The following is a 113,711-nucleotide window of genomic DNA, read 5'->3' as shown; positions in this document are numbered from 1 at the left end:
CCCCCGCGTGCTCGGGCCGTCGGAGGAGGCGGGCCGGACGGCCCAGGGCCTCGTCGTCGGTCCCGGCGCCGGCGACAATGCGGGCGCCGCGCTCGGGCTCGGCGCAGGGCCCGGCGACGTCGTGGTCAGCATCGGCACCAGCGGCACCGTCTTCGCGGTGACCGAGGACCCGGTGCGCGACCCCTCCGGGACCGTCGCCGGCTTCGCCGACGCGAGCGGCCGATTCCTGCCGCTCGTCGCGACGCTCAACGCCGCCCGCGTGCTGTCCTCGACCGCCGCCCTGCTCGGCGCCGGCTTCGACGAGTTCGCCGACCTCGCGCTGCAGGCGGAGCCGGGTGCCGACGGACTCGTCCTCGTTCCCTACTTCGAGGGCGAGCGCACCCCGAACCTGCCCGACGCGACCGCGAGCCTGCACGGCATGACCATCGCCTCGACCACGCGGCCGAACCTCGCCCGCGCGGCGATCGAGGGCATGCTCTGCGGACTGGCCGACGGCCTCGACGCGGTGCGCGGACTCGGAGTGGTCGCGCACCGCATCCTCCTGATCGGCGGAGCGGCGCAGAACCGCGCCGTGCAGCTGGCCGCCTCGCAGGTGTTCGACGTTCCCGTCGTGGTGCCGACCCCCGGCGAGTACGTGGCTGACGGCGCCGCCGCGCAGGCCGCGTGGGCACTCACGGGTTCGCGCCCGGAGTGGGAGGTCACCTCGGTCGCCGAGCCGGCGGCCGACCACCGCCCCGCGATCCGCGCGCAGTACGCGGCGGCCCGCGCCTGACGCCGTCCGCGAGATGCCGTTCCGGTACGCCTTCGACGGCGTGTCGCGTACCGGAGCGGCATCTCGCGGGAGCAGTCGAGGTCAGCTCGTCATCGAATCGACGTACCCGCGGTTCTCGTCCATCCAGGCCGCGAGCGCCGCGTCGCGGTCGTCGGCGCCGTCGTTGAACAGCGCGTTCTCGAGCGAGTAGAGCGTCTCGGAGTCCATCCGGAAGTCGCGCATCCAGCTGCTCAGCGTCGGGAAGTCGCTCTCGAACGAGCTCGAGCCGAACGAGTGGATGTCCTCCGCCTCGCCGAGCAGCCCCTCCGGGTCCTCGAGGTCCTTCACCGGGAACGCGTCGTACGCCCAGTGCGGGCGCCAGAGCGTCACGGCGATGTCCTCGCCGTTCGCCGTCGCGGTCTCGAGCTCCTGCAGCATCGCCGGCGTCGACGACGTCAGGTACTCCATCCCCTCGAGGCCGTACCCGGGGATGACCTCCTCGGTCGTGACGGCGTTCAGCCCCGACCCCGGCTCGATGCCGACGAGGCGGTTCCCGACGACGTCCGGATTCGCGGCGAGCTCCTCGAGCGTGTCGATCGGAGCGTCCTCGTTCACCGCGATGGTCAGCTTCGCCTCGTCGTTCCACGCGCCCAGGTCGACGAGGTCGTCGCCGTAGCGCTCGAGGTAGCTGCCGTGGGTCGTCGGCAGCCAGGTGTCCAGCGCCAGGTCGAAGCTCCCGGCGGCGAGCCCTGCGAAGCCCGGCGCCACGTCGATGTCCGAGAGCTCGACGTCGTAGCCCTGCTCCTCGAGCACCGCGCCCCAGAGCGCCGACACGGCGATGCCCTCGTCCCAGCCCTGGAAGACGGCCAGGCTCACGTCGGTGCGGTCGCCGTTGTCGACGGAGGCGGTGCTCGCCGGCCCGGCGACGGCCGACGCGCCGAGGGAGGCGACGACCGCGACCGACACCGCGGCGACGGCGGAGCGGGTGAGCACGACGGCGCGGCGGTTCCCGGCCCGGGCGGCTCGCGCGGGCGAGGGCTTCCCCAGCGCCCCCGTCATCCGGTCCAGCACGATCGCGAGGATCACCACCGAGATGCCCGCCTCGAAGCCCAGCGCCACGTCGATCCGGTTGAGGCTCGCGACGACGTCGCCGCCCAGGCCGCCCGCGCCGACGATGCCCGCGATGACGACCATCGAGAGCGCGAGCATGATCACCTGGTTCAGCCCGGCGAGGATCGAGGGCAGCGCCAGCGGCAGCTGGATCTGGCGCAGGATCCGCCACTTGGACGAGCCGAACGCCTCGCCCGCCTCGACGAGCTCGGGGTCGACGCCCCGGATCCCCAGCTCGGTCAGGCGCACTCCCGGCGCCATCGCGAACACGATGGTCGCGACGATGCCCGGCACGACTCCGACGCGGAAGAAGATCAGCGCCGGGATCAGGTACACGAACGCCGGCATCGTCTGCATCAGATCGAGGACCGGGCGGATGATCGTCGACGCCGTCCGGTTGCGCGCGGCGAGCACGCCCAGCGGCACGCTCAGGGCGATGGCGATCACGGAGGCGACGAGCACCAGCGCGAGCGAGTCCATCGCGTTCTCCCACTGGTCCACGCTCACGACGACCAGCAGCCCCACCGCGGTGCCGATCGCGAGGCCCCAGCCGCGCGCGGCGTAGGCGAGCACCGCGAGGAACGCGATGATCACCCAGAACGGCGGAGTGGCGAGCACGACGTCCACGCCGTCGTAGAGTGCTCCGAAGACGGTCCTGATCACGTCGAAGACGGGCTGGAAGGTGCTCGTCAGGGCGTCGATGCCGCTCTCGACGGCGTCGCCCAGAGGCAGGCGGATCATCGGACGCCTCCATCGCTCGCGAGGACCGCGTCGTCGACGGGGCCGCCCGTGGCGCGCAGCGTCGCCGTGACGATCTCGGTCGGGATCGTCGCGGGCGGCTCGATCACCGGCTGCTCGCCGGTGCGCGGGTCGACGTCGCCCAGCGCGGCCAGGAGCGTGACGCGCGGGATCGCGCCGAGCAGGCGTCCGCTCCCGTCGACCACCGCGACGGGCAGCTCCGACTCGACGGCGGGCTCGATGATCTCGCTGAGCGGGGTGTCCGGCGACACGGTGACCACGTCCGAGGTGACGACGGCCGCGAGGTCGGAGTCGCTGCGGCGCACCTGCTCCATCACGTCGCGGTCGCGCACGGTGCCCAGGAGTCGGCGGCCGGTCCCGACGACGAAGGCCGCCGAGGTCTGCAGGTCGCGCATTCCGCGCAGCGCCGCACGCGGTCCGGCGGCGAGGGTGACGACGGAGCGGGGCGGCTCCATCACGGCGGCCGCGGTCAGCACGCGGGCGCGGTCGACGTCCTGCACGAACTGCGCGACGTAGTCGGTCGCCGGATCGGTGAGGATCTCCTCCGGAGTGCCGATCTGCACGATGCGGCCGTCGCGCATGACCGCGATCCGGTCGCCGAGGAGCATCGCCTCGTTGAGGTCGTGCGTGATGAAGACGATCGTCTTCCCGAGCTCCTGCTGCAGCTCGATCAGCTGCTCCTGCATCTCGCGCCGGATGAGCGGGTCGAGCGCCGAGAACGCCTCGTCCATCAGGACGATGCCGGTATCGGCGGCCAGGGCGCGGGCGAGTCCGACGCGCTGGCGCATGCCTCCGGAGAGCTCGCCGGGCGTCTTCTCGTGCCAGCCGGCGAGTCCGGCGCGCTCGACGGCGAGCAGTGCGCGCTCGCGCCGCTCGGCCGCCGGCACGCCCTGGATCTCGAGCGGGTAGGCGACGTTCTCGAGCACCGTGCGGTGCGGCAGCAGCGCGAAGTGCTGGAACACCATCGAGACGGAGGCGCGGCGGACGCGCCGCAGCTCGGCGTCGGACACCCCCGTGATGCTCGATCCGTCGATCAGGACCTCGCCCGCCGACGGCTCCTGGAGGCCGTTCAGCATGCGGATGAGCGTGGACTTGCCCGAGCCCGAGAGGCCCATCACGACGAAGATCTCGCCGCGGCGCACCGCGAACGAGGCGTCGATCACGGCCGCGGTCCCGGAGGAGGCGAGGTCGCCGCGATCGGCACCCGCCCGCAGCCGCTCGACCACCTCCGCGGGACGCCTGCCGAAGACCTTGAAGAGGCCTCTCGCTTCGAGGACGGGAACGGCGAGGTCCTCCAGGACCCCTCCGCCCGCGGGCTCGCTGATGTCGTTCTGGTTCTGCTGCACGTACGCTCCGTCGGGGCGCAGGACGGATCCCGCGCTCTGTCATCTCGTGGTGCCGGGTCGGGGCGCGTGGGACCGCCCGGACGCGGGCCTCCGCGTGCTGCCCGCCGCGGGGAGCGGCCGGGGGACGGAGGCGATCGGGGTGAGTCCGAGGCGGCCTCGGGGCCGCCTCCGCTCCCGCTGACCGTACGCTCGCGGCTCGCCGTCACGGGGGACGGGGCACGGGCGCGGACCGGTTCATCGGGGTCTCGAAGACCGCCGTCCACGGTAGCCGCGGAGCCCCGATCCGGCAAATGTCCGACTATTCGAGAGGGGGTCGCGGCATCCCTCAGCAGGGACGCCGAGCGCGGAGAACTCCTGATCAACAGGCATTCCCTGTCGTTGCACGATCGTTACGCGACCATCTCCGGAAAACCGACCGTCACTCTCGTATCAGGCCGTCGTGTCCCCCGCCGGACCGGACGGGGCAGCCGCTCCGACTCCGCTCACGGGCTCGCCCTGCCACGACTCGAGCACCCAGTTCGAGCCGCCTCCTCGAGCACCACGACGCCCGTGTTGTCGAGCAGATGATCGGCGATGAACCGGGCGTCGAGGTCCTTCGCCCGCAGCCCGGCCCAGCCGCGGATCGCGGCGCCGTGGCTGACCAGCGCGACCGTTCGAAGGCCCGAGGCCTCGGCCTCGGCGACGACGGAGTCGTACCGCGCCGCGAACTCCTCGCCCGTCTCGCCGCCCGCCAGCTGCAGCCCCGTCTCGCCGCCCGCCCAGCGGAACACGGTGTCCATGTACTCGGTCACCGCCGCCTCGTCGCCGCGCATCCCGAGACCGGCCGCCGCGATCTCGCGGATCCCGTCGCGCTCGATCGGCTCGAGCCCGAGGGCGGCCGCGAGCGGAGCCGCCGTCTCGTGCGTGCGGCGCATCGTCGAGACGTAGATCGCGCCGATCCCCTCGCCCGCGAGCGTCTCGGGGAGCAGCTCGGCCTGCGTGCGCCCGAGCTCCGTGAGCCCGGGGCCGGGGATGCGGGTGTCGAGGAGCCCGGCGACGTTCGAGGGCGTCTGGCCGTGGCGGATGAGGATCAGGCGCATCCGTCCACGCTACCCGCCGCGCATCCGGGGAACCCCGGACCGTCGAGGGAGCCCGCCGCACCGGGCGGTCTCGACGGTCCGGGGTTCCCTCGGCGCACGGCCACCGCTCCGGTCCCGCGCGCACCCCCTGTGCCAGAATGTCCGGGACCGAAGGGACGCGCCCGTGCCGGCACGATCAGGACGCAGCTCCGGAGTGACCCTCCACGACGTCGCGCGCGAGGCCGGCGTCTCGCTCGCCACCGCCTCCCGATCGCTCAACGGCAGTCAGCGCAAGGTCGCCGAGGAGTACCGCGTCCGCGTCCTCGCGGCGGCGCAGCGGCTCGGCTACTCCCCCAACCTCTCGGCCCAGGCCGTCGCGAAGGGCTCGACCAGCACGGTCGCCCTCATCGTCAGCGACATCGCCGACCCGTACTTCTCGACCATCGCCTCGGGGGTCGCCGGCGCGGCGGAGGAGCTCGGGCTCGTCGTCACGATGGCCGTCACCGGCCGCGACCCGGCCCGCGAGCTCGCCGTCGTGCGCGCGCTGCGTGGTGCGAGGCCTCGCGTCATGATCCTGGCCGGCAGCCGCTTCGCCGGCGAGGACGAGCGCGAGGCCCTCGTCGCCGAGCTGCGCTCCTTCGAGGACGCGGGCGGCCGCGTCGTGCTGATCAGCCAGGGCGGCCTGCCCTTCCCCACCGTGGTGCTCGACAACCGCGCGGGCGCGCGAGCGCTGGCCGAGGCGCTCGTCGAGCAGGGCTACCGGCGCTTCGGAGTGGTCTCGGGCAGCCCCGCGATCCTCACCTCCCACGACCGCGTCCAGGGGTTCCGCGAGGGCCTCGAGGCCCACGGCCTCTCGCTCGCCGACGAGCTCGTCGTCGAGGCGCCGTTCTCGCGCGACGGCGGCTTCGACGGCGCGCGGGCGCTCCTCGCCGCGCACCGCGACGAGATCGACCTCGTCTTCGCCGTCAGCGACGTGATGGCGATGGGGGTCTCCTCCGCCCTGCGCGAAGCGGGCCTGGAACCCGGAGTCGACGTCGGGGTCGCCGGGTTCGACGACATCCCGACGGTGCGCGACGTGCATCCCGCGCTCACCACCGTGGCCGTCCCGCTGCGCGAGCTCGGCGAGCGCTCGCTGGCCGTCGCGCTGGGCGACGACGACGCCCCCGCCGACCCCGTGGCGACCTCCGTGGTCCTGCGGGCGAGCACTCCGGGGCCCCGAGCGACGTAAGGTGTGCTCACACGCGCCCGCGGACGGGCGGGTCCCGCGCTGACGCGGGCTCGGACGGTCCCTGCGAGAGGGCGCCGCCCGATCACAGAGAGCCACGGTGCCCCGATGCCGGAAGACAAGCCCGCGCCCCGGGCTCCCAGCATCTACGACGTCGCGCGCGCCGCCGGGGTGTCGCACCAGACCGTCTCGCGCGTCCTGAACGACCACCCGAGCCTGCGCGCCGAGACCAAGCGGCGCGTCCTCGAGGTGATGGCCGAGCTCGACTACCGCCCCAACCTCGCCGCGCGGGCACTGGTCACCAGCCGCACCAGGACCATCGGGGTGCTCTCCTCGCAGAGCCTGCAGTACGGGCCCGCCTCGAGCATCCAGGCGATCGAGGTGGCCGCCCGGGACGCCGGCTACCTCGTCGTCACGGCCAACGTCGACGGCACCGACGGCGAGTCGATCCAGGCCGGGATCCGCCACCTGCTGAACCAGGCCGTCGAGGGTCTCGTGGTCATCGCGCCGCAGATCCGGGTCTTCGACATCCTGTCCGGAGCCGCCCTGCGCATCCCGCACGTGACCCTGCAGACCTCGGACGATTCGCGCGACGACGCGCTCTACGTCGACCAGATGGCGGGGGCCCGCCTGGCGACCGCGCACCTGATCGACCTCGGCCACACCGAGATCGTGCACCTCGCCGGCCCCCAGGACTGGATCGAGGCGGAGGCGCGGATGCGCGGGTTCCTCGCCGAGCTCGACGACCGAACGTGGCGATGAGGCCGCCGCTGCTGGGCGACTGGAGCGCCGAGCGCGGCCACCGCGTCGGACTCGAGCTCTCGCGCTTCCTCGACTTCACGGCCGTCTTCGCGGCGAACGACCAGATGGCGCTGGGTCTGCTGAGCGCGTTCCACGAGCGCGGCATCCGCGTGCCGGAGGACGTCAGCGTCATCGGCTACGACGACATCCCCGAGGCCGCGTTCTACTGGCCGCCGCTGACCAGCGTGCGCCAGGACTTCGCGGAGCTCGGCCGCCGCTGCATGGCGACGCTGCTGAGCCTGATCGAGGGCGAGCGGCCGGAGTCGGCACCTCCGATCGCCCCGCAGCTGGTCGTCCGCGGGTCGACCTCACCGCCCGCACCCTGCGACGAGTGACCGTCGCGGAGCGTCCCTCCGGGCGCGCCGTTACCGAGTCGCAACAAACCCGGTTACACGAAAGCGATCCGCGGGTCTAGCATCACTCCATGTGATCGCTCACATGAGCGCTCACATCCCGCCCCGCACCCGGGAGCGGCCACTCCCACTGCATTCAATGACGAAGGAATCACAGTGACCACTATGAAGCGCTCCCTCCTCGCCGGCCTCGCCGGCGGAGCGATGATCCTCTCCCTCGCGGCCTGCTCCAGCGGCGGCGACTCGGGCAGCGGCGAAGGCGGTGGCGAAGGCGGACTCGTCGGCGTCGCGATGCCGACGAAGTCCTCCGAGCGCTGGATCGCCGACGGCGACAACGTCAAGTCGCAGCTCGAGGAGGCCGGCTACGAGGTCGACCTGCAGTACGCAGAGGACGACATCCCCACCCAGGTCTCGCAGCTCGAGAACATGATCACCAAGGGCGCCAAGGCCCTGATCGTCGCCTCGATCGACGGCACCACCCTCACGAGCGTGCTCGAGGAGGCGGCCGCGAACGACATCCCGGTCATCGCCTACGACCGCCTGATCCGCGACTCGGAGAACGTCGACTACTACGCGACCTTCGACAACTTCAAGGTCGGCGTGCAGCAGGCCACCTCGCTCCTCGCGGGCCTGGGCCTCACCGACCTGACCGGAGCCCCCGTGGCCGACGCGCCCGCCGGCCCGTTCAACATCGAGCTGTTCGCCGGAAGCCCCGACGACAACAACGCCACGTTCTTCTTCAACGGCGCGATGGAGACCCTCAAGCCCTTCCTCGATGACGGAACCCTCGTCGTCGCGAGCGACGAGACCGAGTTCAACACCGTCGCCACGCTGCGCTGGGACCCCGAGGTCGCCCAGAGCCGCATGGAGGACATCCTGACCAAGACGTACTCCGACGGATCCAAGGTCCAGGGCGTCCTCTCGCCCTACGACGGCCTGAGCCGCGGCATCATCTCGGCCCTCACCGACGCCGGCTACACCGTGGGCACCGACTTCCCGGTCATCACCGGTCAGGACGCCGAGCTCGACTCCGTCAAGGCGATCATCTCGGGCGAGCAGTACGCCACGATCTACAAGGACACCCGCGAGCTCGCCAAGGAGGCCGTGCTCATGGCGCAGGCCGTCCTCGAGGGCTCCGAGCCCGAGGTCAACGACACCGAGACCTACGACAACGGCGAGAAGATCGTCCCGTCGTACCTGCTCGAGCCGGTCATCGTGACCAAGGACGACATCGAGTCGGTCCTGGTCGACGGCGGCTACTACACCGACGCCGAAATCAACGGTTAAGTCGCGAACCTCGGTGGGGTGATCCGCGGCGTTGTCGTCGGTTGCGATACCTCCGGTATCGCGCCCTCCTCCGCCTTGCAGCTCACCCCACCGAGAACCGCGAAAGCCCTCCAGAGGAGGAGCTCACCGGACGCCCTCCAGACGGAGGAACCGGACGAGCCCCTCGGTGGGAGGAGCTGACGCGTCACTCCTCTTATAAGAGGGGTGGAAGCGAGCCGGGCCTCCTCCGAGGGGCCGTGACCGGATCGGCGCCCGAGGGCGCGGGTCGGTACTGAGAGATCCGAGCCGGGTCCCCGAGAGGGGGCCCGGCTCCCTGAAGGAGTGAGGCGTAGTGAGCACCAACATTCTCGAGATGCGCGGGATCACCAAGACGTTCCCGGGCGTCAAAGCGCTGCAGGACGTGACCTGAACGCCGCGCGCGGCGAGGTGCACGCGATCTGCGGCGAGAACGGCGCCGGCAAGTCGACGCTGATGAAGGTCCTGTCCGGGGTCTACCCGCACGGGACGTACGAGGGCGACATCGTCTTCGAGGGCGACGTGATGCAGTTCGGCAGCATCCGCGACTCGGAGGCCAAGGGCATCGTCATCATCCACCAGGAGCTGGCCCTCAGCCCCTACCTCTCGATCGCCGAGAACATCTTCCTCGGCAACGAGGTCCGCGGCTTCGCGGGGCTGATCGACTGGAACAAGACCAACCAGGAGGCGGCCGCGCTGCTCGCCCGGGTGGGTCTGAAGGAGAACCTGACGACGAAGATCCAGGAGATCGGAGTCGGCAAGCAGCAGCTCGTCGAGATCGCCAAGGCGCTCTCCAAGCGGGTCAAGCTGCTCATCCTCGACGAGCCCACCGCGGCGCTCAACGACGAGGACTTCGGACCACCTGCTCGACCTGATCCTGCACCTCAAGGAGCAGGGCATCACGTCGCTGATCATCAGCCACAAGCTGAACGAGATCAAGAAGATCGCGGACACCGTCACGGTCATCCGCGACGGCAAGACGATCGAGACGATCGCGCACGACGACGTGACCGAGGACCGGATCATCAAGGACATGGTCGGCCGCGACCTCGACCACCGGTACCCGGACCACACCCCGCACATCGGCGAGGAGATCCTCCGCGTCGTGGACTGGACGGCCCACCACCCGCAGGACCCGACGCGCGTCATGGTCGACAAGGTGAACCTCACGGTGCACCGCGGCGAGATCGTCGGCATCGCCGGCCTCATGGGCGCCGGGCGCACCGAGTTCGCGATGAGCCTCTTCGGCCGCTCCTACGGCAGCCGCATCTCGGGCCAGGTCTTCAAGGCCGGCAAGGAGATCAAGATGCGCAACGTGTCGGAGGCGATCGCCCACGGGCTCGCCTACGCCACGGAGGACCGCAAGCACTACGGCCTCAACCTCATCGACGACATCAAGCGGAACATCTCGCTGGCCTCGCTCTGAGAAGGTGTCGAAGGGCGGACTCGTCGACGACAACCGCGAGTTCGAGGTCGCCAACGAGTACCGCGGCAGCATGAACATCAAGTCGCCGACCGTGCTCGCCAAGACCGGCAAGCTCTCGGGCGGCAACCAGCAGAAGGTCGTCCTGTCGAAGTGGATCTACTCCGACCCCGACGTCCTGATCCTCGACGAGCCCACCCGCGGCATCGACGTGGGGCGAAGTACGAGATCTACACCATCATCAACAAGCTCGCGGCCGCGGCTAAGGGGATCATCGTCATCTCCTCCGAGCTCCCTGAGCTCCTCGGCATCTGCGACCGCGTGTACGCGCTGTCGGAAGGCCGCATCACGGGCGAGCTGCCCATCGCCGAGGCGACCCCCGAGGCGGTCCTCACCCTCATGACCCAGGAGAAGCAACGATGACCGATCTGCAGAACACCCCGCCCACTGCGGCGGGTGCGCGGTGAACCCCACCGAGAACGCGTTCACGAAGCGCCTCAGCCACGTGCTGGGCGACCTCGGCAAGAACGGCATCTTCATCGCCCTCATCGTGGTGGTGCTGCTGTTCCAGATCATGACCAACGGGATCCTCCTGCGCCCGCAGAACATCTCGAACCTGATCGTCCAGAACGGCTACATCCTGATCCTCGCCATCGGCATGGTGATGGTCATCGTGGCCGGCCACATCGACCTCTCGGTCGGCTCGGTCGCCGCGTTCGTCGGAGCCGTCTCCGGAGTCTTCGCCGTGACCATGGGCCTCCCGTGGTGGTCTCCTCGATCGTGCTGTCGCTGGCGATCGGCGCCCTGGTCGGAGCCTGGCAGGGCTTCTGGATCGCGTACGTGGGGATACCCGCGTTCATCGTGACCTTGGCGGGCATGCTGATCTTCCGCGGTCTCGCGCTCGTCGTCCTCGGCAACGCGAACATCGGCTCGTTCCCGATCGAGTACCGCGCGCTGGGCAACGGCTTCCTCACCGACCTGTTCGGCGAGACCGCACTCGACCCGCTGTCGCTCGGAGTCGGCGCGCTGGCCATCATCGCCTTCGCCGTGCAGTCGCTGCGCACCCGCCGCGGCCGCCAGAAGTACAACCAGAGCGTCGAGCCGGGCGCCTGGTTCGTCACCAAGCTCGTCCTCGTCGCGCTCGTCATCGGCGCCTTCGCCTTCGCGCTCTCCACCTTCAAGGGCATCCCGGTGACCCTGATCGTGCTGGCCGTGCTGGTGCTGGTCTACGGCGTCGTGATGAACCGCTCGGTCTTCGGCCGCCACGTCTACGCCATCGGCGGCAACCTGCACGCCGCGGAGCTCTCGGGCATCAAGACGCGCAACGTCACCTTCTGGCTGTTCGTCAACATGGGCGTCCTCGCGGCGCTGGCCGGACTCGTCTTCACCGCCCGCCTGAACCTCGCGGGCCCGAAGGCCGGAGACGGCTTCGAGCTCGAGGCCATCTCGGCCGCCTTCATCGGCGGCGCGGCGGTCCAGGGCGGCGTCGGCACCATCGGCGGCGCGATCCTCGGCGGTCTGATCATCGGCGTCCTGAACAACGGCATGTCGATCATGGGCATCGGCATCGAGTGGCAGCAGGCGGTCAAGGGCCTCGTGCTCCTGCTCGCGGTCGCCTTCGACGTCTACAACAAGCGCCGCGCCGGCGGACGCTGATCGGGTCCCGTGCCCGACTGGTCGCGGTTCCTCCCGCTGAGCGCTCGGCCCGACGTCGACGAGTCGGGGGTCAGCAACGACTGGCGCCCGCTCGTCGCCGATCGGCTCGACCGCCTGGCAGCACTGGCCGCCTCCCCTCCTTCCTGGAGGGCGAGGCGGCCGGTGCCGTCTCCGCCTCCCGCCTCTCCCGTCCCCGCCTCCGCGGTGCTCGGCGAGCTCGTCGTCCGGCTTCCGAGCAGCACCGGGCAGCGCTTCGCCACCTCGCGTCGGCGCCCGCGAGGCGAGCACCCCTCCTGTCGTCCGAGATCCCCGGCACCCTCGCGGCCCTCGCCGCGGCCCGCCGCTCCGGCTCCGGATCCCGTGGCATCGCCGACCTGGTCGACGTGGTCCGCGTCGAGCTGAGCCTCGTCACCGGCGTCGACCTGCCGCCCCGCGTCTCGGGCGCGATCGCCATGGAGCGGATGCAGCGTGCACCGCTCCCGATCCGCGCGGCGATCCGGGGCCGCTCGCTCGCCGCCACCGACGCGGGCTGGGAGCTGGGCCTGGGCCCCGCGGTCCGCGCGCCGGCCGAGGTGCTGCTGCGCTTCCTCCCGGGCCTCGGGCCGCTCCCGGAGGCGCCGGGTCCCGAGGCGTAGGGCCGGGTCGCCCACTCCCCGCGGAGGCCCCGCACGAAATGCAGGGCCGAGTGCGATCTGCAGGGCGGTGTGCGATCCGCAGGAGATGCGGCCCCGCGGGGGTGAGTCCGGCGGAGGAATCCGCGTGCCGGCTCGGATCCCCTGCGGATCGTGCACCAGCCACCCGGTCTCGCACACCGCCGACCTCGGCACGTCCGGGTGAGCAGGACGTCGTATCGCGCCCGTAGCATCGAGGGATGCACCGCTCGCTGCCGAGAAGCTCACCGTCGTCCCGCGGAGTCGATGCCGCCGGCGTCCTCGCCCTCATCGACTCCCTCGACGCGGCACCGGAGATCGAGCCGCACGGCTTCGTCCTCGTGCGCGGCGGCAGCGTGGTGGCCGAGGGCTGGTGGGCGCCGTACACCGCCGAGCGGCTGCACCTCCTCTACTCCTACTCGAAGAGCTTCACCGCGACCGCCGTCGCACTGGCCGTCGCCGAGGGCCTCGTCGACCTCGACGCCACCGTGCTCTCGTACTTCTCCGAGCTCGACGACGAGGTGACGGATCCGCGCTCGCGCTCGATCCGCGTCCGTCACGTGCTCGGCATGGCCAGCGGGCACCGCGAGGAGACGATCGACCGAGCGCGCGCGATCGATCCGGTCGACATGGTCCGGGGCTTCCTGCTCCTGCCGCCCGAGGAGGAGCCCGGCAGCGTCTTCGCCTACAACCAGCCGCACCCGCGGCCGCCGCGATCGTGCAGCGGGTGAGCGGCGGGTCGCTCGTCGACTTCCTCCGCCCGCGGCTGCTCGATCCGCTCGGCATCGGCGAGGTCGCCTGGACGCGCGCGACGCCTCCGGCCGCGAGATCGGCTACAGCGGGCTGCACGCCACGACCGAGGTCGCCGCGGCGCTCGGCCTCTACCTGCAGGAGGGCGCCGGGGATCGAGCAGCTCCTCGACCCCGCGTGGGTGGCGGAAGCCTCGACCGGCGCAGGTGCCGACGCCCGCCGAGGGGAACGCCGACTGGAGGCAGGGCTACGGCTTCCAGTTCTGGCGCTCGAGCCACGGGTACCGGGCCGACGGCGCCTACGGGCAGTTCGGCCTCGCGCTGCCTGAGCACGACGCGGTCCTCGCGATCACCTGGCAGACGACCGACACCGAGGCTGCTGGCGCGCGCCTGGGAGCACCTGCTGCCGGCGCTCCTGCCCTCGGGCTCGCCGGTTCCGAGCGGTGCGGAGCAGGCGCTCGCGAGACGTCCCGGAGCGCTCGGCCTGCCTCCGCTCGCGCCCGTCGCCGCGATGTCGCGCCCGGCCGCTTCCGGCCCTCCCACTCCGACGTCCTCTCGCTCACCGGTCCGAGATCTCGGCGGAGCGGAGCGGATGGACGCTCGCGCTGATCGAGGGCGAGACCGGCTCCTCGTCGCTCCGGGATCCGGGGAGTGGACGACCACGGGCGTGCTCGCGGCGAGCGCCGGCCGCGCTCGGCGGCGAGCTGCTCGTCGACGTGCTGTTCTTCGAGACTCCGCACCGGCTGCACCTCGTGCTCGAGCGCCGCCGCGGGCACCTTCACCGCCCGCTGCGCACGATCCGCTGCACGGCGGACCGCTCCGGGAGCTGCGCGCCCCGCGCTGAGCGGTCCGCCCCGAGTCCTGGGCGATCCGCCCCCTGCCGCATGTTGACGTCACCATGTACGTGGGACGCGGACCTGTTCGCGAGAACACCCCGAGGTCCCCGTGCAAAGGAGCACAGCATGACGCCCAGGAAGAGACCGTTCGGATGGGCGGTGACGGCCTCGTCGTCACCGGCCTGCTGGCCGCAGGAGCGCCGGCCGTCGCGGCCGCGCCGCTCGCGAGCACGGTGGTGACCGATCCCGCCGACGGGGTCCTGCGCGGATCCGCCGCTCGCGTACGACTCCACCCCGCGATCCAGGATCCGGGCGGAGGCGGCCGGCTACTTCCAGCCGAGCTGGTACGACACCGACGGGCGCCACATCCAGGCGCACGGCGGGCAGATCGTGACCGTCCAGGAGGACGGCGCCGACGTGCACTACTGGTACGGCGAGGACCGCACGAAGGGGTACTACAACTCCCCCGGAGTCGCCGTGTACCGCTCGACCGACGGGCTGAACTGGGAGAACCGCGGCACGGCGCTGCGCAGCGTCCAGGCTCCCGAGGAGCTCGAGCAGCCCTACTTCGACGCCCTCTACGACACGGTCGACGACGCGGCACCCGCGCGCCGACCGCATCGCCGAGATCGACTACCACCTCGACACGAACCAGACCTCCCCCAACACCGCGATCTTCGAGCGCCCGAAGGTGCTCTACAACGAGAAGAACGACCAGTGGGTGATGCTGGTGGCACTCCGACGGCCGGATCACACCGGCGGCAGCACCTACGCGCGCTCGATGGCCGCGGTCGCGGTGTCGGACAGCCCGACCGGCCCGTTCACCATGACCGGCGCGTACCGCCTCTACAACCGCACCGACTGCAAGGCGTGCATCTCGGCGGCCGTGCCGGGGCGAGGCCCGCACATGACCGTCTTCCAGGACGAGGACGGCACCGCCTACATCTCCTACTCCTCGAGGAGAACCGGAGCCTGTACATCGCGAAGCTCGACGCGGACTACACGAACGTCGAGCGCACGACGACGACCGACACCCTCGATGCGAACCAGTACTCGGCCGACGGCCGGTACCCGTACGTCTTCGCCGACGGACGCGCCCGGCGCCCGGTCCGCGGCACCGACTTCCAGATCGCGAAGGAGTGCGGCGTCCTCGAGGCTCCCGCGATCTTCACCGAGGGCGGGAAGTACTTCACGCTCGCCTCGGGAGCGACCGGATGGGCGCCGAACCCGCAGACCTACTACACGGCCGACAGCGTGCTCGGACCGTGGATCCGCGGCGTCCAGGCCGGCGACCTCCGAGAACGTGCCCTACAACCAGATCCCCGAGGGCGGCGACGGCCTCCTCTCTGTCGGCGACACCCGCAAGACCACCTTCGGCTCGCAGTCGACGGACGTCCTGACGCTGGGCCCGGGGAAGCACGTCTACCTGGGCGACCGGTGGAACGACGGCGCCGCCGACTCGAACTACGTCTGGCTGCCGATGACCATCGGCGAGAACGGCCGACTCCGAGATGCGCAATCCCGCCGTCGAGGACCCGGCGCGCTGGGCCGACGGCTGGGACGCGTCCTACTGGGACGACAAGGGCGTCGGGGCCGGCCTCTGGTCGATCGTCGACGACCGCCTCCCCGAGACGGTCACCCGCGCGGCCGACATCGGGGCCTCCTCCCCGCGACCGTGTCGGTCCGCTCCCCGGCGGCACGCGTGACACCGCGGTCGACTGGAGCCGACCGGGCCGAACGTCCTCGGCACGCTGCAGGTGACGGGCGTGCTCGCCGGTGACGCCGAGTACTCGGACGGCCGTCGCTTCACGCGCACCGTCGAGGTGGCCGAGCCCGGCATCGTGAACCTCGCGCGTCAGTCCGCGGTGACCGCATCGAGCCGCGCCGATCTGGCTCCGAAGCTGATCGACGGCGACGTGAAGGGCAAGGGCTGGGACGACTGGACCTCCTCCGGATACCCGCGCGACAGCCGCCTCGACGCCCGTGGGGCTCGCCGCAGGACCTCGACTCGCTCACGGTGCACACGTTCAAGGACGGGGCGCGACCTGGCCCTCGAAGGTCGAGGTCGAGTACCAGGTCGACGGAGCCTGGCGCACGTCGACCGTCTCGGCGACGCTGACGCAGGTGGCCGCCGATGCCGCACCGACCGTGGCGCTGGATCTCTCCTCCCTCCCCGACACCGCGGCCGTGCGCCTGCACCTCACCAGTGCGGCGAACACGTGGCAGTCGATCTCGGAGGTCGAGATCTGGGGCGATGCTCCTCCGGTGAACCTCTGCCGGATCCCGGGCGAGCGTGCGCGCCTCGTTCAGCCAGACGGAGTGGTCGACGCTCCCCGCGGCGAACGCCTGCGACGGGAGCTCGGCGACCGCCTGGTCGACCTGGTCCGGGACCGCGCTTGAGAGCAGCTCGGACTTCACGCTCACCCTCGCCGAGGCGCACCGCGTCGACCGGCTGACGTTCACGAACACGGAGGGCACCCTCGCCTCGGCGAGCGTCGCCTACCGCGGCACCGACGGCGTCTGGCGACCGACCACCGCGCAGGCCGCTCCGGGTCGCGGCGAACGGCTCGGCCACCACGCTCTCCTTCGGCGCGGTGACGGCGACGGGGCTGCGGATCACGTTCGCGACTCCGAACTCGTACGTGAAGATCCCCGAGATCGTGGTGCCGGAGGCCGCCGCGCCCGCGCTCGTGGTGCCGGTGACCGTCTCGACCCGGTGCATCGCCGGGAAGGCGTACCTGTCGGTCACGGCGACGAACGGATCCGCGGCGCCCGTCGACGTGACGATCCGCTCGAGCTACGGCCAGAAGGCGTTCACGCAGGTGGCGGTCGGAGCGAACGCGACGCACACGTTCACGACGCGCCAGAAGACCGCTCCGGCGGGTGAGGTCGTCGTGACCGCCGTCGGCGGCGGCGAGACGCTCGAGCAGAGCGCCGCGTACCCGCCGCGGAGCTGCTGACCGGGAGCGCAGCGCAGGAGCCCCGGTCGGGCGGAGGAACCCCTCCCGCGGCCGGGGCTCCTGCACGTCCAGGGGTCCTGCCGCCGCGTGCACCGGACGAGGGGTCTCGGTGGAGCGGGCAGCGCTGGTACCAAGGAGAGCCGCTCCGACGACGCACGGCAGAACCAGGAACCACCCGTGATCCACCGCACCCGCACCGCCGCCCTCGCCGCGGCCGCCCCCACCGCCGGCCTCGTGCTGGCCCTCTTCTTCGCGACGGCCGCGGCGGCTCCGGAGGCGGTTCCGCCGTCGGCACCGGCGCCGACGGCGACGAGCGCGGCTGCGGACGTCCCTGCTCCGGCCGCCGACCCGATCAGCGGGGTGCGCTCGAGCGGGATGACCGACGAGGGAGTCGCGACACCCGTCGCCGCCTGCACCCGACGGCCCTCTCCGACGGCTCTCTCCGGCGGGGAACCGGTCGGGACCGCTCCCCGGGGAGTCCCCCGTCGGGTCGGCGCTGCCCGTCGAGCAGGGGCCGGTCGAGCAGGCGCCCGTCGAGCAGGCGCCCGTCGATCCGGGGCCGGATCCCGTCGAGCAGGGAGCGGGCGGCGTCGACGTGGGTGTCGCGATCGACCCGCCGTCGGATCCCGGCGCGCTCGCGATGACCGTCGCGGGCGACGCGGCGGCGCTGTCCGAGTCGGGGAGCACGGCCGCGGTCCGCCGCTTCGTCGGAGCACTGCCGACGGTGACCGTGCGCGACACCCGCACACCCGTCGCGGACCGCCCGGGCTGGTCGGTGCTCGGCTCCGCGACCGCCCTCACCGGGACGAGCGGTCAGCCGCCGATCGGGGTCGAGCACCTCGGCTGGACCCCGCGCCTGCTCGAGGGCGACGACGCCGCGGCGGGGCCCGTGGCGCTCACGGTCCTGGACGGCGGATCGGCCGGGCCGCGCCCCGGACTCGTCGAGGCCCCGCTTCTGTCGATCGCCGAGGGCGCCCGGCCCGGCCGGTGGACGGCCGACGCCGAGCTGATCCTGCAGGACGCCGGCGGGCGTCCGGGCGGGTCGGTACACCGCGGTGCTCACGCTGTCGCTCTTCGAGTGAGCGGGCCCGCTCGAGCACACCGCCTCCGACGACACCGTGCTGAACGTGCGCGGATCCCGGCCCGACGGCGGACTCCCACGAGATGCAACTCCCTCCGCTTCCCACCGCGTGTCGCGGTACCCGGAGTGGCATCCTGCGTCGCCCCGGAAGGCCGGAGGACAACCGGGCACGGAATGCGCTTGCCCCCGGTGGAGGAGCGGTCCTACACTCTGGTAAACGCTTTCCGCCCGGCCTCTCCGCCGGTCGCAGCACCGCACATCAGAAGGGCCTCCGTGTCAGAGTCGACCACCCCCGCCACCGCCGCGCCGCGCACCCTCGGCATCATCATGAACGGCGTCTCGGGCCGCATGGGCTACCGCCAGCACCTCGTCCGCTCGATCCTCGCGATCCGCGAGCAGGGCGGCGTGCTGCTCTCGGACGGCACCCGCGTGCAGCTCGAGCCGCTGCTCGTCGGCCGCAGCGAGGCCAAGCTCGCCGAGCTCGCCGCCCGTCACGGCCTGGAGCACTGGACCACCGATCTCGACGCCGCCCTCGCCGACCCGAAGTGGCAGATCTACGCGGACTCTCGTCACCAAGGCGCGCGTCCCCGCGCTGAAGAAGGCCATCGCCGCGGGCAAGGACATCTACACCGAGAAGCCCACGGCCGAGAGCTACGCCGAGGCCCTCGAGCTCGCCGAGCTGGCCAAGGAGGCCGGCATCAAGAACGGCGTCGTGCACGACAAGCTCTACCTGCCGGGGCTGCAGAAGCTCAAGCGCCTCATCGACTCCGGATTCTTCGGCCGCATCCTCTCGGTGCGCGGCGAGTTCGGCTACTGGGTCTTCGAGGGCGACTGGCAGGACGCTCAGCGCCCCAGCTGGAACTACCGCAAGGAGGACGGCGGCGGCATCATCGTCGACATGTTCCCGCACTGGAACTACGTGCTCGAGAACCTGTTCGGCGCCGTCGAGGGCGTCTACGCCAAGGCCGCGACCCACATCCCCGTGCGCGTCGACGAGAACGGCGACGAGTACACGGCGACCGCCGACGACGCGGCCTACGCGATCTTCGACGTCGCCGGCGGTGCGACCGTGCAGCTGAACTCCTCCTCGGCCGTGCGCGTGAACCGCCCGGAGCTCGTCGAGTTCCAGGTCGACGGCACGCTCGGCAGCGCGGTCGTCGGGCTCTTCGGCGCCAAGGTGCAGCCGCGCGTCGCGACTCCCAAGCCCACCTGGAACCCCGATCTGCCCGAGCAGCACGTCTACGCCGAGGACTGGCAGGAGCTGCCCGTCAACGACGTCTTCGAGAACGGCTTCGGGACGCAGTGGGAGGAGTTCATCCGCCACGGTGGTCGAGAACGGCCCGCACCCCTACGACTTCTTCGCCGGCGCCCGCGGCGTCCGCCTCGCCGAGCTCGGCCCTCGAGTCGGCGCGCGACGGCCGCCGCATCGACATCGCCGCGCTCGACGCCGAGGCCGACGAGCGCGCCCTCGCCGCCTCCGCCCCGAGCGAGGTCGCCCGTGACCGACGTCACGCTGATCGCGCCGGACGGATCGCTCCGCCGCGCACACTGCTCCCCCGCCCCGGACCTCGTGCGCCCCGCCGCCCGCTCGGCGCCCGGGTCGCCTACGCGGCCGCGCATGTGGTCCCGGTCACCTGGGCCGAGGAACACGCCCGGGAGCCCCGCCACCGTCGACTGGGACGCGACGCTCGCATTCCGGCACCACGTCTGGTCGTGGGGCCTCGAGCCGCGGACGCCATGGACACCGCCCAGCGCAACATGGGCATGGACTGGGCCGCGACGACCGAGCTCATCCGCCGCAGCGGCGCCGAGGCCGCCTCGGTCGGCGGCGACGTCGTGGTCGGAGTGAACACCGACCAGCTCACCGACGACGTCGTGCCGCTCGAGCGCGTCATCGACGCCTACCTCGAGCAGCTCGAGGTCGCGGAGGACCTGCCGGAGTGGGCGTGGTCCTGATGGCCAGCCGCCACCTCGCGCGGGCGGCGCAGTCGGGCGAGGACTACGAGCGCGTCTACCGCGCCGTGCTCGAGCGGGCGTCGCGCCCGGTCGTCCTGCACTGGCTCGGACCGGCCTTCGACTCCGTCCTCACCGGCTACTTCGGCTCCGAGGACGCCGCCCACCGCGTCGGACACCGTGATCCGCATCGCGGAGGACAACCTCGCGAAGGTCCGCGGCATCAAGATGTCGCTGCTCGACGCGGACGCCGAGATCGCCGTGCGCGCGCGCTCCCGCTCGGCGCGACCTTCACGGCGACGACTTCAACTACGTCGGCCTCATCGAGGGCGGGCAGGACGCCGACGGCGAGGTCGCCACTCCGACGCCCTCCTCGGCGCGTTCGCCGCCTTGCACCCAACGCCTCCGCCGCGATCCAGGCGCTCGACGCGGACGACGTCGAGGCCTACCGCCGGATCCTCGGCCCGACCGAGGCCCTCGCGCGCCAGGTCTTCGCCGCTCCGACGCAGTACTACAAGACCGGTGTCGCGTTCCTGTCGTGGCTGAACGGCCACCAGAGCGCGTTCTCGATGGTCGGCGGGCTGCACTCCGCCCGCTCGCTGCCGCACCTGTCCGAGATCGTGCGGCTGGCCGACGAGGCCGGGGCGCTCGAGCGTCCGGAGCTCGCGCCGCCCGGTGGACCGGGATGCTCGCCGTGAACGGCGTCGACGCGCCTCCGGACGGTGCTCGCATGACCGCCCTCGAGCCGGTCGTCGCCGCCGGAGCCGGCACCGTGCATCCGCGGCTGTCCCTGAACCAGGCGACGATCAAGCTCGCCTTCGCTGCGGGAGGGCTCGACGTCACTGCTCGCGCCGGCTACTCCTCGATCGGCCTGTGGCGCGAGCCCGTGGCCGAGGTGGGCATGGCGGAGGCCATGCGCCTGGTCGCCGAGCGGCCTGCGCGTGTCGAGCCTCTGCCGCGGCGGCTTCTTCACGGTCCCGGAGGGCCGGAGCGGCGCGCGGCGCTGGACGAGAACCGCCGCGCGATCGACGAGGCCGCGGCCCTCGGCGCTCCGGGCGCTCGTGCTCGTCGCGGAGGACTGCCCGAGGGCTCGCGCGACCGTCGGCGCGCGCGCCCGGGTGTCGGAGGCGCTGGCCGAGCTCGCGGGCTACGCGCGCGGCACCGGGAGTGCAGCTGGCGATCGAGCCGCTGCACCCCAAGTGCGCGTCCGACCGCGCCGTCGTCTCGACGCTGGGCCAGGCGCTGGATCTCGCCGCGCCCTTCGATCCCGCCGCGGTCGGTGTGGTCGTCGACACGTTCCACGTCTGGTGGGACCCGGCGGACGGTGCTGCCGCAGATCGCCCGCGCAGGCGCCGAGGGGCGCATCGCCTCGTACCAGGTGTGCGACTGGGCCACTCCGCTGGCCGCCGACGTGCTGCTCTCGCGGCACTACGTGGGCGAGGGCGTCATCGACTTCCCGCTGCTGACGCGGGGCGGTCGTCGAGGCCGGCTACACCGGGGACATCGAGGTCGAGATCTTCCACCGGGACGTCTCGGGACACCCCGTACCCGGACGTGCGGCCAAGGTCGCCGCCGGCTTCGCGGAGCACGTGGCGCCGCACCTCCTGAGGCGCGCGGCGCGCGCGGGTCGGTCGAGCGCTGGTCGGTCGAGCGCTGATCAGTCCTGCGCGAGCCAGGGTGACGACGAGCGCCGAGTGGACCGACGGCCTCGAGACGGCGAAGTAGCGCTCGGAGCCGTCGATCCAGGCCTCGGTCCGCCTTCCGCGCGTGCGGAAGCGCACCGACTCGTCCAGACCCGTTCCGCGACCGTCGGCCTTGGTGACGGCCTGCGCGCGCAGCCCCTCGAGCACCTGCTCGGCGCTCTCCCGGCCGGAGGCGATCCGCTCGCGCACCACCCGCGCACGGGCGACGTCGATGCCCACGTCGCGACCGGTGGCCAGCGCCGCCACGACCGCGCCCTCGCAGTGCGCGATGCTGATGCGCATCCGCTCGAGCGCGGGGTGCTCGCCGCCCAGGACCGGGCGACCGTGCGGGCCGCACAGCGAGTGCAGCGCGCCTCCACGACGACCTCGAGCGGATCGATGCCGAGGGTCTCGGCGGCGAGCTCGCGCACGAGCACGCGGCCGAGCAGGAAGCTGTCGCGCGCCTCGCGACGGCCGGTGGCCCTCGAAGCGCAGGCGCTCGGCGAGGCTGAGGAGGCGGAGCATCCGGTGCCGCGAGGAGTCGAGCACCTCGGGCCGCGCCCAGCGCAGCTGGACGTCGTCGGTGGCGAGGAGGGGGAGTCGGCCATGGACCGCACGCTACGGTCCGAAGGCGTCCTCGACGTGACCTCCGGGTGGCCGATGCGCGACGCCCTCGTGTTCACCGGAGGGATGCAGACCTTCCTCCTTCCCTCCTTCCGCGCGAGCGCCGAGAGCCTCGACGACCGCAGGCTCGGCAAGCAGCGCGTCGAGACGCTGCAGGTGATGAAGGCGCTGATCGTGCCGGGCTACGGCTGGCAGCACCACCCGGTGACCGCGATGTGGCGCGGCCATAGGCCCGCCCTGATGGCGTACCAGCGCGAGACGTGCGCCGTGTGGTCGGCCCGCGGCTTCGCCGACACGTGCCCGAGAAGACGATGGCCGTGCTCGAGACGGTCCTCGAGGACGCCGAGGCGTACCTCCTCGGTGGATTCCCGCTGCCGCCGTGGCTGCCGGGAGGAGCTGCACCGGTCGCACCGGTCGCAAGCTCATCGCCAAGGCCCCCGAGCACTACGCCCCGCTCTTCCCGGGGTCCTGGACGATCTCGACTACGTCTGGCCGGTCGCGACGTCCTGACGCGTCACGCGCGCGCGGCGGCGGAGGAACGGATCGCGAGGGTTCCGGAGGACGCGGCCGCGGTTCGCGGTCACGAGTCCGCAGATGATCACCACGAGGTGGACCACGCAGAGCACGGCGAAGAGCGTGATCGGGATGCCGATCGGGTAGAAGGACGTCGACGGGGCGTCGGCGGTCAGGGCGAAGAGCAGCACGAAGTGCTCGACCAGCGTCAGCACCGTGACGAGGATCACCGTGAGTCCCCAGTTCGCGGCCCGGCGGCCGTTCTCGGCGGCCACTCCGCCGCGCGCTCGGGAGGAAGGGTGCACGGCCGCCATCACGATGCCGGCAACCAGCATCGAGAGGAACGGAGGCGGTCAGGGCGAGGAATCCGAGCGCGTAGGGCATCGCGCCGGTGGGCGGTGCGGGCTCGTGGACGGGCTGAACGGGCTGGGCCTGGTGCTCGGGCTGGGCCTGCTGCTCGGGCGGGACCCGCTGCTCGAACCGCTCGGGCTGCTCGGGCTGCTCGGGCCGTCCCTGCTGCGGACGGTGGTCAGGTGCGGACTCGACATACCAGCACCCTAGGAGACACCCGCTGCCACGAGGAGCCCCGCTCCTCCCGCGGCTCATCCGGCCCGCAGAGCGAGCGCGGGCTCGATCCGCGCGGCGCGGAACGCCGGGCCCACCGCCGAGACCGCGCCCGCACCGACCCCGGAGCGACGCCGACCGAGCGCGCTGGCGGGGTCGAGGACCGGCGACCAGCCCTGCAGGCCGCTCAGCACCGCGGTCAGGAGGCCGCCGAGCCCAGCCGAGCGCGAGACCTGATACCCCGCCCGCGAGTCCGATCGCCGCCCCCTCGATCAGGAACAGCAGCCGGATGTCGCGCCGGGTCGCCCCGACCGCCCGTCGGAGCGCGATCTCGCGGGTGCGCGCCGACACGGTGAGGAACATCGACGTGGCGCTGCTGAAGCAGACCAGGAGCAGGAGCACCGCCGAGATCACGAGCAGGTTCGCCGCGAGATCGCTGCTCACCCGCGCGCGAGCAGCCGCAGGTCGGCGACGGTCTGCACCACGATCCGCTCGGGCCGTCCGGGATCGATCACGAGCGGGATCGACTCGGCGAGGGCCGCGGGACGCCCCGGCGAGTACGGGCGACCCTGCCGCTCGGACCGGGGCGGGACGGCCAGGTCGGTCAGCGAGACGAGGATCGACTCCGTCAGAGCCGGATCACGGGTCGAGCGACGATGAAACCGCGACGACGACGGCCTGGCCGGCGATCCGGATGGTGTCGCCGGTGCGTCCCACGGGGATGCCGAGGTCCTCGGCCGCTCCCGTTCCCAGGAGCGCCACCGGCGACCCGTCGGCGAGGTCGAGCCAGGCGGACGCCGTCGCAGGCACGACTCGACCAGCTCGGCGGCGAGGAAGGACTCGTCGACCGCCAGCACGGGCGCCTCGGTCGTCACCTCGTCGGGACCGAGGAAGCGCCCCGGTCGGCTCTCCGCTCCGACCAGCGACACCTTCGGACCGGCGACCACGACCCCGTCGAGGGCGGCGATCGCCGTGGCGGCCTCCTGCAGCTCGTCGTCCGAGGCCGATTCCGGCATCTGGACGGTCACCTGATCGAGTGCCGCCGCGTCGAGTCGCTGCGCGACCTGCTGAGCGGCCGTGGCGCTCATCCCGACCGAGGACACGAGCCCCGCGATCGCGAGGACGAAGGCGGCGAGGACTCCCAGCGTGCGGGCGGGCGAGAGCAGCAGGGCCGACACGGCGTCGCCCAGCGCCCACGCCGGTCCCCGGCGACCCGACCGGCGGGCCGCCGGTCCCGCCTCGGCGGACGGCGCGGCCGCCGGCGCGGCCTCGGAGGACGGCGAACCCCCGGTCCGGCCGCGGAGGACGCGCCGCTGACGGACGCGATCGCGCCGTCCTCGAGCCGGATCGAGCGTCCGGCCACCGCGGCGACCTCCGCCGAGTGCGTGATCAGCACGACGGTGACTCCGGAGCGGTGGAGCTCCACGAGCAGGTCCATCACGACCGCCGTCGTCGCCGAGTCGAGGTTGCCGGTGGGCTCGTCCGCGAGGACGACCGCGGGTCGGCCGACGACCGCAGCGGGCAAGCGCGACGCGCTGGCGCTCCCCGCCCGAGAGGGTGGCCGCCGACTGCTCCGCCAGCCGCAGGAGGCCGAACCGGTCGAGCACGTCGGCGACGGCGGAGATCTGCGCGTCGTCGCCCTCCCTCCGCATGCGCAGCGGCAGCGCCGCCGTTGCAGGCCACGCCTCGCGCGGCAGCACGAACGAGTCCTGGAACACGAAGCCGAACGTGAGCGAGCGCAGGACGTCCCGCTCGCGCTCGGGGAGACCCGAGACGTCCAAGCCTGCGATGCGGTACTCCCCCGAGTCGGCCGAGTCGAGCAGCCCGAGGACGTTGAGGAGCGTCGACTTCCCGGCGCCCGAGCGGCCGACGACGGCGACGAACTCCCCCTCGTGGACGTCGAGATCGATCCCCCTGAGCGCCGGCGCCCCGGCCGCACCCGCGTAGCGCCGCGAGACTCCGCGGAGGGAGAGCAGCGGAGCGGTCACGGGCTCACCACGACGCGGTCGCCCTCGACGAGTCCGGACTCCTCGCCGATCCGCAGCCCAGCCGTCACCCGCGCCGAGCACCTCGACGGGCACGTGCTCGCCGGGGTCGGAGCGGTCGCCGCCCCAGGCGAGGACGAATGGGCCGTCGAGGCGTCGTGGACGGCGGCGAGCGGCACGGCGAGCACCGGCTCGCCGGCCTCCACGGTGGTGAGCATGACCGTCGACTTCTCGGCGAGGTCGGCCCAGTCCCCGGGCAGATCGACGAAGACGTCCCTGCCCGCGATGCTCTGCGCGGAGCCGTCGGAGGCGACGAACTCGCCCTGCCGCACGACGACGCCGCTCTGATCGGACCGGCCGCTCACGCGGAGGGTCACCGAGACCCCGACGGCGAACTCCTCGGCATCGAGCACGGACGCGCGCGACGACCCGGCGCGGGCTCGTCTGCAGCGTCGCCAGCGGGGCGTCGGCGGCGGCGGTCGCCCCGACGGCGAGCACGCTCAGGACCCCGACCGAGTCGGCGGGCAGCTGCACGATCTGGGTCACGTCGATGTAAGCCTGCGTCACCGCGGCGGCACTCGGGGCCGGGGCGGCGGACGCAGACGCGACGGGCACGGGGGCAGCCGATGCGGCGCCGGCGGGTGCGGACGCAGCAGGTACAGGAGCCGACGATGCCGTGGTGGCAGTGGTCGTCACCCCGGAGGACGACGGTGCGACGGCGTCGACGACGCGGGTCGGGAGGTCGTACCCGAGTCCGTCCCAGAGCTTCCCCGCGGCAGCCAGGGTGTTCGCGGTGAAGTCCTCGTCCACGTCGAAGTCGCCCGGGACGACCGCCTTGAGCGCCGACTCGAACGCCTGCACGTCCCGCCCCTCGTCGCCCACCTGCAGATCGCGGTAGAGCGGAGCCTCGACGTGCAGCGCGATGCGGGGCTGGTCGGCGACAGCGATCAGCAGCCGCCCGTTCGAGAGCGGGATCCGGCCGCCATGCCGACCTCGGTGACGTAGGGCAGCACTCCGCCGCTCACCCCGCCGAACGCCACCTTCCGGGTGTCGCCCGCGTCGACGAGCCCCTGCAGCATGCGCGGAGGATCACGGGCGCCGCTCGACGGCGGCATCGACCTGCGGAGGCGCCCGCATCGCGGCCTCGTCGACATCCGCGGTCGAGGGCATCGACGCTCCGATCGCGATACCCGCCGACCCCACCAGGAGCACCACGACGACGAACACCGCGAGCGCCGCGGACGGACCACGGCCGGGAGTCGGACGCGGGGCCGCGCTGTCGCTCATCGCCTGTGCTCCGCGAGGATCTTGTCGGCGTGCGCGATGATCTCCTGCTCCTTCTCGGCGACCTCGTCCAGCGCCGCCCTGTTCTGATCGATCAGAGCCGCCTGGTACTGCGCCTCCAGCGAGCTCAACGTCTCCACCAGACCCGTCTCCTGCTTGCACTGCACGTCCAGCACCGCAGTGCGGATGGCCGCCTCGGGATCCTCGGGCACCTCCGGACCCCACGGCGACTCCTCACCGCTGCGGAGCCGGAGGCCGTTCGCGACGAGGCAGTCGCTCCACTCGGACCGCGCGCGGTCCCACTCCGGGTCGGCGGTCGCGAGGGCGTACGCGTCGCTCGCCACCTGCTTCGCCGGCCCTGCGACCGCCATCGCCTCCGGGCCCGCGGTCCACCGGCCCGGCTCCGGGAGGAGGACCGTGGTGTCGGTGCACTTCTCGAACGCGGGTTCCCACCCCGGATCCGCGTCGGTCGCCATGTAGGCGGCGTTGGCCGCCTCCATCTCCGCTCCGTCGGACGGGTCCATCCCGTAGCCGAAGTGCGCCGCCCGGTCCGCGCTCCAGATGCCGTAGTTCGTGTCGGGAACGAGAGCGGACCCCGTCAGATCGAACTCCGCCGGAGGGTAGCTCCGCCCGCCGGCCCGCATGCACTCGTCCCAGAGCAGTGCATTCGCCTGCAGGATCCGCCCGCGCGTCGGCGGGTCGATGAAGAAGGCATCGATCGGGAAGACCATCGTCTCGTCCTCCCTGTTCAGGACCGCATGGACATCGGCGTAGGCACTGATGTCGACATTCGCGGGCATCCCGTTGATCCGAGGCCCCGGAGTCGGTGCGGTGCACGCGCTCACGCCGAGCACCGGGACGAGCAGCGCGATCAGACCCAGCGGGCGGAGCTGCGGCATCAGTCGACGCTCGAGATGAAGTCGTTCCAGTCCGGGTGCCACCAGACCCCCGTGCCCTCGGACTGGAGGTTGGCGATCTTCTGGCCAGCGCGGACCTCCAGCCTCAGGCCTCCGCGGTCGATGTGCTCGTACCAGTTCTTGTACCCGGGGAAGCGGTTCTTGATGCTCGAGATCGAGTCATTGGAAGATGAAGCCCCCGGGCGCGTGGTACTCGTTGTAGTTCGCGTTGCCGCGCCCGGAGAAGCTGCTCGAAGTAGTCCTTGTCCGTCCACACGCAGCTCCAGCCCGTGGGGCACTGGCTCTCCGCCGCCGCAGCGACCGGAGCCGTCAGGGTCGCGACCGCGACCGCGGCGAGGGCGAGAGCGCTTGCGCGCCGGGTGAGTGACATGAGATCTCCTTCGGTTCGGTGAGGTTTCCTCGGAGAGTAGAGGGCATACTCGTGTGGCGCAACGCGGCCCGCCTGTGGAGGAGCCTCGCTGAGCCCGAGCGCTCGACGACGTGCGGAGTCGGTGAGGCGAGCCCCCGCAGTGAGGCCGCGCTCTCTCGCCGCCCCGGGACCATAGCCCGGAGCGTCACAAACCTGTGTGTGCTTCTCAGACGACCATCACCTCGACGCGGAAGAAGGAGGCGCTCGCGCGGCCCCCTGCACGCGCACACCCGCCGCCGGGCCGCCCCGACGCCGCGTCACAGCCTCCGTTCAGGCCCCGGACCGGGCCTTCGTCTTCCGGAGGTCTCGGGTTAGTCTGTCGAGGTTGACCTGTCGCAGAGCGCGTCAGGGCGAGGGCTGCCGCCCCCGCGAGACCGGGGTACCCGAAGGAGACGTATTGGCGAGCGACAGAAGGACCACCGGCGGCGGTGATCAAGGCGATCGTGGGCTTCCTGGGCATGAGCGTCGTGGCCGGAGTCCTCGTGACCGCCACGGTGACGCCCGCTGTGGCGATCGCGGGCGTCGCGGCGAACCAGTCCATCGGGGTCTTCGACGGACTGCCCGAGTACTCCGAGGTCGACAAGCTCTCCGAGAAGAGCAACATCTTCGCCACGCGCACCGACGGCTCGACCCAGCTGCTCGCCTCCTTCTACGTCGAGAACCGCATCGAGGTGCCGCTCGATCAGATCTCGCAGTTCGCCAAGGACGCCGCCGTCTCGGGCGAGGACCCGCGCTTCTACGAGCACGGCGGGGTCGACCTCCCCGGCACGCTGCGCGCCGTCGCCCGGACCTACGTGCTCGGCAACGACGTCCAGGGCGGATCCTCGATCACCCAGCAGTACGTGAAGAACGTCCTCGTCGAGAAGGCCGTCCGCAACATCACGGACGAGGTCGAGCGCGCCGCCGCGATCGACGCGGCCACCAAGACCACTCCCGAGCGCAAGCTCCGCGAGATGAAGCTCGCGATCGGCCTCGGAGAAGGAGTACACGAAGGACCAGATCCTCCAGGGGTACCTGAACATCGCGTTCTTCGGCGGCACCACCTACGGCCTCGAGACGGCCGCGAACTACTACTTCAACACCTCCGCCGCGAACCTCACGATCGCCCAGGCCGCCAGCCTCATCGCGATCGTCAACAACCCGGCGAACCTGCGCATCGACCAGCCCGAGAACCCCGACAACGGCGCCGCCAACGGCTACGTCCGCAACAAGGAGCGCCGCGACTACATCATCGGGAAGATGCTGGAGGAGGGGAAGATCACGCAGGCCGACCACGACGCCGCGATCGCCACTCCCGTCGAGCCCGTCATCACCGAGCCCAGCACCGGGTGCTCGACGGCCGGGAACGCCGGCTACTTCTGCGACTACGTCACCAACGTCCTGAAGAACAACGAGATCTTCGGCGCCGACGAGGACACCCGCTGGACGAACTTCCGCCGCGGCGGCCAGGACGTCTACACGACGCTGGACGTCGACCTGCAGGACGCCGCCGTGAACGCCGTGAACGCGCAGGTCCCGCAGACGTGGAACTTCGACGTCGGAGCCGTGTCGGTCAGCGTCGAGGTCGGCACCGGTCGCGTGCTCGCCATGACCCAGAACAAGAAGTACTCGCAGGACCCCGACGTCCTGAACGCCGACGCGTCCTACAGCGCCATCAACTTCAGCACCGACAAGGCCTACGGCGGCTCGTCCGGCATCCAGCCCGGCTCGACCTACAAGCTGTTCACCCTCGTCGAGTGGCTGAAGGAGGGGCACAGCATCAACGAGCGGGTCGACGGCACCCGCAAGCCACGTGGGGCACCTTCACCGACTCCTGCGAGCCCGGGGGCACCACGACCAGCAACGACACCAGCGCCCGGAACGACGAGGGCGGCGGCGGACAGGTCGGCACCGCGGCGGACTTCACGAAGACGTCGCTGAACACGGGCTTCGTCGGCATGGCACGCGAGCTCGACCTCTGCGCGATCCGCGACACGGCGGTCGACATGGGCGTGGTGCAGGGCAGCGACGGCGAGCTCGACCGCTTCCCGGCGACGGTCCTCGGCACGAACTACGTCTCCCCGCTCTCGATGGCCGGCGCCTACGCCACCATCGCCTCCGGCGGCATCACCTGCGATCCGATCGCGATCGACCGGATCACCGACGCGGCCGGCGCGGAGCAGCCCGTGCCCGCCGCGAACTGCCGCCAGTCGCTCGACGGCAACGTCGCGGCCACCGCCGCGGTCGCCCTGCAGATCCACGTTCACGTCCGGTGGCACCGCCTCCGCGTCGAGGACGCGCGACGGCGTCCCCTGATCGGCAAGACGGGCACCACCGACGACGCCGTCGCCACCTGGATGACCGGCGCGAGCACCCGCGTCGCCACCGCCGTCGGCGTCTTCAACGTCAAGGGTGAGGCGAGCCTGCGCTCGGGCCGCTACGCGTTCGACTCCGGATCCGCGGCCACGGCCCGGCACCGGATCTGGCCGGTCGTCATGGCCGCGGCGAACGCGAAGTACGGCGGGGAGGCGTTCCCCGAGGCGAACGGCTCGCTGCAGGTCGTGCCCAAGGTCGAGATCCCGGATGTGAAGGGCCTCACCGTCGCCGACGCGAAGGCCAAGCTCGCAGCGGCCGGCTTCTCGCTCATCGAGGGCGGGACCGAGGCCAGCGATGCCGCGGTCGGCACCGTGACGCGTCAGGACCCGTCGGGCTCGGCCCAGGCGGGTACCGGCATCACCGTGTTCACGAGCACCGGCAACCAGAAGACCGTGCCGGATGTGACGGGGCAGGACCTCGAGGCCGCGAAGTCGGCGTTCGGAGCAGCGGGCTTCACGAAGATCACCCTCGCCTGCACCGAGGACGGCAACGCTCCGGACGCCGGCCAGGTGACGGGTCAGGAGCCGGCGGGCGGATCCTCCGTCGCTCCGGACGCGACCCTGAAGGTCTCGATCACGGCGAAGAAGTGCCCGTGAGCCGCCTCGGCTGACTCCGGCTCGTGAGACCACGTTCGGCTCGCAGAATCCACGGATTCCTGCGAGCCGAACGTGTTTCCGCGAGCCGAACGCGCCCGGCTCCGTCCCTACTGCCCGCGCCCGCGGATCGCGCCGACGATCGCGACGACGGCGAAGTGCACGATGAGCGCCGCGATGCCGAAGCACGCGAGCGCCCCGCTCGCCTCGGCGTAGGGGCGCGAGGCGTCCGTCATCGATCCCGGAGTGACGACGTCGAGCGCGAAGAAGCCGACCGCCAGTCCGAAGCAGACCAGGGCGATCCAGAGGAGGGCGCGGATCGCGCGACCGACCGGGTCGTAGTAGCGCGGATTCGACATCGGGCCTCCGGTTCTCGTGCTCTCCCGTGTCTATCCGGCCCCGCTCCCCCGCGCAAGCGGTCGCGCGAGGGCCCGTCGCCGGACACGACGACGCCCCGGCTCCCGAGGAGGGAGCCGGGGCGTCGGATCCGGGCGGCCTACGCCGCCATCGGCATCCGCGACGCGGACGTGACGACGAGCTCGCCGCCGACCGCGTCCACGCGCACCGCGCCGCCGTCGGTCACGTCACCGCTCACGAACAGGTCCGCGATGCGGTCGTCGACCGAGCGCTGCACCAGGCGGCGGAGCGGACGGGCGCCGTACTGCGGCTCGTAGCCGTGCTCGGCGAGCCAGTCGATCGCCGCCTCCGTGACCTCGAGCGACACCTCGCGCGGCGCGAGCCGGGCACGGGTGGCGTCGAGCACGATGCCGACGATCTCGCGGAGCTGCGCCCGGCCGAGCTTGCGGAACAGCACGATCTCGTCGATGCGGTTCAGGAACTCGGGCCGCATCGCCTCGCGGAGACGGCCCATGACGCGGTCGCGCAGGTCCTTCTCCGAGGCGAAGCCCTCGGCCGATGCGTCGCTCTGCGCGACGAAGCCGAGCGCACCGGAGCGCGAGGCCAGGAACTCCGACCCCAGGTTCGAGGTCATGATGATCACCGTGTTGCGGAAGTCGACCGTGCGGCCCTGGCCGTCGGTCAGGCGACCGTCGTCGAGCACCTGCAGGAGCAGGTTGAAGACGTCGGGGTGCGCCTTCTCGATCTCGTCGAACAGCACGACGGAGTAGGGGTTCCGCCGCACGCGCTCGGTGAGCTGGCCGGCCTCGTCGTAGCCCACGTACCCGGGAGGGGCGCCGACCAGTCGCGAGACGGTGTGCCGCTCGCCGAACTCGCTCATGTCGAAGCGGATCACGGACTGCTCGTCGGCGAAGAGCGACCCCGCCAGCGTGCGGGCGAGCTCCGTCTTGCCGACCCCGGTCGGGCCGAGGAAGAGGAACGATCCGACGGGCCGGGAGGCGTCGCCGAGTCCGGTGCGGCTGCGGCGGACGGCGCGGGCGACCGCGGTCACCGCGTCCTCCTGGCCGATGACGCGCCGGTGCAGCTCGTCCTCGAGGTGGGCGAGGCGCTCGCGCTCCCTCCGTCAGTCGCGACACGGGGATGCCCGTGGCACGGGCCACGACCGCCGCGATCTCGGTCTCGCCGACCACGGCCTCCACCGGGGCGCGCCCGGTCGTGGTCGCCTCGTCGAGCCGGGCCTGCACGGCCGAGATCTCGTCGCGCAGTCGCGACGCCTCCTCGTAGTGCTCGGCCGAGACCGCCGCGTTCTTGTCGCCCTCGAGCACCGCGAGGCGCTCGAGAAGAGCGGAGGTGTCCACTCCGCGCCCAGACTGAGACGCAGTCGCGCACCCGCCTGGTCGATCAGGTCGATCGCCTTGTCGGGCAGCACGCGGTCGGGGAGGTAGCGGTCCGAGAGCTCGACGGCGGCGCGGAGGGCGTCGTCGGTGAAGCTCACGCGGTGGTGCTCCTCGTACGCCGCGCGCAGTCCGTGCAGGATCGCGACGGCGTCCTCGACCGACGGCTCGCCCACGCGGACGGGCTGGAAGCGGCGCTCGAGCGCCGGGTCCTTCTCGATCGTGCGGTACTCCTTGAGCGTGGTCGCACCGACCAGGTGCAGCTCGCCGCGGGCGAGCCGGGGCTTGAGGATGTTTCCCGCGTCCATGCCGCCCTCGCCCGCGCCCCCGGCGCCGACGACGGTGTGGACCTCGTCGATGAAGACGATCAGCTCACCCGAGCGGGCCGCGATCTCGTCCATCGTCTTCGTGAGGCGCTCCTCGAAGTCGCCGCGGTAGCGGGTTCCGGCGAGCATGCCGGGGAGGTCGAGCGAGACGACGCGCTTGTCGCGCAGCTGCTCCGGGACCTCGCCCGCGACGATCGCACGGGCCAGGCCCTCGACGATCGCGGTCTTGCCCACGCCGGCCTCGCCGACGAGGACCGGGTTGTTCTTGGTGCGGCGGCTGAGGATCTCGATGGTCTGCTCGATCTCGTCGGCACGGCCGATCACCGGGTCGAGCCGGCCGTCGCGGGCCAGCTGCGTGAGATCGGTGCCGAACTTGTCCAGCATCGGAGTCTCGGAGGCGGGGGTGCCGGCCTCCTGCTGCTGCTCCGGACCGGTCGTGACGGTCTCGCGCAGTCCCTGGGTGAGCGCCTCCGCGGTCACTCCGGCGCGCGCCAGGACCTGCCCGGCGGGCGCGTCCTGACCGAGCACGAGCGCGAAGAAGAGGTGCTCGGGGTCGATGTAGGTCGATCCGCTCGAGCGGGCGACCTGGTAGCTGTGGAACAGCGCGCGCTGCGCACTGGGCGTGATGGTGGCGGCGCTCTGCGAGGGCGTGGGCCTCGCCGGCCTGCGGCAGGCGCGCCTCCGTGGCCGTCGCGATCGCGCCGGGGTCGACGCCGATGCGGCGCACGGCCTGAGCCACGGCCTCGTCGTCGATGAGCACGCGCAGCACGTGCAGGGCGTCGAGCTCGGTCTGTCCGCGCTCGAGGGCGAAGCGTCCTGCGGCCTGCAGGATGCTCTGGGTACGGGCGGTGAGGAATCGGCTGAGGTCGATGGACCGCGCCGCGCGGGCGCGCTCACCGTCGAGGTAACGGGCGAGGAAGTCGTCGAACGAGTTCGCTCCGGCCTCGTTGAAGTTGTCGGGCACCAGTCCTCCTGAAGAGTTGAGTCACTTGCACTCAAGTTCAACGCGGAGGGCCGGATCCTATTCCCGGGTCTTCGCCGCACACCTCCTCCGCCCTCGGTACCGTCGAGTCATGAGCAGTGATGGAGGAGAGGTGCGTGCGCAGGAGCGTGCGACACCGACGGCTCCGTCGCTGCAGGAACTGCGAGCGCACCGAGAGGAACTGCTCGATCTCGCATCTCGATCAGGGGATCACCGCGGTCGCCGTCTTCGGTTCGGTCGCGCGTGGCACGTCGACGAGCGGCAGCGACGTCGACGTGATCGTCGACGCCGAGCCGGGCACGAGCTACTTCTCCCTCGCTGCGTTCGCTCTCGGCGCGGAGGCGCTTCTCGGTCGCTCCGTCGACGCCGTCTTCCGATCCGGCCTGCGTCGAGGACGAGACGACGCCATGCTCCGCGATGCGGTGCCTCTGTGACGGACCGATCGGCACGCCGGCTCGACCTGATCGTCGAGGACTGCGCGAGAGCCCAGGCCGCAAGAGCCGACTCGGTGACTGACGGCCCCGGGTGCTGAGCACGTGGAGATCGAGTTCGACGCGATCGTCGTCTTCTGGCGCGGGCCGGCGCCCTGGCATTTCGGTGCGGGTGCCGGAGGAGCACGTCCCGGCGATCGCGGACGCCGCAGCCCACGTGTCGTACGGCTGGGGCATGATCCCCGCGACGGTGACGCTCGGCTCGAGCACCTGGAGTACGTCGCTGTGGCCGAAGGACCGCGGCTACCTCGTGCCGCTCAAGACCTCCGTGCGCCGAGCGGAGGGCGTCGAGGTCGACTCCGCCGTCACCGTGCGCCTGCGCATCTGACGCCTCCCGGACGTGCGAGAGGGCACGGCCGGAGCCGTGCCCTCTCTGTGCGCCGACGCGCATTTCCTCCGGGGTGGGAGATCAGGGGACCGTGTAGCCGGCGGCGCGGAACATCTCGTACCACTCGGCCCGGGTCAGGGGGATGTCGGAGCCGAGCGCCGCTTCGTGCACGCGCTGCTCGTTGGTGGTGCCGAGCACGACCTGCATGTTCGCGGGGTGGCGCGTGATCCACGCCGTGGCGATCGCGATAGCGGGCACGTCGTACTGCCCGGCGAGGCGGTCGATCACCGCGTTGAGCTCCGTGTAGGCGGGGTTGTCGAGGAAGACACCGGTGAAGAAGCCCGCCTGGAACGGCGACCACGCCTGCACGGTGATGTCGTTGAGGCGGCAGTAGTCGACGATGCCGCCGTCGCGCATGATCGACTGATCCAGCGCGGCCATGTTCGACGCGACTCCCTGCGCGATCAGCGGCGCGTGCGTGACCGACAGCTGCAGCTGGTTCGCCACGATCGGCTGGTTCAGCGACTTCTTCAGCAGCTCGATCTGGTACGGCGTGTGGTTCGAGACGCCGAAGTGCGTGACCTTGCCGGCGGCGTGCAGCTCGTCGAAGGCGCGGGCGACCTCGTCCGGTTCGACGAGCGCGTCGGGGCGGTGCAGGAGGAGCACATCGATGCGGTCGGTCTGCAGCGCCTTCAGCGACCCCTCGACCGACTCGATGATGTGCTCGTACGAGAAGTCGAAGTAGGGGCCGTCGCCGACGATGCCGCACTTGGTCTGCAGCACGATCTCGTCGCGCTGGGACGGGGTGAGCCGCATCGCCTCGGCGAAGCGCTCCTCGCAGTGGTGCACGGCGTTGCCGTAGACGTCGGCGTGGTCGAAGAAGTCGATGCCGGAGTCGCGCGCCGTGCGCACGAGATCACGGATGGCGTCGTCGCTCATGTCGGGGATGCGCATGAGGCCGAGGACGACGTTCGGGGATTCGATGCCGGAGGCGCCGAGGGGGACGTGCTTCAGGGGGACTCCTTCGTCGGGTACTCCCCACGGTAGGGGGCCGGCTGAGTGGCGTCCAACAGCGGGTGCTGGTGCGATTCATGAGCCGGAGTGGTCAATCCGGATGCTTGCTCGTCCCCCTCCCCGGTGAGAGGGTGCCGTCATGACGATCGAGGTGCGCCCGGCGTCCGTCTTCGAGGACGTCGCGACGATGAACGGGCCGAAGCGAGCCGATGCGAGCGTGTGCTGGTGCCTGAGCTACCGGCTGCTCTCCTCCACCGAGAACACCTCCCTCCGCGGTCCTGCACGGGGCGAGCGGATGCGCGAGCTGGTGGCGCAGGATCCCCCGCCGGGCGTGCTCGCCTACGACGGCGACCAGGTGGCAGGCTGGGCCGCCGTGCACCGCCGTGCGGACACGAGCTATGCGAAGAACCGGAGGATCCCGCACGTCGACGACCTCGACGTGTGGACGGTCTGGTGCATCCGGGTCCGCCCCGGCTTCCGCCGCCGCGGCATCTCGCACGCCCTGCTCGCCGGCGCCGTCGACTTCGCACGGTCGCACGGAGCCCCGGCGATCGAGGGCTACCCGGTCGACAACCGCGGCGCGACGGTCGAGCAGACGATGGCCTACGTCGGCACCCGCGCCCTCTTCGAGCGCGCCGGCTTCTCGTGGGCGGCCGACACGACCTCGGTGCTGAACGGCTTCCCACGGGTGCTCATGCGCCTGCCGCTCTGACATACCACGGCGATATGATTCGGTCGTGAACCTCGACCGCCTCCCCCTCGGCGCCGTTCTGCGGCGCGCCCGCGAGGACGTCGCGATGTCGCAGACGGCACTCGCCGCGGCCACCGGTCTGCGCCAGCCGAACATCGCCGCGATCGAAACCGGGGCGCGTCGTCCGAGTCCGGAACTGCTCGAGCGACTCCTCCGGGCCGCCCGACTCCGCCCGTCGATCGTTCTGGAGTACCTCGCCGACGACGTCCTCCAGCTCGCCGCAGAGCACGGACTGGGCGACGTCCGGGTGTTCGGATCGACTGCCCGCGGCTCGGACGACGAACGGAGCGACATCGATCTGCTCGTCACGGCGGATCCGTCCGTCGACTTCCTCCGCCTGGCCGCGTTCCGCGGTCGCGCCGAGGCGCTCCTCGGGTTCCCGGTGGACGTGGTGATCGACAGCCCCGACGACGAGGTCGTGGCGGCGATCCGACGCGAGGCGGTGCCGCTGTGACCTGGCCGGACGACGGAGCGACGACGCCCGGCCGCTTCACCGCCCGCCCCCGCCGCCCCGCCGACGACGCCGACAAGCGCTCCCGGCTGATCCTCGAGGCGGACCGGCTCCTCTCCCGCCTCGATCGTGCCGCGCGAGACGGCGAAACCGAGTTCATCCGCCCCGTCTCGGACAGCAGGGACATCGGCGCGCTCGCCCTGATCACTCTCGCCGAGTTCGTGCACCGCGACCTGCCGGCCGCCGTCGTCGCACAGCTGCCCGGCGACGCGGTCGAAGGGCTGCGAGCGACGCGGAACATCGCCGCGCACAACTACTCCGCGCTCGACAACGAGCGCTTGTGGGCGACCGTGACCGTGCACGCCCCGGCGCTGCTCCGCACGATCCGGGCCGCGCTCCTCGACGGCTGACCAGCGCGCCGTCCCCGCGAACGAGGAACGGCCCCTCACCTGTGTCGGGGAGGGGCCGTTCGCCGTGGAGGACCGGACGTGGTGTCGACGCCTAGAAGTCCCAGTCCTCGTCCTCGGTGTTCACGGCCTTGCCGATCACGTAGGAGGAGCCGGAGCCCGAGAAGAAGTCGTGGTTCTCGTCCGCGTTGGGCGAGAGGGCCGACAGGATCGCGGGGTTCACGTCGGTGACCTGCTTGGGGAACATCGGCTCGTAGCCGAGGTTCATCAGGGCCTTGTTGGCGTTGTAGTGCAGGAACTTCTTGACGTCCTCGGTCAGGCCGAGCTGGTCGTAGAGGTCCTGCGTGTACTGCGCCTCGTTGTCGTAGAGCTCGTAGAGCAGCGAGAACGTGTAGTCCTTGATCTCGTCGCGCTTGGCCTGGTCGACGCGCTCGAGGCCCTTCTGGAACTTGTAGCCGATGTAGTAGCCGTGCACGGCCTCGTCGCGGATGATGAGGCGCACGAGGTCGGCCGTGTTGGTGAGCTTGGCCCGCGAGGACCAGTACATCGGCAGGTAGAAGCCCGAGTAGAAGAGGAACGACTCGAGCAGCGTCGAGGCGACCTTGCGCTTCAGCGGGTCGTCGCCGCGGTAGTAGTCCATGACGATCTCGGCCTTCTTCTGAAGGTTCGGGTTCTCCACGGACCAGCGGAACGCCTCGTCGATGTCCTGGGTGTTGGACAGCGTCGAGAAGACCGACGAGTAGCTCTTCGCGTGCACCGACTCCATGAACGCGATGTTCGTGTAGACGGCCTCCTCGTGCGGGGTGATCGCATCGGGGATGAGCGACACCGCGCCGACCGTGCCCTGGATGGTGTCGAGCAGGGTCAGGCCCGTGAACACGCGCATCGTGAGCTGCTGCTCCTCGTGGGTCAGCGTGTTCCACGACTGGATGTCGTTGGACAGCGGGACCTTCTCGGGCAGCCAGAAGTTGCTCGTGAGGCGGTTCCAGACCTCCACGTCCTTGTCGTCCTGGATGCGGTTCCAGTTGATGGCGTTGACGTGGCTGACCAGCTTGAGCTTCTCAGGGGGAGTCATGATCTCTTCTTCGTGCGGATAGGTCGTGCGGTGTCGTTCGGGTGGGTGCCGCGGCGGACGCTACAGCATGCAGCTGACGCAGCCGTCGACCTCCGTGCCCTCCAGCGCGAGCTGGCGGAGACGGATGTAGTAGATGGTCTTGATGCCCTTGCGCCAGGCGTAGATCTGCGCGCGGTTGATGTCGCGGGTGGTCGCGGTGTCCTTGAAGAACAGCGTCAGCGAGAGTCCCTGGTCGACGTGCTGCGTCGCCGCCGCGTAGGTGTCGATGATCTTCTCGTAGCCGATCTCGTACGCGTCCTGGTAGTACTCCAGGTTGTCGTTCGTCATGAACGGCGCCGGGTAGTAGACGCGGCCGAGCTTGCCCTCCTTGCGGATCTCGATCTTCGACGCGATCGGGTGGATCGAGGACGTCGAGTTGTTGATGTACGAGATCGAGCCGGTGGGCGGGACCGCCTGCAGGTTCTGGTTGTAGATGCCGTGCTCCATGACCGAGGCCTTCAGCGAGCGCCAGTCGTCCTGGGTGGGGACGGCGATGCCGGCGTCGGCGAAGAGGCGGGCGACGCGCTCGGTGGCGGGAGCCCACTCCTTCTCGGTGTAGGTGTCGAAGAACTCGCCCGAGGCGTACTTCGAGTCGGCGAAGCCCTCGAAGGTGGTGCCGCGCTCGATGGAGATGTTGTTGGAGGCGCGCAGGGCGTGGAACAGCACCGAGTAGAAGTAGATGTTGGTGAAGTCGATGCCCTCCTCGGATCCGTAGTGGATGCGCTCGCGGGCGAGGTAGCCGTGCAGGTTCATCTGGCCCAGGCCGATGGCGTGCGACTTGTCGTTGCCGTCCTCGATCGAGCGGACGGAGGTGATGTGCGACTGGTCGGACACCGAGGTGAGACCGCGGATGGCGGTCTCGATGGTGCGGCCGAAGTCGGGCGAGTCCATGGTCAGCGCGATGTTCATCGAGCCGAGGTTGCAGGAGATGTCCTTGCCGATGGTGGCGTAGGAGAGGTCCTCGTTGTAGGTCGTCGGGGTGTTGACCTGGAGGATCTCGGAGCACAGGTTCGACATGTTGATGCGGCCCTTGATCGGGTTCGCCTTGTTCACCGTGTCCTCGAACACGATGTAGGGGTAGCCCGACTCGAACTGGATCTCGGCGATGGTCTGGAAGAACTCGCGCGCCGAGATCTTGGTCTTCTTGATGCGCGGGTCGTCGACCATCTCGCGGTACTTCTCGGAGATCGAGATGTCGCCGAAGGGCAGGCCGTAGACGCGCTCGACGTCGTAGGGCGAGAAGAGGTACATGTCCTCGTTGTTCTTCGCGAGCTCGAACGTGATGTCGGGCACGACGACGCCGAGGGACAGCGTCTTGATGCGGATCTTCTCGTCGGCGTTCTCGCGCTTGGTGTCGAGGAAGCGCAGGATGTCGGGGTGGTGCGCCGAGAGGTACACGGCTCCCGCACCCTGGCGGGCGCCGAGCTGGTTGGCGTAGCTGAAGCTGTCCTCGAGGAGCTTCATCACGGGGATGATGCCCGAGGACTGGTTCTCGATCTGCTTGATCAGGGCGCCGGCCTCGCGGATGTTGGAGAGCGAGAGCGCCACTCCGCCGCCGCGCTTGGAGAGCTGCAGCGCGGAGTTGATGCCGCGGGCGATCGACTCCATGTTGTCCTCGATGCGCAGGAGGAAGCACGAGACGAGCTCGCCGCGCTGGGCCTTGCCCGTGTTGAGGAACGTGGGGGTCGCGGGCTGGAAGCGGCCGGCGACGATCTCCTCGACGAGGGCGACGGCGAGCTTCTCGTCGCCCTGGGCGAGCCCGAGCGCGGTCATCACGACGCGGTCCTCGAAGCGCTCGAGGTAGCGCTTCCCGTCGAACGTCTTGAGCGTGTACGACGTGTAGTACTTGAAGGCGCCGAGGAAGGTCGCGAAGCGGAACTTCTTGGAGTACGCGAGATCGTTCAGCTGCTGGATGAACTCCGAACGAGTACTGATCGAGCACGGCCTGCTCGTAGTACTCCTTCTCGACCAGGTAGTCCAGGCGCTCCTTGAGGGAGTGGAAGAACACGGTGTTCTGGTTGACGTGCTGCAGGAAGTACTCGCGAGCGGCCTCGCGGTCCTTGTCGAACTGGATCTCTCCGTTCGGGCCGTACAGGTTCAGCATCGCGTTGAGCGAGTGGTAGTCCATCTGCGCGGCGTCCCGGGGGGCGTCGATCACTGCTGCGTCCAAAACGTGTCCAATCCTTCGTCGACGGCGCGGACGTCGTCTGGGGTTCCGAATACTTCGAAGCGGTAGAGGTGCGGCACGGCGCACTTCCTCGCGATGATGTCGCCGGCGAGGCAGTAGGCCTCGCCGAAGTTGGTGTTGCCGGCGCCGATCACGCCGCGGAGCAGGGAGCGGTTGCGGGGCTGGTTGAGGAACCGGATGACCTGCTTGGGCACCGCTCCCCGTCGATCCCGCCGCCGTAGGTCGGCAGGACGAGCACGTACGGCTCGTCGACGTGGAGCGTCTCGGCCTTGGCGCCGTCGCGGTGCGAGTGCAGCGGGATGCGCTGCGCGGGCCGCCCCAGCTTCTCGATGAAGCGGTGCGTGTTGCCCGAGCTGCTGGAGAAGTAGACGAGCTCACTCATCGCGTGCTCCTCCTCCGGGTGCCCTGCGGGGCGTCGTTGGCGGTCGTTCCGGTGAGGACCCGGGCCTCGCGACTCGGATCCTCCGCCGATCCGGGGCAGAACCTGCCCACCCGGACCGACGGAGCGTGAGGGCTCTTCCACTCGCACCTGCTCTGAGGCGCCTGAGTGGTGAGCTGCAAGGCGGAGGAGGAAGCCGTAGCGGCGCTACGGCGCCCGACGACAACGCCGCAGATCGCCGCTCAGGTGCCTCAGAGCGTCGCGATCTTGTCGGGGCGGAAACCGCTCCAGTGGTCGTCGTCGGTGATGACGACGGGGGCCTGCAGGTAGCCCAGCGCCTTGACGGCCTCGAGGGCCTTCTCGTCGACGGAGAGGTCGAACACCTCGTAGTCGATTCCCTTGCTGTCGAGGGCTCGGTAGGTCGCCGTGCACTGAACGCAGGAGGGCTTGGTGTAGACCGTCACGGCCATGCGTGTCGTCCTTTCCGGGAGGGTGTCCTGGGCCGGCTCCTGTGCTCCTCGTCGGCGTGCCGATCGGGGAGGAGACGGTCGTGAATGGTACGTCTGGGGTGGTGCGGGGCGCCGGTGGGGCACTCGCTCCGACCTGCTCAGCAATACTACATATAGGGGGGCGCCCGACGGGAGCCCACTAGGGCTAGTAGTTACATTCGTGTAGTTATCCACCGGTTCCTCCCCGTTCATCCACAGGCCGAGGCCCGCGGATCCGCGGAAGGACGCGGATCGCGCCGAGTTATCCACCGCTGTGGAGGAGCTCCCGGCGTTCCCTGTGTACAACGCTCGTCGGCGTGTCGCTGTTCCCGACATCTGGGTGCGCAGGCAGGGGCGACCACCACATCTAGGGGTCGTCGCGCGTCCGGGATCATGCTCGAACGCTAGGCCGCACCACCGACACCGGAGGCGGGGCCGCGCGCGGTCAGACCAGGCGCGCCAGGTCCCGCGCCACCGCGCGCAGGTAGGGCAGCGGCTCCGCGATCGCGGCGGCGGAGGACCCGGCCGCGTCGGTCAGCGAGGCCGCCGCGGCGAACGCTCCGGTGGGCGCCTGGATCGCTCCGGCGACCAGCATCGCCCGGGCCCCGGCCGCCTCCGCGAGCCCGAGGAGGTAGGACGGCACCTTGCCCGCCATCGACTGGGCGTCGAAGCGCCCCTCCCCGTGAGCACGACGTCGGCGCCCTCGACGAGGGCGGGCAGGCCGAGCGCCTCGCCGACCGCGGCCGAGCCCGGGGCGAGGCGAGCGCCCCACGCGAGCAGCCCGAATCCGGTGCCGCCCGCGGCCCGTGCCCGCCTCCTCCGGATCCGCGTCGAGGTGCGCGGCCAGGTGCCGGAGTCCGTCGTCCAGGCGCACGACGTCCTCACGGCTCGCGCCCTTCTGCGGACCGAAGACGTGCGCCGCTCCGGAGTCGCCGAGCAGCGGATTGGTGACGTCGCTCAGGATCAGCGCGCCGCCGGCCGGCACCCGCCGCACGCCGTGCAGGTCGACCGCCGCGAGGTCGTGCAGCGCCCCGCCTCCGTCGCCGATGTCGTGACCCGAGACGGTGAGGAACCGCGCGCCCAGCTCGCGCAGCGCCTCCGACGCCGCCGTCGGTCGACGAGCTGCCGCCGATCGCGAGCAGCAGCGAGTGCGCCCCGGCGTCGAGAGCGGCCGCGATCGCCTGCCCGAAACCGCGGGTGTGCGCGGTGAGAGGACGGAGCGGGTCGAGCAGCGTGATGCCGCTGGCCGACGCGAGCTCGACGACCGCCGCACCGCCGGGCAGCAGGAGCCACGAGGTCTCGACCGGCCGGTCGTCGGGCCCCGTCGCGGTGATCGTGTGCCGCGCCGCCTGGGGAACGGCGACCTCGAACGCGTCGACCGTCCCCTCCCCGCCGTCGGCCATCGGCGCGAGCACGATGGCGTCGCCGGGACGCTCCTCGCGCCAGCCCTCGGCGAGCGCCTCGGCGACCTCGACCGCGCTCGCGGACCCCTTGAAGGAGTCGGGGGCGATCACGACACGGAGGGCTGCGCTGCTCATGCGCCCCATTCTGGCAGCCGCGCGCGCGGGGCCGGCCTGTGGAGAACGCGAGCGAGAGAGCCCCGATTCGAGGCACCCTTCTGCGATGCGCGAGCCCTCACCCCTCCCCGACGGCCTCCCCGGTCGTGCGTTCTCGATCGCCGAGGCCGCCGCGCACGACGTCACCGGTGCGCGCCTCCGCGCAGCGGACCTGGACATCCCTCATCGGGGCGTGCGGGCGCCGAGAGGATCGCCGGCGACCGTCGCGGCGCGGGCCGGGGCGCTCTCGACCGTGCTCGGCGACGGAGCCGTCTTCAGCCACCTCACCGCGGCTCGGCTGTGGCCACTCGATCTGCCGCGCGAGGCTCCGGACGAGCCTCTGCATGTCGCGGTCCGGCATCCCGGTCGAGCTCCCCGGCGGCGAGGGTGTGATCGGGCATTCGATCCGCGACCCGGAGGTGCGCGCCGTCATCCGACACGGACTGCGCCTGACTGACGGCGCGAGCCTCTTCTGCCACCTCGCGACCGTGCTCGCTCTCGAGGACCTCGTGGCGGTCGGGGATGCGCTGGTGCGCCAGCCGGTGCGACAGGTCGCCGGGGATCAGCGCCCCTGGGTCACCCGCGACGAGCTCGAGCGCCGCGTCGCCGGCTTCACCGGTCCGGGAGCCCGAGCGGCTAGGCGCGCCCTCGCCCTCGTGCGCTCGGGTGCCGAGTCGCGTCGGGAGACCCGCTTCAGGCTCGCCCTGCTGAGGGCGGGGCTGCCCGAGCCCGAGCTCCAGGTCGAGCTGTTCGACGCGGAGGAGTGTTCATCGGACGGGTCGACGTCTTCTACCCCCGCTGGAAGGTGGGCGGCGAGTACGAGGGAGACCACCACCGCACCGACCGCGCGCAGTGGGATCGGGACCTGATCCGCTACGAGAGGCTCGCGGCGGCGGGCTACTCCGTCGCCAGGATCTCGGGCCTGTCGTTCAGCCGAGATCCCGCGGGATGTGCCGCTCTGGTACGCGCCCGACTCCTCGCCGCGGGCTGGCGGCCGGCTGCGTGACACCGTTGGACACTTTCTGCGGCTACGGAGCCGTCAGAGCAGCAGAAAGTGTCCAACGGCGACCCGCAGACCGGGGCGGCGGGCTCAGAGGGGGTAGCGAGGCGGTAGCCGCGCTTGATGACGGTGGCGACCAGGCGCGGCTCCGGGAGCGCCTGGCGCAGGCGGCTGATCGCGACGTCGACCGCGTGGTCGTCGAGCGCCTCGGGGGCGGAGGCGGCGAGCACGCCGCGCGCGACGGTCGCTCCCTCGGCGGCGACCAGGGTGCGGAACAGTGCCAGCGCCACGGGGGTCAGCGGCACCCGCTCCCCGCGAGCACAGCGTGGCGGCCGCGCAGCTCGAGGGGCCCGTACTCGGTGGCGATGCGCGGCGCGCTCTGCTCGAGGTGCTCGCAGAGCAGGCGGATGAGGGCGCCCATCCGGAACCGGTCGGGGACGATCGGCAGGATCTGCGCCTCGACGAGCGGGGCCGCAGTGACGGGGCCGACCGCCGCCGCGACGACCGTCTCGCGGAAGGCGGCCTGCAGGGCGTCGAGCCGGCCCGCGGCCTCGGCGACGGTGAACAGGGCCTCGACCGCGGGCGCGCTCGTGAAGGTGACGGCGTCGATCCCGCCGCAGCAGATCGCCTCGATCAGGCGCAGGACGCGCGCGGAGTCCTCGTGCACGCTCCAGCGGTAGGGCGCGGCGGTGAGGACCGTCGCGCCCGCGTCGGTCAAGCGCTCGGGCTGGTGCGGGTCGGTGAAGCCGTGCAGCTGCACGGCGATCGTGCGGCCGTCCACTCCGGAGCGCAGGGCGAGGTCGACGAGGGAGGTGGTGGTCTCGCGCTCGCTCATGCCGTGGTCGTCGAGGCCGGCGGCGCGGACGGCTCCGCGGGCCTTCGGACCCCTGACGAGGATCCGCGCGGCCGAGAGCGCGTCGACGAGCTCGTCGCCCAGCCCGGCCGCGTCGGCCGCCTCGAGCCAGCGGCGCATGCCGTAGGAGGTGGTGGCGAGCAGCATGTCGGGACGCCCGGCGACGATCGCCCGGGTCTCGTCCTCGAGGACGCCCTCGGTGTCGATGCCGCGCATCCGGATGGTGGGTGCGTGGGTGACGTCGGCGCCGCGGCGCTCGAAGGCGGCGATGAGGTCCTCGGAGCGGCGGTCCGAGGTCACGCCGATGCGGAAGCCGACGAGCTGGTCGGGGCGGAACCCGGGCGAGGAGGCGTCGGAGGTCGGTCGCGTCGGTGCCGCTCATCGGGGGGTGCCGCTCATCGGTCGGTGCCGGTCATCGGGGGCCTCGGGGTCTCACGTGGTCAGCGCATCGACCGCGCGGGCGATGCTCTCGGGATCCTGAGCATCATCGCACGCGGCCTGGCGCACGACCTCGCCGATGACGATGACCGCGGGAGAGCGCGGAGCGAGGTCGGCGAGCAGCCCCATCACCTCGCCGACGGAGGTGATCGTGGTGCGCTGGGCGTGCGACCAGCCGCGCTCGACGATCGCGAGCGGCATCCCCGCCCCCATCCCGGCGCGCTGCAGTCCGGCGACCAGGTGCGGGAGCGTGTTCACACCCATGAGGACGACGAGCGTGCCGCCGAGGCCGGCCAGGTGCCCGAGCTCCTCCTCGCTGAAGGGCGCGTGGCCCGAGACCACGGTGAAGGCGCGGCTGACCTCGCGGTGGGTGACCGGGATGCCGGCGGCGGCCGGCACCGAGATCGCGCTCGTGACTCCAGGCACGACCGTGACGGGGACTCCGGCGACGCGGCAGGCGCGCACCTCCTCGGACCCGCGGCCGAAGACGAAGGGGTCGCCGCCCTTCAGCCGCACGACGTCGAGGCCGTCGAGGGCGCGGGCGACCATCAGCCGCTCGATCTCGTGCTGCGGCACCGCGTGGTGGCCGGGGTCTTGCCGACGTCGATCAGCTCGGCGCCGGGCGCCCAGTCGGCGAGGCCGTCGTGCGGGCCGAGGCGGTCGTAGAGCACGACGTCGGCCCTCGCGGAGCGCCCGGTGCGCGGCGAGCGTCATCAGCTCGGAGTCGCCGGGGCCCCCGCCGACGATGCTCACGTGCCCGAGGGCGGTGCGGAGCGGCGGCCTCCTCGACCGTCCAGATCCCGTGGCGGGCGGCCTCGGCGGAGGCGGCGGCGCGCAGCTCGGCGGAGCCCTCGACCCACACGAGGAGCGCGGGGCAGCCCGCGGCCAGGAGGAGGAGGCGGAGGCCAGCCGCACGGGCAGCGAGTCGTCGGCCTCGCGCCGCTCGGCCAGCGCCCCGGCGGCGCGGTAGCGGGCGAGCACGCGGCGGGTGCCGGAGGCGGTGCCCACGACGAGCACGCGGCGGCCGGTCAGGTCGAGTGAGAGCTGCATCAGGACTCCTTCACGGAAGCGGAAGCGGAACCGGACGCAGGCGCGGACGCGGACAGCGAGGCCGGCGGCCCCACCACGCTCACCGGTCCGACGGGGATCGTCGTCCCCGCCACCAGCACCGGTCCGTCGGAGCGCTCGTCGCTGCCCGCGGGGCGGATCTGGCCGCGCTCGCGCACGGTCGCGACCCGGGGATCGGCGGTGTCGGGCGCGTTGACGAAGGAGCGGAAGCGGCGCAGCCGATCGGGGTCGGCCAGGGTCGCCGCCCACTCGTCGACGTAGGTGTCCACGTGGGTCGCCATGGCGGCCTCCAGTTCGGCGGCGATGCCGAGCGAGTCCTCGCAGACCACCTCGCGCACGTGGTCGAGACCGCCGGGGAGGTCCTCCTGCCAGCGCGCCGTGCGCTGGAGGCGCTCGGCGGTGCGGACGTAGTACATGACGTAGCGGTCGATGTACTGCACGAGCGTCGCGTCGTCGAGGTCCTGCGCGAGCAGCTGCGCGTGAGCGGGCTGGTAGCCGCCGTTGCCGCCGACGTAGAGGTTCCAGCCGGTGTCGGTCGCGATCACGCCGATGTCCTTGCCGCGCGCCTCCGCGCACTCGCGCGCGCATCCGCTCACGCCGAGCTTGAACTTGTGCGGCGAGCGCAGGCCCGGTAGCGCTCCTCGAGGAACACGGCCATGCCGACCGCGTCCTGCACGCCGTAGCGGCACCAGGTCGATCCGACGCACGACTTCACCGTGCGCAACGACTTGCCGTACGCCTGGCCCGACTCGAAGCCGGCGTCGACGAGCAGGGTCCAGATCTCGGGCAGCTGCTCGAGGCGGGCGCCGAACATGTCGATCCGCTGGCCGCCGGTGATCTTCGTGTAGAGCCCGTACTGCTCGGCGACCTCGGCGATGACCTTGAGCTTGGCGGGGGTGATCTCGCCGCCCGGGATGCGCGGGACGACCGAGTACGTGCCGTCCTTCTGCATGTTGGCGAGCGCGCGGTCGTTGGTGTCCTGCAGGGGCGCCTGGCCCGCGTCGAGGATGTAGGCGTTGGTCTGCGTGGCGAGGACGGAGGCGATGACCGGCTTGCAGACGTCGCAGCCGAGCCCCGAGCCGAAGCGCTCCATGACCTGCTCGGCCGAGTGGAGGCCCAGGATCCGCACCGACTCGAACAGCTCGCTCCGGCTGAGCGAGACGTGCTCGCAGAGTGCGCGCGACACCTCGACGCCGGCCCTCGTGAGCTCGGTGTCGAGCAGCTTCTTCACCAGGGGGACGCAGGACCCGCACTGGGTGCCGGCGCGCGTGCACGCCTTCAGCGGCCCGAGCTCGGTGCAGCCCTCGCCGATGGCGTGGCGCACCTCGCCCACCGACACGTTGTTGCAGGAGCAGAGCTGCACGTCGTCGGGCAGGTCGCCGCTCGGGCCTCGGCGCCGGCCGCGGCGAGGTACGCGCTGGGCTCGGCGGGCAGCTCGCGGCCGAGCAGGGGGCGGAGGGAGGAGTAGGGCCCCGCGTCGCCGACGAACATGCCGCCCAGCAGGGTCTTCGCGTCGTCCGAGACGACGATCTTCTGGTACAGCCCGCGGGCCGGGTCGGCGTAGACGACCTCGAGGGCGCCCTCGCCGGCCCCCAGCGCGTCGCCGAAGCTGGCCACCTCGACGCCCGAGAGCTTGAGCTTGGTGGCGTCGTCCACTCCGGGGAACGTCGCGTCGCCGCCGAGCAGCCTGTCGGCGACGACCTCGGCCATCGCGTTCGCCGGGGCGACGAGGCCCACCGTGCGTCCCTGGATCGCGGCGACCTCGCCGATGGCCCAGACGTGCTCGCGGCTGGTGCGGCAGGCGTCGTCGACCACCACTCCCCGCGCGGAGCGACGTCGATGCCGACCGCGCGCGCCAGCTCGTCGCGGGCGGTGATGCCGATCGAGAAGACGACGACGTCGGCGCTGATGCTCGAGCCGTCGGTGAGGGTGACGCCGAGCACCGTGCCGGTGGGGGACGTCAGGATCTCGGTGGGCCGGTTGCCGAGGTGCAGCGCGATGCCCTGCGCCGAGATGATGCGGCCCAGAGCCTGGCCGGCGCCCTCGTCGAGCTGGGCGCTCATCAGCCAGCGGCCGGAGTGGATGAGCGCGGTGCGCGCGCCGAGCCGGTGCGCGCCGCCCGCGGCCTCGAGGCCGAGCAGCCCTCCTCCGACCACGACCACGTTGGCCGGGCGGCCCTTGCGCTCCTGGAAGGCGGCGAGATCGGCGACGAGCGAGTCGACGTCCTCGAGCGTGCGGTAGACGCGGCCGTGCTCGGCGCCGGCGATCGGGGGCACGGTGGCGGAGGAGCCGGTGGCCAGCACGATCTCGTCGCCCTCGAACCAGCGGCCGTCGGCCAGCTCGACGCGGGGGTGCTCCGGATCGATCGCGACGACGCGGGAGGAGGTGATCAGCCGCGCCGACTCCCACAGCGCGCCGTCGCCGAGGGTCAGGTCGACGAGTCCCTCGAGCCGCTTCGAGAGGGCGACGCGGTCGTAGGGGTGGTGCACCTCCTCGCCGAAGACGGTGATGTCGAGGGCGTCGGAGCCGGTCCGTGCCACGAGCGCGTCGACCAGGCGGTGCGCGGCGGGCCCTGCGCCGACGACGAGCACGCGTCGAGGGGCTCGGGCGGCGGGGTTCGCTCCTGCGGTTGTCATGCCCTCCACCGTAGGCACGCGCCGTTTCCCCACCGTTGCCCGGACGTAACGCTCTGTGACGGGCGTCTCACGGGGCGGTCCGGCCGTCGTGAGAGCTTCGTTACGCCCGGGACACCGCAGGCGTCATCGGACGAAACGCGGGGTCCCTACCGTGTCCATCACCGCCTCCGACCGGATGCGCGTCCTCCACCGCCTCCCACCGGATGCGGCCCCTCGATCGAGAAGGCGGGACCATGACACTCCTCGACAGCCCGTCCGCTCCGGCGACGACGACCACCTGGGTCCCCGTCTGCAACCGGCTCGAGCTCGAGCCGCTCTGGGGCGAGGCCGCCCTCGTGGGCGGCGTGCAGCTCGCCCTCTTCCTCCTCCCCGACGGCCGCGTCTTCGCCGTCTCGAACCTCGACCCCGCGACGGGAGCCGCCGTGCTCTCGCGCGGCATCGTCGGCTCGCGCAGCGTCGACGGCGTGCAGCGCGCCACCATCGCCTCCCCCCTGCACAAGGACGTCTTCGACCTCGAGACCGGCCGGTGCTACACCTCCGAGTCGCTGCACCTCGCGACCTGGATGGTTCGGGAGTCGGACGGCGTGATCGAGGTGGCCCAGCGGACGGCGCTGATCGCCGCCTCCCACGGCACCTCGGACGACGACGGCCGCCGCGCCGTCGCCGCGCTCGTGGACGCGGTGCGGACCGCGAATCCGGCCGTCGACGTCCTGGACTCCTTCGTCGACGTGCAGCAGCCGGACGTGCCCGAGACCCTGGGCGCCCTCGAGCCCGGGCGGTCGGCGGTCGTCGTGCCGCTGCTGCTCAGTGCCGGCTACCACGTGCACGTCGACCTCGCCGAGGCCGCGGCCGAGGCGGAGCGGCCGGTGCGGGTCACCGGCGCGCTCGGGCCGGATCCGCGACTCGCCCGGATCCTCGCCCGCCGCCTGCGCGAGGCGGGCCTGGGCGACGGCGACCGGATCGTGCTCGCCGCGGCCGGCTCCAGCGATGCCGGCGCCGTCGCCGACTGCTGGACGACCGGTCGGCTGCTCGCCGCCGAGCTCGGCCGCGAGGTGAGCGTCTCGTTCATCTCGGCCGCCGAGCCGCGGGTCGCCGACGCGGTCGCCGCTGAGCGGGCCGCCCACCCCGGCGAGCGCGTCGTCGTCTCGACCTACCTCCTGGCCCCCGGCTACTTCGCCGGGCTCGCCGCCTCCGCCGGCGCCGATCTCGCGTCCGCCCCCCTGCTCACCGCCGTCGACCCGCCCGCCCGCGAGCTGGTCGACATCGTCTCGGAGCTGTTCGGCCGCCACGCCTGAGCACCCGCTCCTCCCGCACCACCACCGCTCCACCTCCCCTTCCCGAGCCCGCCCCCGCGCGCGCCGACCCTTCTCCGGAGGAACACGATGACTGCTGCACCGCCGACGACCACCGCCCCCACGACCGTCACCGCCTCCGGCCTCACCCGCCGGCCCGGCCGCTGGATCGACGGCTGGAACCCCGAGGACCCCGCGCAGTGGGAGGCGGAGGGGCGGGCATCGCCTCCCGCAACCTGCGCTGGTCGATCTTCGCCGAGTTCCTCGGTTTCGTCGTCTGGCAGCTCTGGTCGGTCGTCGTGGTACAGCTGCCCGCGGCGGGCTTCGACTTCACCACCGGCGAGATCTTCTGGCTCATCTCGATGCCGAGCCTCGTCGGCGCGACCCTCCGGATCCCGTACACGTTCATGGTGCCGCGCTTCGGCGGGCGCAACTGGACGATCGTCTCGGCGGCGCTGCTGCTCATCCCGAGCATCGGACTGGCGCTCGCGGTCGGGAACCCCGACACGCCCTTCGGCGTGATGCTGCTGATCGCGGCGCTCGCCGGCTTCGGCGGCGGCAACTTCGCCAGCTCCATGGCGAACATCACCTTCTTCTACCCGCATGCCCAGAAGGGCTACGCGCTCGGGCTGAACGCGGCGGGCGGCAACCTGGGCGCGGCCGTCGCCCAGCTGATCGTGCCGATCGCGATCACGATCGGCGCCGCGGCGACCGTCAACCTGCCGCTCGCCGGCTGGATCTGGGTGCCCCTGATCGTCGTCGCGATGATCGGCGCGTACAAGCGGATGGACAACCTCGGGGCCGCGAAGGCCGACGTCGCCGCCTCCCTCGCCGCTCTGCGCGAACCGCACCTGTGGATCCTCGCGGTCCTCTACATCGGCACCTTCGGCTCGTTCATCGGCTTCGCCGGGGTCTTCCCCAAGCTCATCGCCGACACGTTCCCGGAGTACTCGACGTTCGCCATCGGCTCCGCGACCCTGACGCTCGCGTTCCTCGGGGCGCTGGTCGGCTCGCTCTCCCGCCCCTACGGCGGCCGCCTCGCCGACCGCTTCGGCGGCGCCCCGGTCACGATCGCCGCGTTCATCGCCATGGGCGCGGGGATCCTCGGGGTCATCGCGACACTCCCGCTGGGCAGCTTCTGGCTGTTCCTGCTGGGCTTCCTCGTGCTCTTCGCCGCGGCGGGCATCGGCAACGGGGCGACGTACCGGATGATCCCGACCGTCTTCGCCCTGCGTGCCCGGCAGTCGGGAGGCGACGGAGTCGGCGCCCAGCGCAAGGCCGCCGCAGCCCTCGGTCTCATCTCGGCCATCGGCGCCTACGGCGGCTTCGTGATCCCGCAGCTGCTGGGCTTCTCGAAGACCGCGTTCGGCGACTACACGACGGCACTGGGCTGGTTCGTGGCCGCCTACGCGGTGATGCTCGCGATCACAGCGGGCGTCTACCTCCGCCTCGCCGCGACGACGGGGACCAGGATCTGAGCATGGAGACCGCCGCCGCACCGACCGCCCCCGCGGGCGTCGACTCCCACTGCCCCTACTGCGCGCTGCAGTGCGCGATGACGCTGACGCCGGTCGACGCTCCGACGCCGATCGCCGTCGCCGGGCGGGAGTTCCCGACGAACCGCGGCGGGCTGTGCGCCAAGGGCTGGACGGCGGCCGAGCTGCTCGCGAGCGGGCAGCGGCTGCGTGCTCCGCTGATGCGCGGTACCGACGGCGACTTCGCCGAGGTGTCGTGGGAGCGGGCGCTGGACGCGGTGGCGGAGGCGGTGCTCTCGACCCGGGAGCACCACGGCGCCGACGCCGTCGCGGTCTTCGGCGGCGGCGGTCTCACCAACGAGAAGGCCTACCAGCTGGGCAAGTTCGCCCGCATCGCCCTCGGCACCTCCCGGATCGACTACAACGGCAGGTTCTGCATGTCCTCGGCCGCGGCGGCGGGGAACCGGGCGTTCGGAGTCGACCAGGGGCTGCCGTTCCCCGTGACCGACCTCGACGAGGCCGACACGATCCTCCTGCTCGGCTCGAACGTCGCGGCGACGATGCCGCCGTTCCTCGCCCACCTCGCGGGGGCGCGCTCACGCGGCGGACTCGTGGTCGTCGATCCGCGCCGCTCCGCCACCGCTCGTCTCACCGAGGACGGCGCGGGGATCCACCTCCAGCCCGCACCCGGCACCGACCTCGCGCTGCTGCTCGGGCTCACCCACCTCGTGCTCGCGGAGGGGCTCGCCGATACGGAGTACCTCGAGGCGCGCACGACAGGCTTCGACGCGGTCCGCCGCAGCGTCGCGTCGTGGTGGCCCGAGCGCACCTCCTCCGTCACGGGCGTGCCGGTGGAACTGCTGCGCCGCACCGCCCGGCGGCTCGCCGAGGGCCGCTCCTACGTGCTCACGGGCCGCGGAGTCGAGCAGCACGTCGACGGCACCGACACCGCCACCGCGGCGATCAACCTGGCGCTGGTGCTCGGCCTCGTCGGCCGGCCGGGCTCCGGCTACGGCACCCTCACCGGGCAGGGCAACGGGCAGGGCGGCCGCGAGCACGGCCAGAAGGCCGATCAGCTGCCGGGCTACCGCTCGATCCGCGACCCGGAGGCGCGACGCCACGTCGCCGGCGTCTGGGGGGTCGACGAGGCGTCGATCCCCGGACCCGGCCTCCCCGCCGTCGCCCTCCTGGGCGAGCTCGGCCGCTCCGTCCAGTGCCTCCTCGTGCACGGCTCGAACGTGGTCGTCTCGGCGCCCGACGTCGACGCGGTGCGGGCGGGACTCGCCGCGCTCGACACCCTCGTCGTCTGCGACTTCTTCCTCTCCGAGACGGCGGCGCTCGCCGACATCGTCCTCCCCGTGCCGCAGTGGGCGGAGGAGGAGGGCACCATGACCTCGCTCGAGGGCCGGGTGCTGCGCCGCCGCCGCGCCCTCGATCCGCCGTCGGGCGTCCGCAGCGAGCTCTGGATCCTGAGCGAGCTCGCCCGCCGCCTGGACGCGCCCTCGACCTGGTCGACCGTGCCGTCGGAGGTGTTCGACGAACTGGCGCGCGCCTCCGCGGGCGGCCCGGCCGACTACTCCGGCCTCTCGCACGACCTGCTCGACACGGGAGTCGCGGCCTACTGGCCCTACCCCGCCGGCAGCACCGGCACGCCCCGCCTCTTCGGCGAGCGCTTCGGCCACCCCGACGGCCGCGCGCGGATGGTCGCGGTCACCGCCGCCGACCGCTCGGTCGTCGACCGCGGCGACGAGCTGACGCTGATCACCGGGCGCTACCTGCAGCAGTACCAGTCGGGCACGCAGACCCGCCGGGTCGCCGAGCTCGACGCCGCGCGGCCGGAGGCGCGGCTCGAGATCCACCCGGCCACCGCGTCGCGGCTGGGCGTGCGCGACGAGACCTCCGTCTCGATCGGCAACGCGCGCGGAGTCGTCACCGCCCGCGCGAGCGTGACCGCCGACATCCGCCACGACACCGTGTTCCTGCCCTTCCACTACGCGGGCCGCCAGTGCGCCAATCTGCTCACCGAGGCGGTCGTCGATCCGATCTCGTCCATGCCGGAGTTCAAGCGCACCCGGGTCTGGGTGCGCGCGGAAGGAGCGTCCGATGCCGTCTGACCGCCACCCCGAGCGCGTCGTCCTCCTGGGCTACGGCCCGGTCGGCGCGCGCTTCGTCGAGGAGCTGCTCCCCGCCGTCCGCGCCGGCTCCGTCGCGCTGACCGTCGTCGGCGCCGAGAGCGACGACGCCTACAACCGCGTGCTGCTCGCCGAGTACGCCGTCGGCCGTGCCCCGCGCGAGCGCCTCGACCTCGGCGACCGCGCCGTGGCGGAGGAGGCGGGGGTCGTCTTTCGCCTCGGAGCCGCCGCCGTCGGCCTCGACCGCGCGCGGAACGTCGTGCGCCTGCACGACGACGAGCGCCTCGCCTACGACCGCCTCGTCTTCGCCACCGGCGCCCGTGCGAACGTGCCCACGCTCGCCGGCATGGAGCGTGCGCGCCGCGACCGCCGGGTCCGCTCGGCCTCGCCCGAGACGCTCGACGTCGGCGCCGCCCCGCTGCCCGACCGCGTGGTCGCCCTGCGCGATCTCGCCGACGCGCGCACCGTCCGCGAGGCCGTCCGCGCCGGCTCCCGCATCGTGGTGCTGGGCGCGGGAGTGCTGGGAGTCGAGTTCGCGCTCGCGGCGGCCGAGCAGGGCGCCGAGGTCGTCGTCGTCTACCACGGCGACATCCCCATGGGCCGCAACCTCGACCACGGCGGCGGGCGGATGCTCGCCGCAGCGGCGCGCGCGGCCGGGGTCGAGATGGTCTCGCACGCCCGCTCCGAGAGCATCCTGCTCGCGCACGACGACCTCGGCCGCGCGCACTTCCAGGCGCTGGTCTGCGCCGACGGCAAGCAGATCGAGGGCGATCTGCTCGTGCTGTCGTGCGGAGTGGGCGCGCGCACCGAGCTCGCGGCGAGCGCCGACCTCGCCGTCTCGACCGGGATCCTCGTCGACGAGCACCAGCGCAGCTGGAGTGACCCCGACGTCTACGCGATCGGCGACTGCGCGCACGTCGCGCCGCGCGGCTCCGCTCTGCCCGACGGCCGCGTCGAGGGCGGACCGAGCGGACTGATCGGGCCGGGCTGGCAGCAGGCCGACCGCCTCGCGGCCCGGATCTCCGCGGAGTCCGCGGGCCGGGAGGCGGACGAGCGGGTGCCCGAGGCACGCCCCGCGGTGGTGATGCTGAAGGCCGACGGCGTCGACCTGGTGGCCGGCGGCGACCCGACTCCGGAGCCGTGGGACGCGGCTCCCCACTCCGCCTCGTGCGCCGACCACGCCGAGGTGACGGTCTGGGCCGACCCGGCCCGCGGCGGGTACGCGAAGCTCGTGACGGTGGGCGGAGTGCTCCGCGGCTTCGTGTCGGTGGGTCTGCCGCGGGTGGGCGCCGAGTTGACGCTGCTGTTCGAGCGCGGCTCCGAGCTGCCCGCGGACCGCTCCAGCCTGCTGCGACTGGACGCCCCGGATGCGGGCGCCGCGCCCACCGGCGACCCGTTCGCTCCCGACGCCACGGTCTGCTGGTGCAACGGCGTCTCGGCCGGCACCATCACGGAGGCGGCGGCCGCAGGGAACGACACGGTCGCGTGCATCGGCACCGCGACCCGCGCGGGCACGGGCTGCGGCGGCTGCACCGGCCGCATCTCGGAGCTGCTGGCACGCACGGCCGTGCCGGCCTGAGCGCGGCGGAGAGGCGCCGCCGCGACTCTCCTCACTCTCCGCCGTGCTCGCCGATGACCCGACGGGCCAGCGTCAGACGCTCCTCCCACTCCGCGTCCTCCGCCGTGAGCGCCGCCTCGTTCTCCCCGAGGAACGCCACCTGGTAGGCGGCGACCACGTCGACGAAGGCCTGCGCCGCCCCCGTGCTCTGCAGGCAGTCCACCTGGTCGAGTGCGGCACGGATCCCGGACTCGCTGTCGGCGGCTTCGGCGAGCACCGGCGAGTAGGGCGTCCAGGCGTCGTCGAAGGTCCACCCGCGCTCCTGCATGCAGCCCCGGTAGCGGAGGAGCGCCGCCCGCCACACCGGATCCGATTCCGCCCACTCCCAGCTCTCGGCGGTTCCGCGCGCGAGCACCGAGTCGGCCGGAGACGGCTCAGCGAGTGCCGCAGCCGCCTCGTCGGACTCGTCCGGACAGGCGAGCACGACCTCGTAGGCGGCTCCCGGCACGGTCCCGTCCCACGCGAGCCGTGCCGAGGTGAGCGGATCCGAGGCGGGACCGAGGCCCGTCCTGAGAGCCCGCTCGCGGGTCCAGACCCCGAAGAAGTTCAGATCGCCCAGGGTCGTGGGCGGGAAGTCGAGCACATCGACGAGGGCGACGTCGACGCCGCGTTCCGCGGCGCAGTCCTCGGTCAGGAGATCGGATGCCCGCTGGATCCGCTGCCTGCCGAGAGCATCCGGGCCGAAGGCGTCGAGCGGAAGACGCACGGTCTCGGAGACCGGGTCGAGCACCGCAGCGCCGGGGACGACGACGATGTCCGGTCGGGCGTGATCGGAGCGGTCCGACGGCGCGCAGCCCGCGAGGAGGAGGAGGACGCCGCTCACGAGGGCGCACGCTGCAAGGACGGCAGTGCGTCGGCGCTGGCGCATGCGCTCAGTAGACGGTCACGCTCGAGATCTGGTCGTTCCAGGTGCCACCGTCCGGACGCCATTCGAACTGCAGCTGCAACGCCGTCGAGTTCTTCCCGAGCTCCCGCTGATGTCCCTGGCCCCACGCGTGCTGGTAATAGACGACGCGGCTCAGCCGCCGGTTCTCGAGCGAGGAGAAGCGGTCGTTCCAGCTGTCACCCACGAAGCTCTGGGTCGCGTTGTGGTTGTAGAGGTGGCCGTCGCGCAGATCGTTCTCCCACGCGCAGAACTGCGCCGCAGGGCAGTACAACGTCTGCGACGCCTGCGCAGGGGCGACTCCGCCGCTGAGAACGGCGACAGCCGCGACGGCGAGGCCCCCCGCGATCAGGGAGACGGTTCTCGGTCGGGTCGAGCCGGTCTGCTCGGTGCGTCGGATGCTCATGTGGTCTGCCTCTCGTCGTGTGACACGAACCCAAGCACACGCCCGTATGGCCATCCATGGATGGCGCATCCCGACGGGTACCAGTGCCCGGTCCTCGCCCACGGCAGAGAAGGGGAGGCCGGGCGGATGCCCGGCCTCCCCTTCGAGAACGCGCGCGGATCAGGCGCGCGAGGCGCGACGCGTCACGGCGACGAGCGAGACGGCTCCGGCGAGGAGCAGCGCGGCACCGCCGGCGGCGAGCCCTGCGGTCTCGACGCCGGTGCTCGCGAGCGTGCCGCGTCCGGTCCTCCCGGACGTCGTCACCGCTGCGGGAGTCGACGGGGCGACGGGAGCCGCCGTGGCGGTCGGCGCCGGAGTCGCGGCCGGGCCCTCGCTGGAGGCACCGCCGTCGAGCGTCGCGGCGGCGATGAGACGTCCGTACTCGTCGAACGAGGCGTAGGTGTGCGGCTCGGTCGTGAACTCCGCGGGGATCGTCTGCGTGTAGGCGCCGCCCGCGACGACGGACGTGCCGATCTCCTTCGGCTCGGAGTAGAGGTAGCTCGTCACCTCGAGGCCGTCGAGGTCGCCCGGCGTCTCGTCGCTGAACTGCAGTCCGCTGACGGTGAGGTCGAAGGCGACCCCCGTCTCGTACTGCGCGGGCGCGAGGTCGTACTCGCCGACGGCGATCAGGCCGCCGTTCTCGAGGGTGTCGAGACTCGGCACGTCCGGCGTCGGCGCCTCGCCGACGAGCGTCTCCTCATAGGTGGCGGCGTCGATCGTCCAGCTCACGGTCTCGCCGCGGTAGGCGAACACCTCGTACACGTCGGCGGGCGGGTCGTCCCGCGGGTTGCTGGGGTTCGTCAGGTAGATGTCGACCGGACCGGCGTAGGTCGTGACGGCCCCCGTGCCGTCGGTGTCGAGGACCCCGTCGTCCAGCTGATCGACCCGCCTGACCCGGGCACCTGGAAACCGGCGACGGCGGTCCAGCCCGCCCACTCCGGGCCGAAATCGAGCTGCACGGTGCCGCCGTTGGCGGGGATCCCGTCGTTCTCGGCGGCCGCAGCGGGCCCTGCTCCGAGGAGCACCCCCGCTGCGCCGATGGACAGGACGACGGCGGCCCCCAGGCCGCCGGTGACAGTGCGCGCGCGTGAATCCACGTGCTTCCCCCGGATGGTGCTGATGTCGCTGCGGCGCAGATCGGCCGCTCACGGCGATCATCCGGGTTCGCTCAGCCGACCGCAAGGTCCCCTCAGGGAGGTCGCGAACGCTCACCTCCGCAGCTCGCGTGCCGGTTCGACGGCCGCCGAGCGCCGCGCGGGGATCAGGGCGGCCGCTCCGCCGACGAGCGCGCCGAGCAGCGGGCCCTGCGCGAGCACGCCGACCGCGAGCACCGGCGTCCAGCCCTGACCCGCGGAGGCGGCCAGCACCACTCCGATCCCCAGTGCCGTGCCGAGGCCCCCGCCGACGAGGCCGGTGAGCGCGCTCTCGAGCACGAAGAGCGCACCGATGCCGGCCCGGGACGCGCCGAGCGCGCGACGCAAGCCGATCTCGGACCGTCGAGCGGCCACCGCGCTCCAGGCCGAGGCGAAGGCTCCGGCGATCGCGAGCACCAGCAGCACCGCCCCGGTGGAGCGCACCAGCTGCTCGAGCTGCGCGGTGATGCGGCTGCGCAGCCCCGCGAGATCGGCGGTCGTCTCGGCGGCGAAGGCGGAGGGAGCGGCCGGATCGAGTGCGGTCGGCGCGATGTCGGCCACGGGCCGGGCGAGTCCGGGCTCGGTCGTCGCCAGCAGCACGCCCGAGGTCGAGCCCTTCGAGACGCGGGCCGCCGCACCCGGGGAGAGGACGATCGCGCGCGTCAGATCGGCCGCCGCCGGACCCGCCCCGGTGATCGTGCCGACGACGCTGAGGGACGAGCCGCCGATCGAGACCGTCGCTCCGTCGGCGCCGGGGACGACTCCGAGCCGCTCGGCCGCCTCGGGACCGACGAGCGCGATCGAGTCGGCCACCGGCGCCGGAGCCGCGAGCAGTGCGCCCACCGAGGCCGGCGCCGTGACGAGGCCGAGCGCCGCGACCGCGTCGCCTCCGAGGGCGACCACCGGCACGGAGTCCCCCGAGGTGTCGAGGACGGCGGCGGGCGCACGGGTCACCGGTGCCCGCAGGTCCGAGACGTCCCAGCGCAGCCCGACGTGCAGGACGCCGTCGAGCGCGGAGAGGCGCTCGGCATCGGCCTCGGTGACGTCGCGGTCGGCGGAGGTCGGAGTGATCCGCACCAGGGCGCCGGCCGCACTGCGGACCGACTCGTCGACCTGGCGCGCTGCCGTCACCGTGAGGGCGTCGGCGGCCACCAGTCCTCCGGCGCCGATCGCCACGACGGCCACGGCGATCAGCGCGCGGGAGGGCCTCGCCAGGAGGCCGAGCACCGCGTCCGACAGGAGCGCGGCCGGGCGGCGCCGCGCCCGCGGCGGCGGCGCAGGGATCGGGACCGCCGCAGGGATCGGGACCGCCGCAGGCATCGGGGCAGTCGGCCCCTCGGGCGTCCGCGCCGCATCGAGAGGTGCCGATCCGCACGGGCGGCGAGTCGCGAGTCGTGCGTCACGACGACGAGCGCCATCCCGCCGTTCCGGAGCGACTCGAGGACCCCGACGATCCCGTCGCCCGTCTCCTCGTCGAGGCTGCCGGTCGGCTCGTCGAGGAGCAGGACGCTCGGTCGGTGCACGAGGGCGCGAGCGAGGGCGACGCGCTGGCGCTCCCCTCCCGAGAGCAGCTCGACGCGGGTGAGCGCCTTGTGCGCGAGGCCGACCTCGCCGAGGACCCGGAGGATGCGATCGCTCCGATCCTGCGGGTCCAGCCCGGTGGTGTTCAATGCGACGTTCTGCGCTGCCGTCCGGCCGGGCAGCAGGTGCGGGTCCTGGAAGACGAAGCCGTACCGCTCTCCGCGCAGCGCGTCGAGCCGCCGTCCGCTCATCGCCGCGGTGTCGATGCCGTCGACGAGCACCGCTCCCGCATCGGGGGTGTCGAGGAGTCCGAGGACGCTCAGGAGCGTCGACTTGCCCGAGCCGGACGGGCCCGTGATCGCGACGAACTCGCCCGCCTCCACGGTCAGGTCGACGCCGCGCAGGGGGTGGTTCTCGGCGTCGAAGCGGCGCTCGAGGCGAGGCACTGCAGAACCGGCACCGCGTCAGCCGATCACGACGGTGTCGCCGACAGCGAGTGCCGGCTCGCCGTCGAGCAGCGCCCAGCCGTCGGCCAGAGCACGGACGTCGACGTCGACCCGCCTCGGCTCGCCGACCTCCTGGACGAGGACGAAGGTGGTGGCGCCGTCCTGCCGCAGCGCCGTCGCCGGCACTCCGATCCGCTCGGCGCCCCGCTCGCCGAAGGTCAGCGACACGGAGGAGCCCGCAGCGAGGGCCGCGCGGTCGCCCTCGGCGACGAGCACCGTGACGTCGTAGCCCGGCGGCGCGTCGTCCACGGCCGGGGCGAAGGGGCCGACGCTCTCGAGCACACCGGCGACGCGCGCACCGGAGGCCGGCTGGACGATCGTCACTGCCGAGCCCGTCGCCAGGGAGTCGACGGTCGCCGCATCCACGCGGGCGACGACCCGGTCGATCGGCACGGTCCAGGTCATCACCGCTCCCTCGGACGGGACCACCGAGTACAGGGTCGGTGCAGTGCCGACCGTGAAGTCGCTGCGATCGAGGTCGACGACGTCGGCGAACGGCAGCCGACCTCCTCGGGCGCCGGGCGACGCGACCGCCGGCAGCGGAGGGGCGGTGCTCGGAGTCGCGGTGCTCGGAGTCGCCGTGCTCGGAGTGACGGCGACCGGTGCGGCGACGACGTCCGGGCCGCGCGGGGCGCGGTAGCCGCGGTCGTCGTAGAACGCGGCGAGCGAGGCCGCGGTGTCGCCGTCGAACGCGTCCTCCTCGGGATCGGCCGCGTACCCGAGCCGGAAGAGCGCGCCGTTCAGGGCGAGAACGTCCGCCCCCTCGTCGCCGCGGACGAGGTCCCGGTAGTGCGGTCCGTCGAGCGCAAGAGCGAACACCGGGGCCTCGGCCACGGCGAACAGGAGCGCCCCGTCGACGACCGCGGCGCCCGGACCGAGCGGAGCGGCGGTGATCTGCGCCGACGCGGCTCCCGCCGGAGCCGATCCGCGCACCTCGACCGACGCGCCTCCCCGACGGTGCCGAGGGCCGTCGGCACGGGCATCGTCCGAGTCTCGACGACACCGGTGGTCGTGAGCGAGCGGAGGCCGTTGTCGTAGGCGGCGGCGTCGGGCTCGCGGAGGGCGAGCCCCGCGAGGAACGCCGCGGCCATCGCGCCGAGCACCACGGCGACCACGACGACCACCACCGAGGGGCGCGGGCCGAGGCGGAGCCGGGGAGCGTCAGTGCTCACTGATCACCCTCTCGGCGAGCGCGACGCGCTCCCGGGTCTCCTTCTCCTCCGCCGCCAGGGCTCCCTCGTTCTCGGTGATGAACGCGACCTGGTACGCCGCGACCACGTCGACGAACGTCTGAGCGGCGCCCGTCTCCCCCAGGCACTCGACGTGATCGAGCGCCGCCCGGATCCCCGCCTCGCCGTCCGGCTCGCCTGTGATCGTCGGGAGGTAGGGGCTCCGCGACGCGTCGTAGACGTAGCCGCGGTCGCCCATGCACCCCTGCAGGCGCCCGAGCGCCTCCTGCCAGACCGCGTCCTCGCTCGCCCAGCTGAAGCTCGACGAGCGGCCGCGCTCGACGAGCGACTCCTCCGGGCCCCGTTGCTCGAGCACCGCCGCCTCCTCGGTCATCGCCTCGGGGTCCAGACAGTCCATGATCGCCGCGTAGGTGTCGGCCGGCATGGCCTCGTCCTCCGCTCGGCGAGCCTCGGCCCGCTCGTCGGCCGGCGGGGCGAGCCCGGTCCGCGCCGCTCGCTCGGTCGTCCAGGGGCCGAAGTAGTTCAGCGACCACTGGGTCGACGGCGGGTACTGGAGGACGTCGATGAGGGTGAGCTCCCGACCCGAGCGGTGCACGCAGTCCTCGATCAGCAGATCGGAGGCGCGGTCGAGCAGCCGGCGCTCCCGCGGATCGAGGCCGTAGGCGTCGAGCGGCCCGAGCATCGTCCCGGAGGCTTCGTCGAGTACGGCGGCGTTCGGCACGATCTCGACGGCGGGTGGTCTCTCCTCCTCGGAATCCGGCCCGGCGACGCACCCGCTGACGACGAGGACGCCGGCCGCCGCGACCGTCGCCGCCAGGACCTGCACTGCCTTCACCACGGATCAGTACGCCGTCACGCTGGTGATGCGGTCGTTCCAGAGGCGCCCCTGCTCTGTCCACTCGAACTGGAGCTGCTTCGCCACCTCCCCGCGGCCGACGACGCGCCCGTCGCCTGCTCCGTAGTCGTGCTCGTAGAAGACGACCACGTCCCTGCCGCGGTTCTGAAGCGATGAGAAGCGGTCGTTCCAGCCGTCGCCCACGTAGCCCAGAGTCGCCACGTGGTTGAAGATGTGCCCCTGGCGCAGATCGTCCTCCCACGCGCAGTACTGGCCATCGGGGCAGTACAGGGTCTGAGAGGCCTCCGCGGGAGCGGCACCGCCGATCACGATCGCGACCGCCGCGAGCGCCGATGCCGCGGCGACCGCGAGAGCCCCTCCTCCCTCGCTACGCCGGCGTGCGGGGAGTTCTGAAGGGATTCGTCGTGCCATTGTCCGGCCTCTCTCGATGGATCGTTGTCGATCGAGACGAGGGAACCACATATAAGTATGGCCGGATCGTCTGGCGCGGAGCGTCCGGCGCCCGACGATCGGAGGCGTCAGAGCCCGCTGTCGACCACGTCGGCCATCCGCCGCGTCAGCGCGCGCAGCTCGAGCTCGACGCCGCGGAGGCGCTCCTCGGCACCGTCCGCTCGGTGCTCGGACTCGCGCAGGCGGTGCGCCGACTCCTCCGCCGCCGAGGCGGTCGTCTCGGCGAGCGCGGTGCGGAGCTCCTCCGTCGCCTCCCGCAGCGCGGTCGTGTCGGCGTGCAGCGCCGCGAGCCCGGCGCGGACCGCCGCCAGCTCGTCGCGCAGAGCGGCGGTCTCGGCGCCCACCTCCTCGGTGCGCAGGCGCGCCTGCTCGAAGTACGGCGCGACCAGGCGGTGCACCGCCTCCCGCAGCGCCAGCCCGCCGCGGCCGAGCTTCGTCGGCACGGAGCCGGGTGCGTCCCGGTACTGGTCCTCAGTGGTCATCGTCGTGCTCCCGTCCGGAGAGCCGGCGGTGGAGCAGATCCATCGCCCGGCGGTCCTTGTCCATGATGTCGGCCTCCAGGCCGGTGTCGGCGGTGCGCTCCGAGAGATCGCCCGGTCGCGACCGCCGCTCGAGCGAGCGCTCGATCAGCTCGATCGACCGGTCGAACGAGAGCGGGCCGCGGGCCGCGGCGCGTCCCCGGCGCCCGAGCGCCTCCAGATCGGTCTCCCCGAGACCACGTCGCGCATCGCGTCGAGCAGCGCCGCGGCGGTGCGCGGGATCTTCACGCAGTCGACACCGTCGATGAGGAACTCGGCCACCCCGCTCGTCGCGGTCACGATCGGCACGCAGCCCGCCGCCGCCGCCTCGACCGGGGCGACTCCGAACGCCTCGCCCGACCAGGTCGGGAAGAGGAACGCGTCCGCTCGCTCATGAGCGGCGAGCACCTCCTCGCGCGGGCGGGCGCCGTGGAACTCGACGATGCCGTCCAGGCCCGCGGCGAGCGCCCGCTCCCGGTAGCCCGCCGCGTTGCCGTCGCCGTACAGGTCGACGCGGAAGTCGCGCGTCTCGCCCGCGAGGCCGCGGCCGCCTCGAGCACGAGGTCGACGCCCTTGTGCTCGCCGAGCGAGGCGGCGAACGTGAAGCGGGTCACTCCCCGTCGCGGTAGCTCCGCGGGGCGTCGGAGTCGGGCGGCGTGCTCACCCCGCGGCCGATGATCTCGACGTCGCCCAGCAGACGGCCACCCGCTTCGATCGACTCGACGAGGCGGAGCTGACCGCCACGATCTCGCCGCGGGCGAAGTGATCGGGGGCGTCCGCTCCGTAGACGGCGAGCACGGGCTCGGGGAGCCCGTCGACGAGCTGGTTCGGGACCCGGTCGCCCAGGTTCCACATCCAGGCCGCGTCGACGGTGCGCAGCAGATCGATCAGCGCGAGACCGCCGAGGCCGACGAGGTTGAAGGCGACGACGTGCGTCGGGGCGAAGTCGCGCAGCTCCTCGAGCATGATCCGCGTGTTCTCGAAGCGCGACACCGCGCTCTCGTGGTGCATCAGCTGGGCGATCTCGCCGCCGGTCCGCGGCAGCGGGAAGTAGGTGCGCAGGCCCAGCGTGCGGTGCACCTCGACGGGCGAGGGCTCGGGAGGCAGGTAGGTCGGCGTGGTCAGCACCCGCACGGAGTGGCCGCGCGCAGCCATCGCCTCCGCCACCCGCGCGCAGGTCATCTCGTAGCCGCCGAGCACCTGCGGCGGGTAGAGGTTGCTGACGAAGAGGAGGCGCATCATGCGGTCGGATCCTGCCGATCGGGAGTCGCCCCGGCGATCCGAGCCGTGACCTCGGGCGTGTAGCTCGCCGCGGCCTGGCGGTCGTTGCCGCCGTCCCAGTAATTCACGAGGTAGAGGCCGGTCTGCTGGGTGCGGGGGACGAAGGGGAAGAGCTGGGCGGTCGGCTCGATCTGGGCGATGCGATGGCCCGCGTCGACCGCGCGCACGTGCAGCCAGATGTCGTCGGCGTCGGGAGCGACCTCGCGGAAGGCGTCGCCGTGGCGGGCCACCTCCTCCATCAGGGTGCGCGGGAACAGCTGACCCGACACGGAGGTGCCGAAGACGTCGAAGCGCGCCCGGGTGTCGGCGACCGGCCGCCAGCTCGTGTACGGGGCGACGGCGCCGTCGACCACTGCGACGCGGTGGGCCCGGTAGCAGAGCACCGTCTCTCGCGGGTAGCGGGAGCGGGCGTCGACCAGGCCCCGGAGCCACCGGCGCGGGTAGACGATGTCGTCGTCCGAGGTGACGAGGTCGCGCTCGCCCGCCCGTCCCGACAGCAGGTGCGGGTAGTACTTCGTGTGCACCCGGTAGCCGCTCTCGACCAGCCGCACCTCGAGGCCGCGCCGCTGCCAGTCGTCGCAGCGGCCGCGGGAGGTCGGCGGCGAGGGCCGGGTCGTCGAGCCACAGCACCAGCCGCGCCGGGCGGGCGTCGCCGCGGGCGATCGACTCCAGGGCCACGTGCACGCGCCGGATGCGCTCGCCGTGCGTCGTCATCGTGACCACGACGTCGCTCCCGCTGTCGACGGCCGGGCGGTGCGAGAAGCAGTTCGCGAGCTCCAGACCGAGCAGCTCGCGGCGGAACGCGAGCGAGGAGGGGTGGTCGATCGGACGGGCCGCCACGGCCGCCGCCCGGCGCTCGCGGAGCCGCTGCGGCGAGGACCCGGCCGCGCGCGCGAGCGCCAGCAGTCGCGTCCGCGGGCGGACCCGGCGGCCGAGAGCGGCGAGCCGGGTGCGGGGCCGGACACGGCGGCCGAGCGCGGCGAGGGCGGGGTGCATCGTTCCAGGATAACCAGACGGCTCCCGGCCCCCGCGGCCGCTAGGGGCGTCGACCACGGCGAACGCGCGCACGGGGAAGGTCCCGAATCCGCTGACCTTCGGGGGCACCGCGGTGAAGCGCGCTCCGGACGGGGGCAGCTCGGACAACCCGGTCAGGTGCTCGACGACGTGCACCCCGCCCCCAGGAGGAGCGAGTGCGCGGGACGGGAGCCCGTGCCCTGCGTGTCGTCGATGTTCAGCGAGTCGATGCCGACGAGCACGGCGCCGCCCGCGACGAGCACCCGGGCGCCCTCCTCCGTGAGGAAGGGCGCGTCGCTCGCGTACCCGGGCTCGCCGAACAGCGCGTCCCACCCCGTCGAGAGCAGCACGGCCGCACCGCGGACGTCGAGGCCGTCGAACGCCTCCGGTCCGATCGCACGGTCGCCCCGTGCCGTGACGACGACGGCCGGCAGGTCGACGAGCGTCGCCAGATCGAGCCCGGCCAGATCGGTCCCGCCCTCGTAGCGGTGGAAGGGGCTGTCGAGGTACGTGCCGGTGTTGCCGATCATCTCGATCACGTCCAGCGCGAACTCGGTGCCGGGGGCGTAGGAGGCGCGCGACGCCTCGCGGGTGAGGTGCGGCCGGATCCGCGGGGCGGGCAGCCCCGGGTAGGTCACGAGGCCGTCCGAGACGGTGTGGCTGAGGTCGACGAGGCGGCGTGCGGAGGAGATCATGCGGCGATCCTCGCAGTGGCAGGATCGCGCTGTCGCACGAGATCCTGCCAAGTAGGCCGCCGTTCAGGTCAGAGCGGCCCGGGCGTCGACCTCCGGCTCGCGAAACCACGTCCGGCTCGTGGAATCCGCCGGTTCCTGCGAGCCGAACCGGATCCCACGAGCCGGAGATCGAGCCGGGCGCCGCCCGCCTCGCTCAGCGCTTGGGCAGCGCCGCCGACAGGTCGGCGATCAGGTCGCTCGCGTCCTCGATGCCCACGGAGAGGCGCACGAGCGACTCCGAGACCTCGAGCGGCGTGCCCTTGACCGACGCGTGCGTCATCTCGCTGGGGTAGCCGATCAGCGACTCCACCCCGCCGAGCGACTCGGCGAGCTGGAACAGCTTCGTCGACTCCGCGAACTTGCGCGCGGCGCGCGGCGTCGCGAGCTCGACCGACAGCATGCCGCCGAAGCCCGACATCTGGCGCTTCGCCAGCTCGTGGCCGGGTGCGTCGGCAGGCCGGGGTAGTGCACCGCCGTGACGGCCGAGTGCTCGGCCAGGAACTCGGCGACCGCCTGGGCGTTCTTCGAGTGCCGCTCCATGCGCACCGCGAGCGTCTTGATGCCGCGGACCGTGAGCCACGCGTCCATCGGGCTCGAGATCGCTCCGACCGCGAACTGCAGGAACGCGACCTTCTCGGCCAGCGGACCGGAGCGCAGCGCCAGCGCGCCGCCCACCACGTCGGAGTGCCCGCCGAGGTACTTCGTCGTCGAGTGCACGACCACGTCGGCACCGAGGGCCAGCGGCTGCTGCAGCGCCGACGAGGCGAAGGTGTTGTCCACGACCACGATCAGGTCGTGCGCGTGGGCCAGATCGGCCAGCTCGGCGATGTCGCTGATGGTCATCAGCGGGTTCGACGGGGTCTCGACCCACAGCATCTTGGTCTCGCCCGGGACGATCGCCCGCTGCACCTCGCGCAGGTTCGACATGTCGACCGCGGTGTTGCGGATGCCCCACGCCGCGTGCACCCGGTCGATCAGCCGGTGGCTGCCGCCGTACGCGTCGTTGCCCAGCACGATGTGGTCGCCCGGAGCCAGCGCCGCGCGGATCAGGGTGTCCTCGGCCGCGAGTCCCGAGGAGAAGGAGTAGGCGACGTCGGCGCCCTCGATCGACGCGATCAGCTCCTGCAGGGAGTCGCGGGTCGGGTTCGCCGACCGGGCGTACTCGTAGCCGCCGCGGAACCCTCCGATGCCGTCCTGGACGAAGGTCGAGGTCATGTAGACCGGCGGGACGACGGCGCCCGTGGTGGGGTCGAACTCCTGTCCGGCGTGGATGGCGCGGGTGTCGAAGTGCTGCTTCTTGGGCATGAGCGTGCTTTCCGGATCGAGGAGGAGGTGCGGAGTCGGGAGGGAGGGTGCGCCGGCTACCCGGTCGCGAACGACAGCAGGTCCTGCCGCGTGATGACGGCGACCGGCTTGCCCTCGTCGGTGACGAGCAGCGCGTTGTTCTCGGTGAGCGCCGCGCGGGCCGCCGAGACGCTCTCGCCGAGCCCGATGAGGGCCAGCGGGGCTCCGGCGGAGGGGCCGAGCGGGTCGGTCATCGACGCGGCCCCGCTGAAGACGCGGTCGAGCAGCTCGCGCTCGTCCACCGCTCCGACGACCTCGCCCATCACCACGGGCGGCTCGGCCGTGAGCACCGGCAGCTGCGAGACGCCGTAGGTGGTCATGATCTCGATCGCGTCGCGCACGGTGTCGCTCGGGTGCGCGTGCACCAGGTCGGGCAGCTCGCCGGTCTGCGGATTCGCGGCGCGGGCGCGCAGGACGTCGCGCACGGTGTCCTCCTCGCGGTGCTCGAGGAACCCGTAGGAGCGCATCCAGCGGTCGTTGAAGATCTTGCCGAGGTAGCCGCGCCCACCGTCGGGGAGGAGCACGACGACCACGTCGTCGGGGCCGAGGTCGGCCGCCGCCTTGAGCGCGACGGAGACGGCGAGCCCGCTGGAGCCGCCGACGAGCAGGCCCTCCTCGCGGGCGAGCCGCCGGGTCATCGCGAACGACTCGGCGTCGCTGGAGGCGATGATGCGGTCGACGACGCTCGGGTCGTAGGCGCTGGGCCAGAAGTCCTCGCCCACGCCCTCGGTCAGGTAGGGGCGCCCGCCGCCGCCGGAGTAGACCGAGCCCTCGGGGTCGGCGCCGATGGTCTGCACGCGTCCGTCCGAGACCTCCTTGAGGTAGCGGCCGGTGCCGCTGATCGTGCCGCCCGTGCCCACTCCGGCGACGAAGTGCGTGATGCGGCCGGCGGTGTCGCGCCAGATCTCGGGGCCCGTGGTCTCGTAGTGGCTGAGCGGCCCGTTGAGGTTCGCGTACTGGTTCGGCTTGAAGGCCCCCGGGATCTCGCGGGCGAGGCGGTCCGAGACGGGTAGTAGGAGTCGGGGTCCTCGGGGGCGACGGCCGTGGGCGTCACGACGATCTCGGCCCCGTACGCGGTGAGCACGTTGCGCTTGTCCTCGCCGACCTTGTCGGGCAGCACGAAGACGCAGCGGTAGCCGCGCTGCTGCGCGACGAGCGCCAGGCCGATGCCGGTGTTGCCGCTCGTGGGCTCGACGATCGTGCCGCCGGGCTTCAGCAGCCCGTCGCGCTCGGCCGCGTCGATGATGCGCGTGGCGATGCGGTCCTTCGAGGATCCGCCGGGGTTGAGGTACTCCACCTTCACGAGCACGGTGGCCTGCACTCCGGAGGCGACCGGGCCGAGCTTCACGAGGGGTGTCCCCGATGAGGTCCAGCACCGATTCGGCGTAGGCCATCCCGGTGTCCGGGCGTGCTGGCAGGGCTCGATCGAGGGTCATGGGAAAAGCGTAGCAATCGGTCCAGGACGTATGACGGGAGCCCGCGAACGCGTCCACCGTGCCCGCGGGACGCCTCTGCCGCGATCCTGCGCAGTGCCCTATCGTGGGGGTCCGCGACGCTGCCGGCGGTCGCGCGAGACGCCCCTCCCGACGTGCGGAACGGACCCCGATGACCACTCCGATCGCCGCCGTTCCGCGGCGTCCCGCCGACGGCCGCCTCCTCCGCCTGCTCGGCCCGGCCATGGTCGCCGGAGTCGCCTACCTCGATCCGGGCAATGTCGCGAGCAATATGACGGCGGGCGCCCGCTTCGGCTACCTGCTCGTCTGGGTGGTCGTGCTGGGCAACCTGATGGCCTGGCTCATCCAGTACCTCTCGGCGAAGCTCGGGCTGATGACCGGCCGGAGCCTGCCCGAACTGCTCGGCGACCGGCTCCGCGGCCGCTGGGGCAGGCGCGCCTACTGGGTGCAGGCCGAGATCGTCGCCATGGCGACCGATCTGGCCGAGGTCATCGGCGGTGCGATCGCTCTGAACCTGCTCTTCGGCCTGCCGCTGCTGGCGGGCGGTCTGCTCACCGGAGCGGTCTCGCTCGCGCTCCTGCTCATCCAGACCCGCGGAGGTGCCCGCCCCTTCGAGCGCGTCATCACGGCGCTCATGATCGTCATCGCCGTCGGGTTCACGATCGGCGTGGTCGTCGATCCGCCGGACGCAGGCTCGGCGATCGCCGGGCTCGTGCCGCGCTTCGAGGGATCGGAGTCGGTGCTGCTGGCCGCGTCGATCCTCGGCGCGACCGTCATGCCGCACGCCATCTACGCCCACTCCGCCCTCGCCCGCGACCGCTTCGGCCGTGTCGACGGGGTCGGCGCCCGCCGGAGGATCCTCACGGCGACCCGGATCGACGTCACCGTCGCCCTCGCGATCGCCGGCACCGTGAACCTCGCGATCCTCCTCCTCGCCGCGCACTCGCTCGCCGGAGTCGCCGGCACCGACAGCCTCGAGGGGGCGCACGCCGCCATCGGGGCAGCGCTCGGACCGGTGATCGCGACCCTGTTCGCGGTCGGGCTCCTCGCCTCCGGGCTCGCCTCGACCTCGGTCGGCGCCTACGCCGGCGCCGAGATCATGCACGGGCTGCTGCACGTGCGGGTGCCGCTCGTGACGCGGAGGCTCGTGACGCTGATCCCGGCGCTCGTCGTGCTGGCCGTCGGCTTCGACCCGACCCGCGCCCTCGTGCTGAGCCAGGTGGTGCTGTCGTTCGGCATCCCGTTCGCGCTCGTGCCGCTGGTGGTGCTGACGCGCGACAAGGCGCTGATGGGCGATCAGGCCAACCGCTGGTTCACCACGCTGGGCGCGATCCTCGCCGCGGTGTTCCTCATCGTGCTCAACGGCCTGCTGCTCTGGCTGACGTTCGCAGGCTGAGGGCCCGCTGCCGCGTTGATCCGATCCGGAGGCTGTCTCGTTATCCTCTGAGAGCGCCTCTCAGGGCGCCCGCGCCGCTCGACGGCGCCACCGCCCCCGGATGGAACGAGAGAACGCCGCCGTGCCCAAAGACACGATGTCCGCCAAGAACCGCGCCCGCCAGGAGAAGGTCGAGGCCTACAAGCGCGAGCAGGAGCGCAAGAAGCGGAGCGGCCGCATCTGGATCATCACGCTCACGTCGCTCGCGATCCTCGCCGTCGGCGCCATCGTCGCGGTCACGGTCATCGGCAACCAGCAGATCGTCGAGGCGCGGAACATCGACGGGCTGCAGACCTTCGAGAACGAGGCCGATCACGTCACCGGCGCGGTCGAGTACGAGCAGACTCCCCCGCGGGCGGCCCGCACAACGCCGTCTGGATGAACTGCGGCGTCTACGACCAGCCCGTCCCGAACGAGAACGCGGTGCACGACCTCGAGCACGGCGCCGTCTGGGCGACCTACGACCCCGCGCTCCCCCAGGCCGACGTCGACGCGCTGATCGCCGCCCTTCCCGACACCTACACCGTCGTCTCGCCCTACGAGGGCCTCGAGTCGCCCATCGTGCTCAGCGCCTGGGACGCCCAGGTCGCCCTCGACTCCCCGAGGACCCGCGCATCGACGCGTTCGTCGAGCGCTTCTGGCAGGCGTCCACCGCCCCCGAGCCCGGAGCCCCCTGCACGGGCGGCATCGACGCCCCCGGCAAGCAGTGACGGGCGGATCCACCGGCGCACCCCGCGGCCGGGGCCGCCTCCTCGTCGCCGCGGTGGCCGTCGTCGCCCTCCTCCTGGGCGCGGCCGGCGGCTACGTGATCGGCGCCCTCGCGCCCTTCGCGCCCGACTCGACTCCGTCCTCGACGAGTGCCGAGGCGGGCTTCGCGCGCGACATGCAGGTGCACCACCTCCAGGGCGCGGAGCTCGCCCTGATCGCTCACGAGCGCAGCACCGACTCCGAGGTCCTCACCGTCTCGAAGGACATCCTGCTGACTCAGCAGCAGCAGGCCGGCCAGCTGTTCGGCTGGCTCGTCTCCTGGGGGCTCCCGCAGGCCTCCCCCGAGCCGTCGATGACCTGGATGGGCCGCCCCACGCTCGAGGGCGCCGCCGACGAGCACTCGTCGATGGGCATGGGCACGGAGCAGGGCGTCGTGCCCTCGAGCATGCCCGGCCTCGCCACTCCCGAGCAGATCGCCGAGCTCACCGCGGCCTCGGGCCGCGACCTCGACCGCCGGTTCCTCCAGCTGATGATCGCGCACCACCGCGGGGCGATCGACATGGCCGAGGCGCTGCTCTCGCGCAGCCGCGACCGCGTCGCGACCGACTTCGCCACCTCCGTCGTGAAAGCGCAGGAGGCCGAGATCTCTCTGATGGAGCAGATGCTCGAGGACCGCCCGGCGGAGTGACCGGCGCCGGTCGGTGCGCGTCCCCGGTGCGAGGTCCCCGGTGCGAGGTCCGTCGTGGCGTCACCGACTAGGCACAACAACCGTGTTGTCGTCGTCGCTGGCGCGAACTAGCGTGAGTCGGCCCCACTTCTCGGGGACAGACGACGAACTGCACGGGGGCACCGCCATGACGACCAGCACGAACAGCACCTCATGGCCGCCGCCGCTGTCTTCCGCGCGCCGCCCCGCGGACACGAAGCGCCGTACCGTCCCCCTCTGGGCGCTGGTCTGGTCCTCGATCGGCGCTCTCACCGTCGGCTCGCTCCTCGGCACCGGCGCCGCCGGCTCCGGCAAGGCCGGCATCCAGGAGCAGCTCGACGCCGCTACGGAGCAGCTGGTCGCGTCGCAGGACACGCTCGCCGAACAGCAGGACACGCTCGCCGAGCAGCAGGAGGAACTCGCGACCGCCGTCTCCGACCTCGCCGCGGCCACGTCCTCCGCCACTGGTCTGCAGTCGAGGATCGACACGCTCACTGCGGAGGCGTCCTCCTCCGCGACCACGATCACCGAACGCGAGACGCGCATCGCCGAGCTCGAATCCGCCGCCGCATCCGCCGCCGCGCAGGCCGTCGTCGTCCCCGCCCCCGTCGCAGCGCCCGCCGCGCCCGCGGCCGCCGTCCCCGCACCCGCTGGCGCCTCGACGTACTACGAGAACTGCACCGCGGTCCGCGCAGCGGGAGCCGCTCCGATCCGCACCGGCGACGCCGGCTACAGCCGGAAGCTCGACCGCGACGGCGACGGGGTCGCCTGCGAGTGACCCGCCTCAGGGCCTGATCCCCGTCTCGGCTCGACACCGAGTGGACACGGAGCGGGCCCTGCCCCACGAGCAGCGCCCGCTCCGCGGCGACCCGGGCGGACGGGGCCCGGCCTCAGGCCGTGATCGTCGTCTCGGCCTGCTGCGCGTAGAGCGAGGCGTAGAGGCCGTCGAGAGCCAGCAGCTCGCGGTGGGTCCCCGACTCGACGATCCGTCCGGCGGCGACCACGTGGATCACGTCGGCCGAGACGACCGTCGAGAGGCGGTGGGCGATGGCGATGGTGGTGCGACCGCGGGAGGCGTCGTCGAGGGCGGCCTGCACGACCCGCTCCGAGACGGTGTCGAGGGCGCTCGTCGCCTCGTCGAGGATGAGGACGGCCGGGTCCTTCAGCAGCACGCGCGCGATCGCGAGGCGCTGCTTCTCGCCGCCCGAGAGGCGGTAGCCGCGCTCGCCGACCAGGGTGTCGTAGCCGTCGGGGAACGAGACGATCGTCTCGTGGATGTTCGCCGCGCGAGCGGCCGACTCGAGCTCCTCCTGCGTCGCCCCGGGACGGGCGTAGCGGAGGTTGTCGCCGATCGTCGCGTGGAAGAGATACGTCTCCTGGCTGACGATGCCGATGTGCGAGACGAGCGACTCCTGCCGCAGCTCCCGCACGTCGGTGCCGGCGAAGCGCACGGCGCCCCCGGTCACGTCGTAGAGGCGCGGCACGAGGTACGAGATCGTGGTCTTGCCCGCGCCGGAGGGCCCGACGAAGGCCACGAACTGCCCCGGCTCGATCGAGACGGAGACGTGGTCGAGCGTGGGGCGCGCCTCCTCGGTCTGGTCGGGGTAGCGGAACACGACGTCGTCGAGCTCGACCCGGCCGAGCTCGCCGTCGACATCGCGCGCGCCGTCGCGGTCGATGATCGCGGGGCGCAGGTCGAGGTACTCGAAGATGCGCGCGAAGAGGGCGCCGGCGGTCTGCAGATCGAGTGCCACGCGCATGAGTCCGAGCAGCGGCCACATCAGTCGGGCCTGGACGGTGGTGAAGGCGACGACCGTGCCGGCGGTGACCGTCGTGCCGCCGAGGATGAGCCAGGCGGCGGCGAGGTAGACGACCACGGGGATCACCGAGAGGAAGATCTGCACCGTCGCGAAGAACCACTGCCCGGACATCTGCTGGCGCACCTGCAGGTCGATCTGGCGGCCGTTCTCGTCGGCGTACCGCGACACCTCCGACTCCTGGCGTCCGAAGCTCTTGGCGAGCAGGATGCCCGAGACGCTCAGGGTCTCCTGCGTGATCGCCGTCATCTCGGACAGCGACTCCTGCGTCTTCGTCGCGATGCGTGCGCGCACCTGGCCGACGCGGCGCTGGGCGACGACGAGCACCGGCATCAGGATGAGCGCGACGATCGTCATCTGCCACGACAGCAGCAGCATGGCGACGACCGCGGCGATCACCGTGACCGTGTTGCCGAGCACGCTCGACACCGTGTTGGTGAGCACGCTCGCGACACCGCCGACGTCGTTGGCGAGCCGGGACTGGATCACTCCGGTGCGGGTGCGGGTGAAGAAGCCGAGCTCCATCGCCTGGAGGTGGCGGAACAGCCGGATGCGCAGCTCGCCCATCACGGAGTTGCCCACCGTGGCGGTCAGCAGGGTCTGCCAGACGCCGAGCACCGCCGAGAGCACCCACACGAGCACCATGATCCCGACGAGCTCGAGCAGCACGGGCAGGTTCGGGGTGCCGTCGGGCGGGAAGAGGCCCCGGTCGAACGCCAGCTGGGTGAGCAGCGGCGGCACGACGGTGAAAGCGGCGCCCACGAGCACGAGGACGACGGTGAGCGTCAGCTTGGCGCGGTGATCGCGGAACAGGTCGGCGATGCGCCGCAGCAGGTGGTCGATGCGGGGAGCGTCCTCGTTCTGCTTGCGCTGACGATCGGGGTCGCTGCTCGAGATCTTCCCCCGCACCGCTCCCGGACGCATGCCGCCGCTCGCCGCCACGTCGCCCATCCTGCTCATCGCTCGACCATAACCCCGGCCGCCGACACCTTCTCCCGCTTCCGCCCAGGGCGGATCCGTGCTTGCGGCACACCCGCTCCCAGCACCGGATGAGGTGGATCTCGATACGCCCGCTCCGCGGGCTACTCGATCAGCGAAGGCGGCGACCCGGACCTGCCTGCTGGTCGAGTAGCCCCGCAGGGGCGTATCGAGACCCCGGACCCACCCGAGCGGGCCGCTGAAACGCCGAACGGCCCGGGGCCCCTGCTGAACAGGAGTCCCGGGCCGTGGAGCGGCGCGCGGTGCCGCGAGGCGCAAGGCGGAGGAGGAGAGCTGTAGCGAAGCTACTGCCGACGACGACAACGCCGCGGATCGCGGTACCGCGGGCCGCTCAGCCCTTGGTGGCGCCGGCGAGGAGGCCGCGGACGAAGAACCGCTGGAGGGCGAAGAACACGATGAGCGGCACGATGATCGAGATGAACGCGCCCGCCGTGAGGAGCTCCCACGACTGGCCGTACGAGCCGGACAGGTCCTGCAGCGCCTTCGTGATCGGCAACCCTCGCCCGAGGTGAAGACGGTCGCGACCAGCAGGTCGTTCCACACCCAGAGGAACTGGAAGATGCCGAAGGACGCGATCGCCGGCACCGAGAGCGGCAGGACGATGCGGAAGAAGATCTGGCCGTGGCCGGCTCCGTCCACGCGCGCCGCCTCGATGACCTCGCCCGGGATCTCCGAGATGAAGTTGTGCAGCATGAAGATCGCCAGCGGCAGCGCGAAGATCGTGTGCGCGATCCACACCTTCGCGTACGAGCCGTCCAACCCGTTCACCCCGAGCCCGGGGAGGATGTAGAGGTTGCCGATGCGCAGTCCGTCCGAGAACAGCTGCAGCAGGGGCACGAGCGCCATCTGGATCGGCACGATCTGGAGCGAGAACACCAGGACGAAGAGCGTGTTGCGGCCCTTGAAGTCGATCCAGGCGAACGCGTAGGCCGCGAGGCTCGCGATGGTGATGGGGATGAGCGCCGCCGGCAGCGTGATGACCAGCGAGTTCACGAACGCCTTGCCCAGCGTCAGGCTGTCGCCCGAGTTGAGCGCGTTCGCGTAGTTGTCGAGCGTGAAGCCCGGGTTGGCGAAGATCGTCCACCAGCCGGTCGTCTTGATGTCGTTCGCGGGGCGGAACGACGAGATGAACAGACCCAGGGTCGGGATCGTCCAGATGGCCGCGATGATCGCCGCCGCGAGGGTCGCTCCGCGCGAGGTGGTCGCCTTGCGGACCTTGCCGCTGGCCGTCTCGATCTTCGACTCCCCGCGGGCGAGGCGTCGTTCGGTGGTGCGGTCGACCGGGACCTGGATCGGAGTGGGCGTGACGCTCATCGGATCTCCCTCTGCTTGGCGAGCTGGCGGGCGTTGTAGACGACGATCGGCAGCACGAGCAGGAACAGGATGACCGCGAGGGCCGCGCTGTAGCCGCTGCGGGCTCCGAGCTGGAACTGGCGCACCATCTCGAAGGCCAGCACCGTGGTGTCCGAGCGGCCGCCGGTCATCGCCGAGACGATGTCGAAGACCTTGAGGGACGCGATCGAGATGGTCGTCAGGACCACGACGATCGAGGAGCGGATGCCCGGGACGGTGACGTTCCAGAACGACTGCCACGCGTTGGTGCCGTCCAGCGACGCCGCTTCGAGCTGCTCGGCCGGCACTCCCTTGATGGCCGCCGAGAGCACGGTCATCGCGAAGCCCGCCTGGGTCCAGATCAGGACGACGACGAGGAACAGGGTGTTCCAGGGCTCCAGGCCCAGCCAGTCCACGGGGGTCGCGCCGAACGCGGTGAGGATCCCGTTCAGCACGCCGATCTGGTCGCCCTGCCGGACGTCGTAGAAGAACTTGAAGATGATCGACGCGCCGACGAACGAGATCGCCATCGGCATGAAGACCAGGAGCTTGAAGAACTTCTCGCCGCGGCTCTTGTCGATGAAGACGGCGTAGGCGAGGCCGATGGCCGTCGCGGTGATCGGGGCGAGGAGCACCCAGACGACCGTGTTGAGGAAGGCGGTGATGCCGTCGGGGCTCGTGAAGACCCAGACGAAGTTGTCGAGCCCGGCGAAGCCGAATCCGTCGTTCTTCATGAAGGCGTTCAGCGCGGTCGTGATCGTCGGGTAGATCAGGCCGATCAGGATGAAGAACGCGGCCGGGGCCATGAACGCGACCAGCTGGAGTCCGTAGCCCGCGCCTTTGCGGGATCGGAAGTCGAGCAGGAACAGCGCGCCGCCCAGGACCGCGGCGACGACCGCGACCCACATGACCGAGTTGTAGAGACCGAAGGCGAGGAGCAGCACGACGGGCAGGAGCACGGTCACCGCGAGACGGAGGACCGTGTAGAGGGTGCCTCGGCGGGGCGCGATCTCCACGAAGAACAGGATGATCGCGACGACGGCCGCGAAGGCGAGGAGGATGATCGGGATCTGCGCGAGCGGGGATGCTCGCGAGCCACTGGAAGAATGCGGACATGGACGCCCTTTCGAGTGCGACTCTGAACTCAGCTGAAGCCTAGCGAGGACGAGGGCCGCCGCCCAGTGAGCGGCGGCCCTCGTCCTCGTTGCCACTAGGAGGTGTATCCGGCCTGGATCTCCTCGAGGACCTGATCGGTGCTCGAGCCGTCGATCCAGTCGACCATGCCCTTCCAGAAGCTGTCGGCACCCACGGACTTCGGCATGAGGTCCGAGCCGTCGAAGCGGAACGTGGTGTCCTCGCTCTGCAGGATCGCGATCGAGTCCTTCAGGATCGCGCTGCCCGCGTTCTCGGCGTCAAGTCCCTTGTTGGCCGAGATGACTCCACCGAGCGAGACGCGGCTGTTGGCCCAGTCGGCGCTGGCCAGGTACTCCTGGACCTTCGCGGTGTCCTCGTCGTTGGAGAAGGCGGCGACCATCTCGCCACCACCGGTGACGGCCTGCGGGTCGTCGGCCGAGGTCGGCGGGGTGAGGAAGGCCCAGACGTCGCCGTCCTCGGACACGTCGGCGCCGGCCGAGATCAGGAAGCCCTCGAAGAAGGAGGCCTGGTGGGTCAGCGCGCAGGTGCCGTTGGCGATGTTCTGCGCGACGTCGCCGAACGCGGTCGAGTTGATCGACGAGACGTCGCCGTAGCCCGCGTTGACGAGGGTCGGGTCGAGAAGGATCGATCCGACGGAGTCGAACGCGGCCTTGATCTCGGGGTCGGTGAACGGGGTGTCGCCCGCGACCCAGGAGTCGTACACGTCGGGGCCGGCCTCGCGGAGGACGGCGTCCTCGATCCAGTCGGTGCCGGGCCAGCCCGACGCCTCACCGGAGTTGAAGCCCGCGCACCAGGACGGTCCGCCGGACTTCTCGGCGATCGTCTTGCCGAGCGCCTCCATCTCGTCCCACGTGGTGGGGACCGAGACGCCCCACTCGGCGAACTTGGCCGGCGAGTACCAGATGTAGCCCTTGACGCTCGCCATGAGCGGCGCGCCGTACTGGGTGCCGTCGACCTGGCCGTACTTCTGCCAGTCCTCCGACCAGTTCTCCTGCACGTTGGTCAGGGCGCCCTCGGGCAGCTCCTGGACCTTGCCGGAGGCGACGGTGTCGGCGAGCAGACCCGGCTGCGGGAAGATCGCGAGGTCGGGGGTGTCGCCACCCTGGACCTTGATGCCGATCTGCTTCTCGAACTCCTTGTCGCCGGTGTACTTGATGTCGATGCCCGACTCCTCTTCCCAGGCGGCCCAGGACTCCTCGAGGAGGGTGGCCTCGTCACCGTTGATGGTGCCGTAGACGTTGACGACGCCGTCGGCGTTGCCGACGGAGTTGCCGGAGCCGCCGCCGGCGTTCGGGTCGTTGGGGTCGCTCGTGCCGGAGCAGCCGGCGAGCGCGATACCGGCAGCCGCGAGAACGGCGACCGGAAGGGTGATACGGCGGTGCAGGGATGACCGCATGGTTCCTCCTCATTGAGTGGTGGTTCAGCCGAGGGCGGGGCCCGTCAGACTCGAGAGCCGCAGGGAGGTCTTCCGTGCGGATCACCGGTTACACGTGGGCAGGGCTCCCACGGAGGGAAACCTTTCCACAAGTTCGATGAAACCACAACGTGTCCGGTAGAGCGCTCTCTGAGATAACGATTCGGCGTCGAACCGCGGATCCGTCCCCGGAACTGCGGCATGCGGTGTGCCTGCCGAATGGTCAGGACCCCACGGACGGGGTATAACTTCCTGGAACCGTTTCCAGCATCGACGCCGGGCGGGACGGGAGGTACGCCGTGACGGGCATCGAAGAGGTCGCCGAGCTCGCGGGAGTCTCGAAGGCGACGGTCTCGCGGGCGCTGAGCGGCCGCGGCTACGTCTCGGCCGGCACCAAGCAGCGCGTCGAGAAGGCCGCCGCGAGCCTGGGCTACGTCGTGTCGGCGAACGCCTCGAGCCTCGTCACCGGGCGCAGCAACAACGTCGCAGTCATCATCCCCGTGATCAACCAGTGGTTCTTCGGCGGCATCATCGACGGCATCGAGCACGCCCTCCTCGCCGCCGGCTACGACCTGCTCCTCTACAACATCGACAAGCACCGCGACGCGCGCCGCAGCGTCTTCGAGTACTACCTCGTGCGCAAGCGCGTCGACGCGATCGTGGCCGTGACCCTCGAGATCTCGCCCGGCGAGACCGAGGCGCTCCTGGCGCTCGGCAAGCCGGTCGTCGGCATCGGCGGCGAGCTCCCCGGGATCCCGACCTTCAGCATCGACGACGTGGCCGCCGCACGCCTGGCCACCGAGCACCTGCTCTCGCTCGGACACGAGCGCATCGTGCACATCGGCGGGCTGGCGGAAGAGGAGATGGACTTCCGCGTGCACACCAAGCGCCTCGCCGGGTTCCGCCAGGCGCTGGACGCGGCGGGGCTCGAGTTCGACGAGGGCTCGTTCGTCCCGACGCGCTTCGACATCCCGGGTGGGCACCGCGCCGGGCGCCAGGTGCTGGGCGACCCGCGGACCCGGCCCACCGCGATCTTCGCCGCCTCCGACGAGATCGCGATCGGCATCGTCCTGGCCGCCCGGGAGCTGGGACTGTCGGTGCCCGAGGACGTCTCGATCATCGGGATCGACGACCATCCGCTGGCCGACCTGTTCGGGTTGACCTCGATCCGCCAGGACCCGCGTCAGCAGGGCGAGCTGGCGGTCCAGCTGATCCTCGAGGCGCTGGCGGCTCTCACCCGCGGCGAATCGCCGCCCCCGGCCCGGCACACGACGATCCCGGCGTCGCTCGTGATCCGCACGAGCACCTCGGCGCCGCGAGGGGCCGGATCGGAGCGTGAGGGCCCGGATCGGAGCGTGAGGGCCCGGATCGGAGCGTGAGGGCGCGGATCGGAGCATGAGGAGCAGAATTGGAGCATGAGCGACTCCGACTCCCCCGTCATCCAGGACGTCCCCGAGCGATCGCGGTTCGAGATATCCGTGGGAGGCGAGACGGCCGGCTTCGCCGCCTACTCCCTCCGCGGCGACCGCGTGGTCTTCACCCACACCGTCGTCGAGGACGAGTGGGAGGGGCACGGTCTCGGCAGCGCCCTCGCCCGCGCAGCCGTCTCGGCTGTGACGGAGGCCGGCGGCACCGTGGTGCCGCGCTGCCCGTTCATCGCCGCGTGGCTCCGCAAGCACCCCGAGGTGCAGGCGCGCGTGGAGTGGCCGGAGGACTGAGCCCTCGACCCCTGCTCAGGCCGGCGGCCGGGCCGCGGCGCCGATCTGCTGCAGCGCCCAGGAGTTGCCGTCGGGATCGGCGAAGTACGCGTAGAGCACGCCGCCCATGTCCTGCACCTCGCTGGCCGCGAGGCCTCGGCCCACCAGCTCCTCCCGCGCCTCGGCCAGATCGTCGACGACGAGGTGGAGGTTGCGGACCACCCCGTCGGAGGGATCGAGCCCCATGCCGGTGCCGACGACGACGGAGCACGACGAACCCGGCGGAGTCAGCTGCACGATGCGCATCCCCTCGGCCGGGCGGACGTCGTGGTCGATCGCGAAGCCGACGACACCGCTGTAGAAGGCCACGGCACGATCGACGTCGGCGACGGGCAGGGGGACGAGTTCGAGACGCAGGCGCACGGCCCCAGTGTGGCGCGAGGCGGGGTCTCAGAACAGAGCCACCGGTGCGCTCCCCCGCGGCACGAGTCCGGTGAGGGTCACGGCGGCCCCCAGGAGCGGAGGAGGCGCCCCCTCGGCGAGCAGCTCCCGCACCGTGGCGCCCCACTCCTCCTCGTCGGCCGAGGCGTCGGCGCGGGCCCGTCGCAGCACGATCGAGGGCCCACCGGAGGCGGGGCGGAGGGAGAGGGAGAGTCCTGTCGCGACGAGACCCGCACGCCGGGCACGCCGGCAGACGCGCGCGAGACACGACCGGATCAGCTCCGACGGCGCGTGGTCGGCGCGGTCGTACCCGGTGGTGGTGCCCTCCGAGCTCAGCGTGCGGCGCTCCTCGACCGGGCGGACGACGGCGTCGTCGGATCCCGCTCGGTATCCGCGGAGGCGCCGAGCCATCGCGGGCCTGCAGACGCTCGTGAGCTCGCCGTCCGAGACGTCGTCGAGATCGCCGAGGCGCTCGACCCCGATCACCCGGAGCCGCTCCCGGCTCACGGGTCCGACGCCCCAGGCGTCCACCAGCGGCAGCCGTTCGCGGAGGTCCGCCTCCTCGGAGGTGCCGATCAGTACCAGCCCGTCCGGCTTCGCGGCCCGGGACGCGAGCTTCGCGATCAGCTTCGTCGATCCGATGCCGACGCTCACGGGCAGGCCGAGCTCGACCGCGGCCCTCCGGCGCAGCTCGCGCGCCGCCGCGAGGGCGCTCGACTCGTCCCGAGCCCCGACGTCGAGGAACGCCTCCTCCATCGATCCGGGCTCGACGGCGCGGGCGGAGGAGGCGAAGAGGTCGAACAGCGCGTCGCTCGCCTCCTCGATCGCGTCGTGCGGCAGGTCGACCAGGGCGAGCGACGGGCAGAGCGCCCGCGCCTCCTGCACCGGCATGCCGCCGCGCACCCCGAGCGCACGGGCGGGGTAGTTGGCACTGGCGACGAAGACGTGCGCGACGGCGGCCATCGGGACCTTCCGCAGATCCGGGCGCCGCCGCATCACGACGGAGGCGAAGAACGCATCGGCGTCGGCGTGGAGCAGGAAGCGGGTCACGCAGGGACCGTAGCGGGCACGACCCACACCGTCGTTCAGTCGCGGGGGCCGACCACCAGGCGCTCGTGCATGATCTCGACCGCGCGCTCGAGGACGCGGCGGTCCTCGGGGGCGAGGTCGGCGAAGATCGGCGTGAGGGCGTCGCCCAGCTCCGAGCGCCAGGTCGCCAGGGCGTCGGCTCCGACGTCGGTGAGCTGGATCTGCCAGGCGCGGGCGTCGGCGGGATCGGCGATGCGGGCGAGCCAGCCGCTCTCGACGAGGTTCTTCACGATCTTGGTCATCGTGGGCTGCGAGACGCGGCTCTGCGAGGCGAGCTCGCCCAGTCGCATCGGGCCCATCGAGAGCAGCACCGAGAGCGTGCGCCAGACGGCCTGCGACTCCTGGTTGTCCGTGGCCTGCGCGGCGAGGCGGGTGATGCGGTGGGTCACCGACACGAAGTCGCTCAGCAGCTCGCTGAGCGAGACCTCGCTGGGCGGCACGTCGCGGGCGGGCAGGCCTGCGAGCGGATCGAGGAGCGGACACGCCCCGATTCTAGAGCCCGCGCGGATCCCGGCCCGCGGAGACACGGTGCGGGAACCGCGCGGGAACGGCGAAGGGCGCCGCCTCCGAGGAGACGGCGCCCTGCGCTCATGCGCTGCCGGCCCGGCGTCGAGGACGCGGGTCGGGAGTGCGGTGCCCCGAGGGCGGGTACTACTTGACGGTGACGGTCGCGCCGGCGGCCTCGAGCTGAGCCTTGGCCTTCTCGGCGGTCTCCTTGTTGACGGCCTCGAGGACGGCCTTGGGGGCGCCATCGACAACGGCCTTCGCCTCGCCGAGGCCGAGGCTGGTGAGCGCGCGGACCTCCTTGATGACCTGGATCTTCTTCTCGCCGGCGGCCTCGAGCACGACGTCGAACTCGGTCTGCTCCTCGACCTCTTCGGCGGGAGCGGCCGGGCCGGCGACTCCGGCAGCCGCGACGGGCGCGGCGGCGGTGACCTCGAAGACCTCTTCGAACTTCTTGACGAACTCAGAGAGCTCGATGAGCGTGAGCTCCTTGAAGGCCTCGATGAGCTCGTCCTGCGTGAGCTTTGCCATGATTTTTCTCCTAGTTTTTCTTGTCTACGAACCGCGTGCGCTGTCTCCCGGAGGAAGACGTCAGCTCGCGGACTCCTGCTTCTCGCGCAGCGCCTCGACCGTGCGAACGGCCTTGGACAGCAGGGCGTTGAACAGATATGCGGCGCCGAACAGCGAGGCCTTGAAGGCGCCGGCGAGCTTGCCGAGCAGCACTTCACGGGACTCGAGGTCGGCGAGCTTGCCCACCTCTTCTGCGGTCAGGGGGTTACCGTCGAAGTAACCGCCCTTCACCACGAGCAGAGGGTTTGCCTTGGCGAAGGCACGCAGCGACTTCGCGACGGCGACGGGGTCGCCGTGCACGAACGCGATGGCCGAGGGGCCAGCGAGCTCGTCGTCGAAGGACGAGATACCGGCGTTGTTCGCCGCGATCTTGGTCAGCGTGTTCTTCACCACGGCGTAGGTTGCGTGCTCACTGATGTCCTTGCGCAGCGTCTTCAGCTGCGCAACAGTGAGACCGCGGTACTCGGTCAGCAGAACGGCCGTCGAGCTCTGGAACTTCTCCGTGAGTTCGGCAACCGAGGCTTCCTTGTTCGCCATGGCTACTCCTGTGAATTCTCGTGCCGGTAGCCCGAAGGCAGGCAAAGAAAAAGCTCCGGCGCAAGCGCTCGGAGCTTCGGAAGACGCGATCTCTCGCGGTTCATGATCTCGTTCACACCTGCGCGGGCCATTCGCTTCGCGAATCCTTCGTCCGAGTGGCGATCTCGCGGGGCCGGGGCCCTGCTCGTGCGCGCACCGGAAACCGGCGGTCTTTGGCTTCGGGAAGCGTACGACATGCCGAGCCTCCGATGCAAGTCGGGTCCTCGGGCGGACCGGGCACGATGGAGGCATGACCGGAGAGAGCCCCACCCCCGCCCGCGACGTCGACGCGGCCATCGCCTCGGTCGAGGGCGAACTCAGCACCCTGTTCACGCGGGTGCGGGCGATGATGGGCTCCTACGCCGAGCGCGTGCATCCGGAGCTGACGGCGGCCGGGTACAAGACGCTGTCGGCGCTGGAGCGGCGCGGGCCCGTCTCCTCCGGTGCTCTGGCGGAGCTGCTCGAGACCGACAAGTCGACGCTCAGCAGGCAGATCACGGCGCTGGACCGGCTCGGCCTGCTCTCCCGCTCCCCCGACCCGGCCGACGGACGGTCGACGATCCTGTCCGTCACGCCGGAGACCGCCGAGCGGCTACGCGAGAGCCGCTCGTCCGATCAGGCGCAGCTGCACGAGGAGCTGCGCGGCTGGGGCGTCGGCGAGGTCGAGCAGCTCGGGCGCCTCCTACACCGGATCAACGCGCTGGAACTGTGACCGGGTAGCACCGACCCGCCTCGCGGGCAATCGGCGCGGCGACGACGACCCACTCGGTAGCGTCGCCCGCGATGGAACCGCTCACCTCCTCCCTCCCCCTGCACGCGCCCCTGCCGACCGACGTGGCCGGCGCGCTCGCCTTCGCCCGCGCGCTGGGCCCCGACGCTCCGCTCCCCGGCTCCGGCCGCACCGCGGAGCTGCTCGCACTGCTGGCTCGGCTCGCCCGTCACGACCTCGGGGTCGCCCGCACCGTCGAACCGCACCTGGACGCCCTGGCGATCCTCGCCCAGGCGGGCCTCGCGCCGGCCGACGTCGGCGTCTCCCCGGACGCGGTCTGGGGCGTCTTCGCGGCGGAGGGCGGCGAGGATCCGCTGGTCGCCCGCGCCGACGGCGACGGCTGGCGACTGGACGGGGTGAAGCCGTGGTGCTCGCTGGCCGACCGCCTGGACGCCGCTCTGGTCACGGCGCACGTGGGCGACTCCTCCGGCGAGCGCCGGCTCTTCGCGGTGGCCCTGCGCGACGGCTCGGCCCGCGTGCAGGAGGGGGCGTGGCACGCGAGGGGTCTCGCCGAGATCCCGAGCGGGCCGGTCCGCTTCACCGCCGCGACGGCGGCTCCCGTCGGCGCGGCGGGCTGGTACCTCTCGCGTCCCGGGTTCGCCTGGGGCGGCATCGCGGTCGCGGCCTGCTGGTACGGCGGGGCGCGCGGGATCGGCGCGGTCGTCGCCTCGGCCGCCGCACGCCGCGAGGATCCGCACCTGCTGGCCCACCTGGGCGCGATCGACACCGCCCTCGAGGCGGCGCGTCGGGCTCTGGCCGAGGCGGCCCGGCTCGTGGACGCCGGCGCGGCGACCGGCGCGGCCGGCTCGCTCCTGGCGAAGCGGACCCGGGCGAGCACGGCATCGGCGTGCGAGGAGGTGCTCGCCCGCGCGGGCCGCGCCCTGGGGCCGGCTCCGCTGGCGCTGGACGAGGAGCACGCCAAGCGCGCCGCCGACCTCGCGCTCTACGTCCGCCAGCACCACGCCGAGCGCGACGACGCGGCGCTCGGGCGAGCGGTCCTCTCCTCGGGGTCCTCGGACGCGTGGTGAGCTTCGACGGGCACCTCGAGGGCACGCCCCTCGAGGTGTGGCGCAGCGACGGCCGGCGCGACGCCCTCCCGGTCGCCGTGGTGCTCGACGGTGTGCGGCGCGTACTCGTCGTCGCCGCTCACGCCGACGACGAGACGCTGGGCTGCGGCGGCACGATCGTGCTCGCACGTCGCCGCGGAGTGCCGGTGGACGTCGTGATCGTGACGGACGGAGCGGCCTCCCACGGCGAGCCCTCCCCGCGATCGCCGCGGAGCGCCGGCGGGAGGCACGGGCGGCGCTGGACCGGCTCGGCGACGGCATCGGGCTGGGCTTCCTCGAGGTGCCCGACTCCGCGACTCCCGAGCACCGCGACCGCATCGCCGACGACGTGCGGCGCCGCGCCTCCGGTGCGCCGGGGACCGTGCTGGTGCTCTCGACGTGGGCCGGCGACGGGCACCGCGACCACCGGGTCGTCGGCGAGGTGTGCGCCGAGGTGGGCGCCCTGCTCGGGCAGCCCGTGCTCGCCGCGCCGATCTGGCTCTGGCACTGGGCGCGGCCGGACGACGCGGCGGTGCCGTGGGCGTCGCTGGTGCGCGTCGAGGTCGACGAGGACGGCCGCTCGAGCAGGCGCTCGGCGCTCGGCGAGTACGCGAGCCAGACGCGGCAGGAGCCGGACGGCGGCCCGGCGGTGCTGCATCCGCTCTTCGTCCGCCACTTCCTGGGCGACGACCACCTGATCCGAGTCGCCGGATAGCGCACCTCGGTCGCGCGGACAAGTGGCCGCCCGGCGTCCGCATCCTGCTTGGGGTCAGGAGCGATGGACGGCCGGACGACCTACTTCGATGACCTGTACGAGCGGCACGAGGACCCCTGGGGGTACACCAGCCGCTGGTACGAGGAGCGCAAGCGTGCGCTCACGCTGGCGAGCCTGCCCGAGCGGCGCTACGAGACGGTGCTCGAGATCGGCTCGTCGATCGGCGTGCTGGCCGAGGCCCTCGCCGAGCGCGCCGACCGGCTGCTCGCGATCGACGTCTCGGCCGCCGCGGTCGAGCGGGCCGCGCGACGACTCGCTCCGCTGCCGCACGTGCGCGTCGAGCGGCACGACATCACCGCTCGCGTGCCGCAGGGGCCGTTCGACCTGATCGTGCTCTCGGAGGTCGGCTACTACCTCGGCGCTGCGGCGCTCGACGAGGTCCTGCAGGGCGTGCGCGACGCCCTCTCCCCGTCGGGCGAGCTGGTGACGGTGCACTGGCGGCACCCCGTCGCCGGACTCGAGCTCGACGGCGACGCCGTGCAGGCCGCCGTGGGGCGCCTGGGCCTGCACCGTCTCGTGCGGCACGAGGAGGAGGACGTGCTGCTCGAGGTGCACGCCCGCGATCCGCGCTCGGTCGCGCGCCGCACGGGCCTGCTGTGAGGCGCGTGGAGCACGTGCTCGTCGTCGTCCCCGCGCACGACGAGCAGGAGCGGATCGGCGGACTCGTCGCCTCGGTGCAGGCGAGCGCCACGCGCCTCGTCCGCTCGCACCCGGGAGTGTCCGTGCGGCTGCTCGTCGCCGCCGACGGCTGCACCGACGCGACGGCGGAGCGGGCCCGGGCCGCCGGGGCCGACGTGCTCGAGCTGGAGCGGTGCGGCGTGGGGGCCGCGCGGGCGGCCGGCATCGCGCACGCCCTCTCCTCCACTCCGGAACCGCTCGACCGGGTCTGGATCGCGAACACCGACGCCGACACGGTGGTCCCGGTGGACTGGCTGAGCGCCCACGTGGAGCACGCGCACCGGCACGACGCCCTCGTCGGGACGGTCCGGCCCGACCCGGCGGACCTCGCTCCCGAGATGTACGAACGGTGGCGCGAGACGCGCGAGCGGGAGCAGTCGATCGGGAGCATCCACGGGGCGAACCTCGGCGTCCGCGCCCGGTGCTACCTCCTGGCCGGCGGCTTCGGAGCCGAGGCCCTGCACGAGGACGTGCGACTCGTCGAGCGCCTGCACGCGATCGGAGCGCGGGTCGGAGCGACGGACCGGGGCGAGGTGATCACCTCGGGCCGACGGGACAACCGGGTGGACGGCGGGTACGGGGCGTACCTGCACGAGCGCTTCGCCGACTCCGTCGCCTGACGCCCTCCGTCGACTGCGGGTCTCCGCCGCCTCCCGCCCGTCAACGACTCCGCCGCTCAGCCGCGTCCGCGATTCGCGGGAGGCACCCGGATGCGGCACTGCGCGCACGCGAACCAGGCCGGAGGGGTCGCTGTCAATGGTCGGGCGCTGAATTGCCACGCACTGCGCAGGAGAGTCAAATGGTGGTCGAGCACGCCCCTGTGCTCTCCGATGGAAGGGTCACCGCATGAATCCCCGCCTCGTCCTGTTGACGCTCGTCGCTCTGGCAGCGTACGTCTTCGGCGCCCGCGCCGGACGTGCCCGCTACGAGGAGCTGCGTCATCTCGCACTCGGTGTGTGGAACGACCCTGCCACGAAGAAGACGCGCAAGAAGCTCAAGAAGACCTCCAAGCGCGAGGCCAAGCACTTCGCCTCCATCGCGGACAAGGCCCGCGCGAAGGTGCAGCGCTCACTCCGCTGACCGGAAGAGAACTTCACAGGACGCCATCACGACAGGCGTCGACGCTCGCATCGGAACGGCCGGTCGAGCACGACCACGAAGGAGAAACATCATGGGCATCATCGGATTCCTCATCCTCGGACTCATCGCCGGAGCCATCGCGAAGGCGATCCTCCCAGGCCGTCAGGGCGGCGGATGGATCATCACGCTCGTCCTCGGTGTCGTCGGCGCCCTCCTCGGAGGCTTCATCGGCAGCGCGATCTTCGGTCGCGGCCTCGAGAACTTCTTCGACCTCGGCACCTGGGCGCTCGCCATCGTCGGCGCCCTGATCGTGCTGCTCGTCTACGGTGCGATCACCGGTCGCAAGTCCCGCGCGTAAGTCGGCGCACCGCGCTCCTGGAGCGCGACGACGAGGCCCTCGGCATCCGTGCCGGGGGCCTTCGCCGTTCCCGGGCCGCGACCCGGCCCGCCCGTACACTGGAAGCCCTCTACCGACGGGAGACCCTGCCGTGGTCCGCGCCTCCCTCGTCACGACCGTGGCGGACGCCCTGCTCGACGACATCGTCGCGGGGGTCCTCGAGGTCGGCTCCGAGCTGCCGAGCGAGGCCGAGCTCGCCGAGCAGCACGACGTGAGCCGCGTGACGATGCGCGAGGCGCTCAAACGGCTGCAGGGCCTGGGCGTGCTGGACGTCCGGCGCGGCAAGCGCGGCTCGGTCGCACCCTCGCCCTCTGGACCGATCTGGCCTCGATCCTGCGCGTGACGGCCCGCGGCGCCGATCCCGGTGTGACCGAGCTGCAGCTGATCGAGGTGCGCGAGATGATCGAGAGCGGAGCCGCCGCACTCGCCGCCGTCCGCCGCTCCGATGCCGACCTCGAGGAGCTCGAGCGGTTGCTGAGCCTCCAGCGCGCGGCGCACGACGCCGACGACGTCGCCGCGTTCGTCGAGGCCGACATCGCCTTCCACGACGTGATCCTGCGCGCGACCGGCAACGTCTTCGTCGGGACGGTCTTCGCCCCGCTCTCGAGGGTGATGCGCGAGAAGCGGGCCCAGACGTCGGCGATCGAGCGGATCCAGCGCCGGGCGATCGCGAAGCACGCCGCGGTCCTCGAGGCGGTGCGGGCCGGCGAGCCCGAGGGCGCGCGCCGGGCGATGGCGGACCACATGAAGCAGACGGCGGACGACTTCCGCGAGCACGTCCTGCCGACCCTGCGCTGAACCGGGGTCCGGGCTTGACGCCGCTCCTTTCACTTGTATGATATCTGCTATCAGCTACAAAGGAGTGATGATGGAAGAGTCGAGCGCCCTCGCGGGCCACCCCGAGCACGTCCCGGTCGATGCGGCCGAGGTCGCCGCGGCCGTCCAGCGGAGCGGCAGGGTGCTGATCGTCCTGGACGACGACCCCACAGGGACGCAGTCGGTCGCCGATCTGCCCGTCCTCACCTCGTGGGAGACGGCGGACTTCGACTGGGCGCTGGCGCAGGGCGCCCCCGCCGTCTACGTCCTCACGAACACGCGGAGCCTGGACCCCGACTCGGCCGCCCGGCGCAACCGCGAGATCGTCGCCCACGCGACGAGCGCGGCCGACGCCGCCGGCACTCCGATCGCCTTCGTCAGCCGCGGCGACTCGACCCTGCGCGGGCACTACCCGCTCGAGACCGACGTCATCGAGCAGACGGTGCGGGAGTCGACCGGCCACGGCTTCGACGCCGTGCTGCTGGTCCCCGCCTTCCCCGATGCCGGCCGCGTGACGATCGGCGGCGTCCACTTCATGCGCACGCCGGACGGGCTCACTCCCATCGCCGAGACCGAGTTCGCCCGCGACGCGACGTTCGGCTACTCCTCCTCCGACCTCGCCGACTACGTCGCCGAGAAGACGCAGGGCCGCTGGAGCGCCGGGCAGGTCGTCCGGCTCGACCTCTCCGTGCTGCGCGGCGGAGTGGACGGGATCGTCCGGGCGCTCCTGCCGCTGACCGCGTCCGTGCCGGTCGTCGTCGACGCCGTGCACGAGGACGACATGCGCCTGCTGGCCCTCGGGCTCGCGGCGGCGGAGGAGCAGGGCAAGCGGTTCCTCTTCCGCGTCGGCCCCCCGTTCGTCCGCGCCCGCATCGGCCAGGAGGTGCACCCGCCGCTCACCGCGGAGGACGTCTACGGAGCGGCCGGGAGCGACGCCGTCGGCGGGCTGATCGTGGTCGGCTCGCACGTGGGGCTCACCTCGCGCCAGCTCGCGGTGCTCACCGCGCAGGGCGCGCTGGAGCAGACCCTCGAGATCGACGTCGAGGCCGTCCTGGCCGAGGACGCCGCGCACCTCGACGGGATCGTCGACGCCGCGGTCGACGCTCTGGGCCGCGGCGACGTCGCGGTGCACACCAGCCGCCTCCTCCGCCGCACGGACGACAAGGACGAGAGCCTCGACATCTCGCGGCGGGTCTCGGCCGCGGTCGTCGACGTCGTGCAGCGCGTCCTCGCCCGCACGCGCCCCCGATTCGTCATCGCCAAGGGGGGCATCACGTCCAGCGACGTGGCCACCCACGGGCTCGGCATCCGTCACGCGATCGTGCGCGGCCCGATGCTGCCCGGGATCGTCTCGCTCTGGGAGCCGGTCGACGGCCCCGCCCGCGGCATCCCCTACATCGTGTTCGCGGGGAACGTCGGCGACGACGAGTCGCTCGCCGCCGTCGTCGGCACGCTGACCCGTCCCACCCCCGCAGTCGCGTGACCCGCGAGCACCCCCTCCCCCACTCCCCAGGAAGAAGGACCACCGTGACCACCCCTCCTACCGCGTCGCCGTCCTCGGCCTCGGCGCCATGGGCCTGCCCATGGCCACCCGCCTCGCCACCGAGCTCACCGTGCACGGCTTCGACATCGCCGAGCCCCGCCTCGCGCTGGCCGCCGACGCCGGCATCACTCCTTTCGACTCCGCGCGCGGCGCGGTGGCCGGCGTGGACGCCGTGCTGCTGGCCGTGCGCAACGGCGCCCAGCTGCGCGACGTGCTCTTCGGTGAGAACGGCGTGGCCTCGACGCTCGAGCCCGGCGCCGTCGTGATCATGACGAGCACCGTCGGCATCGACGACGTCGTCTCGGTCGCCGCGGAGCTCGACGCGCTGGGCGTCCACCTCGTCGACGCCCCGCTCAGCGGCGGACCCGTCCGCGCCGGAGCGGGCGACCTGCTGATCGTCGTCGGAGCGGCTCCCGAGGCCCGCGCGAAGGCGCAGCCCGTGCTCGAGCTGCTCGCGTCGACGCTGAGCATCATCGGCGACCGCGCCGGCGACGGCCAGGCGTTCAAGACCGTCAACCAGCTGCTCTGCGGCGTGCACATCGCCGCGGGTGCGGAGGCGCTGGCCCTGGCCGAGGCGCTCGGGCTCGACGTCGCCGCGACCCTCGAGACGCTCTCGGCCGGAGCGGCCGGCTCTTTCATGCTCGGCAACCGCGGCCCGCGGATGCTGCAGGCCTACGACGAGGAGGGCGCCGAGGTGCTCAGCCGCCTCGACATCTTCGTGAAGGACATGGGCATCGTGACGACGGCCGCGCGCACGTCCGGGCTCGCCACTCCGATCGCCGCCGCCGCCGAGCAGCTCTACCTGCTGGGCGCCGCGCAGGGACTCGCCGCAGCCGACGACTCCGCCGTGATCAGGGTCATCGCACCTGCAGCACCTGGCCCCGAAGGACGCCCGATGAGCCTCGCCACCGCGCTCCGCAGTGCCGCGGACGCACCGATCGCCCCGGCGGTCACCCTCGACACCCCGGTCCTGCTGGGGATCGCGGCGGCGGGCATCGCCCTGCTGCTCGTGCTCATCATCCGCTTCAAGATCCACGCCTTCGTGGCCCTGCTGCTGGTCAGCGTGCTCGTCGCCGTCTCGGCGCGGATCCCGCTCGAGGACATCTTCGTGCTGGTCGCCAACGGCGTGGGCAGCACCATGGGGAAGGTCGCGCTCATCATCGCGCTCGGCGCGATCCTCGGCCGCCTCATCGAGGTGTCCGGCGGCGTGCAGAGCCTCGCCGACCACTTCACCCGCGTGCTCGGGCCCAAGCGGGTGGCCGTGGCGCTGACGATCGTGGCGTTCCTCGTCGCGATCCCCGTCTTCTTCGAGGTCGGCGTGATCGTGCTCGTGCCCATCATCTACGCGTTCAGCAAGGTCGCGGGCCTGAGCCCGGTGAAGTTCGGCCTGCCGATGGTGGGCCTCATGCTCGCCGTCCACGTCGCCGTGCCGCCCCACCCGGGCATCGTCGCCGGAGCGGGCGTCTTCGGCGCCGACGTCGGCCTCATCGCGCTGATCGCGCTGCCCATCTGCGCGGTGCTCGGAGTCCTCTCCTACGCCGTGTCGGCGATCATGAACCGCCGCGACTACGAGCTCGCGCCGGCCGTCGCCGCGCAGCTCGCCGAGGTCGGCGGAGTCACCTCCGCGATCCGCACCGTCGGCCGCGACGGCACCGAGCTCGCCCCGCCGCGGGCGGGGCTGATCATCCTGCTCGTGGCGATCCCCATCGTGCAGATCCTCGTCGGCACCGTCGGCGCCCTGATCCTGCCCGAGGGCACCTTCGCGCACGGCCTCAGCGTCTTCGTCGGCACTCCGGTGCTCGCGCTGCTCGTCGCCGTCGGCATCGCGTTCTTCGCCCTGCCGGTGAAGCGCGGGTGGTCGCTCACGCAGACCAACGAGATCTTCGAGAGCGCCCTGCCTCCGATCGCCTCGATCCTGCTCGTCGTCGCCGGCGGCGGGGTGTTCGAGGCGGTGCTGCAGGCCAGCGGCATCGGCGGAGCTCTCGCGAGCACGCTCGACACTCTCGGCGTGCCCCTGATCGTGCTCGGCTTCGTGGTCTCGCTCGTGCTGCGCGCGGCGCAGGGCTCGGCGACCGTCGCCATCGTCACGACGGGCGGGCTCCTGGCCACCGGGGTCGCCGACGGCGGCTACACCGCGCTGCAGATCGCGATCATCACCGTCGCGGTGGGCTTCGGCTCGCTCGGCCTCTCGCACGTCACCGACGCCGGCTTCTGGGTCGTGACCCGCTACCTCGGGCTCAGCGTCGCCGACGGGCTGCGCACCTGGACCGTGCTCACCACGATCCTCGGCGTCGTCGGCTTCGCACTCACGTACGTCGTCTGGCTCGTCGCCGGAGGCCTCGCGTGAGGGTCCGGATGGACGACCTGATCCGCGAGCGGCAGGCCGCGGGTGGGGCGGTCGGCGCGCTCACCTGCTACGACTTCTCGACGGCCCTCGCGGTCGTGGACGCGGCGGAGGAGCTGGGCCGCGGGGTGATCCTCCTGGTCACCCCGAAGACGGCGGCCGACCGGCACGGACCGCGGTTCCTCGCGGCGATGCGCTCTCTCGCGGACGGCGCCTCGGTGCCCGTCTCGGTGCAGCTCGACCACGCGACCGACCTCGCCCTGATCCTCCGCTCTGTCGAGGCGGGAGCGGACGCGGTGCTCGCCGACGGCAGCGCCCTGGGGTTCGAGGAGAACGCGGCGTTCACGGCCGAGGCGGTGCGCCGCTCCGGAGTCGTCGTCGAGGCCGAGCTGGGCGCCCTCGCCGGCGACGAGGACCGCGCGCTCGCCTCGCTGCCCTCCGCCCGCACGGACGCGGCCCTGGTCGCGCCGTTCCTGGCGGCGTCGGGCGCCCACGTGCTGGCGACCTCGGTGGGCAACGTGCACGGCACGTACGCCGCGGAGCCCGAGCTCGACTGGCCGCTCATCGACGCGATCCGCGCAGCGAGCGGGGTACCGCTGAGCCTGCACGGAGCCTCCGGGATCCCCGAGGCCGACCTGCGCCGCGCGATCGGCGCGGGACTCGGCAAGATCAACATCAACACCGAGCTGCGGGCCGCGGTGCTCGACGCCGCCGCCGCGCAGCTGCCCACGTCGCGCGCGGCGGGCGACGACGTGCTGACGCTCGAGCGCGTGTGGCGCGGCGGAGCGACGGCGTTCGCTCGCGAGGCGATGCTGCGGTTGGACAGCGCGGCCTGACGCCCGACCTGGGGGTCGTTCGCGGCGGTGAACCGGCACCCGCTCTCACTAGAGTCGCAGGGCCGGGGAGGGGCGATGCGTCTCGCCGTGCCCGCGGCGCGACTGCTCCGCGGACGACTCCGCCCGAAGGACCCGCCGTGCACCGCCCGCTCCCCCCGATCCGCCGGGTGATCCTCGCCCTCGCGGCAGCGCTCCTCCTCGCGGCGAGCGCCGCCGTCGCCGCTCCCGCGCACGCCGCCCCGGCGGATCCCCCCGCGCTCACCACGGCCGACGCGGACGCCTGGCTCGACGGCCTCCTGCCCGCCGCGCTCGAGCGCGAGGGCATCGCGGGAGCGGTCGTCTCGATCGTCGGAAGCGGCGAGGTCGTCACCGAGCGGGGCTTCGGCTGGGCGGACACGGGCGCGGGCGGCGGGGATCCCGTGCCGGTCGATCCGGCGGGCACGCTCTTCCGGATCGGATCGATCTCGAAGCTCGTGACCGCCACGACCGCGATGCAGCTCGTCGAAGACGGACTGCTCGACCTGGACGAGCCGGTTCAGGACCACCTCGACTTCCCGCTGCCCGTCGCCTTCGAGCGGCCGATCACGATGCGGCACCTCCTCAGCCACACGGCGGGGTTCGAGGACCGGATCGCGGGAGTCATCGCGGGTCCGGGCGGCGCGCCCACTGCGCTGCGCGACTCCCTCGTCGTCGACCCGCCCGAGCAGGTCTTCGAACCGGGCACGGTGCCCTCGTACTCCAACTACTCGAACGGGCTCGCGGCCTACGTCGTCGAGCGGATCACCGGGCGGACGTTCGAGGACGTCGTCGCCGACGACGTGTTCGGCCCGGCGGGCATGACGACCGCGACCCTCCAGCAGCCTCTGCCGGCCGACGCCGCGATCTCCCGGGGCTACCGCGTCGCGCAGTCCTCCGAGGAGGTCCCCTTCGAGATCGTCGCTCCGGCGCCGGCCGGGGCGATCTCGGCGACCGCCGCCGACATGAGCGCGTTCCTCCTCGCGCAGCTCGCCGACGACTCGCCGCTGCTGGGCCCGGACGCCCTGGAGCGGATGCAGGAGCCCGCGCTCGACGAGTCCCTCGGTGGTCTGGCCGCAGGGCCGCGGATGGCGCTCGGCTGGTTCGAGCAGGACCGCAACGGCCACCGCGTGCTCGGCCACGGCGGCGACCTCACGGCGTTCCATGCGCAGCTGGACCTGCTGCCGGACGACGGTGCGGGGATCTTCGTGTCGCTGAACAGCACGGGACTGCGTCCGGACTCGTCGGTCGCGATCCGCGACGCCCTGTCGCGCGGCTTCGTCGACCGCTACTTCCCCGCCGACGGCTCCGCTCCTCCCGCGACCTCCACGGCGGCCGAGCACGCCGAGGCCGTCATCGGCACCTACCAGGTGTCGCGTCGGAGCGAGTCGACCTTCCTCCGCCTCTTCGCCGCCCTCTCGCCCGTCGAGGTCGCCCGAGCGGGCGAGGACGCCGTCATCGTCTCGGCGCTGACGGACGCGTCCGGGACCCCGGTCGAGCTCGTCGAGGTCGAGCCGTGGGTCTGGCAGGAGGTCGGCGGGCAGCGCCGCATCGCGGTCGACCAGCAGGACGGGACGGTGACGGCGATCGCGCTGAACCCCGCGTTCACACTCCAGCCGATGCCGGCACTGCGTGCCGCGCTCCCTGCGATCGCCGGCCTCTCGGTCGTGGTGCTGCTGCTGGCGCTGATCGCGGTGCCGGTGCTCGCGCTGGTGCGCCGCTGCTACGGGGTGCGCGTCGAGCGGCGACGGGCCGAGCGGATCGCGCGGCTGCTCGTCCTGCTGAGCCTCATCGCGCTCGTCGCCGCGGGCGCGCTCTGGTCGGTCGTCGCTTCCTCGCTGCTGTCCGACGGCGTCCCCCCTCCGGCGCTCCTGCTGCGGTCGGCGCAGGTCCTGACGCTAGCGGCGGTGCTCGGCGCGGTGCCGGCGGTCGCGCTGGCCGCGTTCCGCCTCCGCGGGCTGCGCGCGGCACCGGGGCGCGGGCGGGCGGTGGCGGCCGCAGGAGGCCGACTCTGCTCGCGGCCGCTCACTGCGGGCTCGTCGTCACGGCTGTCGCCGGGGGCTGCTCGCGCCGAGCATCAGCTACTGAGACCGCGTCCGCTTGCGGACACGTCCGCAAGCGGCGCTTGTGCTCGGGATCCCGACCTCAGGAGACTCGGAGGTCGGCACCTCCCTCGGGACGCGCGGACGGGCCTCCGACCGAAGGACGCCATGCGGCCCCGCCTCGCACCCCGACCGCCCGCGCGGCCCGCGTCCTCGTGGCTGCTCGTGGCCGCCGCGATGGCGGCCCTGGGCTAGGGCGGCAACCAGTTCATCCCGCTGATGGTGATGTACCGGCAGGTCGCCGGCTTCGAGCAGACCGAGGTCACGCTGCTGCTCGCCGTGTACGTGATCGGCATCGTGCCGGGCTTCGCGCTCGCCGGGGCGTGGTCGGACCGCTTCGGCCGGCGGAGGATCATGCTGGCCGGAGTGGCGCTGGGCGCCGTCGCGAGCGTCGTGTTCGCGCTCGCGGGCACGAACCTGCCGGGGCTCTGCGTCGCGCGCCTGCTCGCCGGGGTCAGCGTGGCGGTCGCGGCCGTCGTCGGCAGCAGCTGGGTGAAGGAGCTGTCCGCGGCGGCGGGCACCGGAGCACGCCGCAGCGGCGTCTCGCTCTCGATCGGCTTCGGTGGAGGGGCTGCGATCAGCGGGGTGCTCGCCCAGTGGGCGCCGAACCCCACCGTCCTCCCCTACCTCGTGCACGCCGGGGTGACCTCGCCTCACCCTGCTCGCCGTCCTCCGCGCGCCCGAGACGCGCACCTCGAGCCCGCACCGGCGCTCGCTCCTGGGCGACCTGCGCGTGCCCGCCCGCTACCGCAGCCGGTTCCGCGGCACGGTCGCCCCGATCGCTCCGTTCGTCTTCGGCAGCTGCGGGCTCTCGTTCGCCGTCGGGCCGAGCCTCGTGACCGGCGGGCTCGGCTCACTCGGCATCGCGTTCGCTACCCTCGTCATGCTGATCACCCTGGGAGTCGGGACCGCGGTGCAGCTGCTCTCGGCCCGCATCGACCGGGCGCTGCGGGGACGGAACGGGCCGGTCGGCACGATCTGCTTCGCGACCGGGGCACTCCTGCTCGCGCCGGCCGCACTCTCGGGCTCGCCGTGGCTCGTGCTCCTCGCCGCCCCCTTCCTCGGGGCCGGGTACGGCATCTGCCTGCTCTCGGGACTCAAAGCCGTGCAGACCATGGCGGCTCCCGACGACCTGGCGAGGCTCACGGCGACGTTCTACACGCTCACCTACCTCGGCTTCTTCTTCCCACTGATCATCGCGGCGCTGGTCCCGCTGACCGGGCACGTCCCCTCCTGCTCGCCCTCGCGATCGCCGCGCTGCTCGGCGGCACGCTCGCCGACCGCTCCGCCCGTCGCCTCGCGCCCCGCGAGCCGGTGTCGTCCGCTACCGGACATGGCCGCTAGAGGGCGTTGCCCCGCGGCCCGGCACCTGCCACGGTCGCAGAGCGACCGACGACGGTCCACCGACTCGAAGCGACCGGAGTCCGCTCATGAACGATCCCCTCTCGACCGACGACAGCACGAGTGAGATGACGCCCGAGATCCTCGCCGCGTTCAGCGACGCCTGGACCCGCCACGACCTCGAAGCGCTGATGAGCCACGTCACCGACGACTGCGTCTACGGCGCGTCCGTCGGCCCCGAGCCCGGCCGGACCTGGTCGGGGAAGGAGCAGGTCGGGGAGGGCTTCGCACTCATGCTCGCCTTCGACACCGGTCAGGAGCGGCACGAGGACGCGCATCCCCTCATCGCCGGGACCCGCGGTGCGGCGACGTGGTCCTTCACCGGGACCGGCCCCGACGGGGAGCCCCAGGTCACGCGCGGCTGCGACATCTACGAGTTCCGCGGGGGAAGATCGCGCGCAAGGACGCGTTCCGGAAGGTCTACCGGGCGGACGAGTAGTCCGCGGTCGGCCTCTCGGCTCGACGCTCCCTGAGTGTTCAAGGGGTTGCAGCTGACAGGCCTCGGGGCGTGGACTGGAGTTCTGGCCGCGGGCGTCGAGCGCGCGGCCTCCCCGATGAAAGGACGAGACTCAAGTATGAGCACGGACGCCACCACGGTCCCCACGATCACCCTCAACAACGGAGTGGAGATCCCGCAGCTGGGCTTCGGCGTGTTCCAGATCGACCCCGCGGAGACGAAGGACGCCACCCTCGCCGCGCTCGAGGTCGGCTACCGCCACATCGACACGGCCGAGATGTACGGCAACGAGGCGGGCGTCGGCGAGGCCGTGCGCGCCTCCGCCTCGACCGCTCGGAGGTCTTCGTGACCTCGAAGCTCAACAACGGCTTCCACGCCCGCGAGGACGCCCTCGCCGCGATCGACCAGACGCTCGGCGAGCTGAAGTTCGACTACGTCGACCTGTTCCTCATCCACTGGCCGCTGCCGAACGTGGGCGACTACCTCGAGACCTGGAAGGCGATGGAGGAGATCTACCGCAGCGGCAAGGCGAAGGCGATCGGCGTCTCCAACTTCCAGACGAACCACCTCAACCGCCTGCGCGCCGAGGCCACCATCGTGCCCGCGGTGAACCAGATCGAGGTGCACCCCTACCTCGTGCAGGACGAGCTCCGCGCGTACGGCGTCGAGCACGGCATCGCCACCGAGGCGTGGTCGCCCATCGCCCAGGGCCTCGTGCTCGAGGACGACACGATCACCCGCATCGCGCGCAACGTCGACCGCAGCCCGGCGCAGGTCGTGCTCCGCTGGCACATCCAGCGCGGCGACATCGTGTTCCCCAAGTCGGTCACGCGTGCCCGCGTCGAGGAGAACTTCGCGCTCTTCGACTTCGAGCTCGACGACGAGTCGATGACCGACATCACGGCACTGGACCGCGGCCACCGCACCGGACCGGACCCCGACACGTTCAACTACATCCCCAGCTGATGCAGCGCTAGCCGCACCTGCGGAAATGGACCGGCCCGCCGGATCCTCGGATCCCGGCGGGCCGGTCGCGTTCGTGCAGGGTGCTGATGTGCGGGGTGCTGATCTGCAGGGTGCTGCGGGCGGAGTCGCCCGATCAGCCCTGCTGCGAGTCGCGCCACGAGTGCTCGGGCGCGTAGCCGAGCACCTCGCGGGCGTGGTCGATCGACAGCAGGGTCTCGTTCGCCCCGACCTCGCCGCGCACCTCGACACCGGGGAACACCTCGGCGATCAGCTCGTCGTTGGAGCGCGACATGACGGTGTCGGCCGCCGCGATGATGAAGCGGTCGAAGCCGGTCCCCTCGTGCTCGAGCGCCTTCTCGACGGCCTGAGCGCCGTCGCGGCCGTCGATGTAGCCCCAGAGGTTCCACTTGCGCAGCAGCGCGTCGGAGTCGAACGAGGGGAACTCGGCGTAGTCGGCCTCGTCCATCACGTTCGAGAAGCGCAGGCCGAAGATCTTGAGGTCCGGGTGCCAGCGGCAGAGCTCGATGGCGAGCTGCTCCTCGAGGTGCTTGGTGAGCGAGTAGACCGACTCCGGACGGGCCGGGTACTTCTCGTCGACCGGGATGTAGGGCGGCGGCACGTCGAACGGCAGGCCGAGGACGGTCTCGCTGGACGCGTAGACGATGTTCCGGATGCCCGAGCGGATCGCCGCGTGGAACGCGTTGAACGTCGAGAGCATGTTGTTCTGGAAGGTGGCGATGTCGGGGACGATGCCGGGCGCGGGGATCGCGGCGAGGTGCACGAGCGCGTCGATGCCCTCGTACTGGTCGCCGACGGCCTGGAGCGCGTCTACCACCTGCCCGTAGTCGGCGATGTCGATGCGGACGAAGCCGGCGCCGCGCTCGCCCGCGCGGTCGAGGTTGTAGACGTCGTGGCCGGATGCGCGGAGGCGGGCGACGACGCTGCGGCCGAGTTTGCCGGATCCACCGGTGACTGCGATTCTCATGCCTCGAACGCTAGCGGCCGCGATCCGCGCGGACGAGGGGTGGCGGATCAGCCGCGGGTGTACAGCGAGACGCCGTCGCCCGCCTCGGGAGTCGTCTCGTCGTCGACGAGCTCGGTCCAGCGGCGCAGGATCGCCGCGCCCGCCGCGTCGTTCACCAGGTCGTCGACCACCAGGACCGGGTAGGGCTTCTCGGGCACGCCCTCGGCGGGGCGGACGTCGACGTGGGCCACGTCGTACGCGTGCTCGAACAGCCAGTCGGCCATGGCGTAGTCGCTGCGCGAGTCACCGACGGTGCGCCAGCGCTGCGGGATCGGACCGGTCGCGCCGAGCAGCTCGACCGCGCGCTGGGCGCCGAGGTCCTTGCCGAGGCGGTTCGACTCGATGTCGGTCGAGATGACCGTGGGGTCGATGCGGTAGTCGACGGCTCCGGAGTCGTCCGGGTAGCGGATGCCGCGGCGCTCGACCCCGAGGCCGGCCGCGGTCATGATCTGCAGGGCGTCGGCGTCGAAGACGAGCTGGCGGGCGAGGTACTCGTCGCTGGGCAGGTCGACCAGCTGCTCGGCCGAGACCATGGCGCGCTTGGTCTCGTCGAAGAACACGAGGTCGTCGTAGTCGGAGCGGATCATGCGCTCGAGATCGCGGGCGACCGGCTCGGGGATCGCGAGGGACTCGTCGACGATCGGCTCGGACGTGCCGCGGTAGTCGACCGTGAACCACACGGCGCCCTTCTCGCAGACGCAGACGATGCGCGCCTCGGGCGAGACCCCGCGCTCGAGCAGCGACGGCAGCACCCGTTCGCGCAGGAACGCGTCCGAGCGGCCGGTGTTGAAGACGATCGGGATGCCCGCGTTCGCCAGGCGCACGAGGTCGTCGGCGATGGCGGGGATCGCGATCGTGCGGCTGATCGGGCTGGCGATGGGGCCGTCGACGTCGAGGAGGAGGCCGAGCGGAGGCGGTGTGGAGGTCATCGCGCTCCATTCTGCCGTGCGGGGCGCGTCGAGCGGGTGCTCAGTCCTCGGCGGAGATGACGAGGGTGCGCTGGGCGGTGGAGCCGTCGGCTCCCTCGACGGTGAGGGCGACGAGGGTCTCGGAGTCGCGGCAGGCCACGCTCAGCCCGTAGCCGGACGCGGAGAGCTCGACCGGGTCGCCCGCACCGGCGTCGGTGGTGCCGGTCGCGAGGCGGGCGGTCGCGCCTCCGCTGGTCGACCACGAGAGCGAGACGGGGCGGACGGCCGTGCGATCGCCGGCGCACGACACTGTCGAGGGCGACGCCGAGAAGGCGTCGACCGCGGGCGCCGCAGCGGGGGCATCGGGAGCGGAGCCGGCAGGCGCGGAGGCGTCGGGGGCCGGAGCAGCTGGGGATTCGGCGGAGGGTTCGGCGGACGGGTCGTCGGGTGCGTCCCCGCTCGGGCCGGGTCCGGCGGACGCCTGGCCGCCCTGCACCGCGGGCGCTGTCCCGCTCGCGGACGGGCTCGTGCCGGCGGTCGCTCCGGGCGCCGCCGCTCCCCCGCCCGGACGGACGAGGAGGACGATCGCGACGACGACGGCCACGAGGCCGACGATCGCGAGGACGATCCCGGTGGTGCGGGTGGAGCGGGACGGCATCGGTCCTCCTGGGGACGGCGGGATCGGGGGGACGGCGGGATCGGGGTGGAGTGGGGGCGGCGCGGGAGGGGGCCGACGAGTCGTGCTCGCCGGCCCCCTCCCGTGCGCCGATGCTAGCTCTCGGTGCCTCTCCGTGCTCTCGCGGCGGCTGCGCGCGATCAGCAGGGCGCCGAGTCCGAGGACGAGCGCGCCTCCCGACAGCAGCAGCCACGGCCCGGTCTCGACACCGGTCGAGGCGAGTCCGCCCGATCCGGTCGTCGGGAGGGGCACCGCGGTGGCGGACGGAGCAGCCGTGGCGGTGGGCGCCGCCGTGGCGGTGGGCTCAGGCGTCGCGGTCGGCTCGACCGTCGGCTCCGGCGTCGCCGTCGGCTCGACCGTGGGCTCAGGCGTCGCCGTCGGCTCGACGGTCGGCTCCGGCGTCGCCGTCGGCTCCGGCGTCGCGGGCGCAGCTCGACCGCCGCGCCCTCCGGCACGACGGAGAGCAGGGCCCGTGCCACGTCGCTGAACGCGCCGACCGGGTGGTTGCGGAAGACCGGCGAGGTGCCGAAGAGGAACGCCTCGGTGCCCGACTCCGTCGCGAACGAGACGGCGGACGCCTGTCCGGCCGCGTCGGTGCGCGACGCGCCCTCGCTGTCGGTCCAGTGACCGGCCACGAAGTCGCCGTAGGTCTGCTCGATGGCGACGCTCGCGTCGAGGTCCGAGAACCACATCGCGGGCGAGACGAACGCCGTGTCCTGCGGGTAGTCGCCGAGGACGCCGCCCTCGGGGGTCTCGACCGACACGATGCCGTTCGAGCCGCCGGTGGCGGTGGTGGCGGTGAGCTGGGTGAGGGCGAAGTCGGTCGCGAACGAGGCTCCCGCCGCTCCGCGGCCCACGACGTCGCCGCCCGCGGCCAGGAACTCCTCGACCGCGGTGCGGCCGGCGGCCTGCTCCGGAGTGAAGGACAGCGCGCGACCGAGCAGCAGCACGTCGGCGTCGGCGAGGGTCGCCTCCCCCGTGGTCAGCGTCTCGGCGTCCACGGCGACCGCGTCGGCGAAGCCGAGCTTGGCGAGGGCGTCGCGGTCCTCGTGCGAGCCGGAGTAGGCGACGCGCACGGAGGCGAGCGCGGTGCCCTCCTCGTCGCGGATCCGCTCGGCGGTGGTCGCCGTGAAGTCGACTCCGAAGACCGACGCCGCCTCCTCCGCGGCCGCGAGACCGGCGTCGTCGGCGCGGAGGGCGATCGTGCCGTCCTCGAACTGCTCGAGCGCGATGCCGTCGGCCAGCAGCGCGTTCACCGCCTGGTACTCCAGGACGCCGCGCGGCTCGAAGGCGAGGTGGTCGGCTCCGCTCGGGACGGTGCTGGAGGAGGACCCCGGTGACGGGCTCGACGGGAACGTCCGGCAGGACGTCGGTGGTCGATCCCAGCGCCTGGACGTCGGCACCCCACAGCAGGGCGAGGCTCCAGGCCGAGACGTCGTACATCTCGGGCACGCGGCCCGAGATGTCGGTGCCGTCGGCCAGCAGGACGTTGGCGAGGCCTCGCACGCTCTGGTGCATGTCGACGAGGTAGGTGCCCGCCGCGTAGGTGCGGCCCTCGACGGTCATCTCGGACGTGGTGCGGCCGACCTCGACGCCGTGCGCGAGGAGCTGCGCGACGAGGGTCTCGGCGTCGGACGTCGAGCGCTGGGTGCCGTCGACCGGGATCGCGTAGGCACGGGGGTACTCGGTCGTGTAGACGTCGGTCTCGTCCCAGATCTCGGTCCACTCGGTCGGCGTGCCGGCCGGGAGGTCGGACGGGGCGACGTCGGCGGGGATCTCGACGGCGGGGGCGCCGGTGACGCCCCGCTCGAAGATCGCGACCTGGTTGGTCAGCAGCGCGTCGCGGTTCGCCTCGATGTAGTCGACCGTCGCGTCCATGACGATGTCGGCGACCTCGATGTCGATGTCCGCGTTGGCCTGGTGCTGCGCCACGTCGTCGGTGCGCCCGAGGGGCAGCTCGACCGTGTTCGTGATCGCGCCCTGGAAGGCGACGTACTGCGGGGCGAAGATCGGGGGCCAGTCGTCCCAGCCCGCGCGGATGTCGCGGTAGGGGATGAGGATCTTGCCGGTGTTCTCCTCCGTCGCGCTGCCGTCGGCCGCGAGGTAGGTGTTGCCGGGCACGTCGGCCTCGACGACGCGGCGCTCGATCTCGAGCGCGGTCGCGTAGGCGTGCGGCAGGAAGAGGTCGTACTCGTAGTTCTCGCCGTGGGGCGGGCCGCACGGCTCGACCTGCAGGATGCCGGTGTAGCCGTGGATGTCGATGAAGTACGTGGGCTGCAGCACGCTCGAGAGGTCGCGGATGACGGCCGACTCGTTCGTCGCGCCGGTGATCATGTCGCGGTTCGGGTCGTAGCCGGTGGCGACGGCCCGCTGGCCGAGCGCACGCCCGTCGGGGTTGTTCGTGACCGTGAAGTAGAGGCGGTTGCCGGCGAGGAGCTCCTCGGTCTCGGCGTCCTCGGCGGTGGCGAGGCGCTCGATGTAGTTCAGGATCGCGTCGGTGCCCTCCCACTCGTTGCCGTGGATGTTGCCGTTGAACCAGGTCGGCACCTTGTAGCCGGCCATCAGCTCGGCATCGGCCTTCGCGCTCGCGGGGTCGTACTTGAGCCGATCGCGCCACTGCTCCTGCTGCGCGGTCTCGGCCGCGGTCTCGGGAGCGGTCAGGGTCACGAGGTAGATGTCGCGCCCGAGGGCGGACTGCCCGACGACCTGGGTCGAGACGCGGTCGGAGCTCTCGGCGAGGTCGTTCAGCATCGGCGCGATGGCGTCGTAGGGCGTGACTCCGCGGACCAGCGAGGCGTCGGTCGGATCGACCGGCACCTCCGTCAGCGGGGTGCGCACCGGGTACGACTCGGGCTCGACGAGCGAGGCGGGAGCGGCTGCCGGGCGGACGAGGTCGACGCGGCTGTAGTCGGGGGCGGTCGTGGTGCTGCCGGGCAGGGTGGTGGCCGTCGCGGCGGGCGCGACGAGGAGTCCGCCGGTGGCGAGCGCGAGCGCGGCGCAGCCGGAGACGAGGGCGGTACGTGTTCTCAAGCGGAGTTCTTCCCGTGTCGGAGTGGGTCGGTGAGGTGGCGCGGAGAGGTGCAGGGGCTCGCGCTCACCCGTTCGACGTCGTCGACCTCGGAATGGCGTGTGAACCCTTTCAGGAACCTAGGTGAGTCGTGTTTCGGGCGCGTGTCGGCGGCCGAAACATGATCGACACACGTCGGAGAGCGGGTCGGGACGACCCCGGTCCCGACTCGAACTGCTCGCGTCAGAAGGGGGGCGGGTCGGTGAAGAGCGGGCGTGCGGGACGGCCAGCGGGGGTCGGGGCGAGGCCGGGTGGTCTCGTGGTGATGCGGCGTCCGGTGGGGGTGGTCCAGTCGGCGGTGCCGTCGGGGTGGAGGACGTAGGTCCAGCGATCGCCGTGGCGGACGTGGTGGTGGGCGACGCAGAGCGAGGCGAGGTTCTCGAGCGCGGTCTCTCCTCCGTGGCGCCACTCGATCGTGTGATCCGCCTCCGTCCGGGCCGCGACGCGGGTGCAGCCGGGGAAGCGGCAGGTCTGATCGCGCAGCTGCAGAGCGAGGCGCATCTGCGGCGGCGGCACCCGGTGCGTGCGCCCGACCGACACCGCCGCGCCCGTCCGCGGATCGGTGAGGACGCGCGTGAACGACGAGGCGACTCCGGCGAGCTCGCGAGCGGCACCCGCGGGCACCAGGCCGTAGCCGTCGAGGACCGCGGGCGCGTCGTCGAGTCCCGCGGCCGTGCTCGCGGCGAGGGTCAGACGCACCTGAGCACGGACCCCGGCACGAACGTCGAGGCCGCCGGCGTGTCACCGGGAGCCGTGCCGGTCACGTCCCCATCGCACAGGAGGTCGGCGAGCGCATCGGCGCGCAGCTGCGCGAGCGTCCGCTCCTCCTCGGCGCCACCGGGTCCATCCCCCTCGCGCAGGCATCTCGCGATGCGGTCGAGGCGTGCGTGCGCGCCGACAGCGACCGGAGCGGGCAGCAGCGCGCAGAGCAGCGCCATGCCGTCCGCCTCCGGGACCACCCACACTGCACGATCCTCCCGAGCCCGCGCGTGCCGGTCGGCGAGCGGCTCGACGTGCAGCTCGTCACGCAGCCGCGCCACCCGGCGCCGCAGCTGCGTGGGCGTCAGCTCGAGCGCCAGCACGCACGCCCGCTCATCGAACACCGCTCGCGACTCCGCTGGAAGGGTGCCCGCGGTCGCGCAGATGATGCGGCCCGCCTCCCACCGCAGTCGTGCCCCCGCGAGCGCCTCGCGCGTGCGCGGCAGATCCTCGATCAGCAGCCGCGCCTCCTCCAGATCCCGCGATACCACCCGCTCCGACACTCCACAGCCGACCGCGAGCTCCGCCCGGACAGAGCGCTCCACCAGATCCGCCGACCCGCCCTGCGGCAGACCCCGCGCGAACGCCTCCGGGCATGACACCGCTGCCTCGTACGCCGCATGCAGCTCGATCGCCGCCGCCAGCAGCACCGGCGACGCCGACCGCGCCAGCTCACCCGCCCGGTCCCCGCGCTCCCGCACCAGCGCGAGCACCTCCACCACTTCTGTTCCCGTCATACGAGCACAGAACCAGCGACCACTGACATTCCCTCGCTTTCAACGGGCAGCCGAGTCACAGCGCGCCAGGAGCCGCGCCATCGACCAGGAACGGGGCCCGCCTCGTTCCCCTACAGGAACAGCGAGAGCACCAGCGTCATCCCGAGCGCCAGCACCGACGCCAGCGACACCCCCACCGTCACGGTCTTGAGCGCACCGCGCACCGACTGGTCGAGGAACGACTGCAGCAGCCAGAACGTGTTCGAGGTGACGTGGATGCAGAACAGCGCGCCGGAGCCCGCGGCGAGCGCGATCAGCAGCGGGTCCAGGCCCAGCGACGCCGCGACCGGCGCGATGACCCCGGCGGCGGTGATCGCCGAGAGGGTGACCGATCCGACGGCGATGTGCAGCACCGCGGCCATGAGCCAGACGAGCAGCAGCGGAGCGAAGGAGGACGCCGAGAAGTAGCCCTTCAGCACGTCGCCCAGATCGCCCTGCGCGATGACGGCGGCGAGGGCCGCCGATCCCGGTGAGGAGGAAGATCTGGCCGCCGTCCTGGAAGCCCTTCACCACGGCCTTCTCGATGCGCTTGGTGCCGACCGCGAGGCGGCCGATCACTCCGGTGGCGATGACGGCGAGCAGCAGGGCGATGATCGGATTGCCGAGGAACTGCATCGCGGGCACCTCCGCGCCGGCCACGCTCAGCACGGCCTGCGACGCGATCAGCAGGAGCGCCACGAGCATGGGCGCGAAGAGCAGCAGGAGAGGGCGCTGGCGCTCCTCGACGGCACCGGGCCGGAGGGCGGCCGGTCCGCGCGGCACCCCGCCGACGGCGGTGCGGACGGTGCCGGTGGCCGGGGCGGCGGAACCGACGGCGCCGGACGCTCCGGCGAGCACGGCCTCCTCGTCGTCGTCGCGCACGACGACCTGCTGATCGCGCTCCGGATCCCGAAGCCGAGCCGGAAGGCCAGCGACATCAGCAGGATCGTGAGCACGACGGTGGGCGCGACGACGGCGAAGCCGCCGAGCATCGCGACCCCGAGGGGGACGCCGAGCAGCCCGGCCAGGGCGACCGCCGCGAAGCCGGGCACCATCATCACGATGCCCATCTCGAGGCCGACCGCGAAGGTGACGCCGATGATGCCGGTACCGGCGGGACCCAGGCGCGGGGCGATCCTCCGGGCCAGCAGGGCGGCGATCACGATCAGAACGTCGACGAAGATCGTCTGCAGGTGACGTGGCGAGCGAGAGTCCGAGCGCGTACGGGATCCCACGGCGCCCGAGGACGCGCATCAGGCCCTCGACGAGGCGGACGATCGCGCCCATCTCGTTGAGCATCGCGCCGATCAGCACGCCCCAGCCGATCAGGATGCCCGCCTCGGCCATCACCTCGCCGAAGCCGGTCGACATGGTCGAGACCGTGTCGACGGGTCCGAGTCCGGTCAGCAGGCCGATCGCGGCGGCGCCCAGCGCGAGCGCGATGACGGGGTTGATGCGGAACCGGACGATCACGACGACGACCACGACGATCACCAGCGCGACGACGCCGAGGGTGTACCACTCGGGCATGACGAGCCTCCTCTTGCCCGCGGCGGCGCGTGCGAACACACACTAGGGCCTGGTGGACACGAGATCGCCGTCGCGAGCACGGTCTGATCGTGCGAGCTGCAAGGAGGAGGCCGAAGGTCGATGCGGGCATCGACCGAGGTCACCGACGCCGCAGATCGTGCGATCAGGCCGGAGCGGAGCACGGGAGATCGTGTCCACCAGACCCGAGGGCTCCGCGGGGATCGGCCGCGCGGGACATGGTGGCGCTCCGATCACGGGAGGCGGGCGCTCCTCCGGGACACTCGTGTACCCCGCGGCGGGACCCGTCGACGTCGTCGGCAGCGAGGCGGGAGCGGCGGCCACCTCGGCGGGGAGCTCCGGATCCCGACGCGGCGGTCCGGCGGCGCGTCAGCGAGGCCGGACCCGCGGCGTCCGCGACCCTCTCTACCGAAAGGGTTCATCGGCACTGTTCCCCGCCGTGCCGGGCGCGTTAACGTGAACACACCCCCGCTCTCCCCGATGGAGGGGACCGCGGACCGGGCCGAGCGTCCGCGCCGACCCCGGGAGCCCCACCCCACCGATCGGAAAGGTCTCGATGATGAGACGACGCTCCTCGGAGCACCCCGCGCCCGCGCGCCGGACCCGCACGCTCCTGCTCTCCACCCTCGCCTGCACGAGCGTCGCCCTCACCGGCGTGCTCGTGCCGACGGCCGCCTCGGCGGTCGACGTCCCCGCGCCGAGCGCCCACTACGACATGTCGCACGCGGGCTCGGCCTCCTCGACATCTCGGGCAGCGGCCGCAACGCGACGCTCACCGGCTTGACCGACGCGTCCTTCGCGGACGCGGGCGGCGACCAGGTCGCCCGGTTCCGCGCCAACGGCTACGCGGCCCTGCCGAAGAACCTCGTCACGGGCACCGACAACGCCTTCGCGGTCGAGTACACCGTGAAGACGCGGACCTCGGCGAACCAGTTCGGCTAGGTCATCGGCGACGGCGTCGGCCCCTGGAACACGACGACGCTGGGCAATCACGTGTTCGTGAACCCGCGCAGCTCCGAGGGCGCCTACAACGCCCAGGTGCTGGCGGGCATGCGGGTGAAGGACACCGGCAACGGCGAGGACGCGGCTCCCGGCCGGCGGCGGGCTGAACCCCGGCTTCACGACCCTCACGATGGTCGGCTCGGGTACGGGCTCGAGCACCACGCTCACGCTCTACCGCGACGGTGCGCAGATCTCGACGGTCACCGCCGCCAAGTCGATGGCGAGCATCATCCCGTCCGGGACCACGCTCGGCTACCTCGGCCGCTCCCTCTACCAGGGCGATGCGCTCTTCACGGGCGACGTCACGGACGTGAAGTTCTGGGACACCTCGCTCACCGCCGAGCAGGTCGCCACGAGCATGCCCACCGCGGAGGCCAAGTCGGCGGCGACGGCGGGGCTGCTGCGCTCCGACCTGCTGCCGGTGGTGCTGAACGGCAACCCGTCGCTCACCGCCGTCTCAGGGAACCTGAACCTCCCCACGACGAGCAACGGCATCGCCCTCAGCTGGGCGTCGACGAACCCCGCGGTCGTCTCGACCACCGGAGTCGTCTCGCGCACGATCACGACCGACACCCCGGTCACCGTGACCGCGACGCCGAGCTCCGGCGGCCCGATCACCTTCGATCTCGTCGTGCTCGCTCCGCGGATCAACGACGACCTCGACGCCATCGTGCTCGCTCCGCGCACCACCGAGAACCTGCCCCTCGTCGTGAAGGGCGCGAAGAACGGCACCGCGATCACCTGGACGTCCTCGGACCCGGCGCTCGTCACTCCGACCACCGCGGGCTACCAGGCGCCGGCCGTCGGCGCGGCCGACCCCTACCAGGGCGGCGGAGTCGTCACCCGGCCCGCCTACGGCAGCGGCGACGCGGCGGTCACCCTGACCGCGAACGCGACGCTGAACGGAGTCTCGGAGTCGCGCACCTTCGCGCATCACGGTGGCCGAGCTGGGCCGCACCGCTCCCGACGCGGGCTACGCCTCGGCAGCACTTCAAGTCCGACGGCGACGAGAAGATCTACCAGGCGGCGACGTCGGGCAACGACTTCTTCACCTTCTCCCCCGTCAACGGCGGCAAGGCCGTGATCACGTCGACGACCGACACCCGCGGACTGCGCGACCCGTTCATCCTCCGCTCGCACAAAGGCGACAAGTACTACATGGTCGCCACCGACCTCTGCATCTCCTGCGGCACGAGCTGGGGCGACGCCCAGTCCAAGGGCAGCCTGAAGATCGAGGTCTGGGAGTCGACCGACCTGGTGCAGTGGACCCGCACCAACGGCGCCGACACCGGCATCACGGTCAACCAGCCCGCGGCCGGCATGACCTGGGCCCCGGAGGCGTACTGGGACGACGCTCTGCAGTCGTACGTCGTCTTCTTCTCGTCGCGGCTCTACTCCGATGCCACGAAGACGAACGGCGACAAGCTCTACTCGCGCGTCTTCTCGGTGATCACGCGCGACTTCCGCACCTTCACGCAGCCGCCGCCACGTGGCAGGACACCGGCTACGCGCGGATCGACTCGACGATCGCCAAGATCGGCGACTACTACTACCGCTTCACCAAGAACGAGGAGGGCGGCGCCGCCGGGGTCCTCGGGCCGGGAAGGACATCTTCCTCGAGAAGTCGACGGTGCTCACCGCCCCCGACGACCGCGTCGAACTGGGCGCCGACCCCACGACGACCTGGCAGCTCACCGACACCAACATGACCCGCCTGGAGACCGGTCAGGAGGGCGAGGGCCCGAGATCGTCAAGCTCAACGCCGGCGGCCCGAACGACACGACGGGTACCGGTGACGGCTACGCGTTCCTCGTCGACAACTACGGCAGCGGCGGCCTACCAAGGCCTTCGTGACCTCGGGCGCGGCGATCGCCGGCAGCTCGCAGGCCTCGCGCCTGTCGAAGTCGGCCGACTGGAACGTCTCGACGAAGGCGGCCTGCCGGCCAGCCCGCGCCACGGCGCGTTCGTCAGCGTCCCGCAGACGGTGCTCACCGCGATGAAGGAGTGGGCGCCCGTCAAGGCCGTCGGCTCGACCACGACGCTCGCCGTCGAGGGCCGGACCGCGACCGCGACCGTGACGGCCGCCGACTCCGGCGACGTGGCGGGCTCGGTCACCTTCCGCGGCGGCAGCTGGAGCCAGACCGTGCGCCTGAGCGGCGGCACCGCCACGGCGACGGTCCCGGCCGGAGTCACGGGCGTCACCGCCTCGCACGACGGCTACACCGACGCCCTGGTCGCCCTCGACCTCGGCCGCGGTGAGCCTGGACACGCTGGAGCTCGCTCCGACGGCGTCGACGCGCTGCATCGCCGGCAAGGTCGTGCTCACGGTGACGGTGCGGAACACCGACACCGCTCCGGCCGCCGTGCAGGTCGAGGCCGCCTACGGGTCGAAGTCGTTCGCGTCGGTCGCCCCCGGCGCCTCCGCCTCGGCCGCCTTCACCACGCGCCTGCGCTCGGTCCCCGCGGGGACGGCCACCGTCACGGGCACCGCGGTCGACCAGCCCGCGTTCTCCGGGTCGGCGCCGTACGCGGCGGCCGCCTGCTGACCCGCCGCTGACCGACGACGGCGCCCCTTCCTCCCCGCGGAGGGAGGGGCGCCGTCGTGCGCTCAGTCCTCGGGCAGCTCGGCGTAGGCGCGCTTGACGCCGTTGTACCAGTCGAGCGCCTTCTTGGGCCGCATCCAGCGGCCCTTCATCGCCTCGCGCGCCTCGCGGTGCGACTCGTCGCCCGCCTTCACCGCGTCCTTCAAGTGGCGGTCCTGGGCGTTGATGATCTCGTCGGCGGTGGCTCCGCGGTGCTCGAGGGCGCACGGCCCGCCGAGGTCGCGGCACGTCATGGTCTTCACGGTGTCCTCCTCCTTGCCGTCGCGCTGCGCGGCGGCTCCTGCTACTCCGACGGGCGGGGGCCCTCGGATGTGACCGCCGGCGTGTCGCGGGGCCGGCGCACGACGCCCGCCAGGGACGCGGGAGCGGCGCGGAACACGATCGACTCGACCCGGCCGTCCACGACCTCGAAGTCGAAGAGCACCCGGGCCTCGCCGAGGTGGAACCAGGCGAACCCCGGCCGTCCGGCGGTGAGCACCGGGAGCGCGGCGTGCGCGCTGCCGTCGAAGAACGCGGCGACGGCCTCGCGCCCGTCGATCCGCTCGGGGGTGCCCGCCGCGATCGCGGAGGCGTCGGCGCGGACCGTCGCGCCGGGGGCGAGCAGCGCGAGGAGCCGGGCCAGGTCGCCGCCCCGCGCCGCCGCCATGAACGCGTCGACGACGCTCCGATCGGACACCGGCCCGTCCTGCCCGGCGCTCGCGACCTTCTCGCGCGCCCTCGAGGCGAGCTTGCGCGCGGCGGCCGGCGAGCGGTCGAGGATCCCGCCGATCGTGTCGAAGGAGTAGCCGAAGGACTCGTGCAGCACGAGCGCGACCCGCTCGTTCGGGGCGAGCCGGTCGACGACGACGTGCAGCGCCCGCCCCACCGCCTCGCTCCGCTCCACGGAGTCGGCGGGATCGACACCGGACGCGGGGGCGTCCTCTCGGGCCTCGATGGGTTCGGGGATGCGGGCGCGGAGCCGGTCGAGGCAGAGCCGCGTGGTCACCGTGGTCAGCCAGGCGGCGGGGTTCTCGAGCACGGCGTCGCTGCCGTGCAGTCGCAGCCAGGCCAGCTGGACGATGTCCTCGGCCTCGTGCCGGTCGCCGAGCAGCCGTGAGGCGAGCCCGGTCAGCCGGCCGCGCTCCGCCTCGAACACCCCGGTCCCGTCCACGCGCCCACCCTACGGCCGGGAGGGCGCGCGCGGCCCTTGCCCGACCGACGGCCGGTGTGGGACGGTCTCCCCGTCCGCCGGGCAACGGCGGCCCTGAGCGGAGGAGCGGCCCGTGGGACTCGTGCGCATCGACCTGTTCGCGTCACTCGACGGCATCGCCCAGTCGCCGGGCGGACCGGACGAGGATCAGCAGGGCGGCTTCGCGTTCGGCGGCTGGCAGGCGCCGCTCCTCGACGAGGTCGCCGGCGCCTGGGTGCAGTCCGGCGTGGAGGGGATGGACGCGCTGCTGCTGGGCCGCCGGACCTACGAGATCTTCGCCGACTACTGGCCGCGGCACGGCGACCCCGGCATCGGCCGGCTGCTGAACTCGATCCCCAAGTACGTCGCGTCCCGTCGAGGCGTGCCCCTGCCGTGGGAGCGGTCGACCCTGCTCGGACCCGACCTGGCGGCGGCGGTGCACGAGCTGCGGACGCGCCACGAGCGGATCCACGTGATCGGCAGCCTCGACCTGGTGCAGACCCTGCTCGCCGAGCGCCTCGCCGACGAGCTGACGCTGTGGCTCCATCCGATCGTGCTCGGCGCGGGCAAGCGGGTCTTCGAGGGCGGTGCGGCCCCGCGATGCTGGAACTCCTCGAACCGGCGGCCACCTCGCCCCGCGGGGTCGTGCAGCTGCGCTACCGGATCCTCGGGTCCGAGCCGCCGGTGGGGGACATGACGGTCTGAGGTCCGCTCAGGTGAGGGTCGTGTAGATCTTCGCGATCCGTCCGTCGACGACGAGGCAGATGTCGAGCCCGGACACGACCGGAGGCGCTCCCTCGGGACCGAAGTTCCAGGCGAGGTGGCCGAGGTCGTGGTTCTCGTACACGGGGCCGACGGCCGAGAAGACGAAGCCGGGGGCGTCGTCGAGCAGGCGCTGCGCCTTCGCGTGCAGGGCGTCGTGGCCGACGACCACCTCCTCGGGATCGAGGAACTCGACGTCGGGTGTGTAGGTGCGTGTGATCGCGGCGCGGCGCTTCTCGGAGTCGCGCTCGCCGAACACCTCGAAGAGGTTGGCGTGCATCAGGGTGTCCAGGGGCATGGTTCTCCTTCGGTGGTGGTGGGGCGTGTCACGGCGACGACGGCGAGCGGTCGGTCCAGTCGATGACGAGGCGGCGCACCGCGATCCTCCAGCGGCCGTCGATCCGCTCGAAGCGGTCGAGGTAGCGGATCGACATGGTCACCAGGTACCGCTGCCCGGCGTCGTGCAGCAGGTGGAGCGCGAGGCAGTACGTCTCGCCCTCGGCGACGTCGGCGGTGGCGAAGCGGATCGAGGACTGCCCGTTCAGGTAGGTGGTCGCCTCGTACTGCGCGATCAGGCCCTCGAAGGTCCGCACGAGTGCGTCCCGTCCGCGGATCGTGTCGAGCGGCTCCGTCGCCTCCGGGTCGCCGGCGACGACGAGCACCTCGCCGTCGTCGGCGAACACCGACGCCTCCAGCGCCGCATCCCGGCGGTCGGCCCCGCGCGCGTAGGTGTCGACGAGCTCGCGGATCGCGACGCGGTCGATC

General features: G+C 72.3%; 104 protein-coding genes and 24 pseudogenes (3 of these 128 only partly in view). 66 read left to right on the top strand and 62 right to left on the bottom strand.

From position 1 onward, the window contains the following. Window positions 1–772: the 3' portion of a xylulokinase gene (gene xylB, locus AC0CII_RS22855; protein ID WP_465226346.1), read on the top strand. 614 nt of this gene lie to the left of the window's left edge; 772 of the gene's 1,386 nt are visible here — the last part of the coding sequence; its start codon lies beyond the left edge, outside the window; it ends in the stop codon at window positions 770–772. Between the two features lie 81 nt (window positions 773–853). Here xylB and AC0CII_RS22850 read toward each other — a convergent pair whose 3' ends face one another. The 3 genes from AC0CII_RS22850 to AC0CII_RS22840 all read right to left on the bottom strand — a co-directional run bounded on the left by AC0CII_RS22850 (window position 854) and on the right by AC0CII_RS22840 (window position 5,045). After that, a complete protein-coding gene (locus AC0CII_RS22850; protein WP_465226347.1) occupies window positions 854–2,602 on the bottom strand; it encodes an ABC transporter permease/substrate binding protein in 1,749 nt (582 codons plus the stop codon). Next, complete coding sequence (locus AC0CII_RS22845) at window positions 2,599–3,966, bottom strand: quaternary amine ABC transporter ATP-binding protein (protein WP_465226348.1); 1,368 nt, start codon at window positions 3,964–3,966, stop codon at window positions 2,599–2,601. Before AC0CII_RS22845 ends, AC0CII_RS22850 begins: the two co-directional genes overlap by 4 nt. Before the next feature lie 482 nt (window positions 3,967–4,448). Further along, on the bottom strand, window positions 4,449–5,045 hold the full coding sequence (locus tag AC0CII_RS22840) for a histidine phosphatase family protein (RefSeq protein WP_465230717.1): 597 nt from the start codon (window positions 5,043–5,045) through the stop codon (window positions 4,449–4,451). Window positions 5,046–5,238: 193 nt separating this feature from the next. Between AC0CII_RS22840 and AC0CII_RS22835 the strand changes: the two genes are divergently transcribed. From AC0CII_RS22835 to AC0CII_RS22775, 13 genes and pseudogenes are all read left to right on the top strand, one after another. Then, the gene (locus AC0CII_RS22835) at window positions 5,239–6,252 is read left to right on the top strand and encodes a LacI family DNA-binding transcriptional regulator (protein ID WP_465226350.1); all 1,014 of its coding nucleotides are present in this window, start codon (window positions 5,239–5,241) and stop codon (window positions 6,250–6,252) included. A 105-nt stretch (window positions 6,253–6,357) separates the two neighbouring features. Next, window positions 6,358–7,385, top strand: a pseudogene (locus tag AC0CII_RS22830) (LacI family DNA-binding transcriptional regulator). A gap of 183 nt (window positions 7,386–7,568) precedes the next feature. Beyond that, window positions 7,569–8,690, top strand: coding sequence for a multiple monosaccharide ABC transporter substrate-binding protein (gene chvE / locus AC0CII_RS22825; RefSeq protein ID WP_242683162.1), 1,122 nt, complete (start codon window positions 7,569–7,571; stop codon window positions 8,688–8,690). A 331-nt stretch (window positions 8,691–9,021) separates the two neighbouring features. Beyond that, window positions 9,022–10,551, top strand: a pseudogene (gene mmsA, locus AC0CII_RS22820) (multiple monosaccharide ABC transporter ATP-binding protein). A 40-nt stretch (window positions 10,552–10,591) separates the two neighbouring features. Beyond that, window positions 10,592–10,993, top strand: a complete 402-nt coding sequence (locus AC0CII_RS22815) for a hypothetical protein (protein ID WP_465230716.1) — start codon at window positions 10,592–10,594, stop codon at window positions 10,991–10,993. After that, window positions 10,891–11,784, top strand: a complete 894-nt coding sequence (locus AC0CII_RS22810) for an ABC transporter permease subunit (protein ID WP_465230715.1) — start codon at window positions 10,891–10,893, stop codon at window positions 11,782–11,784. Before AC0CII_RS22815 ends, AC0CII_RS22810 begins: the two co-directional genes overlap by 103 nt. Then, window positions 11,700–12,419, top strand: coding sequence for a hypothetical protein (locus tag AC0CII_RS22805; RefSeq protein ID WP_465230714.1), 720 nt, complete (start codon window positions 11,700–11,702; stop codon window positions 12,417–12,419). The genes AC0CII_RS22810 and AC0CII_RS22805 overlap by 85 nt, the downstream gene beginning before the upstream one ends. A gap of 236 nt (window positions 12,420–12,655) precedes the next feature. Next, complete coding sequence (locus AC0CII_RS22800; RefSeq protein ID WP_465230713.1) at window positions 12,656–13,165, top strand: serine hydrolase; 510 nt, start codon at window positions 12,656–12,658, stop codon at window positions 13,163–13,165. A gap of 225 nt (window positions 13,166–13,390) precedes the next feature. Beyond that, window positions 13,391–13,792 carry a hypothetical protein gene (locus AC0CII_RS22795; protein WP_465230712.1) on the top strand — a complete coding sequence of 134 codons (402 nt, stop codon included), beginning with the start codon at window positions 13,391–13,393 and terminating at the stop codon, window positions 13,790–13,792. Next, window positions 13,776–14,027: a hypothetical protein gene (locus AC0CII_RS22790; RefSeq protein ID WP_465230711.1), complete on the top strand. Its 252-nt coding sequence runs from the start codon at window positions 13,776–13,778 to the stop codon at window positions 14,025–14,027. The genes AC0CII_RS22795 and AC0CII_RS22790 overlap by 17 nt, the downstream gene beginning before the upstream one ends. Window positions 14,028–14,409: 382 nt before the next feature. Beyond that, a complete protein-coding gene (locus AC0CII_RS22785; RefSeq protein WP_465230710.1) occupies window positions 14,410–15,780 on the top strand; it encodes a glycoside hydrolase family protein in 1,371 nt (456 codons plus the stop codon). 222 nt (window positions 15,781–16,002) lie between these two features. Further along, window positions 16,003–16,419 carry a hypothetical protein gene (locus AC0CII_RS22780; RefSeq protein WP_465230709.1) on the top strand — a complete coding sequence of 139 codons (417 nt, stop codon included), beginning with the start codon at window positions 16,003–16,005 and terminating at the stop codon, window positions 16,417–16,419. Continuing rightward, window positions 16,313–16,906 (top strand): discoidin domain-containing protein, encoded by a 594-nt coding sequence (locus AC0CII_RS22775; RefSeq protein ID WP_465230708.1) that lies wholly within the window; start codon window positions 16,313–16,315, stop codon window positions 16,904–16,906. The genes AC0CII_RS22780 and AC0CII_RS22775 overlap by 107 nt, the downstream gene beginning before the upstream one ends. On the opposite strand, the gene AC0CII_RS22770 is transcribed toward AC0CII_RS22775, so the two are convergent. Continuing rightward, window positions 16,817–17,395, bottom strand: coding sequence for a hypothetical protein (locus AC0CII_RS22770; RefSeq protein ID WP_465230707.1), 579 nt, complete (start codon window positions 17,393–17,395; stop codon window positions 16,817–16,819). The genes AC0CII_RS22775 and AC0CII_RS22770 overlap by 90 nt on opposite strands. Beyond that, a complete protein-coding gene (locus AC0CII_RS22765) occupies window positions 17,332–18,042 on the bottom strand; it encodes a hypothetical protein (protein ID WP_465231148.1) in 711 nt (236 codons plus the stop codon). Before AC0CII_RS22765 ends, AC0CII_RS22770 begins: the two co-directional genes overlap by 64 nt. A 345-nt stretch (window positions 18,043–18,387) precedes the next feature. Here AC0CII_RS22765 and AC0CII_RS22760 point away from each other — a divergent pair. The 7 genes and pseudogenes from AC0CII_RS22760 to AC0CII_RS22730 all read left to right on the top strand — a co-directional run. After that, window positions 18,388–19,509: pseudogene (locus tag AC0CII_RS22760) on the top strand (Gfo/Idh/MocA family protein); the annotation flags it as partial. Window positions 19,510–19,558: 49 nt separating this feature from the next. Continuing rightward, window positions 19,559–19,747: pseudogene (locus AC0CII_RS22755) on the top strand (dihydrodipicolinate synthase family protein); the annotation flags it as partial. Then, window positions 19,681–20,016, top strand: coding sequence for a DUF993 family protein (locus tag AC0CII_RS22750; protein ID WP_465231065.1), 336 nt, complete (start codon window positions 19,681–19,683; stop codon window positions 20,014–20,016). The pseudogene AC0CII_RS22755 and the gene AC0CII_RS22750, both read left to right, overlap by 67 nt. Next, window positions 20,016–20,117 (top strand): annotated as a pseudogene (locus AC0CII_RS22745) (DUF993 family protein); the annotation flags it as partial. The gene AC0CII_RS22750 and the pseudogene AC0CII_RS22745, both read left to right, overlap by 1 nt. A 76-nt stretch (window positions 20,118–20,193) precedes the next feature. Further along, a pseudogene (locus tag AC0CII_RS22740) lies at window positions 20,194–20,711 on the top strand (DUF993 family protein). A gap of 32 nt (window positions 20,712–20,743) precedes the next feature. Continuing rightward, a pseudogene (locus tag AC0CII_RS22735) lies at window positions 20,744–21,617 on the top strand (sugar phosphate isomerase/epimerase family protein); the annotation flags it as partial. Between the two features lie 90 nt (window positions 21,618–21,707). Beyond that, on the top strand, window positions 21,708–22,829 hold the full coding sequence (locus tag AC0CII_RS22730) for an MSMEG_6728 family protein (RefSeq protein ID WP_465231064.1): 1,122 nt from the start codon (window positions 21,708–21,710) through the stop codon (window positions 22,827–22,829). On the opposite strand, the gene AC0CII_RS22725 is transcribed toward AC0CII_RS22730, so the two are convergent. Further along, window positions 22,802–23,167, bottom strand: coding sequence for a magnetosome magnetite crystal formation protein family (locus AC0CII_RS22725; RefSeq protein WP_465230706.1), 366 nt, complete (start codon window positions 23,165–23,167; stop codon window positions 22,802–22,804). The genes AC0CII_RS22730 and AC0CII_RS22725 overlap by 28 nt on opposite strands. 73 nt (window positions 23,168–23,240) lie before the next feature. On the opposite strand from AC0CII_RS22725, the gene AC0CII_RS22720 reads away from it, so the two are divergent. Further along, window positions 23,241–23,393: a hypothetical protein gene (locus AC0CII_RS22720; RefSeq protein WP_465230705.1), complete on the top strand. Its 153-nt coding sequence runs from the start codon at window positions 23,241–23,243 to the stop codon at window positions 23,391–23,393. A 41-nt stretch (window positions 23,394–23,434) separates the two neighbouring features. Here the strand turns inward: AC0CII_RS22720 and AC0CII_RS22715 are convergent, their stop codons facing one another. The 7 genes and pseudogenes from AC0CII_RS22715 to AC0CII_RS22685 all read right to left on the bottom strand — a co-directional run bounded on the left by AC0CII_RS22715 (window position 23,435) and on the right by AC0CII_RS22685 (window position 27,860). Then, on the bottom strand, window positions 23,435–23,590 hold the full coding sequence (locus tag AC0CII_RS22715; RefSeq protein WP_465230704.1) for a hypothetical protein: 156 nt from the start codon (window positions 23,588–23,590) through the stop codon (window positions 23,435–23,437). A 31-nt stretch (window positions 23,591–23,621) separates the two neighbouring features. After that, a pseudogene (locus AC0CII_RS22710) lies at window positions 23,622–23,798 on the bottom strand (ABC transporter permease); the annotation flags it as partial. A 38-nt stretch (window positions 23,799–23,836) separates the two neighbouring features. After that, a complete protein-coding gene (locus tag AC0CII_RS22705; RefSeq protein ID WP_465230703.1) occupies window positions 23,837–26,242 on the bottom strand; it encodes an ABC transporter ATP-binding protein in 2,406 nt (801 codons plus the stop codon). Window positions 26,243–26,328: 86 nt separating this feature from the next. Then, the gene (locus tag AC0CII_RS22700) at window positions 26,329–26,460 is read right to left on the bottom strand and encodes a hypothetical protein (protein ID WP_465230702.1); all 132 of its coding nucleotides are present in this window, start codon (window positions 26,458–26,460) and stop codon (window positions 26,329–26,331) included. A 10-nt stretch (window positions 26,461–26,470) separates the two neighbouring features. After that, a complete protein-coding gene (locus tag AC0CII_RS22695; RefSeq protein WP_465230701.1) occupies window positions 26,471–26,668 on the bottom strand; it encodes a hypothetical protein in 198 nt (65 codons plus the stop codon). Then, window positions 26,665–27,564, bottom strand: a complete 900-nt coding sequence (locus AC0CII_RS22690; RefSeq protein WP_465226363.1) for a hypothetical protein — start codon at window positions 27,562–27,564, stop codon at window positions 26,665–26,667. Before AC0CII_RS22690 ends, AC0CII_RS22695 begins: the two co-directional genes overlap by 4 nt. Further along, a complete protein-coding gene (locus AC0CII_RS22685) occupies window positions 27,564–27,860 on the bottom strand; it encodes a hypothetical protein (RefSeq protein ID WP_465230700.1) in 297 nt (98 codons plus the stop codon). The genes AC0CII_RS22690 and AC0CII_RS22685 overlap by 1 nt, the downstream gene beginning before the upstream one ends. A 589-nt stretch (window positions 27,861–28,449) precedes the next feature. Here AC0CII_RS22685 and AC0CII_RS22680 point away from each other — a divergent pair. The 3 genes and pseudogenes from AC0CII_RS22680 to AC0CII_RS22670 all read left to right on the top strand — a co-directional run. Beyond that, a pseudogene (locus tag AC0CII_RS22680) lies at window positions 28,450–28,953 on the top strand (transglycosylase domain-containing protein); the annotation flags it as partial. A 37-nt stretch (window positions 28,954–28,990) separates the two neighbouring features. Then, window positions 28,991–29,911, top strand: a complete 921-nt coding sequence (locus AC0CII_RS22675) for a transglycosylase domain-containing protein (protein ID WP_465231063.1) — start codon at window positions 28,991–28,993, stop codon at window positions 29,909–29,911. Between the two features lie 17 nt (window positions 29,912–29,928). Next, window positions 29,929–30,942, top strand: coding sequence for a PASTA domain-containing protein (locus AC0CII_RS22670; RefSeq protein WP_465231062.1), 1,014 nt, complete (start codon window positions 29,929–29,931; stop codon window positions 30,940–30,942). A 107-nt stretch (window positions 30,943–31,049) separates the two neighbouring features. Here the strand turns inward: AC0CII_RS22670 and AC0CII_RS22665 are convergent, their stop codons facing one another. Together AC0CII_RS22665 and AC0CII_RS22660 are read right to left on the bottom strand one after the other, a co-directional pair. Next, window positions 31,050–31,298: a hypothetical protein gene (locus AC0CII_RS22665; protein WP_207407122.1), complete on the bottom strand. Its 249-nt coding sequence runs from the start codon at window positions 31,296–31,298 to the stop codon at window positions 31,050–31,052. A gap of 137 nt (window positions 31,299–31,435) precedes the next feature. Then, window positions 31,436–33,980 (bottom strand): annotated as a pseudogene (locus AC0CII_RS22660) (ATP-dependent Clp protease ATP-binding subunit). Between the two features lie 134 nt (window positions 33,981–34,114). Here AC0CII_RS22660 and AC0CII_RS22655 point away from each other — a divergent pair. Next, window positions 34,115–34,432 (top strand): nucleotidyltransferase family protein, encoded by a 318-nt coding sequence (locus tag AC0CII_RS22655; RefSeq protein ID WP_465230699.1) that lies wholly within the window; start codon window positions 34,115–34,117, stop codon window positions 34,430–34,432. A gap of 163 nt (window positions 34,433–34,595) precedes the next feature. Then, window positions 34,596–34,817 (top strand): DUF1905 domain-containing protein, encoded by a 222-nt coding sequence (locus AC0CII_RS22650; RefSeq protein WP_465230698.1) that lies wholly within the window; start codon window positions 34,596–34,598, stop codon window positions 34,815–34,817. Between the two features lie 81 nt (window positions 34,818–34,898). Here the strand turns inward: AC0CII_RS22650 and AC0CII_RS22645 are convergent, their stop codons facing one another. Further along, window positions 34,899–35,831, bottom strand: coding sequence for an aldo/keto reductase (locus AC0CII_RS22645; RefSeq protein WP_465226368.1), 933 nt, complete (start codon window positions 35,829–35,831; stop codon window positions 34,899–34,901). Window positions 35,832–35,970: 139 nt separating this feature from the next. On the opposite strand from AC0CII_RS22645, the gene AC0CII_RS22640 reads away from it, so the two are divergent. Genes AC0CII_RS22640 through AC0CII_RS22630 form a run of 3 tightly spaced genes read left to right on the top strand, consistent with a single transcriptional unit; the run spans window position 35,971 to window position 37,443 of the window. Further along, window positions 35,971–36,543 (top strand): GNAT family N-acetyltransferase, encoded by a 573-nt coding sequence (locus tag AC0CII_RS22640; RefSeq protein WP_465226369.1) that lies wholly within the window; start codon window positions 35,971–35,973, stop codon window positions 36,541–36,543. A 25-nt stretch (window positions 36,544–36,568) separates the two neighbouring features. After that, the gene (locus AC0CII_RS22635; protein ID WP_465226370.1) at window positions 36,569–37,036 is read left to right on the top strand and encodes a helix-turn-helix domain-containing protein; all 468 of its coding nucleotides are present in this window, start codon (window positions 36,569–36,571) and stop codon (window positions 37,034–37,036) included. Further along, window positions 37,033–37,443: a HepT-like ribonuclease domain-containing protein gene (locus AC0CII_RS22630; protein ID WP_465226371.1), complete on the top strand. Its 411-nt coding sequence runs from the start codon at window positions 37,033–37,035 to the stop codon at window positions 37,441–37,443. Before AC0CII_RS22635 ends, AC0CII_RS22630 begins: the two co-directional genes overlap by 4 nt. A gap of 91 nt (window positions 37,444–37,534) precedes the next feature. On the opposite strand, the gene nrdF is transcribed toward AC0CII_RS22630, so the two are convergent. The 7 genes and pseudogenes from nrdF to AC0CII_RS22595 form a co-directional block, all read right to left on the bottom strand. Then, a complete protein-coding gene (gene nrdF, locus AC0CII_RS22625) occupies window positions 37,535–38,515 on the bottom strand; it encodes a class 1b ribonucleoside-diphosphate reductase subunit beta (RefSeq protein WP_055791099.1) in 981 nt (326 codons plus the stop codon). Between the two features lie 60 nt (window positions 38,516–38,575). Beyond that, a pseudogene (gene nrdE / locus AC0CII_RS22620) lies at window positions 38,576–40,682 on the bottom strand (class 1b ribonucleoside-diphosphate reductase subunit alpha). A 26-nt stretch (window positions 40,683–40,708) separates the two neighbouring features. Further along, a pseudogene (gene nrdI / locus AC0CII_RS22615) lies at window positions 40,709–41,124 on the bottom strand (class Ib ribonucleoside-diphosphate reductase assembly flavoprotein NrdI). A gap of 248 nt (window positions 41,125–41,372) precedes the next feature. After that, window positions 41,373–41,591 (bottom strand): glutaredoxin-like protein NrdH, encoded by a 219-nt coding sequence (gene nrdH, locus AC0CII_RS22610; protein WP_068255139.1) that lies wholly within the window; start codon window positions 41,589–41,591, stop codon window positions 41,373–41,375. A gap of 463 nt (window positions 41,592–42,054) precedes the next feature. Then, window positions 42,055–42,494, bottom strand: a pseudogene (locus AC0CII_RS22605) (glycerate kinase). Then, window positions 42,490–42,882 (bottom strand): annotated as a pseudogene (locus AC0CII_RS22600) (glycerate kinase); the annotation flags it as partial. The pseudogenes AC0CII_RS22600 and AC0CII_RS22605, both read right to left, overlap by 5 nt. Next, window positions 42,767–43,147 (bottom strand): annotated as a pseudogene (locus tag AC0CII_RS22595) (glycerate kinase); the annotation flags it as partial. The pseudogenes AC0CII_RS22595 and AC0CII_RS22600, both read right to left, overlap by 116 nt. Before the next feature lie 362 nt (window positions 43,148–43,509). Between AC0CII_RS22595 and AC0CII_RS22590 the strand changes: the two are divergent. Then, window positions 43,510–44,034, top strand: coding sequence for a hypothetical protein (locus tag AC0CII_RS22590; protein WP_465230697.1), 525 nt, complete (start codon window positions 43,510–43,512; stop codon window positions 44,032–44,034). A 28-nt stretch (window positions 44,035–44,062) separates the two neighbouring features. Here AC0CII_RS22590 and AC0CII_RS22585 read toward each other — a convergent pair whose 3' ends face one another. The 4 genes and pseudogenes from AC0CII_RS22585 to nirB all read right to left on the bottom strand — a co-directional run bounded on the left by AC0CII_RS22585 (window position 44,063) and on the right by nirB (window position 49,160). After that, window positions 44,063–44,470, bottom strand: a complete 408-nt coding sequence (locus AC0CII_RS22585; protein WP_465230696.1) for a winged helix-turn-helix domain-containing protein — start codon at window positions 44,468–44,470, stop codon at window positions 44,063–44,065. After that, window positions 44,461–45,318, bottom strand: coding sequence for a uroporphyrinogen-III synthase (locus AC0CII_RS22580; protein ID WP_465230695.1), 858 nt, complete (start codon window positions 45,316–45,318; stop codon window positions 44,461–44,463). Before AC0CII_RS22580 ends, AC0CII_RS22585 begins: the two co-directional genes overlap by 10 nt. 132 nt (window positions 45,319–45,450) lie before the next feature. Continuing rightward, on the bottom strand, window positions 45,451–46,506 hold the full coding sequence (locus AC0CII_RS22575; RefSeq protein ID WP_465230694.1) for a uroporphyrinogen-III C-methyltransferase: 1,056 nt from the start codon (window positions 46,504–46,506) through the stop codon (window positions 45,451–45,453). Continuing rightward, window positions 46,506–49,160 (bottom strand): annotated as a pseudogene (gene nirB / locus AC0CII_RS22570) (nitrite reductase large subunit NirB). The gene AC0CII_RS22575 and the pseudogene nirB overlap by 1 nt, the downstream one beginning before the upstream one ends. Before the next feature lie 233 nt (window positions 49,161–49,393). On the opposite strand from nirB, the gene nirD reads away from it, so the two are divergent. From nirD to AC0CII_RS22550, 4 genes and pseudogenes are all read left to right on the top strand, one after another. Continuing rightward, a complete protein-coding gene (gene nirD, locus AC0CII_RS22565) occupies window positions 49,394–50,455 on the top strand; it encodes a nitrite reductase small subunit NirD (RefSeq protein WP_465226375.1) in 1,062 nt (353 codons plus the stop codon). Between the two features lie 87 nt (window positions 50,456–50,542). Then, window positions 50,543–51,930 (top strand): annotated as a pseudogene (locus AC0CII_RS22560) (MFS transporter). A gap of 2 nt (window positions 51,931–51,932) precedes the next feature. Continuing rightward, window positions 51,933–54,041: a molybdopterin oxidoreductase family protein gene (locus AC0CII_RS22555; RefSeq protein ID WP_465230693.1), complete on the top strand. Its 2,109-nt coding sequence runs from the start codon at window positions 51,933–51,935 to the stop codon at window positions 54,039–54,041. Continuing rightward, window positions 54,031–55,638: an FAD-dependent oxidoreductase gene (locus tag AC0CII_RS22550; RefSeq protein ID WP_465226377.1), complete on the top strand. Its 1,608-nt coding sequence runs from the start codon at window positions 54,031–54,033 to the stop codon at window positions 55,636–55,638. Before AC0CII_RS22555 ends, AC0CII_RS22550 begins: the two co-directional genes overlap by 11 nt. 31 nt (window positions 55,639–55,669) lie before the next feature. On the opposite strand, the gene AC0CII_RS22545 is transcribed toward AC0CII_RS22550, so the two are convergent. The 15 genes and pseudogenes from AC0CII_RS22545 to AC0CII_RS22475 all read right to left on the bottom strand — a co-directional run bounded on the left by AC0CII_RS22545 (window position 55,670) and on the right by AC0CII_RS22475 (window position 68,946). Then, window positions 55,670–56,500 carry a hypothetical protein gene (locus tag AC0CII_RS22545; RefSeq protein WP_465226378.1) on the bottom strand — a complete coding sequence of 277 codons (831 nt, stop codon included), beginning with the start codon at window positions 56,498–56,500 and terminating at the stop codon, window positions 55,670–55,672. A gap of 49 nt (window positions 56,501–56,549) precedes the next feature. Continuing rightward, window positions 56,550–56,966, bottom strand: a complete 417-nt coding sequence (locus AC0CII_RS22540) for a peptidase inhibitor family I36 protein (RefSeq protein WP_465226379.1) — start codon at window positions 56,964–56,966, stop codon at window positions 56,550–56,552. Window positions 56,967–57,125: 159 nt separating this feature from the next. Further along, a complete protein-coding gene (locus AC0CII_RS22535) occupies window positions 57,126–58,163 on the bottom strand; it encodes a hypothetical protein (protein ID WP_465230692.1) in 1,038 nt (345 codons plus the stop codon). A 50-nt stretch (window positions 58,164–58,213) separates the two neighbouring features. Continuing rightward, window positions 58,214–59,365, bottom strand: a complete 1,152-nt coding sequence (locus AC0CII_RS22530) for an ABC transporter permease (RefSeq protein WP_465230691.1) — start codon at window positions 59,363–59,365, stop codon at window positions 58,214–58,216. Then, the gene (locus AC0CII_RS22525; RefSeq protein WP_465230690.1) at window positions 59,329–60,105 is read right to left on the bottom strand and encodes an ABC transporter ATP-binding protein; all 777 of its coding nucleotides are present in this window, start codon (window positions 60,103–60,105) and stop codon (window positions 59,329–59,331) included. Before AC0CII_RS22525 ends, AC0CII_RS22530 begins: the two co-directional genes overlap by 37 nt. Window positions 60,106–60,123: 18 nt before the next feature. Continuing rightward, entirely contained in the window at window positions 60,124–61,098 is a 975-nt protein-coding gene (locus tag AC0CII_RS22520; RefSeq protein ID WP_465230689.1) for an efflux RND transporter periplasmic adaptor subunit, read from the bottom strand. 228 nt (window positions 61,099–61,326) lie between these two features. Then, a complete protein-coding gene (locus tag AC0CII_RS22515; RefSeq protein WP_465230688.1) occupies window positions 61,327–62,181 on the bottom strand; it encodes a hypothetical protein in 855 nt (284 codons plus the stop codon). 15 nt (window positions 62,182–62,196) lie between these two features. Further along, a complete protein-coding gene (locus AC0CII_RS22510; protein ID WP_465226384.1) occupies window positions 62,197–62,622 on the bottom strand; it encodes a peptidase inhibitor family I36 protein in 426 nt (141 codons plus the stop codon). Between the two features lie 107 nt (window positions 62,623–62,729). Next, complete coding sequence (locus AC0CII_RS22505; RefSeq protein WP_465226385.1) at window positions 62,730–63,143, bottom strand: hypothetical protein; 414 nt, start codon at window positions 63,141–63,143, stop codon at window positions 62,730–62,732. 144 nt (window positions 63,144–63,287) lie between these two features. Then, window positions 63,288–63,692, bottom strand: a pseudogene (locus AC0CII_RS22500) (glycosyltransferase); the annotation flags it as partial. A gap of 147 nt (window positions 63,693–63,839) precedes the next feature. Continuing rightward, window positions 63,840–64,421 carry a glycosyltransferase gene (locus tag AC0CII_RS22495; RefSeq protein WP_465230687.1) on the bottom strand — a complete coding sequence of 194 codons (582 nt, stop codon included), beginning with the start codon at window positions 64,419–64,421 and terminating at the stop codon, window positions 63,840–63,842. Next, window positions 64,418–65,011 (bottom strand): hypothetical protein, encoded by a 594-nt coding sequence (locus tag AC0CII_RS22490; RefSeq protein ID WP_465230686.1) that lies wholly within the window; start codon window positions 65,009–65,011, stop codon window positions 64,418–64,420. The genes AC0CII_RS22495 and AC0CII_RS22490 overlap by 4 nt, the downstream gene beginning before the upstream one ends. 597 nt (window positions 65,012–65,608) lie before the next feature. Then, window positions 65,609–66,169, bottom strand: coding sequence for a cyclase family protein (locus tag AC0CII_RS22485; protein WP_465230685.1), 561 nt, complete (start codon window positions 66,167–66,169; stop codon window positions 65,609–65,611). A gap of 193 nt (window positions 66,170–66,362) precedes the next feature. Further along, window positions 66,363–67,513: pseudogene (locus tag AC0CII_RS22480) on the bottom strand (cystathionine gamma-synthase). A 56-nt stretch (window positions 67,514–67,569) separates the two neighbouring features. After that, window positions 67,570–68,946, bottom strand: a pseudogene (locus AC0CII_RS22475) (cystathionine beta-synthase). Window positions 68,947–69,157: 211 nt separating this feature from the next. On the opposite strand from AC0CII_RS22475, the gene AC0CII_RS22470 reads away from it, so the two are divergent. From AC0CII_RS22470 to AC0CII_RS22450, 5 genes and pseudogenes are all read left to right on the top strand, one after another. Then, a complete protein-coding gene (locus AC0CII_RS22470) occupies window positions 69,158–70,402 on the top strand; it encodes an Nramp family divalent metal transporter (protein WP_207407243.1) in 1,245 nt (414 codons plus the stop codon). Window positions 70,403–70,523: 121 nt separating this feature from the next. Beyond that, complete coding sequence (locus AC0CII_RS22465) at window positions 70,524–70,823, top strand: hypothetical protein (RefSeq protein WP_465226390.1); 300 nt, start codon at window positions 70,524–70,526, stop codon at window positions 70,821–70,823. After that, window positions 70,820–70,990, top strand: a pseudogene (locus tag AC0CII_RS22460) (DUF3105 domain-containing protein); the annotation flags it as partial. The gene AC0CII_RS22465 and the pseudogene AC0CII_RS22460, both read left to right, overlap by 4 nt. Window positions 70,991–71,147: 157 nt before the next feature. After that, a complete protein-coding gene (locus tag AC0CII_RS22455; RefSeq protein ID WP_465226392.1) occupies window positions 71,148–71,837 on the top strand; it encodes a DUF305 domain-containing protein in 690 nt (229 codons plus the stop codon). A gap of 166 nt (window positions 71,838–72,003) precedes the next feature. Continuing rightward, window positions 72,004–72,633: an excalibur calcium-binding domain-containing protein gene (locus tag AC0CII_RS22450; RefSeq protein WP_465226393.1), complete on the top strand. Its 630-nt coding sequence runs from the start codon at window positions 72,004–72,006 to the stop codon at window positions 72,631–72,633. A gap of 112 nt (window positions 72,634–72,745) precedes the next feature. Here AC0CII_RS22450 and AC0CII_RS22445 read toward each other — a convergent pair whose 3' ends face one another. From AC0CII_RS22445 to AC0CII_RS22430, 4 genes and pseudogenes are all read right to left on the bottom strand, one after another. Continuing rightward, window positions 72,746–74,623, bottom strand: coding sequence for an ABC transporter ATP-binding protein (locus AC0CII_RS22445; protein ID WP_465228067.1), 1,878 nt, complete (start codon window positions 74,621–74,623; stop codon window positions 72,746–72,748). Window positions 74,624–75,002: 379 nt separating this feature from the next. Continuing rightward, window positions 75,003–75,985, bottom strand: a pseudogene (locus AC0CII_RS22440) (carbohydrate ABC transporter permease). Next, on the bottom strand, window positions 75,982–77,019 hold the full coding sequence (locus AC0CII_RS22435) for a carbohydrate ABC transporter permease (protein ID WP_465230684.1): 1,038 nt from the start codon (window positions 77,017–77,019) through the stop codon (window positions 75,982–75,984). The pseudogene AC0CII_RS22440 and the gene AC0CII_RS22435 overlap by 4 nt, the downstream one beginning before the upstream one ends. A 194-nt stretch (window positions 77,020–77,213) precedes the next feature. Further along, complete coding sequence (locus AC0CII_RS22430; RefSeq protein WP_465226395.1) at window positions 77,214–78,554, bottom strand: ABC transporter substrate-binding protein; 1,341 nt, start codon at window positions 78,552–78,554, stop codon at window positions 77,214–77,216. A 317-nt stretch (window positions 78,555–78,871) separates the two neighbouring features. Here AC0CII_RS22430 and AC0CII_RS22425 point away from each other — a divergent pair, with 317 nt between their 5' ends. Together AC0CII_RS22425 and AC0CII_RS22420 are read left to right on the top strand one after the other, a co-directional pair. Next, complete coding sequence (locus AC0CII_RS22425) at window positions 78,872–79,951, top strand: LacI family DNA-binding transcriptional regulator (RefSeq protein ID WP_465230683.1); 1,080 nt, start codon at window positions 78,872–78,874, stop codon at window positions 79,949–79,951. 36 nt (window positions 79,952–79,987) lie between these two features. Beyond that, complete coding sequence (locus tag AC0CII_RS22420) at window positions 79,988–80,290, top strand: GNAT family N-acetyltransferase (protein ID WP_465226397.1); 303 nt, start codon at window positions 79,988–79,990, stop codon at window positions 80,288–80,290. A gap of 15 nt (window positions 80,291–80,305) precedes the next feature. On the opposite strand, the gene AC0CII_RS22415 is transcribed toward AC0CII_RS22420, so the two are convergent. From AC0CII_RS22415 to rplJ, 5 genes are all read right to left on the bottom strand, one after another. Next, complete coding sequence (locus AC0CII_RS22415) at window positions 80,306–80,692, bottom strand: VOC family protein (protein WP_465226398.1); 387 nt, start codon at window positions 80,690–80,692, stop codon at window positions 80,306–80,308. Window positions 80,693–80,719: 27 nt separating this feature from the next. After that, window positions 80,720–81,760, bottom strand: coding sequence for a Y-family DNA polymerase (locus AC0CII_RS22410; protein WP_465230682.1), 1,041 nt, complete (start codon window positions 81,758–81,760; stop codon window positions 80,720–80,722). A 35-nt stretch (window positions 81,761–81,795) separates the two neighbouring features. Then, window positions 81,796–82,326, bottom strand: a complete 531-nt coding sequence (locus AC0CII_RS22405) for a MarR family winged helix-turn-helix transcriptional regulator (protein ID WP_465230681.1) — start codon at window positions 82,324–82,326, stop codon at window positions 81,796–81,798. 124 nt (window positions 82,327–82,450) lie between these two features. Beyond that, window positions 82,451–82,834 (bottom strand): 50S ribosomal protein L7/L12, encoded by a 384-nt coding sequence (gene rplL, locus AC0CII_RS22400; protein ID WP_055791021.1) that lies wholly within the window; start codon window positions 82,832–82,834, stop codon window positions 82,451–82,453. Window positions 82,835–82,894: 60 nt separating this feature from the next. Continuing rightward, entirely contained in the window at window positions 82,895–83,410 is a 516-nt protein-coding gene (rplJ, locus tag AC0CII_RS22395; RefSeq protein ID WP_465230680.1) for a 50S ribosomal protein L10, read from the bottom strand. Between the two features lie 289 nt (window positions 83,411–83,699). On the opposite strand from rplJ, the gene AC0CII_RS22390 reads away from it, so the two are divergent. The 18 genes and pseudogenes from AC0CII_RS22390 (at window position 83,700) to AC0CII_RS22305 (ending at window position 98,674) form a co-directional block, all read left to right on the top strand. Further along, on the top strand, window positions 83,700–84,161 hold the full coding sequence (locus AC0CII_RS22390) for a MarR family winged helix-turn-helix transcriptional regulator (RefSeq protein ID WP_465226401.1): 462 nt from the start codon (window positions 83,700–83,702) through the stop codon (window positions 84,159–84,161). Between the two features lie 71 nt (window positions 84,162–84,232). Beyond that, on the top strand, window positions 84,233–85,246 hold the full coding sequence (locus AC0CII_RS22385; RefSeq protein WP_465230679.1) for an acyl-CoA dehydrogenase: 1,014 nt from the start codon (window positions 84,233–84,235) through the stop codon (window positions 85,244–85,246). Then, window positions 85,240–85,979 (top strand): annotated as a pseudogene (locus AC0CII_RS22380) (PIG-L deacetylase family protein). The gene AC0CII_RS22385 and the pseudogene AC0CII_RS22380 overlap by 7 nt, the downstream one beginning before the upstream one ends. A gap of 63 nt (window positions 85,980–86,042) precedes the next feature. Further along, window positions 86,043–86,639, top strand: coding sequence for an SAM-dependent methyltransferase (locus AC0CII_RS22375; protein WP_465230678.1), 597 nt, complete (start codon window positions 86,043–86,045; stop codon window positions 86,637–86,639). Between the two features lie 14 nt (window positions 86,640–86,653). Continuing rightward, window positions 86,654–87,337 carry a glycosyltransferase family 2 protein gene (locus AC0CII_RS22370; RefSeq protein ID WP_465230677.1) on the top strand — a complete coding sequence of 228 codons (684 nt, stop codon included), beginning with the start codon at window positions 86,654–86,656 and terminating at the stop codon, window positions 87,335–87,337. A 226-nt stretch (window positions 87,338–87,563) separates the two neighbouring features. After that, complete coding sequence (locus AC0CII_RS22365) at window positions 87,564–87,797, top strand: hypothetical protein (protein ID WP_055791000.1); 234 nt, start codon at window positions 87,564–87,566, stop codon at window positions 87,795–87,797. A 91-nt stretch (window positions 87,798–87,888) separates the two neighbouring features. Continuing rightward, entirely contained in the window at window positions 87,889–88,155 is a 267-nt protein-coding gene (locus AC0CII_RS22360) for a GlsB/YeaQ/YmgE family stress response membrane protein (RefSeq protein ID WP_207408070.1), read from the top strand. A 130-nt stretch (window positions 88,156–88,285) separates the two neighbouring features. Continuing rightward, entirely contained in the window at window positions 88,286–88,537 is a 252-nt protein-coding gene (locus tag AC0CII_RS22355; protein WP_465226405.1) for a FadR/GntR family transcriptional regulator, read from the top strand. Further along, window positions 88,534–88,992 (top strand): FadR/GntR family transcriptional regulator, encoded by a 459-nt coding sequence (locus AC0CII_RS22350; RefSeq protein ID WP_465226406.1) that lies wholly within the window; start codon window positions 88,534–88,536, stop codon window positions 88,990–88,992. The genes AC0CII_RS22355 and AC0CII_RS22350 overlap by 4 nt, the downstream gene beginning before the upstream one ends. Window positions 88,993–89,059: 67 nt before the next feature. Next, entirely contained in the window at window positions 89,060–90,493 is a 1,434-nt protein-coding gene (locus tag AC0CII_RS22345; protein ID WP_465226407.1) for a four-carbon acid sugar kinase family protein, read from the top strand. A 55-nt stretch (window positions 90,494–90,548) separates the two neighbouring features. Then, window positions 90,549–91,421 (top strand): annotated as a pseudogene (locus tag AC0CII_RS22340) (NAD(P)-dependent oxidoreductase); the annotation flags it as partial. Between the two features lie 27 nt (window positions 91,422–91,448). Then, window positions 91,449–92,900, top strand: coding sequence for a GntP family transporter (locus AC0CII_RS22335; RefSeq protein WP_465231061.1), 1,452 nt, complete (start codon window positions 91,449–91,451; stop codon window positions 92,898–92,900). 8 nt (window positions 92,901–92,908) lie between these two features. Beyond that, on the top strand, window positions 92,909–93,733 hold the full coding sequence (locus AC0CII_RS22330) for a class II fructose-bisphosphate aldolase (protein WP_465226410.1): 825 nt from the start codon (window positions 92,909–92,911) through the stop codon (window positions 93,731–93,733). Window positions 93,734–93,870: 137 nt separating this feature from the next. Next, a complete protein-coding gene (locus AC0CII_RS22325; protein ID WP_465230676.1) occupies window positions 93,871–96,045 on the top strand; it encodes a serine hydrolase domain-containing protein in 2,175 nt (724 codons plus the stop codon). Between the two features lie 24 nt (window positions 96,046–96,069). After that, entirely contained in the window at window positions 96,070–97,194 is a 1,125-nt protein-coding gene (locus AC0CII_RS22320) for an MFS transporter (protein WP_465230675.1), read from the top strand. Between the two features lie 125 nt (window positions 97,195–97,319). Next, the gene (locus AC0CII_RS22315) at window positions 97,320–97,724 is read left to right on the top strand and encodes a nuclear transport factor 2 family protein (RefSeq protein WP_465230674.1); all 405 of its coding nucleotides are present in this window, start codon (window positions 97,320–97,322) and stop codon (window positions 97,722–97,724) included. Window positions 97,725–97,826: 102 nt separating this feature from the next. Further along, window positions 97,827–98,057: an aldo/keto reductase gene (locus AC0CII_RS22310; RefSeq protein WP_465230673.1), complete on the top strand. Its 231-nt coding sequence runs from the start codon at window positions 97,827–97,829 to the stop codon at window positions 98,055–98,057. Next, window positions 98,054–98,674: an aldo/keto reductase gene (locus tag AC0CII_RS22305; protein WP_465230672.1), complete on the top strand. Its 621-nt coding sequence runs from the start codon at window positions 98,054–98,056 to the stop codon at window positions 98,672–98,674. Before AC0CII_RS22310 ends, AC0CII_RS22305 begins: the two co-directional genes overlap by 4 nt. Window positions 98,675–98,807: 133 nt before the next feature. Here AC0CII_RS22305 and AC0CII_RS22300 read toward each other — a convergent pair whose 3' ends face one another. From AC0CII_RS22300 to AC0CII_RS22275, 6 genes are all read right to left on the bottom strand, one after another. After that, on the bottom strand, window positions 98,808–99,659 hold the full coding sequence (locus AC0CII_RS22300; protein WP_465226414.1) for an NAD-dependent epimerase/dehydratase family protein: 852 nt from the start codon (window positions 99,657–99,659) through the stop codon (window positions 98,808–98,810). Window positions 99,660–99,706: 47 nt separating this feature from the next. Beyond that, entirely contained in the window at window positions 99,707–100,627 is a 921-nt protein-coding gene (locus AC0CII_RS22295; RefSeq protein ID WP_465226415.1) for an HAD family hydrolase, read from the bottom strand. Window positions 100,628–100,667: 40 nt separating this feature from the next. After that, window positions 100,668–104,312 (bottom strand): M14 family zinc carboxypeptidase, encoded by a 3,645-nt coding sequence (locus AC0CII_RS22290; protein ID WP_465230671.1) that lies wholly within the window; start codon window positions 104,310–104,312, stop codon window positions 100,668–100,670. A 220-nt stretch (window positions 104,313–104,532) separates the two neighbouring features. Continuing rightward, complete coding sequence (locus AC0CII_RS22285; protein ID WP_465230670.1) at window positions 104,533–105,048, bottom strand: HNH endonuclease signature motif containing protein; 516 nt, start codon at window positions 105,046–105,048, stop codon at window positions 104,533–104,535. Further along, window positions 105,039–105,821, bottom strand: coding sequence for a DUF222 domain-containing protein (locus AC0CII_RS22280; RefSeq protein ID WP_465230669.1), 783 nt, complete (start codon window positions 105,819–105,821; stop codon window positions 105,039–105,041). Before AC0CII_RS22280 ends, AC0CII_RS22285 begins: the two co-directional genes overlap by 10 nt. 63 nt (window positions 105,822–105,884) lie before the next feature. Further along, window positions 105,885–107,393: a GntT/GntP/DsdX family permease gene (locus AC0CII_RS22275; RefSeq protein ID WP_465230668.1), complete on the bottom strand. Its 1,509-nt coding sequence runs from the start codon at window positions 107,391–107,393 to the stop codon at window positions 105,885–105,887. Window positions 107,394–107,867: 474 nt separating this feature from the next. Between AC0CII_RS22275 and AC0CII_RS22270 the strand changes: the two genes are divergently transcribed. From AC0CII_RS22270 to AC0CII_RS22250, 5 genes are all read left to right on the top strand, one after another. Next, complete coding sequence (locus AC0CII_RS22270) at window positions 107,868–108,353, top strand: hypothetical protein (RefSeq protein ID WP_465230667.1); 486 nt, start codon at window positions 107,868–107,870, stop codon at window positions 108,351–108,353. 190 nt (window positions 108,354–108,543) lie between these two features. After that, window positions 108,544–109,497 (top strand): immunoglobulin-like domain-containing protein, encoded by a 954-nt coding sequence (locus AC0CII_RS22265; protein WP_465230666.1) that lies wholly within the window; start codon window positions 108,544–108,546, stop codon window positions 109,495–109,497. Then, a complete protein-coding gene (locus tag AC0CII_RS22260; protein WP_465230665.1) occupies window positions 109,494–110,267 on the top strand; it encodes a glycoside hydrolase family protein in 774 nt (257 codons plus the stop codon). The genes AC0CII_RS22265 and AC0CII_RS22260 overlap by 4 nt, the downstream gene beginning before the upstream one ends. Beyond that, window positions 110,264–110,413 (top strand): hypothetical protein, encoded by a 150-nt coding sequence (locus AC0CII_RS22255; RefSeq protein ID WP_465230664.1) that lies wholly within the window; start codon window positions 110,264–110,266, stop codon window positions 110,411–110,413. Before AC0CII_RS22260 ends, AC0CII_RS22255 begins: the two co-directional genes overlap by 4 nt. Beyond that, window positions 110,398–110,970 carry a hypothetical protein gene (locus AC0CII_RS22250; protein ID WP_465230663.1) on the top strand — a complete coding sequence of 191 codons (573 nt, stop codon included), beginning with the start codon at window positions 110,398–110,400 and terminating at the stop codon, window positions 110,968–110,970. The genes AC0CII_RS22255 and AC0CII_RS22250 overlap by 16 nt, the downstream gene beginning before the upstream one ends. A 51-nt stretch (window positions 110,971–111,021) precedes the next feature. Here the strand turns inward: AC0CII_RS22250 and AC0CII_RS22245 are convergent, their stop codons facing one another. Both AC0CII_RS22245 and AC0CII_RS22240 read right to left on the bottom strand, forming a co-directional pair. Next, the gene (locus AC0CII_RS22245; RefSeq protein WP_242683518.1) at window positions 111,022–111,249 is read right to left on the bottom strand and encodes a hypothetical protein; all 228 of its coding nucleotides are present in this window, start codon (window positions 111,247–111,249) and stop codon (window positions 111,022–111,024) included. 50 nt (window positions 111,250–111,299) lie between these two features. Beyond that, complete coding sequence (locus tag AC0CII_RS22240; RefSeq protein ID WP_465226421.1) at window positions 111,300–112,166, bottom strand: sigma-70 family RNA polymerase sigma factor; 867 nt, start codon at window positions 112,164–112,166, stop codon at window positions 111,300–111,302. 112 nt (window positions 112,167–112,278) lie between these two features. On the opposite strand from AC0CII_RS22240, the gene AC0CII_RS22235 reads away from it, so the two are divergent. Beyond that, window positions 112,279–112,881: a dihydrofolate reductase family protein gene (locus tag AC0CII_RS22235; protein WP_465230662.1), complete on the top strand. Its 603-nt coding sequence runs from the start codon at window positions 112,279–112,281 to the stop codon at window positions 112,879–112,881. 15 nt (window positions 112,882–112,896) lie between these two features. On the opposite strand, the gene AC0CII_RS22230 is transcribed toward AC0CII_RS22235, so the two are convergent. Further along, on the bottom strand, window positions 112,897–113,244 hold the full coding sequence (locus AC0CII_RS22230; protein WP_465226423.1) for a nuclear transport factor 2 family protein: 348 nt from the start codon (window positions 113,242–113,244) through the stop codon (window positions 112,897–112,899). Window positions 113,245–113,272: 28 nt separating this feature from the next. Beyond that, window positions 113,273–113,711 carry the 3' portion of a nuclear transport factor 2 family protein gene (locus tag AC0CII_RS22225; RefSeq protein ID WP_465226424.1) on the bottom strand. Its footprint extends 23 nt past the window's final position, so the window shows 439 of its 462 coding nt (coding positions 24–462); its start codon lies beyond the right edge, outside the window — the gene reads right to left on this strand; the stop codon is at window positions 113,273–113,275. Beyond that, window positions 113,710–113,711, bottom strand: partial view of a MarR family winged helix-turn-helix transcriptional regulator gene (locus tag AC0CII_RS22220; protein ID WP_465230661.1) — a 2-nt sliver only. 400 nt of this gene lie beyond the right edge of the window; only 2 of the gene's 402 nt are visible here; the start codon falls outside the window, past its right edge; only part of the stop codon is in view: it crosses the right edge, with 2 bases visible at window positions 113,710–113,711. The genes AC0CII_RS22225 and AC0CII_RS22220 overlap by 25 nt, the downstream gene beginning before the upstream one ends.

This window comes from Rathayibacter sp. AC182, assembly GCF_979253875.1.
The sequence above is the reverse complement of the archived record's forward strand: the minus strand, read 5'-3'. Positions and strand labels throughout refer to the sequence as shown.

Coding starts and splice junctions, on each gene's coding strand:
- AC0CII_RS22850 (WP_465226347.1), bottom strand. CDS start 2,602: ATGATCCGCCTGCCTCTGGGCGACGCCGTCGAGAGCGGCATCGACGCC.
- AC0CII_RS22840 (WP_465230717.1), bottom strand. CDS start 5,045: ATGCGCCTGATCCTCATCCGCCACGGCCAGACGCCCTCGAACGTCGCC.
- chvE (WP_242683162.1), top strand. CDS start 7,569: ATGAAGCGCTCCCTCCTCGCCGGCCTCGCCGGCGGAGCGATGATCCTC.
- AC0CII_RS22800 (WP_465230713.1), top strand. CDS start 12,656: ATGCACCGCTCGCTGCCGAGAAGCTCACCGTCGTCCCGCGGAGTCGAT.
- AC0CII_RS22790 (WP_465230711.1), top strand. CDS start 13,776: ATGGACGCTCGCGCTGATCGAGGGCGAGACCGGCTCCTCGTCGCTCCG.
- AC0CII_RS22725 (WP_465230706.1), bottom strand. CDS start 23,167: ATGCTGGTTGCCGGCATCGTGATGGCGGCCGTGCACCCTTCCTCCCGA.
- AC0CII_RS22700 (WP_465230702.1), bottom strand. CDS start 26,460: ATGCTGCAGGGGCTCGTCGACGCGGGCGACACCCGGAAGGTGGCGTTC.
- AC0CII_RS22695 (WP_465230701.1), bottom strand. CDS start 26,668: ATGAGCGACAGCGCGGCCCCGCGTCCGACTCCCGGCCGTGGTCCGTCC.
- AC0CII_RS22690 (WP_465226363.1), bottom strand. CDS start 27,564: ATGCCGCAGCTCCGCCCGCTGGGTCTGATCGCGCTGCTCGTCCCGGTG.
- AC0CII_RS22670 (WP_465231062.1), top strand. CDS start 29,929: ATGGCACGCGAGCTCGACCTCTGCGCGATCCGCGACACGGCGGTCGAC.
- AC0CII_RS22665 (WP_207407122.1), bottom strand. CDS start 31,298: ATGTCGAATCCGCGCTACTACGACCCGGTCGGTCGCGCGATCCGCGCC.
- AC0CII_RS22640 (WP_465226369.1), top strand. CDS start 35,971: ATGACGATCGAGGTGCGCCCGGCGTCCGTCTTCGAGGACGTCGCGACG.
- nrdF (WP_055791099.1), bottom strand. CDS start 38,515: ATGACTCCCCCTGAGAAGCTCAAGCTGGTCAGCCACGTCAACGCCATC.
- nrdH (WP_068255139.1), bottom strand. CDS start 41,591: ATGGCCGTGACGGTCTACACCAAGCCCTCCTGCGTTCAGTGCACGGCG.
- AC0CII_RS22590 (WP_465230697.1), top strand. CDS start 43,510: ATGTCGCGGTCCGGCATCCCGGTCGAGCTCCCCGGCGGCGAGGGTGTG.
- AC0CII_RS22575 (WP_465230694.1), bottom strand. CDS start 46,506: ATGCAGCTCTCACTCGACCTGACCGGCCGCCGCGTGCTCGTCGTGGGC.
- nirD (WP_465226375.1), top strand. CDS start 49,394: ATGACACTCCTCGACAGCCCGTCCGCTCCGGCGACGACGACCACCTGG.
- AC0CII_RS22555 (WP_465230693.1), top strand. CDS start 51,933: ATGGAGACCGCCGCCGCACCGACCGCCCCCGCGGGCGTCGACTCCCAC.
- AC0CII_RS22550 (WP_465226377.1), top strand. CDS start 54,031: ATGCCGTCTGACCGCCACCCCGAGCGCGTCGTCCTCCTGGGCTACGGC.
- AC0CII_RS22540 (WP_465226379.1), bottom strand. CDS start 56,966: ATGAGCATCCGACGCACCGAGCAGACCGGCTCGACCCGACCGAGAACC.
- AC0CII_RS22535 (WP_465230692.1), bottom strand. CDS start 58,163: ATGATCGCCGTGAGCGGCCGATCTGCGCCGCAGCGACATCAGCACCAT.
- AC0CII_RS22510 (WP_465226384.1), bottom strand. CDS start 62,622: ATGGCACGACGAATCCCTTCAGAACTCCCCGCACGCCGGCGTAGCGAG.
- AC0CII_RS22505 (WP_465226385.1), bottom strand. CDS start 63,143: ATGACCACTGAGGACCAGTACCGGGACGCACCCGGCTCCGTGCCGACG.
- AC0CII_RS22495 (WP_465230687.1), bottom strand. CDS start 64,421: ATGATGCGCCTCCTCTTCGTCAGCAACCTCTACCCGCCGCAGGTGCTC.
- AC0CII_RS22485 (WP_465230685.1), bottom strand. CDS start 66,169: ATGATCTCCTCCGCACGCCGCCTCGTCGACCTCAGCCACACCGTCTCG.
- AC0CII_RS22470 (WP_207407243.1), top strand. CDS start 69,158: ATGACCACTCCGATCGCCGCCGTTCCGCGGCGTCCCGCCGACGGCCGC.
- AC0CII_RS22450 (WP_465226393.1), top strand. CDS start 72,004: ATGACGACCAGCACGAACAGCACCTCATGGCCGCCGCCGCTGTCTTCC.
- AC0CII_RS22445 (WP_465228067.1), bottom strand. CDS start 74,623: ATGGGCGACGTGGCGGCGAGCGGCGGCATGCGTCCGGGAGCGGTGCGG.
- AC0CII_RS22430 (WP_465226395.1), bottom strand. CDS start 78,554: ATGCGGTCATCCCTGCACCGCCGTATCACCCTTCCGGTCGCCGTTCTC.
- AC0CII_RS22420 (WP_465226397.1), top strand. CDS start 79,988: ATGAGCGACTCCGACTCCCCCGTCATCCAGGACGTCCCCGAGCGATCG.
- rplL (WP_055791021.1), bottom strand. CDS start 82,834: ATGGCAAAGCTCACGCAGGACGAGCTCATCGAGGCCTTCAAGGAGCTC.
- rplJ (WP_465230680.1), bottom strand. CDS start 83,410: ATGGCGAACAAGGAAGCCTCGGTTGCCGAACTCACGGAGAAGTTCCAG.
- AC0CII_RS22390 (WP_465226401.1), top strand. CDS start 83,700: ATGACCGGAGAGAGCCCCACCCCCGCCCGCGACGTCGACGCGGCCATC.
- AC0CII_RS22385 (WP_465230679.1), top strand. CDS start 84,233: ATGGAACCGCTCACCTCCTCCCTCCCCCTGCACGCGCCCCTGCCGACC.
- AC0CII_RS22375 (WP_465230678.1), top strand. CDS start 86,043: ATGGACGGCCGGACGACCTACTTCGATGACCTGTACGAGCGGCACGAG.
- AC0CII_RS22365 (WP_055791000.1), top strand. CDS start 87,564: ATGAATCCCCGCCTCGTCCTGTTGACGCTCGTCGCTCTGGCAGCGTAC.
- AC0CII_RS22360 (WP_207408070.1), top strand. CDS start 87,889: ATGGGCATCATCGGATTCCTCATCCTCGGACTCATCGCCGGAGCCATC.
- AC0CII_RS22345 (WP_465226407.1), top strand. CDS start 89,060: ATGATGGAAGAGTCGAGCGCCCTCGCGGGCCACCCCGAGCACGTCCCG.
- AC0CII_RS22335 (WP_465231061.1), top strand. CDS start 91,449: ATGAGCCTCGCCACCGCGCTCCGCAGTGCCGCGGACGCACCGATCGCC.
- AC0CII_RS22330 (WP_465226410.1), top strand. CDS start 92,909: ATGGACGACCTGATCCGCGAGCGGCAGGCCGCGGGTGGGGCGGTCGGC.
- AC0CII_RS22320 (WP_465230675.1), top strand. CDS start 96,070: ATGGTGATGTACCGGCAGGTCGCCGGCTTCGAGCAGACCGAGGTCACG.
- AC0CII_RS22315 (WP_465230674.1), top strand. CDS start 97,320: ATGACGCCCGAGATCCTCGCCGCGTTCAGCGACGCCTGGACCCGCCAC.
- AC0CII_RS22310 (WP_465230673.1), top strand. CDS start 97,827: ATGAGCACGGACGCCACCACGGTCCCCACGATCACCCTCAACAACGGA.
- AC0CII_RS22300 (WP_465226414.1), bottom strand. CDS start 99,659: ATGAGAATCGCAGTCACCGGTGGATCCGGCAAACTCGGCCGCAGCGTC.
- AC0CII_RS22295 (WP_465226415.1), bottom strand. CDS start 100,627: ATGACCTCCACACCGCCTCCGCTCGGCCTCCTCCTCGACGTCGACGGC.
- AC0CII_RS22275 (WP_465230668.1), bottom strand. CDS start 107,393: ATGCCCGAGTGGTACACCCTCGGCGTCGTCGCGCTGGTGATCGTCGTG.
- AC0CII_RS22265 (WP_465230666.1), top strand. CDS start 108,544: ATGGTCGGCTCGGGTACGGGCTCGAGCACCACGCTCACGCTCTACCGC.
- AC0CII_RS22245 (WP_242683518.1), bottom strand. CDS start 111,249: ATGACGTGCCGCGACCTCGGCGGGCCGTGCGCCCTCGAGCACCGCGGA.
- AC0CII_RS22230 (WP_465226423.1), bottom strand. CDS start 113,244: ATGCCCCTGGACACCCTGATGCACGCCAACCTCTTCGAGGTGTTCGGC.